Below are 115343 nucleotides of genomic sequence, written 5' to 3'. Positions count from 1 at the left end.
CGCGTCACAATTTACTGTTTATATTTTTGGAGAATACTCATGAGGGGAGTAGTCCACCGTGACTGACAACCAGTCTGCTGCCGCGAGTGAGCTGCCCGAACTGTCGACCAAGTACGACGCTTGGTACAAGGCAGTGGCGGGCGTGTTTGCTCGTGTGCAGAAGAAGGACGTCGCAGATGTCCCGTTGGATGTGTGGAAGAAGCTTGTCCGCACAACCTATGACGGCATCGACATCAATCCGCTGTATACCCGCCAGGATGAATTGCAGGAGGCCGCCGAGCCGGGCATCTTCCCGTTTGTCCGTGGCGCGCAGGTTTCCGACCCGAGCCGCATTGGTTGGGGCGTGACCGAGACCTTCGGTTCCACGCCGGGTGTGTCGCCCGCTGAGGTTAACAAGCAGCTACTGCATGCTTTGAGCAATGGCACCACCAACATCGTTATTGATCTCACCCAGGGGCTCTCGCCCGCCGATCTTCCTGCCGTTCTGCAGGATGTTTACCTAGATCTTGCGCCGATTCGTCTGAAGGCCGGTTCGAAGGCCGCCGAGGCCTCCCAGCAGCTTTTTTCGCTTGTTGACGCCGCGGGGGTTGCGGAGGGCAGCGTGCTCGAGCTTGGCGCGTGCCCGCTGACCGCCGGTTTCGATGAGACCGACACTGTGAGCTTGGATGAGGCTGTGGAATTGGCTGTGGCTTGTTCCAAGCGTCCCGGCAAGGTTCGCGCCATTGTCGTCGACGGTGTCTCGCTGTCTAACCAGGGCGCCACCGATGCTCAAGAGGTCGGTTTCTCTCTAGCGGCCGGTGTCGAGTACCTGCGTGCACTGACCGAGGCTGGTTTGTCCGCTGCCGAGGCTTTGGAGCAAATCACTTTCCGCTTTGCGGCTACCGACGACCAGTTCGCGCAGATCGCAAAGTTCCGTGCTGCTCGTGAACTGTGGGCTCGCGTTGCTTCCGTAGTGGGTGCTCCCGAGGCTGGTTCCGCACCTCAGCACGCCGTCACCGCGCCGGTGATGTTCAGCCAGCGCGACCCGTGGGTCAACATGCTGCGTAGTACTGTGGCCGCGTTTGCCGCAGGCGTGGGTGGTGCGACCGATGTTGAGGTTTTGCCTTTCGACTGGGCTGTTAAGGGCGGCCTGGAAGGTACGTCTCGTAACTTCGCGCACCGCATCGCCCGCAACACCAACCTGTTGTTGTTGGAAGAATCCCACCTCGGTTTCGTTGTCGACCCAGCCGGTGGCTCCTACTTCGTTGAAGCCCTGACTGACGAATTGGCTGACAAGGCCTGGGAGGTCTTCACTGGCGTTGAAGCCAATGAGGGCTTTATCGCCAACACCGCTTCGGGCACAGTTGCAGAAGCCCTTGATGCTTCCTTCGAGCGCCTGCGTGCCGATGTTGCTCACCGCCGTAAGCAGATCACCGGCATCAATGAGTTCCCGAACCTTGGCGAGAAGCCCCTGGATGCTTCCCGCCGCGTAGAGCCGAAGGGCGTTCGCCGCTGGGCGGTGGACTTCGCCGAGATGCGCAACCGTTCCGATGCCTTCTTCGAAGCTAACGGTCAGCGCCCCCAAGTTGGCCTCATTCCGCTCGGTCCCCTGGCTAAGCACAACGTGCGCACTGGTTTTAGCACCAACCTGTTGGCTTCCGGCGGCATCGAGGCGCTCAACCCCGGCCAGGTCGTTCCCGGTACCGAGGAGTTTGCAGCTGCTGCACGCGCTGCAGACATCGCCGTTATCTGTGGTACCGACCCGGAGTACGCCGAATCCGGTGTAGAGGCTGTCAAGGCACTCCGCGAAGCAGGGGTATCCACGGTGCTGCTAGCAGGCGCACCCGCTTCCTTTGAGGGCGCCGAGGTCGCTCCAGACGGCTACCTGAACATGAAGATCGACGCAGCGGCAACCTTGTCGGAGCTGCTGGATAAGTTGGGAGCCTAAAATGAGCACCATTCCTAATTTCAGTTCAACTCCGCGCGTCGACGAGGCTGCAGCACAAGCTGCTGCCGGCGCACACCCCTACGAGGGACAGGAGGTCTGGTCGACACCTGAGGGTATCGACGTCAAACGTGTCTACGACCGTGCAGACCGCAATGCGGCGCTGGAAGAAACCGACGACCGTCCCGCACACCCGCTGGATTCATTCCCGGGCATGGCACCGTTCATGCGTGGCCCGTACCCCACGATGTACACCAACCAACCCTGGACTATTCGCCAGTACGCAGGTTTCTCCACAGCTGCCGAATCCAACGCCTTCTACCGTCGTAACCTGGCCGCCGGACAGAAGGGCCTGTCGGTCGCCTTCGACCTTGCAACCCACCGCGGCTACGACTCCGACAACGAGCGCGTCGTCGGCGACGTCGGTATGGCCGGTGTGGCTATCGACTCCATCCTGGACATGCGTCAGCTGTTCGAGGGCATTGACCTGGGCAGCGTGTCCGTGTCGATGACGATGAACGGCGCGGTGCTACCTGTTCTGGCGCTCTACATTGTTGCCGCCGAAGAGCAGGGTGTCACCCCTGACCGCCTCGCGGGCACCATTCAGAATGACATTCTGAAGGAGTTCATGGTCCGCAACACCTACATCTACCCGCCGAACCCCTCGATGCGGATCATCTCCAACATCTTCGAGTACACCTCGATGATGATGCCCCGATTCAACTCGATTTCAATTTCTGGCTACCACATCCAGGAAGCCGGTGCGACCGCTGACCTCGAGCTGGCGTACACACTGGCCGACGGTGTGGAATACATCCGTGCGGGTAAAGACGTAGGCCTGGATGTCGACAAATTCGCACCGCGTTTGTCCTTCTTCTGGGGCATCTCCATGTACACCTTCATGGAGATCGCTAAGCTACGCGCCGGCCGTCTGCTGTGGAGCGAGCTCGTCGCCAAGTTCGACAACAAGAACCCCAAGTCGCAGTCGCTGCGTACCCACTCTCAGACCTCCGGTTGGTCGCTGACCGCCCAGGACGTCTTCAACAATGTTCCTCGTACCTGCATCGAGGCCATGGCAGCAACCCAGGGCCACACCCAGTCGCTGCACACCAACGCCCTCGACGAGGCGCTGGCTCTGCCCACCGACTTCTCCGCGCGTATTGCTCGTAACACCCAGCTGCTGCTGCAGCAGGAATCCGGCACCGTGCGCCCCGTCGACCCGTGGGCCGGTTCCTACTACATCGAGTGGCTGACCAACGAGCTCGCCAACCGTGCACGTAAGCACATCGAAGAGGTCGAGGCCGCCGGCGGTATGGCTGAGGCGACGATCAAGGGCATCCCGAAGCTGCGTATCGAAGAGTCCGCTGCACGCACCCAAGCACGCATCGATTCTGGCCGCCAGGCGTTGATCGGCGTCAACAAGTACATCGTTGACGAAGACGAGCAGATCGAAGTTCTCAAGGTCGATAACACCAAGGTGCGCGCCGAACAGCTCGAGAAGCTGGAACGCCTCCGCGCAGAACGCGACGAAGAAGCTTGCCAGGCCGCCCTGGATGCCCTTGAGGCAGCCGCACGCTTGGAGACCCGCGAGCCCGGCGACCTCAATACCAACCTGCTCAAGCTAGCAGTTGACGCTGCACGTGCGAAGGCCACCGTCGGTGAGATCTCCTTCGCTTTGGAGAAGGTCTTCGGCCGTCACGAGGCTGAGATCCGCACTCTGTCCGGCGTCTACAAGGAGGAAGTTGCTAAGGAGGGCACCGTGTCTAACGTTGCTAAAGCCATCGCAATGGCCGACGCCTTCGAAGCTGAAGAGGGTCGCCGCCCACGTATCTTCATCGCAAAGATGGGCCAGGACGGCCACGACCGCGGCCAGAAGGTTGTCGCATCCGCCTACGCCGACCTCGGCATGGACGTAGACGTCGGACCGCTGTTCCAGACCCCTGCTGAAGCAGCCCGCGCAGCAGTCGATGCCGACGTGCACGTTGTGGGTGTATCTTCCCTCGCCGCCGGCCACCTCACCCTGGTGCCCGCGCTGAAGGAAGAGCTCGCAAAGCTCGGACGCGAAGACATCATGATTGTTGTCGGTGGCGTGATTCCCCCGGGTGACTTCCAGGAGCTCTACGATGACGGTGCTGCCGCCATCTACCCGCCTGGAACGGTCATCGCAGATTCCGCAATCGATATGATCACCAAGCTCGCGGCCAGCCTCGGCCTGGAGTTGGATGTAGAGGAGGGCTAAAAGGCCCCCGCTTCTGCCCGCAGGTCGCCACCGTGCAGCCTGCGGGCAGTTGAAGTTAAGGAGTGTTGTAAGCCATGTCGGAACACAACGAGTTTCTCGAACACCACCTTGGGTCACTCATGACCACCGCGGGCACCGACCTGGGGGCGGCCACCGCCGTCGCACCCGAGATTGTTAAAAGGGCACGTCGCAGAATTGACGTCGACGAACTCTTCGACGGTGTCCGCGCGGGCAACCGCACCATCATTTCCCGAGCGATCACGCTCCTGGAGTCTTCGGCGGCTGCCCACCGGGTCCTGGCGCAGGAATTGCTCGTGCGTCTCCTACCGTTCTCCGGCAAAGCCCTGCGCGTCGGGATTACCGGTGTACCCGGTGTTGGAAAGTCCACCTTCATCGAAGCTCTCGGAATGAAGTTGATAGGGGAGGGCCACCGCGTTGCTGTGCTGGCGATTGACCCCTCGTCGACCAAAACCAGGGGATCGATCCTGGGTGATAAAACCCGCATGGCGAAGCTTTCTACAGAGGACAACGCGTTCATTCGGCCCTCTCCCTCTGCGGGCACTCTTGGTGGCGTGGCTAAAGCTACCCGTGAATCCATGGTGGTGTTTGAGGCCGCCGGTTTCGACACCATTTTGGTGGAAACCGTCGGTGTTGGTCAGTCCGAGGTCGCTGTGTCTAACATGGTCGACTGCTTCACCTTCCTGGCTTTGGCGGGCGCGGGCGACCAGCTGCAGGGTATTAAAAAGGGTGTGCTGGAGATGGCTGATCTTGTCGCCATCAACAAGGCTGATGGCCCCAATCTGAAAAACGCTAAGCGCGCTGCCCGCGAGCTTGCTGCCGCCATGCGTATGGTGCGCAGCGAGGACGCGCTGTGGCACCCGCCGACGATGACTATGTCCGCCCTCGAGCACGAAGGTGTCGACAAGTTCTGGGACACGGTGCTTGAGCACCACGAAGCGATGCTTGAATCCGGACGTTTCGACCATAACCGTCGTGAGCAGCAGGTGGGGTGGATGTGGTCAATGGTGCACGAGACCTTGCTTCAGCGCCTCAACACTAATGAGGACGTCAAGACCGTCCGTGCTTTGGTGGAATCCCAGCTGCGCGACGGGCAGATCACCCCAACCTTAGGTGCTGAGCGTGTGCTCAATGCCTTCGACGGGGTAGACGCTTCCTCTTAGGTGGAGGCTGCAGGCGGCCGCTAGCGCGGCCGCGAAGGATGGGTGACCGCATAAAAAATGAGGCCTTGCTGTTAAGCAAGGCCTCAGAATTTTGTGCCCGAGGGGGGACTTGAACCCCCACGTCCATTAGTAGGACACTAGCACCTCAAGCTAGCGCGTCTGCCATTCCGCCACCCGGGCCGGGTGTTTGAGACCTTACGGCCTCAGCACTCGTTAAACTATAGACGCCACCCGTAGAATTTCACAAATTCCCAGTTCAAAGCTTTATTTGTAGACGCTCGGAACTCCGGGAATCTCCAGGCATGTGCTCGACGACGTATATGATGGTCCCATGTCCGCTCCCACACAATTGCGTCGTTCACCACTGTGGGCGTGGTTCGCCCCGCCAGAACCACCGCAAGACCGTCCACTGCGCGCGACGTCAACGCGTGCGATGCTGCTGACTTACCCAAAAATAGTCGTTGCGATCGTCATTCTGCAGGGCGTTATCAACGCGTCTAACGCCGTGCAGTCAGCAATCATCGGCCATGCCACTGACGCCGTGTTTGGGCCGTCAAGCCAAGGTCTTGGCAGCGGTTGGCAGGGCATTGGGCACGCACTATGGGCAGCAGCACCACCGATGGCTTTGTTTGTGGCCCTCATCGTCCTTGCCTACGTCGCCGAGTTAGTGTTCGACGGCCTAGAGGGAATCTCGCGGGCACGGACCGTGCATGATTTGCGACTATCACTAACCAAAGCACTCATCGGTGGGGATACACGCCACCTGAAGCCTGGCGAGGTTTTGAACACTGCAGACGAGGACACCAACGCTGTTGGTGAGATCAAGGAAGTCTTCGGCTTCCCAGCCGGCATGCTGTTTTACTTGGTCACCACAATCGCGATCATTTTTCCAATTTCTCCCGCGGTTGGCGGTGTGGTTATTGCTGGGGCGTTAGCGACAACGGTGGCTGCGCGCCTGACTGCTGCGCCGCTGACCCGTGCGGCAGAACAGCGTCGAGAGGTGGAGACGGCTTCGGCGTCGTTGGCTACTGACCTCGCCCAGGGCTCGCGCGTGGTTAAGGGCCTGGGTGCGGTGGATGAAAGCCTTGAGCGTTTTCAGCGAACGACTGCCGAGGTTGATTCCGCACTGCTGGCAGAGGCTCGGGTTAATGCGTGGATGTCATTGTGGCGGCAGACCCTTCCCGCCGCTGTGGGCGCCGCGGTGTTTGCCTACTCGGGTTGGCTGGTCCTTCAGGGCGCCATGAGCGCTGGTGATTTTGTCACGATTACTTTGTTGGCCCGCCCAGCAATGACTATCTTGGGGCGTTCGTATGGCTATTTGATTTTCGTGTGGTCTCGTGGTGCCGCTGCAACGCAGCGTGTCCGTGACTTGGAGCAAGCGATTGATCACCCACCGGCAGATAGTGCTGAGCTTTTCGCGCGCGAGGGCTTGTCGAGTGCTCCAGCAGCTATGCCTTCCGGGGGGCTGACGGTATTGTCGCCGCGTTCTGCGGATGGCTTGCTTGCTGCCCAGCAGTATGCCCAATTGATCGCCGATAGTTCAGTTGACGCTATCTATTCGCCGCATGCACCTGGGGTGTTTGAGGGTTCCCTGTTCGACAACATCGATGCGGGCAGGGGACTGTCCACTTCCACTATTGACGCCGCGTTGGATGCGGCCTGCTGTGAAGACATCATTGTCCGACTGGGTGGAAGGCAGCCTGATGGTCGTCTGCCGGACGGGCCGATCGGGGAGGCCGGGTTGAACCTGTCGGGTGGCCAGCGCCAGCGCGTGGCACTAGCTAGAGCGTTGGCGGGCAGCCCGGAGGTCTTGGTGTTGGATGAGCCAACCACAGGCCTTGATGCTGTCACGCTTGATCGGGTGGCTAGCGCTACGGCGTTGCTGCGTCGAAACAAGACGACGATCGTGATTACTTCCTCGCGGCCGTGGGAAGTATGCGCCGATACCGTGGAGGAGTTCTGATGAGTACACAGGCGTCTACCGCACACCAGGTTCGCGCGGATGCTTTGGCTCCTGCGTCCATGCGCACAAGTTTCTCGGTTGTTAGGCAGTGTCCTCGGTGGCCGCATCGCGGGTGGTGGCTGGGTTTCTGGGCTGTGTTTTGCGCCAAGATGGTGTGCTTCGTGGGGTCGTCAGCACTGACGGGTTTCGCGGTCACCGCATTGGCTACTGGTGACACCGCTCGTTTCTTCTCCTTGGCGGCTGTGATGGCCCTTGCTCTGGTCGGCGAGCAAGCGTTCAACACGGTCGGCGAGTACTTGTTGAGTGCTCGTTCGAAGTTGGTGGGCGTGGATCTGCGTGCCGTGGGCGTGGAGGCTACGTTGCGCGCGCCTATTCCAGAGGTGATGGAGCTTGGAACAGGCAATGTTCTTACCCGCCTGACCAGCGATATTGATGCTTTTGTTCGTGTTGTTAATTCTATTGGTGTTCGCTTGTTGACGTCGCTTTTGCTCTTTCCTTTCACGGCGGCGTCGATGCTGGCATTGTCACCATGGTTCATCGTGGTCTTTTTAATTATCGGGGCTCTTTTGGTTCCGATGGTTCGGGTGGCCGCACGTGATATTCCGGTGGCTGCGAATCTGTTGTCGAGTGCGGAGGCGCGCCGCAACCAAATTCTTCTGGACACTATTCGTGGGTTGCCGACTATTAAAGCTTTGCGGATCGGCCCGTGGGCCATTGGGCGTTTCCGCCGTCAATCGTGGGCTACTGTGCAAGCGCAGGCGGATTTTATTCCGCAGATGATTCGACTGCTGCGATGGGGGAGCATCGTCTATGGTGTGTTGGCCTTAAGCACAATGGCTGTGGCTGTAGTCCTGGTGAGCCAATCGACTATTTCAGCGGGTGCGGGCGCTGCTGCGATGGTTCTGGTGCTCCGCCTGGAAATGGCGGTGTTTAACGTCCTCTTTTTCGCCGGAGACATCCAACGCGCGGCGACGTCATTGGGCCGTGCAGTCGCCCTAGCTCTCTTGGGCTCCGACTCACGACATTTGCCGGACGGACCGGAACTTGTTCGCCCGGTACCGGTTCGCCTTGATGACGTGACATTTGCGTATCCGGGAGGCGCGGCAATCTTGAACAACCTCTCGATCGCCTTAGAACCCGGAACTACGACGGCGTTGGTGGGCGCATCCGGCGCCGGTAAATCGACAGTGGCGGGACTCATTGCCGGCCTTCATTACCCAACCGCCGGCACGATCCGTATCGGCAACGTGGTGACCCGCGACGTCAACAATTCTTGGCTTGCTAGAAACGTCAGCCTGATTAGCCAAGAGGTGCACCTGTTTTCCGGCAGCCTGAGAAATGACCTCAAGGTCGCCGCCCCGCAAGCTAGCGATGAGCAGCTGCTTGATGTGTTGGCAGAGGTGGGACTCTCCCCGCGCAGCGAAAGCTGGGTGCGGTGGTTGCCTCAAGGGCTCGACACGGCCATCGGCGCCGGAAACGATGATCTTCCGCCCGAGATCGCCCAGCAGATCGCGCTCGCGCGCATCATTGTGCGCGACGCCCCGGTTCTGATCATGGACGAGGCTACCTCGGAAGCCGGGAGCCAATCCGGCCGGGCACTGGAGCAAGCTGCTATTCGAACAGCCAAGGGACGGACGACACTGGTTGTTGCTCACCGTTTGGATCAGGCGATGGCTGCGGATCGTGTTGTGGTGATGGATCACGGCCAGATCATCGAAGACGGCACCCACGATGATCTTGTTGCGGCGGGTGGCGCTTACGCTGATCTCTTCAGGCGGTGGAGCGGTACTAAGGAGGGGGAATGATCAAAACCCATGCTGTAGGCCACGTTTTCATGCACAATGGGATGTATGTCTACTAACTCTGATCGTCCTGATTACGTCGACCCGCGCTTCCCGGGCCCTGATCCTTACGCAGCGCTTGGCGAGCACCCCTCGTTCCCCTTGAGCTCCACCGATTTCAACAACGGTGACAAGTTTGGCCCCGGGATCGTCGCCACTGAAGATAACCCCGGCCTCTCCCCACAGTTGAGCTGGTCGAACCTCCCCGAGGGAACCAAGTCCATCGCCATAACCTGCCTCGACCCCGACGCGCCGACCGGCTCCGGATACTGGCACTGGGCAGTATTCAACATCCCGGTAGAGGTCAACGAACTGCCCACGGGAGCAGGCTCCACCGCTGCACTCGAGCGGATCAGCTCAGTTGATGGCGCTGAGCGCATCGTGACACTCAAGGGCGACTCTGGTTTGCGCCAGTACTTTGGCCCCATGCCGCCCGCCGGGCACGGCCCGCACCGCTACCTCTTCGCCGTGCACGCCGTGGACGTTGAAACCCTCGATATTGACCCCGACGCAACACCGACCGTGCTGGGCTTCAACCTCTATTTCCACACGCTCGCTCGTAGCATCGCGTGGGGTTGGTACGAAAACGACTAGCACCTGATTCCGAGGCGCGCGGCAGCACCAACTAAAGATGCTTGTGTGTCGCGCGCTACACTAGGGTGCTATGTCACAACGTCGCCACTCCGCAGACCACCCGCAGCAACACCATGTCCCCTCTAACGCCAGCAGTGCCAACGTCCCCATGGCGCTGCGCATCGGCGGGGCGTTCATCACCCTTGCGGTCATGTTGTTGCTGCTGTTGTTTGTCCAGATTTTCACTCAAGGCTGGATGGCCCCTTTAGTGATCACACCGGGTTTTGTGCTGATCGTCGTCGCGGCGCTGCTGTTGGGCGCCTTCGGTGGTGTCCGTTCGGGCGATGCGGCATCCCGCAGCCGCGTCATCGCTTTGGGCCTGGCCGTGGCCATGGTGTTGTTGTCACGGCTCCTTCGCAGCCCCGTGCTCATGGTGATGGATCAGTACTGGATCATCATGTACGCGGGCATTGTGTTATTGGCGGGATTGTGGCTGCGCCGCTCCGTCATCCCGCAGGACTAGACCAGCGAGCCAACGATCATCCCGCAGCTGACACAGTCCAGCCACCAAAGCGACCAATAAGGGGTGTCACCACAATGATCGGCAAGTACATACCGATCATGTGCATTTGGACCAGGTGCGCGATGGTGCTCCCTGAGTGATGGTGTGTTTGCGCCGTCAGAGGCCCTGCTGTCATCAGGGCCGTCATGGCTACGCAGCTCAGGCCACTGCCAGCAGCCCTGCGATGGTGAACATGCGACGTGGACCGTAAACGGCGATGAGCCTCACCCCAAACTTTGCTGCGAACAAAATGCCGCAGCCCATAAGTGCGTAGGCAGATGTTCCACCGAAACTGGTTCCTGTGAGGGAATGCCCATTGTAGACGGTGACGGTCAGGTCAATGCTGAATGCAAGAAGCCCTAGGGTGTAGAGAACAGAGGAGCGGGCAATGTTTGCCGTACCCGCCCCGGTGCACATTAGTCCACCCAGTCGAGGCCGCAGCCGACGGCCTCAGAAATCGAATCGAAACCGTGGGCATCGAGCTGCGTGAGCAAACCAAGGTGAATGTCCCGAATCCAATCGGGGCCGCCATAGATGAACGGAGTGTAACCCTGCAAAAGGGTGGCTCCGGCAGCGATGCGCTCCCATGCAGCCTGCGGAGTGTCGATTCCGCCGACTCCGATCAACACGAGTTTGTCCCCAACACGGGCGTAGAGCCGCTTGAGCACCTCGAGCGCGCGAGCAGCCACCGGCGGACCGGAGATACCGCCAGCCCCCATGGCTTCAACCTGGTCGGCCGGGGTGTTGAGCCCTTCGCGGGAAATGGTGGTGTTGGTTGCGACAATGCCCGCCAGTCCCAATTCGACAGCGAGATCTGCCACAGCGTCGACGTCTTCATCGCTCAAGTCCGGGGCAATCTTAACAAGCACGGGGACGTTGGTAGCTTCCTGCACGGCGCAGAGAATTGGCCGGAGAGATTCCACCGCCTGCAGATCACGCAAACCCGGCGTGTTGGGGGAGGACACGTTGACCACCAAGTAATCAGCAAGGTTGCCCAGCAGCGTGGCGCTGCGACGGTAGTCGTCGACAGCGCCCTCCGGGGGCACCACCTTAGTCTTGCCGATGTTGATTCCGATGACGTCGTTGGACTGTCGCCGTCGCAGATTGTCGGCTGCGGCAGCGGCCCCCTTGTTGTTGAAGCCCATGCGGTTCAGGATCGCCTTGTCTTCAGGCAGTCGAAACAGTCGGGGGGTGGGGTTGCCGGGTTGTGGGGATGCGGTGACGGTTCCGAGTTCGGCGAAACCGAAACCGATGGGGGACCACACGTCCGCAGCAGAGGCGTTTTTATCGAAACCGGCCGCCAAGCCCAGCGGGCGCGGGAAGTGGACTCCGAACACCTCCTGTGCGAGGCGCTCGTCGTGCACGGGAAGCATTTTGTTGAGGATGCGGTTGACCGGCGTTGCCCAGTGGAGCGCGGACAGCCCGTCGTTCATCAGCACGTGGATGCGTTCGGGCTTGAGTTGGAACATCGCCTTGAGTGCGAGCGAGTAGGCCTTGGTGCGGATGGGGTGTGCCATAATGGTCGACTTTCGGATGGGTTCTACTAGGCTGTTAGGACTTCTTCGCTGCATCGACGTCTTGTTCGCCGATCTTCTGCAGCTGTGTTGCGCTGGCTGCAAAGAGATTTCCTTGGGCGTCAACACCGAGCTGTGCGACATCGGGGATGGAATCAAGCCGCGCTACTTCCTCCGGCACACCTGAGCTGATGTCGAAGCCCTGCACAGCGTTGGTACCGGTGGATGCAACCCACACGAGCTGCCTCTTGGCGTCCCATGCCAGCGCGTAGGGGCTGTCGTCTACGGGGGCTACTTGGTGCAGCATCACGATGGGGCTCATGGTGTACACGTTGAGGCGGTCGCCTTCGGTGTCTGTTGCGAAAATGACGTCGCGGGCAACTCCGGTCGCACCGACGGCCTGGCCTACTCCGGTGCCCACGCGCAGTGCTGCGCCGCGGGTGTCTTTCTCCAGGTTGAGCTGCTGGATGGCTGTTTCGGAGCGGTTGATCGCCGCAATATTTCCCCGATCGCTGCTGGTAGCCACGAGTTGGTCGGGCACCCGGTCGATTTTAAAGGTGCTTGCTTGCCCAAGCTCTCCACCACTATTAGCAGTGACGTCGCGGTAAACATCAACCTCCAGGGATTGATTGTTTCCGGCAGCTAGGACCCCATCGACGGTCAGTGCAGCGGTGGTGTAGGTCTTATCACCGGTGTCAAGGCGGGTGTCGGTCCCGGCTGCGGCATCGATCAGGTGAATACCGTCGTCGCAGGCGATCACCAGGGTCGAAGCCTTCGCACCGCCGTTTTCGTCATTACTGCCTCCCGCCGGGGTGTAACCCACGCTGGGCTCGCCGCAGTGCGCATCAATGGTGATCTCTTTAGCTTGAGGGGTGTCGCTTCCCAGCGCGCCGCCGCTCGCCACCTCGGTTGTGGGGAGAACAGTCAGCACTGTTGACGCCGCGTCACCTCCAGCCCGCAGCACCGCGACGTCATCAAGAATGTTCATGCCGGCTAGAGCACCGTCGACTACCTCACCAGCCGGAGTGCTATCCGATGGGGAAGCCACGGGTGTGGCGTGTCCGAGCTCGCCGGGTTCCTCCAAACCACCGGGCATCTGGGTGCACGCGACCAACGACACGCTGGCCAATGCGACCGAAGCCAAAGAAAGTGCGGTGGGATGCAATCGGAAGGAGGAAAAAGCGCGGGGAAGCCTGCGTGTCTGCATGGAGCTAACTTTACAACGTGATGTCATCGAAGGCTTCGCTGATGGCCTGTGGCACGCGGATGTCTTCCGATGCGATGTATTCGCGCATCTGCTCTACCGTCTTGGGCCCCACAATCGCGCTGGTCACGCCGGGCCGGTCGCGCACCCACGCGGTGGCCAACACGCTGGGCGGGTACCCCAAACCGGAGGCAGCTGTCGTCAAAGCATCGACGATGGCATCGTTGCGCTCCTCGAAATACAGTTGGACCTCGGCGCCACGGTGGGCGTCTTCAGCACGCGCCCCGTGGGGAATGCCCGACCGGTACTTACCAGTCAGCACGCCCTGGGCTAGGGGAGCGGCGGCAAAAAAGCCCATCTCCATGTGGCGTACCGCAGGCAACAATTCTTCTTCCGGCCGCCGCACAAGCAGGTTATATTCAGCCTGCGCGACGATCAACGCCGACCCACCCGATCCGCGCGCAGCACTAATCCCGGCGGTAAGCCCCAACTGCCAACCGCTATACCCACGCACACCGGCGTAACGAACCTTGCCGCTGCGCACCGCATACTCAACAGTGTCGACGACCTCCGCGGCAGGGGTTTTCGCGTCCCAAAAGCCAACGTTCCAAATATCAACGTATTCGCGCCCCAGCGCCCGCAGCGTTCTATCCAAGTCGGCCAGTAGCGTGCGCCGGGAACAATCCACTCGGCGGCCCAACGGCTGATGCGGGTTCACACCCGCCGCGGTCGAAATCACCACGGTGTCCTGTACGGCCGCAGGCAATTCTCCCACCAGTGCCCCCAGCATGGCCTCCGAGTTACCTTGCTCGTAGGCGGGGGAGGTTTCCACCAGGCAGCCCCCGGCGCCCAGGAATTCCGCAAGAATGCGGCGGGCCTCATCCTCCGCGACGTCGGCACCCCAACCGCGAGTGCCTAAACCCATGCGTGACACACGCAAACCACTGTTGCCAACCAAGCGCTGTCTCATGAGGCTCAACAATAGCGAACAATGCACGCAGGCTAACCTCCCGTAGGCCCCCAGACTGGTAGCGTGGCTTGGCGTGAATGAAAGCGTAACCAGTATCCTCGCTGCCACCGACGCCGCGCACAGCACCGACGGCGTCACGTGGGCACAAACCATCATTTTGTCGATCGTCCAGGGCTTAACCGAGTTTCTGCCCATTAGCTCCAGCGGGCACCTGCGTATCGTGTCAGAACTGCTGTGGGGTCGCGACGCCGGCGCCTCCTTTACCGCGGTGATCCAGCTGGGTACAGAAGCTGCGGTGCTGGTGTACTTCTGGAAGGACATTTGGCGCATCCTGACCGGCTGGTTCAAAGGCCTAGCCAACAAGGAGTTCCGCACCGGGCAAAATGGCTTGGACTATCGGATGGGGTGGATGGTTATCGTCGGTACGCTGCCTGTGTCGATTATTGGCTTCCTCGGCAAGGACTACATTCGGGAGGCGTTGCGGAACCTGTGGATCACCGCCGCTGTGCTCATCGCGTTTTCTTTCGTGTTTATCGCCGCGGAAAAGCTGGGCACGAAGCAGCGGGAGGAAAAAGACCTCACAATGAGAGACGCGATCATCATGGGCTTGGCCCAGTGCTTGGCGCTGATCCCGGGTGTGTCGCGTTCGGGCGGCACTATTTCGGCGGGCATGTTTGTGGGCTTGTCGCGTGAGGCCGCGGCCCGTTTTTCCTTCCTTTTGGCGATTCCTGCGGTGTTGGCGTCCGGTTTGTTTAGTTTGAAGGACGCCTTCGCACCTGAGGCTGGCCAGGCGGCGACGGGGTCGCAACTGTTGGTGGGTGTGGTCATCGCTTTCGTGTTGGGTTACGCCTCGATCGCGTGGTTGTTGAAGTTCGTGTCTAGCAATTCCTTCAGTTGGTTCGCGGCCTACCGCATCCCCGTGGGGCTGCTGGTGATGGGCCTGCTCGCTGCTGGCGTGTTGTCGGCAGGCTAAGCTGTAGCGCATGCATTCGTGGTCTCGACCGTCTTTACCTGATTTTTCCCCCACTCTTCTGTCTGATCAGCAACTGTCGTTGTACGATTCGGCTTCGCAGACTGTGCGGGAAGTCAAGGCTTTTAGTGATGACGCCGCGGGGGCTGTTGCGGGCATGTATGTCTGCGGCATCACCCCGTACGACGCCACGCACTTGGGCCATGCCGCTACCTATGTGACTTTCGATCTGATCTACCGCATGCTGCTCGCGCAGGGGATAGACGTGAGGTACGTGCAGAACGTTACGGACGTGGATGATCCACTGTTTGAGCGTGCAGAGCGTGACGGTGTTGATTGGCGCGAGTTGGGTTCTTCGCAGATCCAGGTGTTCCGCGACGTCATGGAGCAATTGTATGTTCTACCGCCGGCGGCATTCGTTGGTGCGATGGAGTCGGTTGATGAGGTCATCGACATGGTGCAGAAACTGCTCGACAAGTCCGCGGCGTACCAGGTTGGGGGCGAATACCCGGACGTGTATGCGAAGGTGGGCGCCACCAAGCAGTTTGGTTACGAGTCGCATTATGACCGTGAGACCATGGAGGCGCTGTTTGCCGAGCGCGGGGGAGACCCCGATAGGGAGGGCAAGCAGGATCCTTTGGATGCGCTTTTGTGGCGTGCTGCTCGTCCCGGTGAGCCATCGTGGGAGGCTCCGTTTGGTGCGGGGCGCCCGGGTTGGCATGTGGAGTGTTCGGCCATCGCGATGAACCGTATTGGTTCTGTGTTTTCCATCCAGGGTGGCGGTAGCGATTTGATGTTCCCGCACCACGAATTCTCTGCGGCGCATGCGGAGGCTTGCTACGGCATTGATCGCATGGCGGGCCACTATGTGCACGCGGGGATGATCGGCTTGGATGGCGAGAAGATGAGCAAGTCGCTGGGCAACCTGGTGTTTGCCTCCAGGTTGATTGAGCAGGGTGTGGACCCTTCGGCGATTCGTTTGGGTCTGTATGCCAGCCACTATCGTGATGATCGCCAGTGGTCGACTGAGGTTCTTGACGCCGCGATCGAGCGCTTGCAGCGGTGGCGTGAGGCCTTCAAGCTGCCGGGTAGCGTGCAGCGCGATAGGGCGATGGTTCGTGGCGTGCACGCGACGTTGGCTAATGATCTGGACACACCACGGGTGTTGTTCTTGATTGACCAGTGGGCGGATGCCCGCTTTGAACAGTCTGCTGCTGGTGATGCGGCGGATGCTGCTGCTTTGAGCGAGTCCTCCGAGCAGGTTGCGCACGCTCTTGAGGCCCTGTTGGGCGTAAGGCTGGTGCCCTAATGGCCCGTTTCCCTTTTGAATTTATGCAGTCGTTTATTGATGAGTTCACCGAGCAGTTGGAGGCCTTCGGTTCGGGTTCTTATCTATCGGAGGACGATCGTGTTTTCTGGGATCAGCCTTTTAATCCGGCTGTTGTGCCGGAGTTGAGGGCTATCTTGTTGGACTTTGCTGATGCGCTGCCCGATGAGGATGCGCCTGCGGAGGCGTGGGATGCCTGGATTGCGCCTTTTGCTGCAGCTGTTGATGCCTTCAATGCCAAGCATGATTACGCGGTGGTCGAGTTGGAGGAAGAGGACGATCTGCGGCAGTGGATTGCGCGCATGGGTCAGGCCCGCGGCGTCGAGCTTGATGTTGATGCGATCGAGTTTCGACCCTAAATAGGTGCGCGCCCGAAAACCCCGCTTGATGTGGGGTTTTCCCTTTTTACAGCCCCGATGACAGCCCCTCGAAGAAAATGGACTAAGCTGTCTACTCATGGCTTTGAAAACCCGCACTGAATTCCTGGATGCCCTTTCTACTCGTGTGCTCATTGGCGACGGAGCGATGGGTACTCAGCTGCAGGGCTACGACCTGGATGTCGACAAGGATTTCCTAGGCCTTGAGGGCTGCAATGAGATCCTCAACGACACCCGTCCCGATGTGTTGCGAGAAATCCACCGCGCCTACTTTGAGGCCGGCGCAGACTTGGTCGAGACCAACACCTTCGGCTGCAACCTACCCAACCTTGCTGATTACGGCATCGAGGATCGCTGCCAGGAGCTGGCTTACAAGGGCGTGAAGATTGCCCGCGAGGTAGCAGATGAGATGGGCCCTGGCCCCGACGGTATGCCTCGTTTCGTGGTGGGTTCGCTCGGCCCGGGCACCAAGCTGCCTTCCCTAGGCCACGCACCCTATGAGGACTTGAAGGCGTACTACATCAAGGCCGCACTCGGCATGGTCGAGGCTGGCGCGGATGCAATTTTGGTGGAAACCGCACAGGACTTGTTGCAAGTCAAGGCCGCGGTGTTGGGCTGCCACGAGGCCTTCGAACAGGCCGGTATTCGCCTGCCGATCATCTGCCACGTGACGGTGGAGACAACCGGAACCATGCTGTTGGGTTCAGAAATCGGCGCGGCGCTCACCGCTCTTGAACCTTTGGGTATCGACATGATTGGCCTGAACTGTGCCACCGGCCCCGCGGAGATGAGCGAGCACCTACGCTACCTCTCGCAGCACTCCACCATCCCTGTGTCCGTCATGCCTAACGCCGGTCTACCGATCTTGGGTAAAAACGGCGCAGAGTACCCCTTGACTGCCCCGGAGCTTGCCGAGGCCCTCCAGCAGTTTGTCACCGGCTATGGCCTGTCTATGGTCGGCGGCTGCTGTGGTACGACACCTGCACACATTTCCGCAGTCCGCACCGCCGTGTTGGGTGATGACGCCACCCCTGCCGCCATCAAGGCAGACAGGCATCCGGACACCAGCGACCACGTAGCCAGCTTGTACACCAGCGTCCCGCTGACCCAAGACACAGGCATCACCATGATTGGCGAGCGCACCAACGCCAATGGTTCCAAGGCTTTCCGCGAGGCAATGCTGGCGGGGGACTGGGAAACATGCGTCGATATTGCCAAGCAGCAGACCCGCGACGGCGCCCACATGCTGGACTTGTGCGTGGACTACGTGGGCCGTGATGGCCGCGAGGACATGGCTACGTTGGCTGGTTTGTTGGCCACTAGCTCGACTTTGCCGATCATGATTGACTCCACCGAACCGGAGGTCATCCGCGTTGGGTTGGAGCACTTGGGTGGACGCTGCGCGGTCAACTCGGTCAACTTTGAAGACGGCGATGGTCCGGATTCCCGCTACCAGCGGATCATGCGCTTGGCTAAAGATCACGGTGCGGCAGTGGTGGCCCTCGCGATCGATGAGGAAGGCCAGGCTCGCACGGCCGAGAAGAAGGTGGAGATCGCCAGCCGGCTTATCGAAGACATCACCGGCACATGGGGCCTACGCCAGCAAGACATCATCGTCGACACGCTGACCTTCCCCATTTCCACTGGCCAGGAAGAAACCCGCCGCGACGGTATTGAAACGATCGAGGCGATCCGTCAGCTCAAGGCCAAGTACCCGGACGTGCACACCACGCTGGGCTTGTCCAATATCTCCTTCGGCCTCAACCCGGCTGCCCGCCAGGTACTCAACTCGGTGTTTTTGAACGAGTGCATCGAAGCCGGCTTGGATACAGCCATCGCGCACTCCAGCAAGATCCTGCCGATGAACCGCATCGACGAACGCCAGCGCGAAGTGGCCCTCGACATGGTCTACGACCGTCGTCGGGAAGGCTACGACCCCCTGCAAACCTTCATGGAATTGTTTGAGGGTGTCTCCGCGGCGTCAGCAAAAGATGCGCGTGCGGAAGCACTGGCCGCGTTGCCTTTGTTTGAGCGCCTGTCCCAGCGCATCATCGACGGTGAAAAACAAGGTCTCGAAGCGGACCTCGACGCAGGTATGCAGGAAAAAACACCGATCGAGATCATCAACCAAGACCTGCTGGACGGCATGAAGACGGTGGGCGAGCTATTCGGGTCGGGCAAAATGCAGCTGCCGTTCGTCCTGCAGTCCGCTGAGACGATGAAGGCTGCGGTGGCCTACCTGGAGCAGTTCATGGAGGCTAGCGATAACACCGGTTCGAAGGGAACCATCGTGCTGGCCACCGTCAAGGGCGACGTGCACGACATTGGTAAAAACCTGGTGGACATCATCTTGTCCAACAACGGCTACGACGTGGTCAACCTTGGCATCAAGCAGCCAATTTCCACCATTATTAGCGCGGCGCAGGATGCTGGCGCGGACGTCGTTGGAATGTCCGGCCTGCTGGTTAAGTCCACCGTGGTGATGAAGGAAAACCTGGTGGAGATGAACACCGCCGGTGCGGCAGATATTCCCGTCATCCTCGGTGGTGCGGCGTTGACGCGTACCTATGTGGAAAATGACCTCACAGAAATTTACGAGGGCGACGTGCACTATGCCCGCGATGCTTTCGAGGGCCTGCGCCTGATGGATGAGATCATGGCGTTGAAAAAGGGGGGTTCGACGACTGAGCAAAGCGCCGAGGCACTCGAGGCTGCGTTAGCGGCGCAGAAGAAGCGCGCGGAGCGCAAGGCCCGCCACGAACGCTCGAAGAAGATCGCAGAAAAGCGTAAAGCGGAGGCAGCCCCGGTGGAGATTCCGGAGCGCTCCGACGTGGAGGTTGACGTTCCCATCGCGACCCCGCCGTTCTGGGGAACCCGCATTGTCAAGGGCCTACCCTTGGCCGAGTATCTGCCTAACCTGGATGAACGCGCGCTGTTCATGGGCCAGTGGGGCCTGAAGCCGACGCGTGGGGGAGAGGGCCCCAGCTACGAGGAGCTCGTGGAGCAGGAGGGCCGCCCACGCCTGCGCTACTGGATTGATCGTTTGAAGTCCGAGGGCATCCTGGACCATGCGGCCGTCGTCTACGGTTTTTTCCCCGCGGTCTCCGAGGGCGACAGCGTGTTGATTTTGGAGGAACCGCATCCTGACGCCGCGGTGCGCGCGCGTTTCGACTTCCCCCGCCAAAGCAGGGGCCGCTTCTTGTGCATTGCGGACTTCATCACCAGCCGGGAGCGCGCGAAGGCTACCGGCCAGGTCGACGTCATGCCTTTCCAATTGGTCACCATGGGCCAGCCCATTGCGGACTTCGCTAATGATCTGTTTGCCCGCGATGAGTACCGCGATTACCTGGAGGTCCACGGCCTTGGCGTGCAGCTTACGGAGGCATTGGCCGAGTACTGGCATGCGCGCGTGCGTGGAGAGCTCGACTTGGGCAGTGGTGTGAAGGCCGGCGACTTTGATGCTACAGACCCGACGCGTTTCTTCGACCTGGAGTATCGCGGTGCCCGTTACAGCTTTGGCTATGGTTCCTGTCCCAACCTGGAGGATCGTGCCACCATGGTCGAGCTTCTCGAGCCAGGCCGCATTGGGGTTGAGCTGTCTGAGGAGCTTCAGCTTCACCCGGAGCAGTCGACGGACGCGTTCGTTCTCTACCACCCGGAGGCTAAGTATTTCAACGTGTAGTGTGAGGGATCGTGAGGTCTTTTAGTGCTGTTTTCTGGGACATGGATGGAACTCTGGTCGACTCCGAGCCGCTGTGGAGTATCGCGACCTTTGAAATGAGTGAGCGACTGGGCCGCCGCCTCACCCCGGAGCTGCGGGAGCGCACGATCGGCGGGTCGTTCCGCAACACGATCGCGATCGCCGCTGAGCACGCTGGCGTTAAGCTCAACGAGCAGCTCATTGCAGACAATTACCGCTTTACCGTCGAGCGCATGCAGGAGCTATTCGCCACGAGGTTGACGCTGAACCCGGGGGCGCGGGAGTTGTTGGAGGCCCTGCGGGCTGAGGGGGTACCCATGGTGTTGGTTACCAATACTCCGCGTGAAATTGCGGCCGGATCTATCCGCGCGATCGGCGAGGATTTCTTTGTCCACGCTGTCTGTGGTGATGAGGTGTCGGCGGGTAAGCCTTCGCCCGAGCCGTATCTGCACGCCGCGCGTCTGTTGGGGGTAGATCCCGGCACATGCGTGGCCTTCGAGGATTCGGCGACCGGCATACGTTCTGCGGCCGATGCTGGCTGCATCACCATTGCTTTGCCGGAGCATGATGACGTCGCGGTGCCTGCGGGAGTGCGTACGCTACAGCAGCTGCATGGCTCGCGCACGTGGGTTGGGGTTACCCCTGCCGACATTGAGAAGTGGGTCGTCTAGACTTGTTCGGGTGAAGAATTTCGATAGCCTCTTTGAGGAACTCAAGGCAAAAGTCGCTAACAACGAATCTGATTCCGGCACAGTGCAGGCCGTGAACAAGGGCGTTCACCATATCGGCAAAAAGGTTATCGAGGAAGCTGGCGAGGTCTGGATCGCTGCGGAATACCAGTCTGATGAGGAAATGGCCGAGGAAATCTCGCAGTTGATGTACTGGACTCAGACCCTCATGTTGGCGCGGGGTATCGAACTCGACGACATTTACAAGTACCTCTGATTTTTGTGGCTGCGTCGCCGGTGTGTGGCGCGCCGTTTGATGCCCTCGTGCTCGGAAATGGCTGTGCGTTGGCGAAGTGTTAACAACGAAAAGGACTTCTCGTGTCTGAAATTCTCAAAGTAGCTGTGCCCAACAAGGGTTCCCTGTCCGATGCGGCTATGGAGATTCTCCGTGAGGCGGGGTACCGCGGTCGAGGTGATTCGAAGGCGCTGACCGTGGTGGATAAGGCCAATGGGGTGGAGTTTTTCTTCCTACGCCCCAAGGACATCGCTATTTATGTTGCCAACGGCCACCTTGACCTGGGTATCACCGGCCGCGACTTGGCGGGGGATTCTTTGGCTGAGGTTGAAGAGGTGTTGTCCTTGGGCTTCGGGGCGTCGACCTTCCGCTACGCTGCCCCGAAGAACAGCGGGTGGAGCGTTGAGCGTTTGGGCGGCGCACGCATCGCGACGTCATACCCAAATTTGGTGAAGAAGGATCTGGCTGCCCGCGGGTTGGATGCGACGGTGGTGCGTCTGGATGGTGCGGTGGAGATTTCCATCAAGCTGGGTGTGGCCGATGTGATTGCCGATGTGGTCTCCACGGGCCGCACGTTGGAGAAGCAGGGCCTGGAGCCTTTCGGTGAGCCCCTGGTTGCGTCTGAGGCTGTAGTGGTGGGGCGCTGCGGTATTCAGCTGACCACGGAGATGCGGGTGTTGCTCAACCGTATTGAGGGTATTTTGCACGCTCAGAATTACCTGATGCTTGATTACAATGTGCCGCGCACGAAGCTTGATGACGCCGCGAAAATCACCCCTGGCGTGTCGGCTCCGACTGTTGCGCCGCTTGCGGATGAGCAGTGGGTTGCTGTGCGTGCGATGGTTCCGCGGGCGGAGGCTAATGATGTGATGGACCGTCTGCTGGATCTTGGGGCGAAGGCTATTTTGGCAACCGAGATACGTATTGCTCGTTTGGGCGGGTAGCCCTGTGCTTGGCGTGGGGGTAATTCTCTTGCACGCGGGCCAGCTAGCTGAATCACAGTTATAGTTTAAGCCTGGCCCTAGGCCCACCTTTGGGGGTGAATTCCTCTCAAAGTGGGCCTTTTGTTTTGCCAAACCCTGGCATAGCCGCCCGATCACGTTTAAGCTCGTGGCATGGCTACCAAGAACACCAAGAAAAACACCACGGCCGAAAGCACCGAGAGCACAGCCGAGGGCACCTCAACCACCAAGGCTGAGTCCAAGCAGACCCCCGCCACCACAGGCCCCGCCGCTTCCCAGTCGAAGGCCCGCGATGGCTACCGCCTGGAAGTCGACCTGCTGGGCGAAATGGAAGTCCCCAACGACGCCTACTACGGTGTCCACACTCTCCGCGCCGTCGACAACTTCCAGATTTCCCGCACCACCATCAACCAGGTACCGGAATTCATCCGCGGCATGGTTGCAGTCAAGAAGGCCACCGCCCTAGCCAACCGCCGCCTGCATACCCTGCCGAAAGAAAAGTGCGACGCCATCGTGTGGGCCTGCGACGAGATCCTCGACAAGGGCCGCTGCATGGATCAGTTCCCGATCGACGTGTTCCAGGGTGGTGCCGGCACCTCGCTGAACATGAACACCAATGAGGTTGTTGCCAACCTTGCTCTCGAGCACCTGGGCTATGCCAAGGGCCGCTACGACATCATCAACCCTAACGATGACGTCAACATGAGCCAGTCCACCAATGACGCGTACCCTACCGGCTTCCGCCTGGGTGTTTACGCGGCTATGGAGGAGCTCATCTCCAAGATCGACCTGCTGCAGCAGGCTTTCTCCTCCAAGGGCACCGAGTTCGTTGACATCTTGAAGATGGGCCGCACCCAGCTGCAGGACGCCGTTCCGATGACCCTGGGCGAGGAGTTCCATGCTTTCGCACACAACCTCGCCGAAGAGCAGGCCGTGCTTCGTGACGCCGCCGAACGACTGCTCGAGGTCAACCTGGGTGCCACCGCTATCGGTACCGGCGTGAACACCCCCTCCGGCTACCGCCACCAGGTCACCGCAGCGCTGTCCGAGGTCACCGGCCTGGAAATCAAGTCTGCTCGTGACCTGATCGAAGCCACCTCCGACACCGGCGCCTACGTGCTGGCCCACGGCGCAATCAAGCGTGCGGCAATGAAACTGTCGAAGATCTGCAACGACCTGCGCCTGCTGTCCTCTGGTCCCCGTGCTGGTTTGGGTGAAATCAACCTCCCGCCCCGCCAGGCCGGTTCCTCCATCATGCCTGCGAAGGTCAACCCGGTTATCCCCGAAGTGGTCAACCAAGTGTGCTTCAAGGTCTTCGGTAACGACCTGACCGTCACCATGGCTGCGGAGGCCGGACAGTTGCAGCTCAACGTCATGGAGCCCGTCATCGGCGAGGCCCTCTTCCAGTCCATCCGCATCCTCGGCAACGCCGCGGAAGCTCTGCGCGAAAAGTGCGTCGAGGGTATCACCGCCAACGCTGATGTCTGCCGCGCTTACGTGGAGAACTCCATCGGTATCGTCACCTACCTCAACCCCTTCATCGGCCACCACAACGGTGACCTCATCGGTAAGGAAGCCGCAGCGACGGGCAAGTCGGTTCGCGAACTGGTGTTGGAAAAGGGCTTGATGGATGAGGAAACCCTCGATCAGGTGTTGAGCACCGAGAACCTCATGCACCCGATCTTCCGCGGGCAGCTCTATCTCGATTAGGCCCAAGCACCAATGCTCACAGCGCTACATATCGCAATTGTTCTAGCAGCAATCGTCATCGGCGCTCGCCTCGGCAGCATCGCCATCGGCTTCGCCGGCGGACTCGGCGTACTCCTGCTTGGGCTCACGGGTGTTCCCGTCAGCCGCGAGGATATTCCTTTCGACGTCATCGGCATCATCATGTCGGTCATCGCCGCCATCGCCGCGATGCAAAAGGCCGGCGGCATGGACTATCTGGTTGCCGTCGCAGAAAAACTCCTGCGTAAAAACCCCAAGCACGTCACCTACCTTGCGCCGGTCGTCACCTACCTGATGACTGTCCTGGCTGGCACAGGGCACACCGCCTTTTCCACCCTGCCGGTGATCGCGGAGGTCGCCAAGGAAGGCAAGGTCCGACCCTCGCGCCCACTGTCGGTCGCGGTCGTCGCCTCTCAAATGGCGATCACTGCCTCGCCGATCTCCGCAGCAGTCGTGTTTTTGGCCTCAATCCTGGAGCCCCACGGCGTCGGCTACCTCCAACTACTTGCAGTAGTCATTCCTGCGACCTTCCTCGCGATTTTCCCAACAGCATTCGTCGCTAACCGCCTGGGCAAAGACCTGGAGGATGATCCGATCTACCAGCAGCGCCTAGCAGCCGGCCGAGTGAAAGAACCCACGGGCGCGTCGAACTACACGCCCACCAGGGAGGCCAAGTTGAGCGTCGGACTCTTCCTCGGCGCCATCGTCATCGTGATGGCCTACGCCACCGCCATCTCGGAACAGGTGGGGCTGATTTCCGACCCAACGCTGCCGCGTAACGAAGCAATCATGAGCCTCATGTTGGCCACCGCCACCGCGATCGTAGTGTCCTGCAAGTTGCATGCTGCAGACATCTTGGATACTCAGGTCTTCAAGGCCGGCATGTCAGCCTGCGTGTGTGTCATGGGTGTCGCGTGGCTGGGGACGACGATCATCAATGCCCACATCGACTGGATTAAGGAGTCTGCGGGCTCCGTCATGCAGACCCAGCCGTGGATGCTCGCGGTCGTGGTGTTCGCAGCGGCGGCCTTGCTGTACTCGCAGGCGGCTACCGCCAAGGCGCTCATGCCGGCAGCGCTCGCGCTCGGTGTGTCGCCGTTGACCGTCGTCGCTTCCTTCGCCGCGGTGTCCAGCCTCTTCGTCCTGCCGACCTACCCGACGCTCTTGGCTGCGGTCGAAATGGACGACACCGGCTCTACCCGCATCGGCAAGTACGTGTTTAACCACAGCTTCATCATCCCCGGCACGATGTGCATCGCCCTGGCCGTGGTGTTTGGCTTCGCCATCGGCTCCATCGTGCTCTAGGGGCGCACAAATTCTGGGGGATTTCCACCGAATTCGGGGCATAGGCTCTGGTGAGGGCACCAGCCGCAAAGTTTGGAGGTTTTCGTCTTAAATTGTCCGGCTTCGATGTCTGCTTGGATCTTCGCCCACAGGTCGGCCAGGTCACGCTCGAAGTACTCGAGTTCCTCCTTAGAAGGCGCCAGGAACATGGAGTCCATGACCTTTAAGTACATCAACCGCAGTTGGTCGGGAATGCGGCCGTAGAGACGCCAGTAGACCAGCGCGTAGAAACGCATTTGGAACTTCGCTTGGTCGGAGTAGCGGGGGAGAGGCTTCTTGCCCGTCTTATAGTCGACCACCCGGACCTGTCCGGTCGGCGCGACGTCGACGCGGTCTATGAAGCCACGCACAGGCACACCATTGGGCAGCACGGTGTCGACGTACATTTCTGTGGCGTAGGCGTCGAAGCCTTGGGGGTTTTCCATCTCGAAGTAGCCGCGCAGGAGGCTTCGGCATTCCACCAAAAAATCGTAGAGTTCCTCCTCTGGTACCAGCTCGAGGAGGTCTTTGTCCTTAGCGCACATGTCGGCCCAGGTGGGTTTGAGCTGTTTGACGGCGGCGGGGTAGAGGCGCTGCTCGCGTGGCAGCTTATGCATTTCCTCTAGCACGGCGTGCACCAGGGTGCCTTTTACTTGGGCGACGGTTTTGGGCTCGGGGAGGCGGTCGAGTGCGCGGAAGCGAAACAGCAGCGGGCACTGGAGGTAGTCGCCGCAGCGCGATGGCGACAGGGCTAGGGGCGCGCGTTTACGCTTTTTGGTGGGCGCAGCCGCGCTGCTGTTGGTGGGTTCGTCGGCGGGGGCACTGTCGGCGCTAGGCATGGTTGCTTATTCTACTGGCTGTGCAGTAGCACGAAGGCCCGTGGTGACACGGGCCTCGGAAGTGGAGCGCTAGGACCTACTTCTACCTGTCCTTAATGGAAAAAGAACAGGCGCTCAAAGACGAAGAACGCGCGCTGATCCTCAACTCCTTGTTCTCCTCAGTGGATACCGGCCTGGCCAAACCCAGCGACAATAAAGATCTGGAGACATTGGCTGCGATCGCTTTTAAGAGGGCATGACGATGGCACCTGACGGGTACCCCCGCTTTTCGATCCGATGGTTTAAGAGTTCTGGACCCCTCGAGCACAACCTCAGGGTGCCCCAGCTTTTAAAGACTTACGTTGTTGAGCCATTGCCTGTCAGATGGCTCATCCACTACCATCCCACGCTGCACAAGATTCGATAGCTGTTCCTCGAGGGAGCTAGCTCGCTTCATGTTTCTCAAGGCGGACACTTCTGAATAGAAATCCAGCCCGTACCCCGCCCCGAGAGGGGCAAGGCCGGGCCGAACGATTGCCCCCAATGTAACTTGCACCGAGCTCCTCGTCAAACGCCACCTAATACTAGGGGGAGTAGGGGACTACAGTTGAACCCATGACTGCATTGCCTAGCATCGAAGAGTTCATCGCCTCCAGCCCCAGCTCCTACCACGCGGCCGAAAACATCGCCGCCATCCTAGACACCGCTGGATTCACGCGACAAGACGAAACCGACACATGGCAAGCAACACCCGGCGGCCACTACATGGTCCGCGGCGGAGCACTCATGGCCTGGTGGGTACCCGAAGATGCAAGCCCCGCGACATCAGGATTCCGCATCATCGGCTCCCACACCGACTCGCCCGGCCTCAAACTCAAGCCCACCATCAGCTTCGACAAAGAAGGCTTCCACCAAGCACCCGTCGAAATCTATGGCGGCCCCATCCTCGCCAGCTGGCTCGACCGCGAACTGCAACTAGCCGGCCAAATCATCGACGCCGACGGCAATCGCCGTTTGATCGCCACCGGCCCCGTACTCCGCGTACCCCACCTCGCCATCCACCTCTACCGCCAAGACGAGCTCAAGCTGGAACGCCAGCAACACATGCAGCCCATCTACGGACTAGTCGAATCCCCCGAACTAGCTACCGTTCTCGAAGGTGCCCGCACGCACGACCTCATCACCGCAGACACGCAGCCGCCACGCGCATTCGGCATCAAAAACGAATTCCTCGCCGCCGGCCGCCTAGACAACCTCTCCAGCGTCTATCCCAGCCTGGAGGCGCTACTGGACGTGGTCGCAGACAGCAACGCGACGTCATCAATTAAAGATGTATTAGTGCTGGCAGCCTTCGACCACGAAGAAATTGGATCCTCCAGCCGCTACGGCGCCGCAGGCCCCATCCTCGAAGACGTACTCAAACGCACCGCCTACGCACTCGGGGCAGGGGAGGACGACCTCTACGCCATGTTTGCCCGCTCCAGCTGCGTCTCCGCCGACGCCGCCCACAGCGTCCACCCCAACTTTGCCTCCAAGCACGACCCCAACACGCACCCCGTCCTCGGCGGTGGGCCCGTCCTCAAGGTCAACGCCAACCAGCGCTACGCATCCGACGCACGCAGCAACGACCTCTGGCACCGCGCCTCTGACGCCGCCGGAGTAGCCGTACAAGAATTCGTCGGCAACAACGACGTACCCTGCGGCTCCACCATCGGCCCCATCACAGCGACACGCCTAGGCATCCTCACCGTCGACGTCGGCATCCCACTGCTGAGCATGCACTCCGCACGCGAAATGTGCGCCTACAGTGACCTCGAAGACTTCGCTAAAGTGCTCGCCGCCTACTACACGCTAGACTAACCACCCATGGCTTATTCAGGACCTTTCCAACCCGGCGACCGCGTACAACTCACCGACGCGAAACGGCGACACTTCACCATCACCCTCGAGCCGGGGGAGACGTTCTTCACCCACAAAGGTGGCATCGCCCACGACGACATCATCGGCGCCGACGAAGGCACCGTAGTCGTCTCCCAAACCGGTGGACAATACCTATGCTTCCGCCACCTCATGGTCGACCACGTACTGTCCATGCCACGCGGCGCCGCAGTGATCTACCCCAAAGACTCAGCCCAAATCCTCGTCGAAGGTGACATCTTCCCAGGTGCCCGCGTACTCGAAGCCGGCGCTGGATCCGGGGCCCTCTCAATGAGCCTTCTGCGGATGATCGGTGAACACGGCGAACTGATCTCCTACGAAATCCGCGAAGACCACCTCGAATACGCCGAAAAGAACGTCTCCGAATACCTCGGCGGGCACCCCGACAACTGGGACCTGCGCCTGGGCGACCTCACCCAAGTTGGTTTGAAGGACCTGGACGGCAAACCCGTCGACCGCGTCATCCTCGACATGCTCGAACCCTGGGAATGCCTAGACACCGTCGCCGACATCCTCGTGCCCGGCGGCGTCTTCATGACCTACGTAGCCACCGTTCCCCAGCTGATGAAAGTCATGGAAGGCATCCGCGAAAAGAAGTGCTTCACGGAACCCCGCGCCTGGGAATCCCTCGTGCGCGAATGGAAGGTCGAAGGCCTAGCCACCCGCCCCGAACACCGCATGAACGCACACACCGCCTTCCTCGTCTGGGCACGCCGCCTCGCCGACGGAGTAGTGGCACCCCGCCCGCAGCGCCGCGCGCGCAAGTAGGCTGCCGCTGGCGTCGCGCGAAAAAACCTGCCGCCACTAGTGCCGCAGGTACTAGTGTTGGTCGGCGAAAAAGGCATCAAACTGCTTCAACGCGTCAATAATTCCGTGGCGCCACCAGGCATAATCATGGCCACCCCGCACCTCCCGATAGCTAACGTGCGGAGCCCAGCGCGACTGTAGAACCTCGAAGTAGGCCTGTGATAGCGACCGCATGCCGCCTTCCTCCGTGCCCACCTGGATGATCATCGGAGTATCGACATCACCCAGCCCCTGCCGCAGTTGACGCAGCAGTAGGCCTTCGCGGCTGCCGGGGTGTCCCTGGGTGCTTCCACGGGCGCTCGGGTCTTCTGCAGGATCAAACCAATAGGAACCTGACTGTGCCAGCCCCGCACGCGTCAAACCGGGGTAGTGCGCACACAGTGTCGCCACCGCAAGCGCGCCATATGACTGCCCGGCGATCACGTACGCCTGCTCGCAGGTCTGTTCGCATGCATACTCGTGCACCTGTCCACTCCGGTTGACCTCGCGAGCAGCAGCCAACGCCTCGCGAGTAACCTGCGCTGCACGATCAGGCATCGTCAGAATGTCGCGCCGCTGATCAAAGGTTCCGCAATCCACAAGCACCACCGTGTGCCCAAGCCCCTCCGCGGCCATCGCCCGATCCAGCCTGTGCGAGCGCAAGAATTGGCCATCATAGAGCACCACCACGCGCTCATCACCCGGCAACACATCAAAACGCAGCCCGCCTCTTTCCACCGCAACCCAAGGACAGTGGGCTTCTGCACCCGGTTTAACTACCGCTTGCTCCGCCTCAGTTGCTGGCCAGCCATGCCACGGCGCATCAGGCCCGTACCACACACTCGCGTCCCCACCCAGCGGCGTCCGAATACGGTGAGGATTGTGCTCATCAGGCACACCCAGCTCATGCACCTTCTTCCAGCCAGCCCTCGTGCCGCCAATGTCATAGAGCAGCCCCGTCACATCAGCGATCCGATAGGACACAATCGCATCTGCCGGCATCTCCACCGTCAACGCGAACAAAGGAGTCCCCGGCAAACGCTGCATCAACCACGGACGAAAATCCTCCCTATGCGCATCCGTCGCATTCGACACATGCAACAACACCTGCTGCGCACCGGGACGCCAAGCCAACACGCTCAGCGTGGCGTACGCGATGCCATCACTAAAACTCCGCACACTCGGAGGGGGCGCCCCACCCCAAGGCTCCAACGCATACAAATGCCGCGCAACCTCCATCGACGGCTGCGCAAGCGCCTCAGCCCACCACTGCGGAACCACCACCCTCGCAGTCATGACGTCGCGGTGGTCGACGCCGCAGGAATCACCAACGGCGTACCAGTCTCCGGATCATCAATAATCCGACAATCCAAACCAAAAGCCTGCCCCAACATCTGCTCCGTATACACCTCCCGCGGCGTACCCTGGCCAATCACCTCACCGGCACTCATCACAATCACATGATCAGCACACCGCGCCGCCAAATTAAGATCATGCAAGACCGCCACCACCGTACGACCCTCCTTCTGAATACTGGCACACAACCTCAGCACCTCCAACTGGTGCACCAAGTCCAAATACGTCGTTGGCTCATCCAACAACAAAATCTCAGTATCCTGCGCAATCGCAGTCGCCAACCACGCCCGCTGGCGCTGACCGCCAGACAACTCCTCAACCTTGCGCTCCTGCAAATCCAGCACACCAGTCAGCTCCATTGCGCGCTGAACGCACGCGACGTCATCATCACTAATGCGCGAAAAAAATGACTGATGAGGAAATCGGCCGCTCATCACCAAATCACGCACCCGCAGATCCCCCGGTGCCGTCTGCTGCTGCGGCAAAAACCCAACCCGGCGCGCCACAACCTTCGTCGACAACGAATGAATATCGCGACCATCCAACAACACCCGCCCACGCTCAGGCGGCAGTAGGCGCGCCAACGCACGAAGCAACGTCGACTTACCACACGCATTAGGGCCGATAATCACCGTAAACGCACCCTGGGGGATAGCCACGCTGACCCCATCGATTACCACGCGCTCGCCATACGCCAAACGGACATCCTCTGCACGTAGGCCCACAGTCGTATTCGTCATCTCTTGCTCCTGAGGATAAAAAAGATCAAATAAAGCCCACCGACCACGCTGGTTGCCACACCCACCGGCGCCTGATACCCCGCGGGTGCCAAGTGAACAATGCACTGGGGCACCAACAACAACACCGCACCAGTCAGCGCAGCAGTCGTCACCGGCACAACCTGCTGGCCCGTCAACCTGCGCGCAATCTGAGGAGCAGCCAAAGAAATAAAAGAAATCGGCCCCGTACTAGCAATCGCGGCGCCAGTAAGCACCACACCCACCACCGTCACAGCAGCAGTCACCCGGGGAATCCGCACGCCAAGCCCCGCGCACAAAGCATCACCAAGCTCCATCACACGCAGATGCCGCACCAACACCCACGCAACCGGAAGACACACCACCACAGCAGCCACAGCCGGAACCGCATGCGTCCACTGGCGGGCATTCAACGTCCCCACCAACCACACCTGCCCAGCGATAGCAATATCCGGGTCAATCCGCGTGAGCAGCAGGGTAGTGGCAGCCCCATAACAAGCAGACAGCCCCAACCCAATCAGCACCAAACGGTTAATAAACCCCGACCCGCGATGCGCCAACGCGTACGCCAACCCTGCCGCCAGCGCACACCCCGCCACCGCCGCCAACGAAGTGCGCCACCCTGTGGTCTGCAGCAACGTAATGCCAACCACCGCCCCGAACGCCGCGCCGCTAACCAGCCCGATGATCTCCGGCGAACCCAAGGCGTTACGGCTCAACGTCTGAAACAACATCCCCGCAGCACCCAACGCCATGCCCGTTGCCAGTCCCGTGACGATCATCGGCAAGCGAATACCCCACACCACCAAGCGATCACGACTATCCGCACCCGGGTGCGCCAACGCCTGGCCCACCTCCGTAACAGACAACTTCATCGACCCCTGGGTAAGCAAAAGCAGCGCACAACCAACAATCACCGCACCAAGCACCAGGCACGCAAACACCGCGCGAGGATGCCACAACACCGTCACGCCCCGAACATCAACCACGCGCTGCATGCCGAACGCGCGAGTCTGCACCCGACTAGCCACCAATCCCACGCACCTTCCGAGCAATCGCAACAAACACCGGACCACCCAGCAGCGCACACATAATCGATGCCTGAATCTCCCTCGGCGGTAACACCACACGCCCCCACACATCCGCAGCAAGCAACACCAGCGCACCCGTTAGGGCGCAGCCAACCATCAACGGCACAATCCTAGGTCCCGTCAGCCACCGAACCATTAGCGGAGCCATTAAGCCCAAAAAACCAACCGGACCAACTAATGACGTCGCGCATGCCGCCAGCACCACAGCACACAACCCGGCCGCAATGTAAACCCTGCGAGGATTAATCCCCAACGAGCCCGCCATCTCTTCCCCCAACGACAGCGCATTAACCTGCTTTCCAATAAGCACCAGTACCACCACAGCGCATGCCGACAACACCCCCGTGACCACCAGCAATGCGCCTGGCCGGGCCTGCACAGCACCAGCATCCCAATAGCGGAACTGCGTAAACACCTGTGGGTTCGTCACCAACACATAATTAGTCAGGGCGGCAGTCACCGCTGTAAAAGCGGCACCCGACAGCACAAGCCGCACAACATCATGACGGCCCCGCCACACACCACCCAACAGCAACACCACAGAACCCGCCACCAAAGAACCCAGCATCGCCGCCACCACCAAAGGCACCGGTGGAAGATCAGGAACCAACGACATCGCTGCCACCACCGCCAGGGCAGCACCCGAATTAATACCCAAAATCCCAGGCTCAGCCAAAGGATTACGAGTAAGCGTCTGAGTCAACGCACCAGACATCCCCAAAGCAGCACCCGCCAACAAAGCCACCCAAATCCGCGGAGCACGCAACCCCAACACGATAGTTTCATCCGCCGAGCCCAAGCTACGCCCACGCAACACCTCAAACACTGCGGAGGGGGCGACGTCACCAGATCCAACAAACAGCGACACAACGGCCAACGCGACAAGCGCCGCCACTGCACAACACAGGGCGGCGCTCAGCCGGAAAAGCCTACTTCTTGTAAATGTCAACGACATGGTGGAGCATGTCCAGAGCAGCGTAGTAGTCCAACTTGAATGAAGGATCACCCAGCGCATAGACCTGCTTGTTCTTGACCGCCGGAATATTCTGGAAACGCTGATCAGCCAACAGTGCGTCAACATCAGACTGATCATTACCCACCAGCAGAATCTGCTCCGCCGTCAACGCCTGATTCGCCTGCTCCTCGGAAGTAAACGCGAAGTCAGTGCGCCCCTTCTCTGCAGTCACACCAGTGTCGGCAACCTTAACGCCGACCTCCTCCAGGATTTTCGCCTGAGGTGCCGTAGGCAAGCCCACATTCAGACCTTTATTGCCGGAGTACACAGCAATATCCACCGGCTCAGCAGGCGGAGTAATGGACTTCTTCGCATCCGCAACCTTCGAATCGAAGTCCTTAATCACCTGTGCTGCCTTATCCTGCAAGTTGAGCAGATCGCCCAGCGTGGTGGTTACTTCCTCCCAACCATGACTGTTGTAATCAACAACCACAGTCGGTGCCACCGCAGCTAGCTGGTCATACTGCTCAGCGAAGCTGTCGCCACCGGTTGCAGAAACCACGATCAGGTCCGGGTCCTCCGCAATGATCTTCTCGACATCCAAATTGCCGGAATCAAACAACGGCTCAACGCCGCGCTCATCAGCAATGTTGGCCCACTGATCAAACCAACCATGCTCGTCGAAACCCGGGGTGTTCGGCTTCGAACCGCTGGTGCCGATCACCGGGGCATCCAGAGAAAGCAACGTGCCGGTCAGCACCACCGAGGTCGATACGATGCGCTTCGGCTTAGCCGGAATCTCCACAGTCCCGCGAGCGTCAGTCACCGTGCGCATCTCGTCTGCACCGGCGGCTGTGCTAGAGCTGCTGGTATTTGTGGCGGATTTGCCGGAACTGGAGGAACCCGATTCCTCGGAGCAAGCAACCAGGCCGAGGCTCAAAATACCGGCAAGACCCAAAGCTGCCAATCGTCGCGAATGCACGCCGACTGCCTGAGGAGTGGTTGCACTAGTCGAGCCTGATCGAGTCTGCGACCGGCCAAAGAAGGTTGATTTCGGGAGGGAAGATTGATGCTTCATGCGAAGTTGCCTTTCGTCGTGTTCGAGTGGTGGACTGACTGACAAGGCTAACTTCAATCACTTTTAATGTCAACCTAAAGTTTGATTTAGCTAGACATAAATTGTGACATTGCAGCATCGTGCCAAGCGGGAACCAGCTACCTCGCACCACCGGGCAGTATCCGCCATCGACGCCCGGGCACTACCCGCCAACTCGCTCAAGTTAATCACTGCACGAAACACCCCCGCGGCGTCATCATCCCTGATCGCCCCCGCAACCAACGCGCACGGCACACCATGGCCGTCCGCAATCTGCTTCACCGCCGCAGGCACCTTACCCTGCAATGACGTCGCGTCGAACGCACCCTCTCCAGTAATCACCAGGTCAGCACGGGCAATCTGCTCCTCCAGCCCGATGGCCTCCGCAACATGGCCAGCACCCGGAAGCAGCCCCGCCCCGAGGGCCTTCAACGCGAAACCCACACCACCCGCTGCGCCAACCCCGGGAGTGGTGATCGAGAGGTCCACATCGCAATAATTGGTGCCGGCATCGTGGCGGGTGAGGTGGTGAGCATCAGAGCCAGAGGGTCGGTGAGCATCGTGACGAGCGGGGCGTTGAGCATCCGAGCGAGAGGGTCGGTGTTTAGCGAAGGCCTCGAGCAGCAAATCAGAAAAGCGTTCGATAGCGGCTTCGGCGTGATCAAAATCCACCGGCTTTAACCCCTTCTGCGGACCAAACGCCTGCACAGCACCCCGCGGGCCAAGCAGTGGGGCAGTCACATCGGTGATCACGTGAACATCGACGTCGCACAAAGCGTCGAGGACGTCAGCGGCAGGGGAGAAGTCGATCGATGCCGCCGACGCGACCCCTTCGAGCCCCGCGGCGATGGGCTGCCCCTCCGCATCCTTAATACTCACCCCCAGTGCCTGCAACATGCCCGCACCGCAATCAGTCGACGCACTCGAGCCAATGCCGACATGAACAATGGGGCGGGAATCTTCTGCAGGACCTAGCTTCTGTTGAGCATTCTCGGTCGAATCCTGTTCATGCTGATCGCGCTTTCTTCCCGCCACACTTGCCTTGAACTCCTGATGGGTGGCGAGAATCGCTTCGCGCAATACCTCCCCGAACGGGGCAGTGCCGGCATGCCAAGGGTCCAGCTCTTCATACAGTTCGATACCGCATAGCTCCGCTAATTCCACCACCTTCGCCTCCGGACGCGCGGTGTTAAAAGCGCGGCGAGTGCCCTCCCCGCCGTCAGCCATAGGGGAGAGGATCAGCGTGTCCTCCGGGCAGACCTGACGCCAACCTGCGGCGATGGCGTGCGCGACGTCATCACTGTTCAGGCTTCCCTTGAAGCTGTCGGGGCAGACAACCACGGTGCGGGCATTACCTCCGGCAGAGCTATGTGGAACTTCTGTGGTGTGGTCGATGGCCATGCGCTTCACAATAGTTGCGGTGGATCCGTGCGGTGCGGACAGAAGCAAAGCATTACCACAAAGGAGGTAGCCAGGGGTAATGAACTAGGCTCAAGCGAGCACCGTGTGCTTTCCTAAAGTGGCCATCGTGAACCGATACCGCACCTGCTCCTGCACCGGCACCTGTTGCAGCGCCCGCCCCGGCGCCTGCGGGCGCACCGGCTCCCGCCGCAGCACCGGCACGCTCCGCCTTCGCAACCTGTGCCGAGGCAAATCGCAACGGTTACAAGCGCATCCCCCGTGGCCACTGGGCTTACGCACCCCACCTCGACCGCGATGGTTACTGTATCGCCTGCGAACGCTAAAAATAGCCAACGCCGGCAGGCCCTCCGCATGAACTAGCACCGAACGCTGGACTGAAAATCAGGCACCAGCTATCAGGAGCAGTTCACGCGGAGGGTCTTTTGTTTCTGTTTACTACTGGGTGCCCTGGCCTTCCACCCCGCCCCCAAGGCCCCATCTCAACCCGAGATCTAGAGGGAAGCGAAGACCTGAAGGGGAACCTCTGCTTAAATTGAGGCCATGATTCACCTACTGGTAACCACAATCGCCGCACTGTTTCCCATCACCAACCCAATCGGCGCAGTCGCAGTGTACGCCAGCATGAGCGCGCGGATGAGCGAACGCGAACGCAACAAACAAGCCATCCTCACCGCCATCTACGTGTTTGCCATTCTTGCGGTGTTCGCAATCGCCGGACCCATGCTCCTCAAAGGGCTAGGCCTGACCATCCCCGCGCTGCAGATCGCAGGCGGCCTCGTCGTTGGACACTCGGGCTACGCGATGCTGGGGGCTAAGCAACAGCTTTCTGACGCCGAGCACAAACACGCCGGCACTAAAGTCGAGGCCCAACAGGACATTGCGTTTACACCCATGGCGCTGCCGATGATCGCCGGGCCAGGGGCAATCGGTGTGGTCATCGCACTTGGCGCCAAACACACCTTCGGAATTGAGACCGCCGGCATGGTGATCGGTATTGCGGTAATGGCACTGATTATCGGCCTGTGCTTGACGTTCGGCACCGAGGCTATCCAGAAGATGGGCCCGACCGGGGTAGGCGCCCTGTCGCGGATCATGGGCTTCTTGATCCTCGCGATCGGAGTCCAACTGATCATCGCAGGTGCCACCACACAATTGCCGCACTAATATAGGAGTCTGCCGCACTAACATAGGCATCATGAGCATCGAGTTCGCCGACATGCCAGGCACCACACTGAAACCCAAGAAAAGTGTGTGCACCTTCGACCCAGTGACGTTAAAAATCGCCGCGGAGACCGCATCAAAAAAGGCCTAAGCGCTACCGTGATGGCCGACATTGATCGGCCGCTGCCCACCACATTGGCGAAGCTGGCGACGATCAGAATTAATATGCCCGACAGCATCTCCGTGCTTATCGACACCAAGAAACTCGTCTGGGACGAATTCACCGAAGTCACACGAGACGTACAAACTGCATACGACGGGTCCGACTACTACGCGGCATACACCGACGCTGACGTTTGGTGGGTTGAAGACCGACCAGTGACCAGGCTGCCAATGCTCACCGAAGACCAAGATCACGTGTGGCTGTGGATGATGGAGCTGCCGCTCGAGAGCAAAAGTAGGACAGTCCGCGGCCTGCTGCACCGCAAGAAAGACAAAACGGACATGCTCAACACCAAGGATTTATTGGTGCTTGCCACCGAAGCAATGGGCACAGCCCTGGACTCCGAAAAACATCAGGGGAGACCGTCCGCTTCCACCAAAGAAATATATTTCCCAGCCCTCGAAGCACACTACGAGGCTAAAACTGGCGACCTGCACTGTTATCACCCGGAACGAGGCTATCCATACGGCGTCGCACAGCGCTTTGCCGTCGCAGTAAACGAACAGGGTGCGCGAGCGATCGTTGAGACACTAGTAACAGAACTAACCGGCCTACCACCGGACTTTGAGGAGTTGCCCAAGCCGGTGATCTTTGGTGAAAACGGTCCGGTCATGTACTGGTTTGGCAGCGACGATTCGCCCCTACCGTTCTGCATCCTTCACACCACATCGGAGGCCTGGGCGGATCCAGACGATGAGATCGATCTGGATGAGCTCAAATTGGAACCGTGGACTATTCCTTGAGCGGAGCCTTACAACCGGGAAGAGTGATTCCACCGTTTTCAGCCCCAGCAGCCAAGTCTCATCGTTCAGGCCTGCCGTTGCAGTCGCCGTAGCCTGGTCCTTTGTACTAGAAGGAATGCTTCCCGGTGACGGTCTAGGTGGCATGATTCGCGACCTCATGCCCTTCGTCAACGGCCTTGCTTGGTACCAGAGCGACGAAGCTCAACCGCTACCATGGTCTGACCCCGCGGGCCTCATTTATTTCCTGGTCCTCACGCTCCTATTCGCCTTGATTGGTGTGTGGCTTCGACGAAACGAAACTCTTCGCCGGAGCAGCTAGCAAAATCCAAACCGTCAACTAATTAACGAAGAGCGTCTCGAGAGTCATTCCATAAAAGAACCAGGCAAGCAGCAACGCGGCCAAAAAGCAGAGCAGCGTTACCACCCACCCTCCGCCCCGCCGCCTCCCACTAAACTAGATACCCATGAGCAGCGAGCCCCAGCAGCAACGCACCCCCTCCACCACCGGCATCCCCACCACCGGCGCCGACCTCGACGCCAACAACCTCCGCCACCGCCTCACCCAACTCGAAACCCAAAACACCAAACTCGTCGCCATGCTCAAAGCATCCCGCGACAAACTCGCCGTACTCACCGAAGAACTCGAAGCCCTCGCCGCCCCACCCAGCGTCTACGGCACCTTCCTTGAAACCAGCGCCGACGGCATCAATGCAGAAGTCTTCACCTCCAACCGCCAGATGCGCCTCACCGTCAGCCCCACCATCGACAAAGGCGAACTCGACGCCGGAAAACTCGTCCGCCTCGGCGAAGGCAGCCAAATCGTCGAAGTCTGCGGCTACACCACCTCCGGGGCCGTCGCACAATGCAAAGACGTCATCCCCGGTGGGCGCGCAATCGTCGTCGACAGTGCCGGTAACGAACACGTCGTGCGCCTCGCGACGTCATTAATCAACACAAACACCCAAACCAACACCACAACAAAAACTCCGAGTGATGACGCCGCGGGGGTCGCTGCAGGCGACAATCTTCTGGTCGACACCAAAGCTGGCTACGCCTTCGAAGTTCTACCGCGCGCGGACATCGGCACTCTTGCCCTCGAAGAAGTCCCCAACGTCACCTACGCGGACATCGGGGGACTGGGGCAACAAATCGACACCATCCACGATGCCATCGAGCTGCCCTACACCCACCCCGAATTATATGAGCGTTTCGAACTGACCCCGCCCCGCGGTGTGCTGCTGTACGGGCCTCCCGGGTGTGGCAAGACGCTGATCGCCAAGGCAGTAGCGAATTCCCTGTCCAGCCGTGGGGGCGGCCGCACGCGCTTCATCAACGTTAAAGGCCCGGAGCTGCTGAACAAATACGTCGGCGAAACCGAAAGGATGATCCGGGCGATCTTTGAACGCGCCCGGGAGCTCGCCCGCGATGGGCAGGCAGTGGTCGTCTTCTTCGACGAGATGGAGTCGATCTTCCGCACCCGCGGCTCCGGCGTCAGCTCCGACATGGAGACGACCGTAGTCCCGCAGTTGCTGGCGGAACTTGACGGTGTGGAGGAGCTCGGCAACGTCATCGTTATCGGCGCTACTAACCGGGAAGAGTTGATCGATCCCGCGATCTTGCGCCCAGGTCGTTTGGACGTCAAAATCCGTGTCCAGCGCCCCGACCGGCAGGCGGCACGTGACATTTTCGCCCGCTACATCACCGGCGCCATCCCCCTTGCCGCACCCCAGTCTGAGCTTATTGACGCCGCGGTCAACACGCTGTTTACTCCTCGTCCGTTCGTGGAACTCACTCTGGTCGACGGCAGCACAGAGGTGCTCAATACCAGTGATTTTGTCTCCGGCGCGATGATCGCAAACATCGTTGACCGCGCGAAGAAGCTGGCGATTAAACAGATCATTAGCTCCACGGCAGTAGGCGAGGGGGGCCTGTCCGCTCAGCATCTGATTGATGCCACCCTGGCCGAAGTGGAGGAAAATGAGGACCTGCCCAACACCTCGGATCCCGATACGTGGTCCCGAATCAGTGGGCGTCACGGCAAGAAGGTCGTTCATGCGCGGGTTCTGCCTCTCAACACGAAGGAAGCGTAGAGACAATGGTTGGTTTTATCGGCACCGAAACCGAGTACGGCATTGCGACCCCCACCGACCCCTATGCCAGCCCCATCGCCACCAGCACCCACGCGATCGTCGCATATTCACTGAAGCATCAGCATGCCCGCACTCGCTGGGACTTCGCCTCAGAATCACCCCTGCGCGACACTCGCGGCTTTGACCTGCGCCGTTACCACTCAGCGCCCGTCATCGACCCGCATGCCCTGGGCGTTGCCAATCTGGTTCTGACCAATGGGGCCCGCTTCTATGTCGACCACGCACATCCGGAGTACTCCGCACCGGAAACAACCAACGCCTTCGACGCTATGTTGTATGACGCCGCGGGGGATCGGATCATGCACGACGCCGTGCGGGAGGTCGCCGCGCATAGCGAGCGCAACCATTCTGTGTTGGAGGGCCATCCACCGTGCCCGCCGCTAAAGATCTACAAGAACAATGTGGATGGCAAAGGGGCGTCCTATGGCACGCACGAGAATTATTGTTACGACCGTAACGCGGTGGAGTTCGATGATCTCGCGGCGTCATTAATCCCATTTTTCGTCTGCCGGCAGGTGGTGATCGGCGCCGGCCGGGTGGGCTTGGGCGAGCGTTCGCAGGAGGCTGGTTTTCAGATCAGCCAGCGCGCGGACTATATTGAGACGACTGTGTCGCTGGAAACAACCCTCAACAGGGGCATCATCAACACCCGTGATGAACCTCATGGGGATGCTGAAGCAATCGGTCGTCTGCACGTCATCATTGGTGACGCCAACATGTCCCAAGTCTCTAACGTGTTGAAGCTCGGCATGACCAAACTGGTGCTGTCTGCGATCGAGCAGGGCGCACGTTTTGATGACGTCGCATTGGCGGATCCGGTGGCGGCGGTCAAGGTTGTGTCGAGGGATCTCGACTGCCGCGCGTCCTTAGAGTTGGCGGATGGCCGTAGGCTCACGGCTTTGGATGTTCTGGCGGTTTATCGTCAGAGGGTGGAGCAGACGCTGGGGGAGACCCTGGATATTCACGATCGTCGGGTTCTGGATTTGTGGGACGAGGTCTGCGCCAAGCTGGCTGTAGATCCATTAAGCACGTCCGACATGTTGGATTGGACGGCTAAGTTAGCGCTGATTCGACGCTATGTTGACCGCGGCTTAGCTATGGATGATCCCAAGGTTGCTCTGATTGATCTGCAGTACAGCGACATCGACGAGGCTAAGGGGTTGTATTACGCCCTGGTTCGCAAAGGATTGATGCGCACGCTGGTCACCGCTGACGATATTGCCCGCGCCATGGCGGAGCCCCCTGCGGATACGCGCGCGTGGATTCGCGGAACCGTGCTGCGCTGCTTCGGGGATGCTGTGTTGGCGGCCAATTGGGACAGCGTCGTTGTTGATGCTTGCAGGCTTGGCGGTGAAGTTTCAGGTGATGACGCCGCGTCGGATCGCGCCGCCTGTAGTGACGGTGCGCAGATGGTGGTGTCTTTGGCGGACCTGGGTGCTGGGACCCGAAAAGATGTGTTGGGGGAGTGCCCTGCAGACGACGACACCGCCTTGTCGGAACGCACAGCTGACTGGATTCGACAGCGCGCGGTCTAACAAGGCGGTGCGAGGTAGCGGGCGACTAGCGCCCGCCGGGATGGCACCCGCAAGGAATCTCCCGGCGGATTGTGCCTAGCGTTTGGTTGCTGCGGCGATCATCGCGGCAACCTTAGTGTGCAGGTCCGGAGCGAAGGTTTTAAGCACCGTGCTGATCAGACCGAAGATAGTTGCTAGGCCGCCAGCGATAGCAACGACTCCGAGGAGCTTCTCCCAGATGCTTCCGGGAGTAGCAGAGCTAGAACCACCGGTTGGAGGCTCCTTGTCTACCGGAGGCTTGGGATCCGCAGGGGGCTTCGGGTCTGCGGGGGGCTCCGCCGGGGGATTGTCCCATTCAACGGTGTCACCCATGGTCACGACGGGGACGGATGCGTCCTTCTGCTCGCCGGGCTTGGTGACCACCAAGCGCTTGATGCCGGTGAGGTCATCGTAAGAGTTCGGAGGCACAAAGGTGTCCAGCACATAGACGGACGCATCGTGTCCGACGAGCACAGTATTACTTTCGTCCTTGGCGGTGTCCTTCATACGGTCACCGAGTGCGGCTTTAGCCACCACGGTGCCGGTGGAGGGATCCACCGTGTATAGCGTGCTGTTCTCCTGAGCTGCAATCACGGCGTTACCGTCCTCGAGGAATCCGACGCCGGCGACCTGGGCAATGTCACCAAAGGGGCCGGGACCTGCATCAAGGGTAAATTTACCGTCTGCGTAGTGGCCGAAAACGATCCGACTGTTGTTCTTTTCATAAGCAGTGCCGTACTGGTTGTACATGACGATGCGGTTGTCGTCGACCACCACCGAGCGAATAGAATTATTATTTTCGAATGCGGGCTCAAAAGCTTCGATAGGTGACACTCGTTCCGCCACGGATTCCTTGGCAGGTGAAATGTGCAGCGGGGTGGCGCCGCGCTTGGCATCGCCGTCGCCGTAGGTCAGATTGTGGTCATAGACGAAGATAAACGTCCCGTCGTTCAAGCCTTGCATGCCAATATTGGAACTACGGAAGGTGGTGCCGTACACCTGATCCCAGTAGTTGCCGTTCAACTTGTATTTGGCGTACACGTCGGTGGATTTTGGAAGATCAACAGTGGTGGCCTCACCGGAGGAGGTCACAGTGGTGAATTTCGCGTCATCACCATCGAGGCTAAGGATTCCGTAGGTGCCAGCCGGAGTGCTAGCAAAGGCAGTCGCGGTACCGGGGTAAGAGGCGAGCTCGCGCGCTGCACCAACCCCAGTGCTGCTGACAGGCGCGGCATACACCGTGCCATCCTTGATCCAGATGAGGTCGCCGCTCGAGGTATCAACGACGACATTATTGGAGCTATCAAAGGGCACGTCGAAGCCTTCGGAGATAGTGCGAAGGTCCGGAGATGCGACGACCCCCTTAGTGGTGCCCCAGTCGCTGGTCACAACAAAAATGTTTCCATCTTTGAGCTGCAAGATTTTCTTCGCACCACTGAAGTCAATGGTGGTGTCAGCAACCGTGGAGACGGTGTACCCGTCCGGGGTCCCCTCCAGAGCATCCTTGCCCGGGTAGCTGAAGCTCAGGGAGTTAACGAAACCATGCTCGGCATAGAAATTAGAGAATGCCTGGTTACCGGCCGCGGTCAGTGCACCCGCCACACCGCGCCACGAGGTGACCTCCCCGAGCTCAGCGTCGGCAGTCTTGCCCTGGTTGAATCGACCGGCGTCAAAATCCACCACCGCGAAGTCAATGCGCTCCGGGCCACTCCACTGCTTAGTGGCGTAGTCGATAGTGTGGACGACCACCGACAGCATGCCCTTGCCGGTCCCCGGAACTGTCTTGATGGTGGGGTTGGACAAGGTCAAGTCCAGTTGGCAGGCACCTCGCTGAGGATCTTCCGGATCCGTGCAATACTTCATGAAGTTCACGGTGCCGCCGTAATTAATACTGACGGAGCCATCCTCATTCTTATCGGTACCCAAGTAGGGCCACAGGTAGCTCTTACCCGATGCCTTCGCACCATCAAAAATATGAGTCGAGCCACCGACGTAGTTATTGAAGCTCGAGCGGATTCCCCATTCGAGCGCCAGGTGGTCAGCGTCGTATTCCTGCTTGGCACCATCGGTAGGGGTGATACCAATGGTCTCAGTCTGATCGGCGAAAGCGACGGGAAGGAGGACAGTCGGCGCAACCAACGGGGCGCCGGTTGTGAGGGCCAGAGAAAGGCCTGTTAACAAAGCAAATTTTTTCACAGGCAGCACTATAACCTAGCCTAAGATAAAAAGCGTAGCCCATACTCATTTAAGCCCCCATTTGGGGCGTGTTGGGCGCCACACACTTCGGGGGCGTCCTAGGATACGACACTATGAGCACCAAACAGATCCACGGCGGCGGCCAACCAGACGGTGACGACGCCGAGGCCACTGCAGGTCAGGTCCAGGCTAATTTTTCCACCCAAGGTGTGGACGACATCTTGGACGACATCGACGATCTCCTCGAGACCAACGCTGAGGAGTTTGTCCGTTCCTTCGTGCAAAAAGGCGGCCAGTAGCCATGCACCGGCGCATTATGGGTGTGGAGACCGAATACGGAATTCTCCACACCCCTGCCGACCCCACAAGCGCCCGTATGGGGCCCGACGAGGTAGCACGCACACTCTTCCGACCGGTCGTGGAGCAGCACGCGAGCTCCAATATTTTCGCGCTCAACGGGGCGCGCCTCTATCTCGATGTCGGCAGCCACCCCGAGTACGCCACTCCTGAGTGCGACAGCGTCGCCCAGTTGCTGGTCTACGATCGCGCCGGCGACGAGCTCTTCAACGACCTCTCGCTGGAGGCGGAACAGCGGCTGCACGCCGGCGGCCTAGACGGCCAGGTGCTGCTGTTTCGAAACAACGTTGACTCTGTTGGCAACTCTTATGGCTGCCATGAAAACTACCTCGTCAGCCGCATGCACGTACTCAAAACCTTGGGCACAACGCTGCTGCCGTTCCTGGTAACCCGCCAGCTGATTGCCGGCGCCGGCATGATTAGCACCCCTCTGCCGGGCGCGCGCGGCGAGCACACTTATGAATACCTGTTGTCCCAGCGCGCAGACCACGTGTGGGATGGGGTTTCCTCGGCAACCACCCGTTCGCGGCCAATGATCAACACCCGCGACGAACCCCACGCTGACTCGCATCTCTACCGGCGTTTGCACGTGATCGTCGGCGATTCCACGATGGCTGAGCCCACGACCGCCCTGAAGATCTGCTCCACTCTGATGGTGCTGGAGATGCTCGAATCCGGCTGGTCACCCCGCAACTTTGAGCTAGATAACGGCGCAATCAAAGATATCGCACGCAACCCGCGTCTCGGACTCGAGGTTCAGCGTTATTACTATGACGCCGCGCGCGCCTTCTTCAACGACAACGCACAAGGCGTGCAGGTTGCATCACGTGAGCATCAGACGCACTCGCCTGAGCCCCTTTACGCCTACTGCTTGGATCTGTGGGGGCGCACCCTCGATGCGATCGACAGTGGCGACTACAGCACCATCGACACCGAGATTGATTGGGCGATCAAACTCAGCGTTATCCGTGCATACCAGAACAAGCTGGGTCTACATCCAGAGGACTTCACCCATCCCCAGCTCAAGCAGATCGACCTGCGCTACCACGACATCCGCCCTGGCAGGGGCCTGGCCAGGGTGCTCGAATCTAAGGGGAGAATCCGTCGGCTCACCGACCCGCATGAGGTCGACAGGGCGAAAACCTACGGTCCCACAACCACGCGCGCCCATTTACGTAGCCGTTTCCTGCACGCTGCCGCAGAGTATGACGCCGCGGTGGGCGTTGAATGGATGCGCCTCAAGGTCACACGGCCCGAACCCCGTGGTGTGGAACTGGGCGATCCCTTCGCCAACGACAACGCCGATGTCGACGCTCTGATTGACTACATGCGTGCGCCGGAGTCACATGGCTGAGCAAGATCGTTTCGCCGAACGCCTCACTAATCTGACTTTTGCTCTGCTAGGCGCAAACGGCCAGTATGTCAGCGCCGACTGGGTGCGCCGCAACGTGGCCGGTTACCAGGGCAAAAGCGACGAGGCCTTCCAGAAAATGTTCAAGCGGGACCGAAATGTGCTGCTTAAAATCGGTGTTCCCATCGATAGTCGCAGCAGTGCGCAAGGAACCCTCTACAGCGTGCACAAGGATTCCTACGAGCTACCACCGCTGGAGCTCAGCCCCGAAGAGGCCCGCGTTCTAGCCCTGGCCGGCGGGATGGGAGTGGCCGGAGAACTGTCAGCCTTCGCGCGCTCCGGCTGGACCAAACTTGCCTCCGCCGGCGCCGCCCGAGCCGACGCACAGCCCGGGGTCGGGGCGATGGGCGATGCCGGAAAACTCAGCCCCACCACACTCGACCGTTTCCTCCAGGCAACACGCAGCGCTAACTCAATTAGCTTCGACCACCGTGGCAGCCGTCGCCGGCTCGATCCTTGGGGACTGGTGAGCCACAGGCAAAGGCTCTACATGGTGGGCTTCGACCTCGATCGTGGCGCCCCCCGCAGTTTCCGCGCCACCCGGGTCACCGACGTGACAATCGAGGGCCCCATCACCCACACGCTCGACGCTGCCGAAGGTTTCACCCCACCGGGAATCCCCATCGACCCCTCCGCAAAACTCGCTTGGATCGTCGATTCGACCTTAAGAACCCACATGAGCATCGTTGATGCCACACTCGTGGTGCGCGACGGTACAGCCGCCGATCTCACCCGCTGGGCACAGCGCAGCAACAAAGCCGACGATCACAGCCCCGAAGGTTTTTCCACCTGGACGGTACGCGACGCGGACCGCGTATGGCTATGCGAACAAGCCCTCGCGTACTGCACCAGCGTCGAAATCATCGAACCACCCGAATTGCGCGAGCACATGCGCACCATGCTCCAAGCCGTCGCCGACGCCCACGCCGAACCCCTCGACGCCCCCTGTACAAACGCGGCGTCATCACTAGAAGCGCGCGCACCGCAACAATCAAGAGTGGGGGAGAGGCTCTCCGACATCGTCCGCATGCTCAGCCTGCTGCCTTACTTCGACGCGCACCCCCAGGCCACCGCTTTCGAAGCGGCCCGCGACCTCGGCATGACACCACAACAAGTCGTCACAGGCCTCGAACGGCTCTGGTGCTGTGGTCCGGGGCCCGTCGAACTCATCGACATGGAGCAACCAACATTCCGCCGCGTGGCCATCACAGACGACCAAGGAATGAACCGGCCCCTGAGACTCACCCGAACAGAAGCAGCCGCACTGCTACTAGCGCTCGACCAACTGTCTGAACTCAGCGGAGACACAGCCGCAATACGCAGCGCAGCCACAAAAATCCGCGCCATCGCCGACTGGGAACAACCCTTGGCGACCATCCTCGACCGCCGGGGCGCATCCACGAACGACGCCGACGACGCCCGAGACCTCGCCACACTCAATATCGTCCGCGACGCCCTCGACACCGGCTATGACCTCGAATGCGACTACTATTCGGCATCCAAAGACACCACCACTGCCCGCCGGCTCGCCCCACTACACCTGTTCGCAGTCGATGGGGCAGCCTACGTTCGCGCCTGGGATTATGACGTCGCGGACACCCGGACGTTCCGCATATCCCGCATGTCACACGCGCAGGTGGGTGCCAACCCGATCGACCGCGGCGTCATTGGTGCTACAACCGCCTTCGACCCCGCACGGCCCTTCGGATTCGAGCACAGCGAGCAGCTATGGCCCACCATCGCGCACTGCCTCATCGAGGACTCCTACACATGGATCGCAGACTTTGTGCCCATGAACCTAACCGGGCAAACCACCGGCGCCCCAGACGGCAACACACTGCACTGCGCGCGCATAAACTACACAGAACAACAATGGCTCACCCGCTTTATTCTGCGCAGCGGGGGACAGGCCCGCGTCTACACACCCGACACCGCACGGCGTCAAGTCCTAGAACATGCCCTCACCGCGCTAAAGGCGTACACTAGAGGCTTCGAAGGCAACGTGAACCCCGCGTAGCAACCCCAAATACACCCCTTTGGAGTACACATGAACATCGGCTGGCCCGAAGTAATTGGCATTCTTTTCCTAGTGATCCTTCTGTTCGGATCCACGAAACTTCCCGAAGCTGCACGCTCCGTTGGACGTTCCATGCGCATCTTCAAATCCGAAATGAAGGAAATGAGCGAGGACAACAATCCCAACCAACTTCCCGCCTCCAACCCCGCCCAGCTGCAGCAGCCCGTTCAACAGACACAACCTGTGGAGCAGCCTGCTCAACCCAGCACCAACCAGGTCAACCCCCAGCCCCCGCAGGGTCAGGCATAACCCCAGACTTTTTGCCCCGTGGCTAAGAAAAACCCCGAAGGCAACATGTCACTCCTGGAGCACATCCAGGAGTTTCGTGCGCGCCTCATAGTGTCGCTCATCGCGCTCGCCGCAGGAACCGTCCTCGGATACATCTGGTACGGCACCAATGTCGGCCCCATCCCGTCACTCGGTGAACTCCTGCGCACGCCCTACTGCGATATCGACCCTGCTAAACGCCTCAGTTTCGGCCCCCAAGACGAATGCCGCCTGCTTGCAACGTCCCCCTTCGAAATGTTCCTGCTGCGCCTCAAAGTGGGCGCTCTAGCGGGAACCGTACTGTCCTGCCCCGTGTGGCTCGGCCAATTCTGGGGCTTCGTCACACCAGGACTTGAGAAAAAAGAACGCCGCTTCACGCTGCTGTTCATCAGCCTCGGCGTGGTGCTGTTCGTCGCAGGCACCATCCTCGCCTACGTCTGCATCCCCCTAGGCCTGAACTTCCTCACCGGAATCGGCGAGGAAACCCAAGTCGCGGCACTAAGCGGTCGGGAATACTTCAACTTCCTGCTCCAAATGCTCATCCTGTTTGGGTTCAGCTTCGAGTTGCCTCTCGTAGTTGTCATGCTCAACTTGGTTGGGGTGCTGCACTACAGCATGCTCAAGGGCAAACGCCGCGTGATGATCCTCGCGATCTTCGTACTCGCAGCATTCATTACCCCAGGCCAGGACCCGTTCGGCATGTTCGGTCTCGGCGTCGCACTGTCAATACTGATGGAAGTATCACTGCAATTCTGCCGGTTCAACGACCGCAGACGCGCTGACAACCGCCCAGACTGGATGGACACCGACGACGACGCGGCGTCAACAATCGCAGCCCCCTCCGACATCAACTTCGACGCAACCTAAGGTCTATGAGCATCACCGCCCACACAGACCCCAACGATCACGACAACCGATCCGCGGGGTCTAGCCAATCCACGGCTTTTCAACGCTTCCAACAGTCCCTCAGTTTTGAACTCGACCCGTTCCAAATTGAAGGCTGTCAGGCGCTGGAAGAAGGCCGTGGCGTGCTCGTCTGTGCCCCCACCGGCGCCGGCAAAACCATCGTCGGAGAATTCGCCGTCGCACTTGCCAAAGAACAAGGCGTACGCTGCATCTACACCACGCCCATCAAGGCTCTGAGCAACCAAAAATTTCACGACCTCCAAGCCTACGGCGAGGTTGGGTTGCTCACCGGGGACGTCTCCATCAACCCCGACGCCGACATTGTCGTCATGACCACCGAAGTGCTGCGCAACATGCTCTATGCGGGCTCACCCACCCTCGAGCGCCTTGGCTTCGTGGTGATGGACGAAATCCACTACCTCGCGGACCCTTCGCGCGGTGCGGTCTGGGAGGAAGTCATCCTCAACCTTCCCGACACCGTGCAGATCATCGGGCTGTCAGCCACAGTCAGCAACTCAGAGGAGTTCGGCGACTGGCTGCGCACTGTCCGCGGCGACACCCGCGTGGTCGTCACTGACAACCGACCCGTGCCGCTGGACCAATGGATGATGGCCGGGCAGAAAATCTACCCCATGTTTTCCAAGGGGGAACCCAACCCACAATTGCGCAGTCTCCACGGTTCCTCCCGGGTTAACCGCCCCGCGATGATCCGTGCGCTGGGGGAGATGGGCATGCTGCCAGCCATCGACTTCATCTTCTCCCGCGCCGGCTGCGATGATGCTCTTTTCGATTGCCTACGTTCAAAAATCTCGCTAACCAGCAAGGAAGAAGCAGCGCAGATCGCGACGATCATCGACAAAGGTATCGAGGATATTGACGCCGCGGATCTCAAGGTTCTCAACTTTCCACGACTGCGGCAGGCACTCATGCGGGGCTTCGCCGCCCACCACGCAGGCATGCTTCCGGCATTCAAACACATCGTGGAAAAGCTCTTTGTGCGCGGACTAGTCAAGGTTGTTTTCGCAACCGAGACCCTCGCGTTGGGTATCAACATGCCGGCGCGCACCGTCGTCATCGAAAAACTCACCAAATTCAACGGTGATTCCCACGTGGAACTCACACCAGCCCAGTACACGCAGCTGACCGGCCGTGCGGGTCGTCGTGGAATCGACACCATCGGCAATGCTGTGGTGATGTGGCATCCCCGCCAAGATCCCACCTCCGTCGCAGGTCTGGCATCCACACGCACCTATCCGCTGGAATCGACGTTCACCCCCGGCTACAACATGAGCGTCAACCTGATCAACACGATTGGGTATGTTCATGCCCGCGGGCTGATCGAGCAATCCTTCGCCCAGTACCAAATCGACGGCAGCGTGGTCGACAAGGCCCGCAGAATCGAGCAGGCTAAGGCGAAAAAGGCGCGCTCGCAAGCGGAGTTCGAACGTTTGCTTCGCCGTGCATCCAGCCAAGCCGAGGATGATGCGCATTACCAAGGCGATTCGCAGGCCCCCACGGTCGAGCAATTGGAGGCCTACGCGCAACTGCGCCAAGAGATCTCCACTATGGAGCGCACCCTGGCCAAAGACTCTGCGCGCTCTCGCAAGGCAGAAGCCGCAAAGATCCTCTCCCGCGCGGACATCGGCGACGTCATCGCCCTGCCGGTCAAAAAAGGCAGCATGCTTGGCGTTGTTGTTCGCCGACCGCGCACCCAGCGGGACCCCGAAATCATGATCATCACCGAAGACGGGTGGGTCGGATCGGTCGTCGCGGAGGATTTCCCCATCGCACCGCAGATTGTCGGTGCCATGAGCGTCGCACCGGAAGTGCTGAACAACCCGCGCCGCCGCAAAGGCTCCATCATCAAACACTTCGCGCGAACTAAATACCCACGGCCCAAACTCAACAAGCTTAAGGCCCCAAAGTCTGCCAAACTAACGGCCCTCAGAGAGGCGTTGCGCGCGCACCCAGCACACAACATGCCCGGCCTGGAACCAGCACTGCGCGCAGCACAAAAAGCCGCGAAGGCAGATAGGGAAGTCGCCTGGCTTGAAGAGCAGGTCTCCGAAGCCCACAACGGACTTGGCCGCACGTTCGATGCGATTCTTGAGCTGCTCGAGCACTGGGGCTACGTCAGCTACCCGGACGACACCGGCCCGATCGTCACCGAAGAGGGCCACATGCTCGCCCGGATTCATAACGAATCCGATCTGCTGATCGCCCAATGCATTCGTCGCGGGATTTTCGATCCTCTCGACCCCGCCGAATTGGCCGCGCTAGCCAGCGTCTGTGTGTTTGAAAAACGGCGCGAGACCCGCGGAAGGGCACAGGCTGCAACTCCGGCGATCAACACCGCCATCTCCCATGTGTTCCGCATCTGGGAGGAGCTCGTCTACGACGAACAGCGCCTCGGCTTGAAACCCACTCGCGAACCCGAGCCGTCATTCGCTCTGGCCATGCACCAGTGGACCGCAGGTGCCCCCTTGGATTACTGCCTCCAAGCTGCCGCAGAATGTGGAGCCGAGATGACTGCCGGGGACTTCGTCCGTCAAGCTCTGCGTGTTGTTGACCTGCTTGAACAAATGGCGGCCTTCGACAGCCTGCGCGAACCCGCACGACAAGCAGTAGACGCCATCCGACGCGGCGTCGTCGCACTGTAGGCAAGCCGATCACAGTAGCATTAAGAGCATGCATGTTTATCCGGATCGGCTCCACCGAATCCAGCACACCCGCAGCACACAGCCGCTGATCATCGCAGGCGGCCCAGAGCTGGAATACCTCGGCATCAGCCTATCCACCCACGAACGATTCTCCGCACTGGTCATACCCGCCTCGAACCACCCCAATCGCAAGCCACTGCTGATTGTCCCTGCGGTGGATGTGGGCAGCGCAGCCACGATCGATCCAGCGCTGTCTGAAGTCGCAGATGTGCGCTCATGGAAAGACGGCGAAGACCCCTACGCCATCGTCATCGGTCACCTTGTAGCCGGCGCTCACGCCCAGGAAGCAGAGGCCGAGACCCCGCTCGAGATCGCGGTGAGTTCATCGCTGACGGCCGACCACATCGTCGCCCTGACAGCCGGGATCCAGCAGCTCACGGGCTACAGCGCACCACAATGGGTGCTTGCGACACACACTCTTGCCGAGATGTTTATGGTCAAAGACGCAGAGGAGCTGGGCGCACTGCGCGCCGCCGGCCAAGCTATCGACGCAGTGCACGCCCACGTGCCCTCGCTTTTGATTGCCGGCCGCACCGAAGCAGAGGTCGCGGCAGAACTAGAAAAGCTCATCTTGGCCGAGCACGACAGCGTGGACTTCGTCATCGTTGGAAGCGGACCCAACGGCGGCAACCCCCACCACAGCTTCTCGGACCGCGTGCTGCAAGCAGGCGACCCGGTAGTCATCGACATCGGGGGCACCATTGCCGGCGGCTACCACTCCGATTGCACCCGCACCTACTATGTCGCTGGCGATAGCGGCGTTGATAGCGGAGTGGATCCTGAATTTCTCGCGGCCTACGAGGTGCTTGAACGCGCGCAAGCCGCAGCTAGGGCCATAGTGCGCCCAGGCGTCACGGCGGCGCAGGTAGACGCCGCGGCCCGACAAGTACTCACCGAAGCCGGCCTGGGGGATTACTTCACCCACCGCACCGGGCACGGTATCGGGCTGAGCACCCACGAAGAGCCCTTCATCATCGCCGGAAACGATCTGGTGTTGCGCGAGGGCATGATTTTTTCCATCGAACCCGGGTTTTACACCGAGCGGTGGGGCGCCCGTATCGAAGACATCGTATGTGTGACCGCCAATGGGTGCGACACCTTCAACAACCAACCGCGCAGCCTCGTGCCCGGCAACAGCAGCGAACCTCAAGCAACCGCCGCGCTCTACTCAAACAGTCAAACGTCCACCAACTGGGCGATCGTTGGTGTCCACGGCAATCGGGATCTTGACACCGCGGCCATCCGCACGCTGCTGGGCCAGGCCGATGTTGTCCTCGGTGGGCAGCGCCAACTGGACATGCTCAGCCACGTCGCAGACGAACTGTCCGACGCCGTGGTCACCCAGTCATGGCCCAGTCCGCTGGTTCCGGCATTGCCCGAGCTCATCGATCGATACCGTGGACAACAGGTGGTGGTTCTAGCCAGTGGCGACCCCAACTACCACGGGATCGCCAGCACACTCAGGCGCCACGGCGTCAATGCACATGTATATCCGGCACCGAGCAGCGCCTCTCTTGCCTGCTCAGAACTCGGCTGGGCTCTCGATTCCACACCTGTGGTCAGCCTCATGTCCGCCGACATTAACTCCATCGGCCTAGCCATCGAACAGTCCCCGCGTGTACTGGTGTTAGGCCGTGATAGCTCCACCCCGGCAACAGTTGCAAGCTACCTCCACCACCTCTCATCCAACAGCATCGACCCCGCCAACATCACGATCACTGCGCTGAGCAACCTCGGCACACCCCAGCGCGCCATCACCCGCGGAGACGCCACCGCTCCGCCAGTCGCAGACAACCTGCACATCCTCGCCATCGACACGACCACAGCGCGCCCCGCGACGTCAACACTCACACCTGGACTCCCCGATGAAGCATTCGAGTCCGATGGGCAGCTAACCAAGCAGGATATCCGCGCCATCACCCTGGGAGCGCTGGCACCCCAACCGGGGGAAACGCTATGGGACGTCGGTGGAGGTTCAGGCTCGATCGCCATCGAATGGCAACGCGCTCAATCCCGTAACCCCGGTGCACTCCGAGGCCTCAAGCAGCGCGCATGGTGTTTTGAAAGCAACGCCGAGCGACGCGCACGAATCGAACGCAACGCAGCACACCTCGGGGTGCCGCTCAGCATCCTAGGCACCGCCCCGGACTGCTTCTGCGACGCCCCCGACCCCGACGTCATCTTCATCGGCGGAGGTCTCGAAGCAAGCTTCGAACAAGCCTGGCTCAGGTTGAAACCCGGCGGGCGGATCGTCATCAACGCTGTGACCGTGCAAAGCGAACAACACCTCTTCGCCCTCCAAGCACGCTACGGTGGCAGCATGCACCGCTTCGAAGTCTCGAACGAAAAACAGATCGGTAGCTTTACCGCACTCAAACCGGCACTGCCCATTACGCAATGGCGCGCCACCAAAAACATCTCTTCCTAGCACGCTCGTTTACAAAGGACTCGCCCACTCATGACAGTATTTTTTATTGGAGCCGGCCCCGGCGCCGCTGACCTGCTCACCCTGCGTGCGGACCGACTGATTCGCTCCTGTCGCGTGTGCCTGTACGCCGGCAGCATCGTCCCCCCGGAAGTGCTGGAGGGCTGCCCCGAAGACGCCGAGGTCATCAACACCGCCCGGATGCCGCTGGACGAGATCACGGAGATTATTGCGCGTGCTGACGCCGCGGGGCACGATGTCGCACGTCTACAATCCGGGGATCCAAGTGTGTATTCGGCTCTCGCGGAACAGGCACGCCGCCTTACTGCATTGGGGATCGATTACGAGATCGTCCCCGGTGTGGCGTCTTTTTCTGCGGCTGCGGCAGTCCTGGGTCACGAATTGACGGTGCCTACGGTGGGGCAGACGGTCATCCTCACCCGGGTCAGTGGGCGGGCGTCCGCCATGCCGGAGGGGGAAGATTTAGCCACCCTTGGTGCTTCCAAAGCCACGCTGTGCATTCATCTGGCGGCGCACGACATCAAGCGTGTGGTCTTGGAGTTGGTGGATAACTACGGCGTGGATTGCCCGGCGGCTGTGGTGGCGTTCGCTTCTCGCCCGGAGGAGCAGATCATTCGCGGCACGCTGCAGACTATCGCGCAGCAAACCATCGACGCTGGCATCACCCGCACAGCGATCATCATTGTGGGGCAGGTTTTGGGGGCATCGGGTTTTCCCGATAGTTACCTCTATTCCGATGACCGCCCCCGCGACGAGCACGGCCGAACCATCCCATGTGTGCAGTAGGCGTCGGGAACACGCGGCCGCGCCGGGGGCCGGCTCGGGTCATGCAGCCAACAGCGCTTATTTTGGGTGGCACGGGGGAGTCTCGCGACTTAGCCCGATTGCTGCGTGACGCCGGATGGACGGTGACATCATCGTTGGCAGGCAGGGTGTCGACGCCGCGTTTGCCCGTCGGCCAAGTGCGCATCGGCGGGTTCGGTGGGCCTGCGGGTCTTGCCCGCTGGATCGTCGACAATGGTGTTGACGTGGTGGTTGATGCCACCCATCCTTTCGCAGAGAAAATCAGCCTATCTACGGCGGAAGCGTGTAGGGCAACGGGTGTTCCGCTGGTTCGGCTGCAGCGTCCGCAGTGGGAGGAGCAGCCGGGGGACAGGTGGACCCACGTGTCCTCGATGCACGAAGCTGCCCAACGTGCCAGCCGGTACGGGCACGTGTTTCTGGCTATCGGACGCCAACAGTTGGCTCCTTTCGCCCAGGATCCTCACGCGCTGTATGTCATCAGGTGTGTGGAGGAGCCCAGTGTGGAGCTGCCGCCACGCCATCGCATTCTTCTCAGCCGGGGACCTTTCGACCTTGACTCCGAGAAGAAGCTTCTGATCGACAACCAGATTGATGTCGTGGTGACAAAAAACTCGGGCGGGCCTACCTACAACAAGTTGGTGGCCGCCCGAGAACTGGGAGTGGATGTCATCGTGGTCGATCGACCCGCTCTCCCTAAGGGGCACAGCGCCATTGTCGCTACCGCGAAAGAAGCTTACGACACCTGTGAGGCGCTGCTTTAAAAGACCGCTTTAGCGGATTCCGAGGATGTGCTTGATAAATGCAGGTGCCGGGCCGATGAGGATGCCGATGCCCTCAAGCACCAATCCGATGGTGGCCATGGTGATCAGGGTCTGCATGAGTTCGCTGTCCTCGCCCTTATTGCCGGAGTCGAACAAACCCTCGCTGGAGGTGCTGATGTCGCTGCTGCCGGTGTCTGCTGCCTGCGCAACATAAGAGGGGGTCGTGGCAAGGGAAGTAGCCAGACCGGTTGCGACGATAGCCGCAGTGATGCGTCGGTTTACGCGCATGTGTTTCATCACCTTTCAAAGGGTGCGGGGTCACGATGCCCCGCAAAACGATGTTGCTGTCTTAGTATGCCGGATTGGTTGCCACTATGCGAAGCCCTGCGTAGTGCTTTTCCCGGCATGAGGGGTGCCGATTATGCGGTGTTAGCTCAACCCGTACGTGCGTGATGTGTACACGCGAGGCCCCTGGGGGCCGTCGTAGGTACGGGTAGTCGATGCACCGATGATGACCATCGTCCGCATGTCGACAACTGTAGGATCAAACGCTTCAAGTGTCGTGATCGTTACTTTTTCCTGTTCAGAGCCCACTGCGCGCGCCACGATGACCGGGGTGTTCGGCCCCTGATATTCGGAGACGATTTCTTTGAGGCGCTCGATGTGTTCCCGTCGTTCCTTCGACGCCGGGTTGTACACAGCGAAAGCCATGTCGGCGCTGGCCAAGGCACGGATGCGTTTTTCAATCTGTTCCCAGGGTTTGAGCCTGTTAGATAGAGAAATCATTCCGAAGTCGTGCCCTAGGGGTGCACCGGCGCGGCTCGCGACGGCTTGCGCGGCTGTCATCCCGGGAATGATGCGCACGGGTACTTCGCGCCACAGATCATCGTCAGCGGTCTCGAGCACGGCTGCGGCCATAGCGAACACACCCGGGTCGCCGGAGGATACGACGGCTACCCTGCGGCCGCGTTTAGCCATGTCGAGTGCGAAGGCTGCGCGTTCTGCCTCGACCTTATTGTCGGACAAATGACGCCGCTGGCCGGGGCGTTGCGGAACGCGATTGATGTAGGTCGAGTAACCGACAAGGTCGGTGGCTTGTTCCAGCTCGTGTTGGACTTCGGGGGTGGTCCATCGTTGCGCGCCCGGCCCCAGGCCCACCACCACGACCTCTCCAGCTGTTCCAGCTGCACTATCAATGACGTCGCGTTTGGGAACGCTCGCACGAATCTTGTCCTGTTGCGCAAGTACGGAAGGAACAATGACGACACTAAAATAGGGCACGGTTGATGCGTCGACGTCTCGCACCGGCTGAGCGCTTTGGCCGTCCATGCCCACTCGGGTAACCAGCACGGCCCGATCGAGCATACCTGCGTGTTCTAGTGCGCAGCGCACTTTGTTAAACGCGCGGCCGAGTTTCATCACCACGGCGCAATCTGCGTCGGCAAGTTTGCGGCGTAGTTCTGCTTCTTCCAAGGTACCGGATACGACGACCAGCGTTTCGTCATCTTCGGCCAACGGTTTAGCGACAACCGCGGTAGCCCCAGCGATAGAGCTAATCCCGGGGATGACTTCGCAGTTGCACCGCGCTTCAAACATGCGGTGAATGTGCTGATAGGAGCTGTAAAGCAGAGCGTCACCGAGGGCCAGGACAGCGACGGTTTTACCTTCGGCTAGGAACTGCTCGATGGTGCGCTCGGCGTCAACATAGAACTCTGCGAGCGCCCCTGCGTAGCCGCCGGGGTGGTCGGTTGATCCCGTGGTGACGGGGTACTCCAAATGCACATGGTGTTGGCCGCGCTGACGCCCCGCCTCGAGTAAGTCTGCGGCCGGGATTGCAGCAGCAGAAGGACGCCCCTTCTTGGAGTGGTACACCACCACATCCGCTTGCTCGATGACGCGCACAGCTTTGAGTGTCAGCAGTTCCGGATCCCCCGGGCCGACGGAAACCCCAATGAGCGTGCCCGGCAGATCCCACGCGGCGTCATCACTACCGAAGGGTGCTGTGCGGGAAGCAGCCGAACCTGCCGGGGTGTGTGCGGAGTGCGTCATCTACATAATCTCCTTTTCCGCCGCGAGTGCGTTAAGAGCAGCACAGGTGATCGCCGAACCACCCCTGCGGCCATGAACCGTCACAAACTCCAACCCAAGGTCAGCGGCGACATCGCTCAAGGCCTGCTTTGATTCCTCAGCGCCGACAAACCCCACCGGAATACCCAGCACTGCGGCAGGCCGCGGCCGCGCAATACCCCGGGCATCCGCATCCGCAAACCAATTAAGCAGGTGGAACAGGGCAGTGGGGGCGTTACCGATGGCGACCACCGCACCATCAAGCATGTCCCCGGCCAACTGCATTGCGGCAGCCGTGCGCGTCGTGCCCAGCTGCGCCGCCAGCTCAGGGGTACGCGGGTCTTTCAGCAAACACACCACGGGGTTGTCGGCTGGCAGACGCTTGCGCGTAATGCCACTGGCAACCATATTGACGTCACTAATAATCGGGGCACCCTGTTCCAGGGCCCGGCGCGCGGCCGGCACCAGGTTGGGGGAGAATTCGATGTCTTCGGCGAGGTCAGTCTGGCCCGCTGCGTGGATCATGCGGACGGCGACGGTTTGCTGCGCTGGGTCGAATCCGCTTAAGTTGCTTTCCTCGCGGATCATTGCGAACGAGCGGCGGTAGATTTCTGCCCCGTCAGTAATGTAGTTGTGGGGGCCGAACTGCTCGGTGCTGTTGTGGTTCATGGGTTTCTACGCTACACGGGGGTTGGGCTGGTCACTTCGGTCACCTCGTATTCGCCGTCGCCGGTGGCGAGGTAGTCCACGTAGGCGCCTTGTGGGTGGCCGCAGCGGCGCACACAGCCGGAAAAGTGCACCCGCAGGTTGTTGTGTCCATGTGGCGCCTCGGGTGTGTGCTCGTCTGTCGCGTCGACCATGGATCGGATGAAGCTGACGGCATCCGCTCTGGTGTCCGAATGGGATTTTTCGCAGGTTGCGATACCCGGGCATGCGCTGACCTGCACCCAGGGGGACTGTTGGTCGAAGAGCATGCCGCGGGGTGCGAGCATTTCCACTAGGCGTTCGGCGACAGCCTCCGGGAGGTCATGAATAACCAGGCTGTGCCAGGGGGTGACGACGATGGGTCGGTCGACTGCGGCGAGGATGCGTGCGGCATCAGCCGACATGTGTGCGAACGCCAGTGAGCATCCCAGGGATACTTCGCCGGTTTCGGGGTGGGGGAGCCATCCGATCGGACGCGGATCATCCAGGAAGGCGCCCCGTTGGGGTGGGGTAATGGTGTTCGCAGTGTTCGCGTAGGCGTTCGCGTGATCGCGGGCGCCATCATGGGTGACACGGTCGATATCGAGGCACTCCACGGCGGTGGTGATCGCGTCGATCAGGTCGGGCAACACCTCCGGCTTTTCTTGCACGCGCCAGGCGGTACCGCGGATCTTTTGCCAGCGTGAGGCAGCTGCGACCAGGGCCTCCGCGACGTCATCATGTGAGACGAATAGGTCGATGGGGCAACCACCCACAATAATCTGGGTTTCCTCGGGGTTGGTTGTGGACAATACGGCACCGAAGTCGGGCTGCTGGGCCACAATGTCACCCTCACCCGAATCGATACCGAACAAGGTGCGGCCGGATAGACCAATGACGTCGCGGGACGCAATCAGCGCGTCATCGAGTTCCGCAACCATCCACGCGACGTCGCATTCGGCGTAACGGCTGTGAGCCATGGGGGAAGAGATAATGTTGCGTACTTTGTCGTGCTCGCGGCTGGGCAGAAAACCGCCGGCTTCGCACGCCTCAGCGAATGCCTCCATGTCGCGTTCGGAGATACCGCGGATCTGGATGTTGCCGCGGGTCGTGAGGTGGATGTGACCGTCGCCGAAAGCTTCCGCCATGTGTGCGAGGGCTTCCCACTGCCGCGAGGTAACCCGACCGCCTGGCGCGCGCACGCGACCGATGCGTCCGTCCTTGGCTTTGTGCATGCTCAGAGCGCCCGGGCACCCGTCGGAGCGAGTGCGGTCGCCAAGGTGATAAGAATCAGCTACAGACATAGTGTTTAACCCTATCGATACGGCGGGCTCACCATCAGCTGGGGTAGGCTGTCAAAAGCCCCTTTGGGGGATATTGTCCACCGCGCAGCGTGGGTGAATCCGGTGCAAATCCGGCACGGTCGCGCCACTGTCATAGTCAGACCACCCCCGCGCGCGCACATCGACCCTTGTGGGTCGTGATGAATGTCTCCAACGTTACCCTGGGCGCGTTTTCCCAGAAAGGCAGTTTCTCGTGATTCTTCTACTCACCACCTCTGACACCGACCTGTTGACGGCCAAGGCAGCGTCCCGCCACGAGGGGGTGGATTTTTCCTACGCCAACGCCAACCGCTTTAGTGGACGTCTAGACAAACTGGATGAGCATCTTGACGCCGCGGACATCGTGATCGTGCGTCTGCTGGGCGGTCGCAGGGCGTGGGAATCCGGCGTGGATCACGTGTTGGCCAGTGGCAAGCCGGTCATTTTGGTCTCGGGCGAACTCGCTGTGGATGCGGAGCTGACGGAATTATCGACTGTTCCCGCTGGCGTGGTGACGACGGCGCACACTTACCTGGCTGAGGGTGGGGAAGCGAACCTGGTCAACCTGCATAACTTCCTATCTGACACGATTTTGTTGACTGGTTTTGGTTTCGAGCAGCCATCTCGCATGCCTTTCTGGGGGCACCTGGATTATCAGACCGAATCCGTTCACACCGAGGATGAGGGAGCGTCACCGCGGATTGCTGTGCTGTATTACCGCGCGCAGCATTTGGCCGGTAACACCGATTACATTCAGGCTCTGTGCGACGCTATTGCCGCACGTGGCGCCACCCCGGTGCCGATTTTTTCCGCGTCGCTGCGTCAGGCCCCGGATGATCTGCTTGATGAGCTTCGCACCATGGATGCGCTGATCACCACCGTGCTCGCTGCCGGTGGCACCAAACCCACCGGTGTGGGTGCCGGCGGTGATGATGAGGCCTGGGATGTCAAGCAGCTCGCGGAACTTGATGTGCCGATCATTCAAGGTCTCGCGCTGACCAATCCCCGAGCCGACTGGGAGGATAATGATGACGGCCTGAGCCCCCTGGACGTCGCCACCCAAGTTGCGGTGCCGGAGTTCGACGGCCGCATCATCACCATCCCGTTCAGCTTCAAAGAGTATGACTCCGACGGGTTGATCTCTTATGTTCCGGACCTCGAGCGCTGCGCACGGCTAGCGTCGATCGCGTACAGGCACGCCCGCCTGCGGCACCTGCGCAATGAGGACAAGAAGATCGTCGTCATGCTGTCGGCTTATCCCACCAAGCACGCCCGAATCGGTAACGCTGTGGGCTTGGACACCCCGGCATCGACGTTGCGCGTGCTCAAAGCGCTGCATGATGCCGGATACGACCTGGACGACACCTCCGCGATCCCCGGTTATAACGACGACCCTGCGCTCATGGATGGCGACACCTTTATGCACGCCATCATCGACGCAGGCGGCCACGACCCGAACTGGTTGACCGAAGAGGTCTTGGCTTCCAACCCGCTGAAGGTCAGCGCCGAGGATTACAAGGCTTTCTTTAACACTCTTCCTGCGGCTATGCGGGAGGAAATGACGGAGCACTGGGGTGCAGCCCCCGGCACGCATTACGTCAACCCCGAGACCCAAGATATCTACGTCGCCGGCCTGGTCTTCGGCAACGTCGTGGTCATGGTGCAGCCCCCACGCGGCTTCGGCGATAACCCAGTGGGCATCTATCACGACCCTGATCTTCCCGCCAACCACCACTACTTGGGAACCTACTTCTGGTTGCGTGAAATTTTTGGGGCGGACGCGATCGTCCACATGGGTAAGCACGGCAACATGGAATGGCTTCCCGGTAAGGCAGTGGGCTTGTCGAGCGAGTGCTACACCGACCAAGCTATAGCCGACCTGCCCCTGATCTACCCCTTCCTCGTCAATGACCCCGGTGAAGGCACCCAGGCTAAACGCCGCGCGCACGCGGTGCTCGTCGACCACATGATTCCCCCCATGGCTCGCGCCGAAACCTACGGGGATATCACCCGCCTGGAGCAGCTGTTGGACGAGCACGCCAACATCGCCGCGATGGACCCCGCCAAACTCCCCGCCATCCGCCAAGAGATTTGGACGCTGCTCACCGCCGCCCAAATGGACAAAGACCTCGGCTGGGAAGAACGCCCCGCCGAAGACGTCTTCGACGACATGCTCATGCACATTGACGGCTGGTTGTGCGAGATTAAGGACGTCGCGATCCGCGGCGGACTGCACATCCTCGGCGAGGAAATCTCGGAAGACGTCCGCATCGACCTCATCCTGGCGATGCTGCGCGCCCGCCAACTCTGGGGCGGCGAAATGGCCGTCGTCGGTCTGCGCGAAGCCTTAGGGTTGAGCGAACAAGGCGACGAAAGCCGAACCCGAGTCGACGAAGTTGAAAACTACGCTCGCGATCTGCTCGTCGCACTGGATGCGGCAGGCTGGAACGCTGAGGCCATCGACGGCGTCATCAATAATGCGACTCTGCCGGACAGCGCCAATGTAGACACCGTCCGCGCGATCCTTCAGTTCGCCTGCACCGAAATTGTGCCCCGCCTGGCCCAAACCCCGCGGGAAATCACCCAGATCCTGCACGCGCTCAATGGCGGATTCATTGAGGCGGGCCCTTCGGGTTCCCCCATGCGCGGTTTGATGAACGTCCTGCCCACCGGCCGCAACTTCTACTCCGTCGACCCCAAGGCTCTGCCCAGCCGACTGGCGTGGGAAACCGGCCAGTTGCTTGCAGATTCCCTCATCGAGCGCTACCAATCCGAACACGACGGCGCATACCCCACCTCTGTCGGCCTATCCGTGTGGGGTACCTCCGCCATGCGCACATCCGGCGACGACATCGCCGAAGTCTTCGCCCTGCTGGGTGTCCGCCCCCTGTGGGACGAAGCCTCCCGGCGCGTGACCTCCCTAGAGCTCATCCCGTTGGAGGAACTAGGCAGACCCCGCATCGACACCACCGTTCGCGTATCGGGCTTCTTCCGCGATGCCTTCCCGCACGTGTTGTCCCTTCTTGATGACGCCGTGCAAATGGCCGCGCACGCAGACGAACCAGCCGAACAAAACTTCGTCAAGGCCCACGCCGCGGAGGAATCTACTGAACAGGGTGGGGGAGAGCTACCCGAGGGCCACGTCTCCCGAATTTTCGGCTCCAAGCCCGGTACCTACGGCGCTGGTCTACTCGAGCTGATCGAGTCCGGGAACTGGCGTGATGACGCCGACTTGGCTGAGGTCTACACAACCTGGGGCGGCTACATTTATGGCCGCGGCATCCAAGGTGTCGAAGGGGCCGAGAAAATGCGCCAGGCATACAAGCGCATCCAGGTCGCTGCGAAGAACATGGATTCCAAGGAACATGACATCGCGGACTCTGATGACTACTTCCAGTACCACGGCGGCATGGTCGCCACCGTGCGCGCATTGACGGGTAAAGACCCCGAGGCCTACATCGGTGACTCCACCCGCCAGGAAACCGTCAAGACCCGTAGCCTGCACGAGGAATCCCGCCGTGTGTTCCGCGCTCGCGTGGTCAACCCCCGGTGGATTGAGGCGATGCGCCGCCACGGCTACAAGGGCGCATTCGAAATGTCCGCCACCGTTGACTACCTGTTCGGCTACGACGCGACCACCGGCCTGATGGACGATTGGATGTACGAGACCCTGACCGACACCTATGTGGCGGACCCGGTCAACCGCGAGTTTTTCGAGCAGTCCAACCCGTGGGCGCTCAAGGACATCTCCGAACGTTTGCTGGAAGCTGCCGACCGCGGCTTGTGGGAGGAACCCACCCAGGAAGCCTTGGATACTCTGCGCCAGACCTTCCTTGATATGGAGGGTGAACTGGAGGAACGCTCCTAGCGATCAACCCCTGGTGCTGTCGCCGCGGGAAGTGGTTAGGCAAGTAGACTGGCGGGCATGCCTTTAGTAGTTGTTATTCCTTATCTGCTGATTGAGGCGCTCGCCTTCTACGGCGTGTCCAAGCTCATCGGCACCGGTTGGGCCCTGGTCGCTCTCATCGCGTTCTTCTTCGGCGGACTGATGCTCGCCGCGGTAGAGATGCGTTCGATCGCCCGCAAGCTGCAGGCTGGAAGAGAAAAACTGGGTGCTGCTGCGGGGGATCTTGGTCTTGTCGCCGCCGGTGCTTTCGGGGTAGCGCTGCCGGGCTTCGTTACCACTATTGCTGGTCTGCTGCTGATCATCGCCCCAACGCGTGTTCTGGTTAGGCAGCTTCTTGCCCGCCAACTGCGGCGCCGCCTTGAGGAATTCGGCGGCAGAGCCTTCGAGACTGTATCGATGCGTGCGTCCGGTGGCGCTTCCGCCAGTTATGGAACCTTCGTCATCAACGAAGACGGCAGTCCCGCAGATGGCTCCGCCCCTTCAGATGAGGACATCTCCCAGTGGTCGCGCACCATCACCCCGGAAGACTTCGGCACGGACACAGGCAGCAACGATAAACAATGACGTCGCGTAGCACCGCTGTTGCCATCTCCGCTGCGCGTGGCCTGCTGGCGGCATTATCCGGCTGGATGGTGTTTATGTCCTACGCGCCGCATAGCCACTGGCGCCTAGGAATCATCGGGATCACCCTCCTACTTGTTGCCGCCGCACCCTGGGGATGTGATGACCGCCCCCGTCTACGCGTGGGGGCTCTTGTCGGACTCATTCACGGGCTGACGCTGTATTTATTCCTCCTGCCATGGATCGGCGTATTCGTAGGCAAAATGCCCTATATTGCGCTTGCTATCACCGAATCGCTCTACAGCATCCCCGTCGGATTGTTCGCAGCCGCCGCGACGTCACTAGCGCACAGGCGACGCTATTGGGCCCTAGCCGCGTTCGCATTGATGTTTAGTGCAACGGAGTGGCTGCGCTCCACGTGGCCTTTCGATGGTTTCGCATGGGGACGCATCAGTTGGGGTCAAGTCGATGGCCCCCTCGTCGGGTTCGCTGCACTTGGCGGCCCCTCCCTGGTCACCACCGCCACTGTTGCGTGCAGCGCCACACTCTTTGTCCTCGTTAGCGCCGCATTGCGCCTGCGTGGACAGCCCAGCGCACGGACCGCGACGTCATCAATAATTGCGCCCACAGCCGTGAGCGTGGCCGGCCTGCTAGCAGTATTTGGCAGCGGCGCATGGCTCACCATCGACCAAGACAACTCAGCGCAAGCGGCCGAAAAATCAGACGATGTGCTGAAAGTAGCGGCAGTGCAAGGCAACGTTCCACGCATGGGGCTGGACTTCAACGCCCAGCGACGCGCCGTATTAAACAACCATGTAAAACAAACCGAAAGCATCGACCAGCCCGTCGACCTGGTGGTTTGGCCTGAAAACGCCTCGGACGTCAACCCATTTAGCGACCCCACCGCAATGGCTTCCATTACCCGCGCAGTCAACCACGCGAACGCCCCCACGCTGGTCGGCACCCTCACGCGCGACCCCGAAGACCACAACACCGTCGTTGTGTTCGACCCCACCACTGGGCCAGGGGAGAGGCACTATAAGAAATACCTCCAGCCTTTCGGCGAGTACATGCCCTACCGCAGTTTCTTCCGTCTCTTTTCCCCATACGTCGACCAGGCGGGAAACTTCGTGCCCGGCGATGGCAACGGGGTAGTACATATCAATCACAACGGCCAGCAACTTGGGGTGGGCGTATCGACCTGCTACGAGGTCGCATTCGATGCTGCAGGAAGGGACGCCGTCAAAGCCGGTGCAGAAATACTCACCACCCCCACCAACAACGCGACCTTCGGTTTCACCGACATGACCTACCAGCAACTGGCCATGTCGCGGCTGCGGGCGCGTGAATTAGACCGCTCTGTCATTGTTGCTGCAACCTCCGGTTCCAGCGCCATCATCCTTCCAAATGGGCAGGTCACGCAGCAGTCCGGGATTTTTGAAGCCGCGACACTCATCGATTCCGTACCGTTGAGCACGACTGTGACGTTTGCGGCACGCTATGGCAATGTGGTCGAATACCTAACGATGGTTTTCGGCTGGCTAAGCGCTATTGCAGCGCTCCTAGCGGCTCGAAGAGCTAAGAAGGACTGACAGGAAGCGGTAGCAAACGACAGGGTCAGGCAGCCCGCTGACCCTAGACGTACCTTCAGCCCACAACCGAAAACACCAACGGATAATAAGGAGCCAAGGACTACAGTGAAGACTCTCGTCATCATCCCGACCTACAACGAGCTGGAAAACCTCCCGCTCATTACCGGGCGCGTGCGCAAAGCAGCCCCCGAGGTTGATGTCCTCATCGTCGATGACAACAGCCCCGACGGCACCGGGGAACGCGCCAACAGCATGGCAGAAAGCGATGAGCACATCCACGTGCTCCACCGCGAAGGCAAAGGGGGACTGTGCGGCGCCTACGTCGCCGGCTTCCAATGGGGTCTCGACAAAGGCTACGACGTCCTGTGCGAAATGGACGCCGACGGCTCCCACGCACCCGAACAATTGCACCTGTTGCTAGAAGAAATCGACAACGGTGCTGATTTGGTGATCGGCTCCCGCTACATTCCCGGCGGCAAGGTCGTCAACTGGCCAAAGAAGCGCTGGGTTCTGTCCAAGGGCGGAAACATCTACATCTCGCTTGCTTTGGGCGCCGGCTTGTCCGACATGACTGCCGGCTACCGCGCCTACCGGCGTGAGCTCCTTGAGGCTCTGGACCTCGACGAGCTATCCAACGCAGGCTACATCTTCCAGGTGGATTTGGCTTGGCGGGCAGTCCACGGTGGCTACGACGTACGCGAGGTGCCGATCACCTTTACGGAACGCGAAATCGGCGAATCCAAGTTGGACGGAAGCTTCGTCAAAGATTCTTTGTTGGAGGTCACCAAGTGGGGTGCTGCCCACCGTGGCGAGCAGATCACCGAGGCGTTCAAAGAAACCAAGAAGATCGCCACCTACGAACTGCAGCGCTTCCGCAAGAAGCACAACATCTAGCGCTGACACCACTGACCAGCATAAAAAGTTCCCTCACAGGCACCAGGCTGTGAGGGAACTTTTATGTTTCTAGCTACTTCGAGGCTTCCGCCTGCGCTGCGGCGGCTTCCTCTTGCTGCTGCTTCAGCAGACGAGCTGCATTACGGCGGCGCTTACGAAGATTTTCGATGCGCTCCTCCAAGAGCTCATCGAGCTCCTCGATGCTGCGGCGTTCGCGCAGCATATCCCAGTGGGTACGCGGAGGCTTCACCGGCTTGGCTTCTAGGCCTTCGCCCTCCATGAGGGTGCCTGTCATGCCATTCTTGCACGGCCATTCGCTGGGAATTTCAGCGTCATCAGCGAAAGGCACCTCGAAAATTTCGCCATTATCGGTGCGGTAGCGAACCATCTGGCGGGGGGCCAAATCATGATCGCGGTCTGTTTCATAACTCACGGCGCCCATGCGGCTACCGCGAAGAACTCGATCTGCCAAAGTGTCTCCTCCTTAAACAACAAGTGACCACTGTACCACCGTGCGCTATAGTGCGTTGTGTGAGTACGCCCGAACCCACCGCCGCAGACACGTCTGCTGCGACCGCAACCCAGCCGACGTCATCACCCAAAAAGCGCAGTAGCCGGGCAATCAACGCACCGGCCTTTTGTCAATGGTGCGGTAAAGAGCTCGATCCAGCCGCGAGCCGCAGAAAGAAATACTGCAGTAACTCCTGTAAACAACGCGCCTACGAGCGCCGGAACCTCCTCGTCGTGCGCAAGGACGCCACAGGCACTAATTCCGCCACCGGACAGCCGCAGACCGCCACAGAAGCCCAGCAGGCCACAGCGGTCGCAGCCCACGCCACTGTTGGTACATCGCGAGCACTGGGCGACGCCTTGTTTGAGCTCCGCTGCGGCGCTGAGGACATCCTCACAGCCATTGAAGACGGCGCCGACACCGCAGAGCTCACCGAGCTGGTCAAGGAACTTATCCGCCTGGCGCATTCGGCTGAACACCACGCCCATCGCTAGGCCAATGCCTCTGTTGTCCGCAGGGGGCTTAAACTAGTTGCTTATGAAGCCTGTGTCCCGTTCACCGTTCGTTGTCCTGACCATCGTCGCCATCGTATTGTTGGCCTTCGCGAGCGTCGGCCCAGTAGTCTATAAGGCGCTAACAAGTACAGGCATCAAGACGGCGGAGATCCACACCGACGACGCGCTGCCCGCGAGCATCGACATGGAGGGCACGTGGGAGGTCATCCACGGCAGCGGCGCGAATATGACCTCGGTGGGCTACACCTTCCATGAAATTTTGCCCGGCGAAGATAAGGACACCTCGGGCTCCACACACGACGTAACAGGCACAGTGACGGTAACGGGCACACAGCTGACCCAAGCAAAAATCGTGGTCTCAATGGACACACTCGAAACGGACGTCGAAAAGCGAGATATCAATGTGCGCCGGGGGATTTTACACACCGAGGATTACCCCGAGGCAGTTTTTGCCGTCGATGAGCCCGTGTCGATTGACGGCATCCCGGACGACGGGACTGTGGGTCACGTAACAGTGCCAGGCGTGCTAACCCTGCATGGAGTGAGCAAGAACATCGATGCGCCATTGGACATTTTGCGCACCGGTAACCGAGTGATCATTGGTGGGACCGTGCCGATCAACCGTTTGGACTTTGACGTCCAGACGCCAGAGTTTGTGGCGGCAGTGATCGACGAACAGGGCGAGCTCAACATCAGGCTGACCCTAGAGAAGGTGTAGCGGCCCGGCGTGACGTTGCGGACAGGCGCGGTAGGCATAGGCATCACCATCCGCACCCATAAACGCCCTTCAAGAATTAAGCCGATAATGTACATTATGTCATTTCAAGGATTATCAACCCCACCCCACCATGCACATCAGGCGCCAGCCAATCACCCCTCCCAACGTCACGTGGCGATCACCGAACAGGCGATTCCCGAAATACGGGACGCGAGTTTTCATATTGTGGACTTTTCTTGCTACCATCGTCCACCATGTCAACGAATCACACGACAGCCACACTGACTGAGTCGGCAACCCAACAGCAGCCACACGCAAACAAGCGAACCCCACTAGATGCGACAACCAAGCGGCGCATCATCATTGCCTCGACGATCGGCACCACGATCGAGTTCTATGATTTCTACGCCTATGCCACCGCAGCCGTCGCGGTCTTCCCATTCTTGTTCTTCCCCAAAAATGAAGACCCGACGGTCGGCCTCTTGGCTAGCTTCGCAACATTCGGGCTAGCATTCCTCGGCCGCCCGCTGGGCTCCGTCATGTTCGGACATTTTGGTGACCGCATCGGCCGCAAAGCAACCCTCGTCGGCTCGCTGCTCACCATGGGTATCGCCACCTTCCTCATCGGTTGCCTGCCGACCTACGGCACCATCGGCCTCGCCGCCCCCGCCTTACTGGCCCTCATGCGTTTCTGCCAAGGCTTGGGCCTTGGCGGTGAATGGTCTGGCGCAGCACTGCTAGCCACAGAAACAGCCGACCAGGGAAAGCGCGCATGGGCCGCTATGTGGCCACAACTAGGCGCACCCTTCGGATTCCTAGCCGCCAATGGCCTGTTCCTCGTTCTGGTGAGCTCACTTGGCCACACCAACGGTGAAACCACCGGTGCTTTTATGGAGTGGGGTTGGCGCATCCCCTTCCTGCTGTCCGCCGTAATGGTCATCGTCGGGTTGTATGTCCGCTTCAAGCTTGAAGAAACCCCCGTGTTCACTACTGCGGTCAACAGTGGCAAGAAGGTCAGCATGCCCCTGGCCACCGTCTTCAAAACCTCCGCAAAGCCTCTGGTCATCGGCACCTTCGTGATGGTTTCGTGCTACACGATGTTCTACCTGATCACGACCTGGATCCTGTCCTTCGGCATCGGTAACAAAGAGGCCGGCGTTGGTCTCGGAATCCCCTACATCGACTTCCTTAAAATCCAGCTTGCCACCATCTTCGCCTTCCTCGTTGGCATCCCCCTTGCCGGCCGCCTGGCAGATACCCGTGGCCGTAAAACCACCCTCACCGCGGTGTCAGTGATCATGATCGCTTTCGGTCTGTCCTTCCCACTGTTCCTGGGCACCGACCGCGCCACAGAGTTCAGCGTCTTAATGTTCTTGCTCATCGGTATGTTCATCATGGGTTTGATCTTCGGCCCGATGTCTGCGGTTCTCCCCGAGCTCTACCCCACCAACGTTCGCTACACCGGATCGGGCATTGCATATAACGTCAGTTCGATCCTCGGTGCCGCTATCGCCCCGTTTGTGGCCACCTACCTGAACAAGACCTACGGCGTCGCCTCCGTCGGTTACTACCTGGTGATCGTCTGCATCATTTCTCTGATCGCTATTCGCTTGATGCCTGAGACTCGCGGTGCTGACATGACCGAAATTTAAGGCTCCCGGCAGCGGTGCTCAGGTGATACTAGCCTGTGCGCCGCGCCACCATCATTTAAACTGCACAGTGTGAAAAAGCTAGGCACTCCATCTCCACGCCACATCGGCCGACCGGCGGGTTCCACTCCCCAATTAGATGCTGTCCCGGAGGATCGCTTCAAGGGTACTGACGCCGCGACGGTTAAGGCATTATCGGACCTTCTGGGCGCCGACAATGTGCTGCACCGCATTTCCGACTTGGTGCGCTACGCCTCCGATGCGAGTGCCTATAGGCTTATCCCCCAGGTTGTTGTTCGTCCTCGCGACGCTCGAGACATCGCCGCCGTCATGCAGTGGGCTAATGACAATGGCCGACACATCGTGTTCCGTTCCGCAGGCACCTCTCTAAACGGCCAGTCCATCACCGATGACATACTGATGGATCTCAAAACCCATTTCGGTGGCATGCGGGTCCTCGACGGCGGCCAGCGCCTGTGGTCGCGCCCGGGGGTTATCCTCGGTGATGCGCAGGCAGTGCTGAGCCGCCACGGCTACATGATTGGCGCAGACCCCGGGTCCACCTCTGTGTGCACAATCGGTGGTGTTTTGGCCGACAACTCCGGCGGCATGCGCTGTTCCGTCGACCGCGATTCTTACCACACACTCGAAGACGCCACCTTCGTGTTGCCTTCGGGCACCATCGTGGACACCACCTCCCCCACCGCGGATACCGACCTCAAGGCCGCCGAACCGCAGCTCTACCAGGGCCTGTTGGATATCGCCGAACGCATCCGGAACGATGCCGAGCTCAGCGCGTTTCTCCGCAAGAAATTCACCATCCGCAACACCAACGGTTTGCGCCTTGATGCATTCCTCGACGAAGACTCCCCCAGCCGTATGCTCATGCGCCTACTGGTGTCTTCGGAGGGCATTTTCGGCGCAATCACCGAATCTGTCATCCGCACCGTCAAGCTGCCCCGCCACAAAGCTGTGGCCTGGGTGATGCTGCCGGGCTTGCGCGACGCGGCGTCATACGTCCACGCCCTCGTCCAGGCTGGAGCTGAAGCCTGCGAGCTACTCGTAGCACCGGTGTTGCGCGGTGCGGTCGGCAACTTCCCGGCCGCCAAGCAGCACTGGTCCGATCTTGACGATCACGCAGCTGCCCTCCTGCTCGAGGTTGGCGGCGCCACCGAGGAAGAACTCGACGAGGCCATCGCACGCGCCCAAGCAGTACTCGCGGACGCAGAGCTCTTGGAACCCACCGTGTTCGACAAGACCGAAAAAGGTATGCGCGGGGCCTGGCAGATCCGCAGCGGCCTATTTGGTTTGTTCGGTGCCGGCCGCCCGGATGGAAGCACCTACATCACGGAAGACGTGTGCTTCGCCCCCGAAGACATCGGTGATGCTAGCGCCGACCTTCTCAATTTGCTCACCGCATACGACTATCCGCCGCTGATCATGGGACACGCGGCGTTCGGCAACCTCCACTTTTCAATGTTCCCCCGACTGACGGAACCCGAAGAGGTCGAGCACTACGCCAACTTCATCGACGACCTGGCCGAGCTCGTGATCGACAAGTACCACGGTTCGCTCAAGGCAGAGCACGGCACGGGCGTCAACATGGCCCCCTATGTTCGTCGCGAATGGGGCGATGTCGCCTGGGATATCATGTGGGAGCTCAAAAACCTCATCGATCCCCACGGCATTCTCGCACCCGAGGTCAAACTGACCCGCACCGAGGACATCCACCTGAAGAACTTCAAATCTTTCCCCAAGGTGGAAAAAGAAATTAACGCCTGCGTGGAGTGCGGTTTCTGCGAGCCGGTGTGCCCTTCACGCCATGTCACGGTGACGCCGCGTCAACGCATTGTGTTGCGTCGCGAAATGGCGCGTCAGCCGGAAGGCTCCAAGGTTCTGCACCAGCTGCAGGAAGAGTTTCAATATGACGCCGTGGACATGTGCGCGGCCGACGGCACGTGCGCAATCCCCTGCCCTGTGAGCATTAACACCGGCAAGGTGATGAAGGACATGCGTGCTCATGAGCACAGCGATAGTGCTCAGAAGGCTGGCATTAACGCGGCGAAAAACTATGCCACGTTGGAAAAGGCCGCACGCGGAGCCGTAAAGGCCGCTTATGCTGTCCAGCGGCTCACCGGGTCCGAAACTCTCGCGGCCGCCGCTAATGCTGCGCGCAGCCTGATCAACAACGATCTTCTTCCGACGGTTCCTGGCGATCTGCCTGCGGCGGCCTCCCGTCTGCCAGACACGGAGCGTTCCGGCGCGACTGCTGTCTATTTCCCCGCGTGTATCAACCGCATTTTTGGTATCTCTGCTCACGCACCAGCTGACCGCGTGGAAGTACCCGAGGCCATCGTCGCATTGGGCCGTCGATCGGGTCGCCCCGTGTGGATTCCGAGCGATGTGACGGGTTCGTGCTGTGGCACACCTTGGTCATCGAAGGGATACACCGAGGGCTTCAAGGAAAAGGCCCAAGAAATCGCCCGGGATCTCATCTCTTGGACTGATAATGGGGCTCTACCTGTCGTCGTCGACGCTGCGTCCTGCACGCACGGTTTGTTAGCGGAAGTACCAAAAGCCCTCGACGGCGACCTCAAGCAGCGGTTTGCGGCCGTGCGCATCCTCGACACCATCGAGTGGCTTGATCAAGAGGTCATGGACTACCTGCCCTTAACACAACCGGTGCAACGTGTGGCGGTTCACCCCAACTGTTCAGTCGAGCACATGGGTTTGACGGAAACCATGGTCTCCATCCTCGGCAAAGTAGCCAATGACGTGGTCGTACCCGAAGGTGCGACGTGCTGCGGAACCGCAGGCGATCGTGGACTACTCCACCCAGAGCTCGTGGAATCTGCAACCCGGGAAGAAGCCCGATCCCTCGAAGGCGTAGAATTCGATGCCTATGTATCGGACAACCGCACCTGCGAGATGGGACTAGAGATGACTCTCGATCTTCCCTACGAATCGATCGCTACTGTGCTTGAGCGGGCCTCTCGCCCGGTGGTAAGTCCCTAAGGTTGACACGGAAGTGTTTGAGGTTTCTACCCTGCTGTCGGCCTTCGGGCTCGCGGGAATATACGCCATAGTTTTCATGGAGACGGGCCTGCTCATAGGCTTCATCTTCCCTGGGGATACTTTGCTGTTTACTGCCGGAATTATGGCGTCAGCACCCGAACCTTTCGCCCCACTATGGACGTTGATGCTCGGTATACCCGTCAGCGCGATTATCGGCGACCAAGTCGGCTACACCATCGGCAAACGTGTCGGACCAGTGATTATGCGCACCCGAGTCGCCCAATGGATCGGCCCGGAATACATCGACAAAACCAACCACTTTTTTGATCGTTTCGGGCCCGCCACCGTACTACTCGCGCGGTTCATCGCTGTCGTGCGCACCGTCACCCCTGTGATGGCCGGATTCTCCCAAATGAATCGCAAAGCCTTCACGCTCTATTCCATCATCGGCAGCATTGCCTGGGGTGCCACGCTCCCCGCCCTTGGATACTTCCTGGGGGAAATACCCCTGGTGGAACGCTACATGCACTGGTTTATCGTCGCAGGACTACTCACCGTTGCTGTCCCTATGACCATTCAGCTTTGGCGACTGCGCCGCGCTAACGTCAAAACCGCAGCGTCCAACTCCCCTACACTCAAGCAAGCCTCAAGCACACACAAATAGAAAAACCACAAGCGTCGAAACACCGCGTCATAGCCAGCGGCTGCGGCTTCACGCAGCCGCCCCTCAAAAAATTCGCGCTGCAGTCTGACGCTGAGCTCCACATGCGCACCATAGTGCGCCTCAGCAACCACACTGAGCGACGAATTCTCCGACACTACCTCATGCGCCTGCTCAATGGTGGGTGGCTGGAAACCCGGCCATAAGTACTGCTCAATCACCGACAACGCCGGATGCGCAGAGCCTCGCGCCCCGCCTAGACCCGATTGAGCGGAGCGACTGAGCAAGGTCGACAACACCGCGCGACCGCCACGAGCCACCATCGCATCAATCGAGGCCACATACTTCGCCCGATCCGCCCCCAACTTGTCGAACACATCCACGCTCACCGCGGCGTCAAAACCCCGACGCCACCCAGGCTGCCACACACCAGGGCCAGGATACGCCCCAGATATATCCTCAACCGATACCCGACGCCGCGACGCTGGCGGCAGCGACAAACGGTAATTCGCCACATCATCAGCGCTCTCATCGCTCGCACACAACGCATCCACACTGAAACCACGATCCACCGCATACGCCGCAACACCGGCATGCGCCGCCGGCATATGCACAACCCGCGACCCCCGACCAACACGCGCCGCATCCAACACAAACTCCAACGTGCGCGCCTGCGCATCCACCAAATCCTCACGACACACCCCCACCGGCGCACCCATAACCGTGCGATCCACCGCAACCCCCGCGACCTCAACACGCGAGGTAGTCGACACACCCGAAGCAAATATACCCCCATGCAGCTGCGCAACCTCCACCCCACGAGGACTACTCAACACAGCCAACTCACGCGGAATATCAACCACCGCAGGCCCCGCAACAGCCGCACGCCCCTCACGACGCCCCAGCGGACGATACCCACCAGCGATCAAACGCTTCAAAACAAACACCAAATCCGGCGCAACAAACTCCCCCGCCATAAAGCCCTCAGCCAAACCCAACCACCCACGCGCAGCAATACGCGCAAACAACGCATCATGCTCGACCACAAGATCCGCAGGGCGCGAACCATCATCCTCAAGCACCAAGCCCGCGTCCGAGCACGCGGCAGCAAAAGCAGCCTCAGCTTTCAAGGCGCGACGCCTCATCCCCCACCCAGAAGGAACACCCACAATCTCAGGCCAATCCTCGGCATCAACGAACTGCACATGCGAAAAACGTGCACCGCGCGCAGACCCTCGAAGACTCATAACCCACCAGGCTACTGCCAAACCCAGCTACAACCCGGTCGACACCCGGGGCAGTCAACAGCCGCCGGTGTGATTTTTACACGCGAGGTCGTTACGATACTTACACGCACCCCTGAGGCCCATTTGGAAACTAAAAACCAGAACACCACCGGGGACTCACACACTTTGTTTAAAAGGAGCACACTCAACCTATGAGCGACAACCAGGCACCCATCGAAGCGACCCGCCCCGACGGCGGACGCCACCACGTCGTCGTCATCGGCTCCGGTTTCGGAGGACTGTTCGCGACTCATCGTCTGGCCGACGCCGACGTTGATGTCACCCTCATCGACCGCACCAACCACCACCTGTTTCAACCACTGCTCTACCAGGTAGCAACCGGCATTCTCTCCGCCGGCGAAATCGCCCCCTCCACCCGCCAAATCCTCAAAAAGCAGGACAACGCGCACGTGGTGAAGGGCGAAGTCATCGACATCGACGTCGACAAGCAGGTCGTCACCACCCAGCTCGGTGACTTCACTCGCAGCTACTCCTACGACTCCCTCATTCTTGCCGCCGGTGCCAGCCAGTCCTACTTCGGCAATGACCACTTCGCACAGTTCGCGCCGGGCATGAAGTCCATCGATGACGCCCTGGAAATCCGTGCCCGCATCATCGGCGCGTTCGAGCGCGCAGAACTGTGCAACGACCCTGCACAGCGTGAAAAGCTCCTGACGTTCGTTGTCGTTGGCGCCGGACCCACCGGTGTTGAGCTCGCTGGTCAGCTAGCCGAAATGGCTCACCGCACTCTCAAGGGCGAGTACTCCAACTTCGATCCTTCTTCCGCGAAGATCATCCTCCTCGATGGTGCGCCCCAGGTGCTCCCGCCGTTCGGTAAGCGCCTGGGCCGCAACGCTCAGCGCCAGCTTGAAAAGCTTGGCGTCACCGTGAAGCTCAACAGCATCGTTACCGATGTGACTGACAGCTCCGTGACCTTCAAGTCCACCAAGGATGATTCCGTCGAAACCATCGACAGCTTCTGCAAGATTTGGTCTGCCGGCGTTCAGGCTTCTCCGCTGGGCAAGCTCGTGGCCGACCAGTGCGGTGTTGAGGTTGACCGCGCCGGCCGTGTTCCAGTCAATCCCGACTGCTCTGTGGGAGACAAGTCCAACGTCTTCATCATTGGCGACATGATGAGCCTCGACCGTCTGCCCGGTGTGGCTCAGGTAGCTATTCAAACGGGCGAGTACGTGGCCGAAAATATCGCGAAAGAGGCCGAGGGCCGCTCCGTTGCGGAACGCGAGAAGTTCGAGTACTTCGACAAGGGCTCCATGGCGACCGTGTCCCGCTTCTCCGCTGTGGTGAAGTTGGGCAAGGTCGAGGTCACTGGCTTCATCGGTTGGGTCCTGTGGCTGACTGTTCACTTGATGTTCCTCGTGGGCTTCCGTAACCGTCTTGTCTCTGCCGTGTCGTGGGGCCTCAACGTGCTGTCCCGCAACCGTTGGCAGCTGACCACCACCCGCCAGCAGCTACATGCACGCAACGCCATTGCCTTGCTTGATAGGCTGAGCGGCTCGGGTGCTGACGCTCCGATTGAGGTGAAGGACAATCGTCGCTTCGCACTCAAGAAGGGTCTGAAGAAGGACTAACCCCACCCTTACCCCTCAATGGGGGTGTGCTGAGCGGTCCATCCTGTGCGGGTGGGCCGCTTTTTCATTACCACTACTGCACCACTACGATGCCGCTACTAAGCTCGCTGTCGTGAATTCAGTACAGCCACGAACCCCACAACCTGGCGCCGCTGTTGCGCGCGTGCTGTCGATCGCCGGCACCGACCCGAGCGGCGGCGCGGGCATCCACGCCGATATCAAATCTATTTCTGCTGCCGGCGGCTATGCGATGGCCGCCACGACCGCCCTGGTTGCGCAGAATACCTGCGGTGTTCGCCAGGTGTATACGCCCCCGGTGTCCTTTTTGATTGAACAGCTCGACGCTGTGTTTGATGACGTCGCGGTGGACGGCGTCAAAATCGGAATGCTGGGCGACTGCGAAACCATCCACGCTGTTCGCGAGTATCTGCAGGCTCACCCTGTGCCAGTAGTTGTGCTGGATCCGGTGATGGTGGCTACCTCCGGGGACCGCCTGCTGAGCCCCGACGCTGAGCAAGCACTATCCGAGTTTGCGGCTGCGGTGGACGTCGTCACCCCCAACATCCCTGAACTAGCCGTGCTGACGGGAAATTCGCCTGCTACTACCTTGGACGAAGCAGTCGCACAAGCCCAGGCTTTCGCTGACACTCACGGCACCATAGTGATCGTTAAGGGCGGCCACCTTGATTCTGCGGACGCGGGCAATGTGGTTGTGTCGCGTTCCAAGGATCCTGTGGTCGTTCACAGTCCGCGGGTGGACACCACCTGCACCCACGGAACGGGCTGTTCCCTTTCATCTGCCTTGGCCACGCGCCTTGCTTCCGGGGACGACGCTGAAGCTGCCCTGCGCTGGTCCACAGCATGGCTAAGGGAAGCCATCGTTGGAGGTAACACGCTGAAGGTTGGTCAAGGCCATGGCCCTGTCGACCACAGCGCCCGGGCACGGCGACTTGCCGAGGCTGCAGAGTGCACACCGTGGCCGCACCTTGATTCTTCTCTGGACCTTAACGCGATCGATGTCGACGATGAACGCCTCGGTTCCAGCGCTAGACAGTCCGTTCCCAACAGCATCGCGGCCGCAGGCCCCCACACTCAGCGCCTGTGGGATCTGTCCAAGGGGGTGTGGAATGCAATCATCTCCGATCCTTTCGTCACAGCACTTGGGGACGGCACGCTGTCGGAGGAGTCCTTCAGTTTCTATCTCGCACAGGACGCGCTCTACCTCAACCAATACTCCCGCGCACTAGCCATGGTTGCCTCCGCAGCACGACGTCCCGATGACCAAGCAGCATGGGCCCAGGACGCGCACAATTGCCTGGTCGCGGAAGCAGAACTGCACCGCCAGTGGCTGGCAACCCGCCCCACGACGCAGGGCCCCTCCCACGTAACGCTCGGCTACACGAACTTCCTCGTTGCGACTGCAGCTACCTGCGACTACGCGGTGGCTGCAGCAGCGACACTGCCTTGCTATTGGTTGTATGCCGAAGTGGGGGCGCATTTGAGTAGCCAGAACCACCCGCAGCACCCCTATGCCGCATGGTTGGACATGTACTCTGGTGACAACTTCACCCAAGACGTACGTATGGCGATTGAACGAGTCGAGCATGCACTGGAGCAAGCCAGCCCAGCACAACGCCACGAGGCGACATCTGCGTATCTCACCGCGTGCGTTTACGAACGTGAGTTCTTCGATCAATCCCTCCGAGTTTTCCACCGAGGTGTTTAAACGTGCCTAGCACTGCCCCCGCCTACAAGGTAATTGGCGCGGGAATCATTGGCCTGTCTACGGCGTGGATGCTGCACCGCGCCCAGCCAACCGCTCGCATCAGCATTATTGATCCGGCCCCCATCTCTGGGGCGTCCCACTGGGCGGCCGGTATGCTCGCTCCCACCGCGGAGATGCAGTTCGAGCAGGATGAGCTGGTGGAACTGATGGTTCGTTCCATGGAGCTCTACCCAGAGCTCGTGGACTCGGTGCAGCACCACACCAGCGTCGACACTGGTTACAACACCGAAGGCACCCTCGTCACTGCTGCCGATTCCGCAGACCGGCAGCATCTTCACGACCTGTTGAACTATCAGCACTCTTTTACCCGCCGTGCCAACATGCTCACGCTCAGCGAAGCGCGGCGTCTTGAACCAGCGCTCAGCCCAAACATCAGCGGCGTGGTGAGTATCCCTGACGATTTCCAAATCAACCCCCGGCAATGGTGCTCTGCTCTCATTGATGCTCTGAAAGCAAGCGGCGTTGTGGACTTCGAGTCGCGATCGGCTACCGAGGAAGACCTCGGACCGAATTCCATCGTCTGCGCGGGTTTGGGCGCTAGTTCCATCCTCTCGTCCCTGGGTCTCGAGCTGCCTCTGCGCCCGGTGTTCGGCGAGATCATGCGCCTTGATGTTCCGGCTATTCACCGCCCCATCCTGCAGCGCGTGGTCCGTGGCTTCGTCAACGACCGACCCGTCTACGTGGTTCCCAGGACGAGTGGCGAACTCGTCATCGGCGCGACAAGCCGTGAAGACGGACGGGAGCTCCCCCAGGCCGGTGGTGTCCTAGATCTGCTGCGCGATGCGGCCCGCATCGTGCCATCCGTGAGGGACTGCGACATCACCGAGGTCGGGTGCGGGGCTCGCCCTGGCACGCCCCACGATATGCCCTACATTTTCCGACACGCGCCCAGCGGCACCGTCGTCTCGACAGGATATTTCCGGCACGGCATTCTGCTTTCCGCGCTCGGCGCTCACCTGGGCTCTACACTGCTGCTAGGGGCGGATTCTGAGCTGGACGCTGCGGACGTGCGGGCACTGGAACTATGCGGGCAGTTAAAGTAAGCATCATGAGTGAAGAAAGCACCGCAACAATAGCCATCACTGTCAATGGTGAAGCCGTTGAACTTCCCGCATCCACTACCGTCGGCGCCCTCGTGCGGGCCTACGTCAACAGTGAGCACCCGGAAGGCGTGGCAGTAGCCGTGGGTGATGACGTTGTCAGCCGCACAGATTGGGACCGCGCGCTAAGCAACGGCGACGAGGTCGAAATCCTCAGCGCTGTTCAGGGAGGCTAGCGTTCATGAGTTCCTCCTCAACTAGCCCAGCAACAGACACGTGGATGCTAGCCGGCCGAGAGTATCATTCTCGCCTCCTCTTGGGCACTGGCGGTATGACAAGCATGGACATTATGGAAGACGCTTTGGTTGCTTCCGGTGCGCAAATCGCGACCGTCGCCTTGCGTCGCTACCAGCCAAGCCAAGCAGAGAGCCTGTTTTCCATGCTGTCTCGTCTTGGAGTCGATGTGCTCCCCAATACAGCTGGCTGTCATACCTCACGCGATGCGATGCTCACGGCAAAACTCGCGCGCGAAGCACTCGGCACCGATTGGGTGAAGCTAGAGGTCATCGCGGACGACGACACTCTGTTACCCGATGTGCTCGAGCTCGTCGACGCCTGCGAACGCCTCTCAATGGATGGGTTCAAAGTGTTGGCTTACACCAATGATGATCCCATCATTGCCCGTCGTCTAGCCAGTGCCGGCGCGGCAGCTATCATGCCTGCTGGCGCACCCATTGGAACTGGCCTGGGCATTCTCAACCCGCACAACATCAAACTCATTGCTTCCGAGCACCCAGAGCTACCAGTGATCCTTGACGCCGGACTGGGCACGGCCTCCGATGCGGCCCTAGCTATGGAGCTTGGGTGCGACGCCGTTCTTCTCGCCAGCGCAGTGACACGATGTGCTCACCCTGTGGACATGGCTCGAGCAATGCGAAAAGCTGTGGAAGCCGGCCTGCTCGCTCGCAGTGCGGGACGCATCCCCAAACGTGTGCACGCTGTAGCATCCTCTCCGATGGAAGGGCGCGCGTGGGCTGATGAGGTCCTTTCATGACGGACGCTTCCTCCCCCACCAGTGGTCTTAGTGAGGCAGAGTACGCCCGAACCGAGCGCAACCGCGTACTCATTGGTGACGAGGCACAACGCCGTCTGCACGCGTCAAAAGTGTTAATGATTGGCGCTGGGGGCCTCGGATCCCCTTGTTTGCTTGCATTGACTGCGGCTGGCATCGGGGCCATTGATATATGCGAAACCGACACGGTCGACGTTTCCAATCTGCAGCGTCAGACCTTGTACCGCGTCCACGATATTGGGCAGCCCAAGGCCGAGCTAGCTGTTGAACGTTTATCCGGCTTGGCGCCAGAGTGCACGCTGCGCTCGGTGGGTCGTTTTTCCGCCGATCGCGCGGCAGACTTGTGCGCCGGCGTGGACCTTGTGATCGACGGATCGGATAATTTTGATACGCGTTTCCTAGCCGGCGATATCACCGCTGAGCTCGGCATTCCTCTGGTATTGGGCGCTGTTTTGGGACACGAAGGCCAAGTAGCGGTGTTCAACTGGAAGGATGCGCACGGCCGCGTGGGCCCGGCCCTTCGCGATCTCTATGCCCAGCCCCCGAGCACACCTGCGGATCCCGCTCAACGCGGCGTTTTATCCTCGACGACCGGTGTGATCGGCAGCCTCATGGCAGCAGAGGCCATCAAGATCGTGTCCGGGGCCTCACCTGCTCCGGGCTTGTTGCGTTACGACGGCAGCCGGGGTTCCTTCAAGCGTTTTTCTATCTCCTCCAGCTAGGGTCTATACCGTGAGTTCTTTTTCGACGCCCCGTTTCGATCCCTCCGCTTTGTCTGTGTATTTGGTGACCTCCGGCGATGACGCCCACACTGTGGACACTGCAGCGGCGTGCGCCCGTGGTGGTGCTGGGATGATTCAGGTGCGTCTGAAAAACTGTGATGCCCGCGCGTACACCGACCTGGTGGTTCGGGTGGCTGATGCAGTACACGAGGCTAATCCTTCAACTCGGGTCCTGGTCGATGACCGCGTGGATGTTGCTTACGCTGCTCGGTTCCGGGGCGCTGAGGTACATGGCGTTCATATTGGCCAAGCCGATATTGATCCCCTCACGGCTCGTGCGTTGTTGGGTCCCGATGCGATCATTGGTTTGACCACGGGCACTTTAGAGTTGGTGCAACAGGCGCAGGCTTTTCACTCCCAGCACCCTGGTGTGTTGGATTATGTGGGTGCGGGTCCTTTCCGCCCGACCCCGACAAAGGACTCCGGCCGCAGCCCCCTGGGGCTGGAGGGTTATGGCCCTTTGGTTGCTGCCACTGATCTGCCGATCGTTGCTATCGGCGATGTCACCCCGGACGACGTTGAGTCCCTGGCGGCTACGGGTGTAGCGGGGTGCGCGATGGTGCGCTCTTTGATGCAGGCAGAGGATCCCGAATCTGTCACTCGTCGGGCCGTTCATGATTTCCGCGTTGGGCGTCTGCGTCATCAACTGGCTGCTGTAAAGAAAAAAATTGATGACGCCGCGGGGCCTCGGGCGTCGCAGGTGCGTGTTCTGCCGGTGTCTAAGACCTATCCCAGTGATGTGATCCTCGCTGCCATGGATGCAGGCATGGAGTGCTTTGGGGAAAATCGCCCGCAGGAGCTACGTGATAAAGCCCAGGACTGCGCCGCGCAAGATAGGCACCCCCATTGGGTTGCCATTGGTCAGCTCCAACGCAACAAAGCTAAGTATGTCGCTCAGTGGGCTGATGAGTTTCAAGCCCTCGACAGCCTCGAGCTTGCCGCAGAGCTCAACAAGCAGTTGGAACGCTTCGAGCGCACGTTGACAGTTATGGTGCAGGTTAACAGCAGCGGGGAGACCCAAAAATCCGGTGTCTCACCCGAGGACGTCGCCCCCCTGCTGGATGCACTGCGTGAGTTTGACCGGCTGGAGGTCATCGGCATGATGACGGTGGCTGCCAACCGGGCTCTTGCCGGCGATGCCGCAACGGCGGCCTGTTTCCAGCGCATGCAGTCGCTGCAACAAACACTGCTCGATCAGGGGTACTCCGAGGTCCAAGAGCTATCCATGGGGATGAGTGGTGACTTTGATCTCGCGCTCGCCCACGGTGCAACCTGCGTGAGGATCGGCAGCGCGATTTTCGGCTCCCGCCCCACACCACGACCTTCTTAGCGGCCGTGCGCCTGCTGCGTGGGCTTTTGAATAGTCCGCACCCGTGACACCGCAACAAGCTTGTCGCGCTGGAACATCGCGACGTCAATAAGCGAAGAAACATAGCCCAGGCGCACCGGTGTGGCCACCACATCAAGCACACCGGAGCGAACGGACGCGAGAAATTCGGTGGAGTTAGTCACCCCCACGGCATGAGTCTTAGAGGCGGCAATCGCACCCATTGTCGCAAGAATAGAGGCCACAGACTCTGCGCACATCGCGTACACACCACCATGCACATCACCCCACGGCTGCATGTGACACTGCTGCACCACCATCGATGCTTCCACCCGCTCGCTACTAATAGATGTGTAGCGCAACCCCAACCACTGTTCCGGCCCGGCAAAACCGGCATTAAAAATATCCAACTCAGCCGCAGTGGCGGGCTTGGCCCCCGGCGCCGCACACCGAGCTAGCACTCCAAGCATCTCAGAGAGGTTTTCGCTGCCCCTATCCACCTTATTCTCATTCACACGACCACCCTACTAGGATTGGACGCATGACTGACCAACTTGCGCAGATCGGTGTTGTCGGACTTGCAGTTATGGGCTCAAATATTGCCCGTAACTTCGCCCGTCACGGACACACCGTCGCAGTGTACAACCGCAGCTTCGACAAAACTGAACGTTTCATGGCAGACCACGGCTCCGAAGGCGCATTCGTCGCCTCCGACAGCATCGAAGCTTTTGTTGCTTCCCTGGAACGCCCGCGCCGGGCACTGATCATGGTGCAGGCCGGTAAAGCCACTGACGCCGTAATCGAACAGCTCGCAGACGCCATGGAGCCCGGAGACATCATCATCGATGGCGGCAATTCCCTCTACACTGACACGATCCGTCGCGAAGCAGCGATGTCAGAGCGCGGCATTCACTTCGTCGGCGCCGGTATCTCCGGCGGTGAAGAAGGCGCCCTCAACGGCCCATCGATCATGCCTGGTGGTCCCGCCGAATCCTACGAATCCCTGGGACCGCTGCTGGAATCCATTGCGGCGCAAGTCGACGGAACCCCCTGCTGCACGCACATCGGCCCCGACGGTGCCGGCCACTTCGTGAAGATGGTCCACAACGGTATCGAGTACGCGGACATGCAGGTCATTGGCGAGGCCTACCACCTGCTTCGCTACGCCGCCGGCCTAGAGCCTAAAGAAATCGCCACCGTGTTCCGCGAGTGGAATGCAGGCGACCTTGATTCTTACCTGGTGGAGATCACCGCTGAGGTTCTGGATCAGGTTGATCAGCGTACGGGTAAGCCTTTGGTTGATGTCATTGTTGACGCCGCGGGGCAAAAAGGCACCGGCCGGTGGACCGTGAAGGCAGCCCTGGACCTGGGCATTCCGGTCACTGGTATTGGTGAAGCCGTGTTTGCTCGTGCGCTATCTGGCGCCCGGGCTATGCGCGAGGCGACCATCGGTAACCTCCCCTCCGGCACACTCGACACCCAGGCAGTGACTGATCGCGACGCCTTCGTCGAGGATGTTCGCCGAGCACTCTATGCCTCTAAGTTGGTGGCCTACGCTCAGGGCTTTGACGAAATCAAGGCGGGTTCTGCAGAGCACGGGTGGGATGTTGACCCGCGTGACCTAGCCACCATTTGGCGTGGTGGCTGCATCATCCGCGCAAAGTTCCTCAACCGCATTGTCGATGCATACAATGCCAACGCCGAGCTAGAGTCTCTGCTGCTCGATCCGTATTTCAATGGTGAGATGACTAACCTGGTGGACTCCTGGCGCCGCATCGTGGTCGCAGCCACCGAGCGTGGCCTGCCGATCCCGGTGTTTGCCTCTTCCCTGTCCTACTACGACGGTCTTCGTGCGGAGCGACTGCCCGCCGCTCTGATTCAGGGCCAGCGCGACTTCTTCGGTGCGCACACCTACGAGCGTGTGGATACTCAAGGGCATTTCCACACCTTGTGGAGCGGCGACCGCAGTGAGGTCGAGACGTCCTAGTGCCTGCTTTCTCTGAACTCGGCCTACCTGTCGCGGTATGCCACAGCCTGAATGCCCTGGGCATCAAGGATGCTTTCGATATTCAAGCTGCGGCGATTCCCGATGCCCTCGAGGGGCGCGACGTGCTGGGCCGAGGCCCCACGGGATCAGGCAAAACCTTCACTTTCGGCCTTCCCATGATTGCCCGCTTGGCCAGTTCTGGGGTCTCCCGCCCCGGGGCGCCCCGGGGGCTCATCGTGGTGCCCACCCGTGAATTAGCTGCGCAGGTGAAGCAGCGACTGGATGATCCTGCCGCCGCGATGGGGCTACGGGTCGTGGAGGTTGTCGGCGGCGTCAACATCAAACGGCACATCACCGCATTGGCCTCCCCCGTGGATATTCTGGTGGCTACTCCTGGCAGGGCGCAGGATCTTATCGACCAAAAAATCCTCAGGCTGGACCAGGTCTCCATTGTCGCGCTTGACGAAGCCGACCAGATGGCTGACATGGGGTTTCTTCCCCAAGTGCGTAAGCTGTTGCGCTTAACCCCCTCTGATGGTCAGCGGCTGCTGTTTTCCGCCACCCTCGACGGGGATGTGGGGAAACTGGTTAAAGAGTTCACGCGCAATCCGGTGGAGCATTCCACCGCTGCAGTCGAAGCCTCCGTTGACACAATGGAGCACGTGACCATCCGTGTGGGTGATCGCCCCTCCCGTAATGCCGTCGTCGAGCAGCTGGCTGTCGATGCCTCCGCCCGGGGCGCCAAAGTCATCATGTTCATGCGAACCAAACACGCGGTTGACCGCCAGCTGAAAAAAATCACTCGCAATGGTGTCAACGCTGTCGCCCTCCACGGTGACAAGGGCCAAAGCACCCGCACCAGGGCCATTGAGGAGTTCAGCTCCGGCCGGGCCACTGTCCTCGTGGCCACCGACGTTGCGGCACGCGGGATTGATATTTTTGACGTGTCCCTGGTGGTCCACATCGACCCGCCAGCGGAAAAGAAGTCCTACCTGCACCGCGCCGGTCGCACGGCCCGAGCCGGCACTGCTGGTATCGTGGCCACTCTCGTTATGGACGATCAAGTAGAAGTGGTCACTGCGTTGCTGCGCAGCGCGGGCGTTAACGCGGCAGACATTGACGCGGCGTCATTAAATAAACTGATCGACAAGCTCATCCCGCAATCGACCAGCAGCACAGGCCGTCCGCAGCGCAGCATTACAGCCGATCAGTCCAAGGATCAGCGACAAGGACGTCGCGAGGGGTCTCGCGGCCGCAACAATCAGCGCAGCAACCAGCACAGCACTAACCGCAGAAGGAGCAGGAAGAAACGATGACAGGCCTCAAACCCTGTTCACCTCTCAGGGTGGTTGTTGTTTGACCATGGACATTTTCCTCAGCATTCTCGCGCTCGTAGGCTTCGTAGCATTAACCGCTGCTACTGGCTTCTTCGTTGCGATCGAATTTGCCCTCACCGGCCTCGAGCGCTCGCAAATTGACAATCACGTTCGCGATACGGGCGACAGCACTGCCCTAGCGATCCAGAAAGCCCACAACAACCTGTCCTTCGAGTTGTCCGGCGCTCAGCTGGGCATCACTATCACCACCCTGGCGACCGGTTATCTTGCGGAGCCGGTTCTTAGCCGATTTTTCGCCCCGGTGTTGGAGCTCAGTGGGCTCAGCGATCAGGCCGCACGGCCGGTGGCGCTGGTTTTGGCGTTGATTGTCGCCACGTTGTTGTCCATGGTCTACGGCGAGCTCGTTCCTAAGAACATGGCTATCACGGATCCGCTTGCGGCCGCCCGCCTGACTGTCCGGCCCGCGCATCTGTTTAACGTGGTGTTTGCGGGTTTTGTGCGTCTGCTCAATGCTGCTGCTAATGCGTTGGTGCGCAAGCTAGGCATAGAACCTGCGGAGGAGCTAGCCAGCGCCCGAAGCGCCCAGGAGTTGGGTGCTTTGGTGCGCAATTCTGCCAAGCACGGCGGGTTGGATAAGGCGAAGGCTGCCATGCTGGATCGAAGCCTGAAGTTTGGTGAGGAATCTGCCGAAGATTTCATGACGCCGCGTGCCAAAATCGAAACACTTGACGCCGACGCTAGCGTTCAGGATCTTCTGGAGCTGGCCTTAGAAACTGGCCATTCTCGTTTCCCGGTGATTGATGGTGACCTTGATGCAACCATCGGGGTTGTTCACGTCAAGGATGCTTTCGGTGTGGCGAAGGCGAGCCGCAGCCGTACCCCAGCGGTGCAGCTTGCTCGCCCTGTCCCCCAGGTGCCCGCGAGTTTGGATGGGGACGCGGTTCTTGCGGTAGTGCGTAAGGCTGGTAGCCAGATGGCTCTGGTTGCGGACGAGTACGGTGGCACCGCCGGAATTGTCACCATCGAAGACGTGGTGGAGGAAATCCTCGGAGAGGTCTACGACGAGCATGACGATGCCGAGGCGGAGCGCGATTTTCTCCGCATCGGTGCCAGCTGGGAAATCGCCGGCCTTGTTCGCGTCGATGAGCTCAGCGAGAAGGTCGGCTATTTTGCCCCCGAGGGGCCGTATGAAACCCTCGGAGGTTTGATTATGGCGAGCCTCGGTCGCATCCCTAAGGCAGGGGACGTTGTGCTGTTGCCAGAAACGGATCGCAACAGCATGGACGAGTTTGAGTCCGGCATTCAGGGGCGCTGGATCGCCCGCGTGACGCTGATGGATGAGCGTCGCATCGATAAGTGCGTTCTGACCCCCATGAGCGAAGAAGAAGCCCGTGACTATGTGAAGGAGTACCAATGATCCTGCTCATGGTCCCACTATTGCTGTTGGTTAACGCCTTTTTCGTCGCGGCTGAATTCTCGCTTATTTCTTCCCGCCGTGATCGCTTGGAAGCACTCGTAGCCCAAGGAAAAGGCCGGGCCCGCACCGTCATTAAGGCTTCGGAGCAACTGTCGATGATGCTCGCTGCTGCACAGTTGGGCATTACGATCGCCTCTCTGATCCTCGGTAAAGTTGGCGAACCTGCCATCGCTCACCTTATCGAAGCCCCGGCGCATGCGCTGGGTTTGCCCGATGGTTTACTGCACCCGTTGAGCTTCGGCATCGCTTTGCTGTTGGTGACGTTCTTGCACATCATCCTCGGGGAAATGGTGCCTAAAAATATTGCTTTGGCCGGCCCTGAGACTGTAGCGATGCTCTTGATTCCCACCCATTTATTGTTTGTGAAAATCACCAGGCCTTTCATCAATGCGATGAACTGGATCGCCGGTCAAACATTGAAGGCTTTCGGTATTCAGCAGCGAGACGAACTGGATTCCATCGTGGATCCTGAGCAGCTTGCAACCATGATTACCGAATCGCGTTCCGAGGGCCTGCTTGATGCCGAGGAGCACGCTCGTTTGAACATGGCTCTGCATTCTGATGCTCGCAATGTGCGGGAAGTTCTCATTCCCCTGTCGGAGGTCTATACCTTTTCCATGGCACCCACCTTGGGTGAGCTCAATGAGGCTGTAAACGCTACAGGATTCTCACGCTTCCCCGTCATCAATGAGGCCGGCACGACGTTCATCGGGTATATCCACGTTAAGGACGTGCTCGACCGCATGGTTGCCCGCGAGGCTACTCCGGACGAGCGCGTGCCCCAATCTGCTATTCGACCGTTGACCACCATCGCTGCGGAGCAGTCACTCGATGATGCTATGCGCACGATGCGTCGCCGCAGCGCTCATATGGCGCAGGTTCGTCATTCCGGGTTGTTGCTGGGAATCGTCACTCTTGAAGACCTCATTGAAGAGTTCGTCGGCACCGTGCGCGACTGGACTCACGAAAGCTAGGATCCGCCCGCTAGGGAGTCAACAATAATGCCACCTTGTTCAGTGTCTGATCCACTGGAGGTACTTGACCGCCAGCAGTGGGAGCAGCGTATGCATGCGCATCAACAGTGTGTGGCAGAGCTGACGCATGACCACCTTGAACGGCGAACCCGCGGCATCAAGCACCCCATTTTTGATTTCCTCTTCGATTACTATCCGACGACCCCGGGGCAGTTGTCGCGTTGGCATCCGGGTCTGGGTGTTGCCCTGGATGCCAACGAGTACACCCCGCCGCATTCTGCGTGGCGGTTCTACAAGCAGGTTGAGCATGAAACTGCCGGAAGCATCGTCGTGTTTGATGACCAAGAGATGCTCGAGCAACGCCGTGTTGTTGTATCGTTCATCCACGATCTGCTCACCCGGGATACTCCAGCGCGTTTTGATTGTTTTGGCCTGCACGAGTGGGCGATGGTCTATCGGGGCACGCCCCGACATGATATGCCGTTGCGTCTCAGCGAGCAGGCGAACGACGAGGTAGTGGAGGCTCATTCGATTCGGTGCAGCCACTATGACGCGTTCCGTTTTTTCACCGAGCCCGCGCGGCCTCTTAACGTTTTTCAACCGACTCGTGAAACACAACCTGCCCTCGAGCATCCGGGGTGTTTGCACGCCACTATGGATCTCTATAAATGGGCTACCAAGCTTGGTCCGGCGGTGGATGGCGAGACATGGCTGGAGACTTTTCGTCTGGCTCGGGACGTGCGCATTCTCGATATGGAGGCGAGTCCCTACGATTGTCGACCTCTTGGTTTTGGGGTTGTTGCTATTGAAACTCCGGAGGGCAAAGCTGAGTATGTTGCTAGGCAAAGGGAGTTTACACGGCGCGCAGAAGTGTTGCGCAAGCGTTTAAGTGACTGCGCCGCGGGGGTACTTGGCACTTTCCTGAAAGACAGCTGATAGCGTAATTAACTATGGGTCGTCATTCCACCGGCTTAAGCCCGAAAAAGAAGGTTGCACCGCAGCTCATCCTGGCGTTGATTGCAACGGTCGTTGTTGTTGCGGTGTTCTCCACGGCGTTTTATCTGTGGAATGGTGCGCGTAGTCGTGCCGCTGACGAGCGCGCTGTCTCTGGTTGCATTCAGGGGCAGCTGAAGGTGCCTGTGGAGGTTAGCCCGGACGCTCCTCATTCGGTCGACAACATCCTTAACGGTTTTGTTAAGGCTAATCCGGTTGTCAAGGATTATTGCATCGAGTTAACCAGGGCCACCCCGGGGGCTTTGCTGATCACCACCGGTAACACCTCCACGATTAACTACGACTTGGAGCAGCGCGATATGTCCCCTGCCCAGACGGAGTGGTCCGTGGTTGCTGCGAGCCGGGTGGGCGTTGGTGTTCGGCAGGGTGCCGAGGTGCCGAAGACCTGGGCAGACGTTGCACCGGATTCGACTGCGTACAATGGTTCTTTTTCTTTGGGCGCACGTTTGGCTGCGGTGTTGGTACGGGAGTCGACAGATACTATTGACGCCGCGTTGGATGCTGTCGCAGATGGCTCTATGCCCTTGATGTTCCCGGAGGAACCGAGCAGCGACACCTCGTACATTCTTGCCGATGAGGACGATAAGCTGCCCGATGGTTTTGACTTCCACCAGGTTGCAGACACTGTGGTGCCTTTCTATTCCGTGGCGCTCAATGCCGGCGGTGGGATTAGTGAGGAACAAGCGCGTGTGGCGTCTGCTATTCAGGGCTATGTCTTGTCGCAGGTTCCGGTGCAATTGAGCGCTGGGGAAAAGCAGAGCATCGTTGATCTTGATAGTGGCACGGCCCTAGCGAGGGCTCTGGCCATAGATGGAGGACAGCAGCCCGGTGATACTTCTTCGTCTGCAGGTAGCGGGACTTCCGCAACCGGAGCGGCAGCTTCTACAGACCAGGACACCTTGCTTCTTCTAGACACTTCCGCCGCTATGAAGGAGTTTCTACCAGCTCAGGTTGAGGGTTTAAAAAAGCGGGCTGCGGAGGTAGTGGCCAATGGTCACAAGGTGGCTTTGTGGAATTACTCCAGCCCATTGAATCCTGGGGTAACGCAAGGGTGGCGCAACAACGTTGCGTTCACGGATGACCTGTCTTTGATTAATGCCACCTTGGATGGTTTTCAGACCGGGGGTGTTTCACAGACACGCCCAGCGTTGATCAACGCAATGCAAGCTACGGCGGATCACGGTGGCGGTCAGGTGTATCTGGTGACCACCGGTAGCGTCGGGTTCTACGATGACGACAATTTCAGGGAAATGCTCAGTTCGTTTAAGTCCACCCCTGTCAGGGTTGCCGCTCACCATGTGGGCCCAGGCGCTGAGGATAAAGTGCTTGACTCTTTTATTCGCGATCAAGGCAACTAGCTGATAGCTCATCTCCAGGTCCGCTGAACGCATGAAAAAACAGCCACGGCGTGTGTCGTGGCTGTTTTTGCTGTTGTGAGGCTGGTTGCTAAGAAACCTGACGTCGCGCGCGACGGGCAGCAAGTTCGTCGCGGAAGTCTGCAACTGCAGTGTCGTCGTGGGCGACGCTTTCAGAGGGGAAGGCAGCGATGGTGCCGGTGAGTTCCTTCATGATTCCGGGGACGGCAATGCCGAAGACTCCTTGGCCGCCGGCGAGGAGGTCGATAACTTCTTCGTTGCTGCGGCATTCGTAGACGGTGGTGCCATCGCTGACCAGGGTGATGGTTGCGAGGTCGTCGACGCCGAGGTCGCGAAGGTTGCTGACCGCAAGTCGAATGTTCTGGAGGGAAATGCCGGTATCGAGCAGTCCCTTAACGATCTTCAGCACCAGGATGTCGCGGAAAGAGTACAGGCGTTGGGAGCCTGACCCGCGGGCGCTACGGATCGAGGGAACAACGAGCTGGGTGCGTGCCCAGTAGTCGAGCTGTCGGTAGGTAATTCCGGCGACCTGGCAAGCGATGGGTACGCGGTAGCCGACCGTCTGGTCCGGACCAATGTCGAATAGGGACTCCTGCACGGGGCGATTGTTGTCAGTCACGCTCGTGGCCTCTCTCGTAGTTTCTTGTTGCACACGCAAACCTTGAACCTCAACTTTAACTTAAGAGTTTATGCCATCGGTGTAAGACACAAACAATTAAGTCCAAAAAGTGGCCGAGGAATTACCCCCGTGTAGGGCGCTAGCTGCCGAACTCTTTGAGGAGCTCCCGGTGGAAAACATCCTCGTTGAGCGAAACGATGAGCGACATCATTTGCCGGGCGATCTCTTCTGCTCTACCGCGAGCTGCATCATCTTTAGCACGCGCAACCGGCCCCGCCACCTGCGTGACCAAATCGACTTGGCGTTGCGCATGGTTTTTCAGCGACTTTAGGTGGCGCACATCGAGGCCGTATTCGACAAGTTGTGAAATCACGCCGATCACTGATACGTCGCTGGAAGAAAAGAGGCCTGCAGCATCGGGGGTGATCAGTCCGGCGTTAATCAGCCCCATGAGCTCATCTTCCGTAATCGCTGTCTGCGCGGCTAACTCGGAGAGCTTCATGCGGTCGGCGTTGCGGTGGGCAACGTCCTCGCCCTGATTGGCGGGGAGCGCCGAGACTTCGCCGCGGTCAATCGCTTCCAACTGGGAACGGATGACTTTCAGCGGCAAATAACGATCCCGCTGCATATCCAGAATGAAACGCAGACGCTCCACATCATCCATCGTGTAGGAGCGATAGCCGGTGGCCGTTCTTTGCGGTTCCAGCAAACCTTCAGATTCGAGGTAGCGAATCTTAGAATGCGTGATCTGCGGGTAATCCGGCTTGATCAGCTTGAGTACCGCACCAATCGACATGGACTTGGCGCGACCCGAGGTGGTTTGGGCCGAAAGGCTTTTGCGGGCGGCCGATCCACCACCCGCCGATTGCACAGCACCCATGGGTTTAGACCAGGAATACTAGGCGGAATTTACCGATCTGAACTTCGTCGCCACTCGAAAGCACTGCGGAGTTCTTCGGCTCGCGGTTCACGTAGGTTCCGTTGAGGCTTCCCACGTCTACCACCTCGAAAGCCCCATCGTTGATGCGGAATTCAGCGTGACGACGAGAGACGGTGACGTCGTCGAGGAAAATGTCGCTCTCGGGATGGCGACCAACTGTGGTGGTTGGCCGATCGAGCAGGAAGCGGGAACCCGCATTGGGGCCACGCTTGACGACCAACAGTGCAGACCCCTCAGGAAGGTTCTCTGCGCCAATCTGCGCCGACGCGCTTGCGCCGGATTCCATCTCCTTGAGAAGGTCAGCGCGGAAAACAGACGTTGTCTCCACCTGGGGTTCGGGGATCCCGGTTGTGTCACTCATTGGCTAAAATTCCTCCCGGATTTCGCGCTGGTACTTATCTCTAACTCGTTCCATCATAGCGGCAACGGCGTAGGCAGTAGAGCCCGCATCTACCCCCACGGGGTAAATACAGGCCACAACCTATCGGAACGCCGATGTAAGCGCATTGATGACACTATTGCCGCTGCTTTGCAAAGGATTATCCCCCACCATGTACGTCCAGGTAGCGCTGGGCCTGTGGAGGCCCAGATCGTCTAGATGGGCCCCTTCAGCATCAATATCGATAGTGGCGAATGTCTCACGTGCGTCGCGGACTGCCTTCTCCCCCAGAGCCTTGAACTCCCGCACGGCAATACGGTGGAACTCATCGATCGGGGTCTCTTTGGCAATAGCCCGCAGGTGAATAGATTCCCGCACGTCATCTAGCAAAGCCAAATGCTCCGACCAGCCGTAATCAAGGTGATAGAGCATGATCTCCCGAGCTGCTTGCTCTAGCACTTTGTCATTTACGCCACTGGCTTCGAGCTCCTTCGCTCGCTGCGGATTATCAGCCCGCAATTCCTCCCAAGCCACGGCTGTGTGGAGAAGGTCGAACCTGCGCTCGTCAATAATTGCGCGCTGATCCGAAATGAGCTTGTTGTACTTCCAGGTCTGTGAGTGGATCTCCAGCAGCTGCCCCTCTGTCACACGCTGACAATGGGCCACAAAGTCATTTACACGCTTACTGTCTACGCGACCGTCGCTCGCAACCTCCGCGTTGACGGACTCCCCTGCGCCGCCGGCCAAGACCACATCATCTTCCAGGGAAACGAAAAACAGCGACAAACCCGGATCGCCCTGACGTCCCGCACGCCCGCGCAACTGGTTGTCCAACCTTTGAGTACGGTGGCGGCCAGTACCAATCACAGCAAGCCCACCAAGCGCAACAACCTCGTCGCGACGGGACTCCCCAGCCCCACCAAGACGAATATCCGTTCCACGGCCGGCCATTTGAGTGGACACTGTCACTTTTCCAACATCGCCTGCTTCCGCAATGATCTGGGCTTCCTCGGCGTCATTCTTCGCGTTGAGGACGACAACGTCAATACCTTGATCCCCCAAGCGTTCTGCCAACGTCTCAGATTCCGCGACGTCATGGGTTCCAACCAGCACAGGTTGACCGGTTGCGTGAATCCGCGCGATCTCCTGAACAATCGCGGCGGTCTTGTCTTCGACGGTTGCGTAAATACGGTCGGCTTCATCGAAGCGGCGTAAGGGGGCACTGCGCTCAATCACAGAGACGCGGAGATCATAAAACTGCCGAAGCTGGTCAATTGCCTCCACAGCCGTGCCCGTCATCCCACACACCATGGGATAGCGCCCCATCAACGCCTGCAACGTGATGGTGTCGAGGATCCGGCCACCTTCAGTAACATCGAGGCCTTCCTTCGCCTCCACCGCAGCATGCACCCCATCGGGCCAGCGCTGCAGATCTGCAACCCGCCCTCGGGAAGCGTCGATGAGCTGTACCTTTCCATCACGCACAATGTAATGCACATCCCGGTGCAGCAGATGCTCGGCGTGCAAAGCCAAGTTGACCTGAACCAAGGTCGTGCCCACGTGCTCTTGGTCATACAAACTGGAGATGCCCAACTCGCGCTCCACTACGGCAGCACCTGCGTCGTTCAGAAACACCGTGCGGCCATCCTCGGAGACCTCAAAATGCTCCGATTCCGTTAGCCTCGACACGATCTCTGTAATCTGTCCCGCCGGCGCAACACCCGGTGCGCTTCCTGCTAGCACCAAAGGAACCAGTGCCTCGTCAACCAGCACACTGTCAGCTTCGTCGACGATGGCGACGTCAGCACCATGCTGCACCGCGTCCTCCGGTCGGACTATGAGCTGATCCCGCAAAACATCGAACCCGATTTCGCTCACCGGACCGTACACAACGTCGCAGCGGTAGGCATCGCGGCGAGAATCACTGTCCATTTTTTCGCCGATGCTCGCCACAGAGACACCGAAGAATTCAACCAACGGACGCATCCACTGGGCGTCACGATGAGCCAAGTAATCATTGACTGTGATGCAGTGGACGCGCTTGCCCCGCAAAGCGAAGCCAGTCGCCGCCATCGCCCCCACCAGAGTCTTGCCCTCACCAGTGGCCATGTGGACCACATCGCCCTCGAGAAGCCGCAGCGTAGCCTGCAATTGTACGTCGAAAGGCACCATGCCAAGACGTCGCTGTGAGGCTACCGACAACACTGCCAAGAGGGCAGCATAATCCTCAGACTGCGCAGCGGCACGGCCACGTTCCGACAGTTGCTCATCAGGTAACGCAGCCACGTCGTCCAGCAGAGATTCGGCCTTTTTCACGAGCGCGATACTGCGCTTTTGGTTGCGCCCGGAGGTATCACCGAGCATGTTCCACAACCAACCAAAACCACCCATGGAGCACCACTTTCTGTCTTTACTGTCGCCTAGCTTAACAGCCGCGTGCGACCAACCAGTGCATGCTTTAGTCTGGAGGAATGCGATCGACGAGTGTAAAACTCCCCAGCAGCACCGGACTGACCATGGCTGCCACTATCGACTATCCAGACCGCACAAGCATCGACCCCAATGACAGCGAGCAGCATCCCAAGCTGTGGGCCATTTTCTCCCACTGCTTCACAGGTAGCCGCTTCACGCCAGCCGCCGCCCGCGTATGCAAATACTTAGCGGCACAGGGCGTCGCCTGCCTCCGCTTCGACTACCCGGGCCTAGGCCAATCGGAAGGCGACTTCGAAAAGACAAGTTTCAGTGAAAATGTCGCCGACCTCAAAGCTGTCAGCGATTGGATTGCCGAAAGCTACCACGTTCGCCCCCAACTGCTCATCGGCCACTCCCTGGGCGGCGCTGCGGCCCTCAAAGCCGCGCCCACGCTGCCCGGTCTGAAAGCAGTGGCAACCATTGGTGCGCCTTTCGACCCCGCGCATGCCGTGCTGCACTTCGCCGACAAGATCAGCGAAGTCGACGAAAACGGCGCAGTCACGGTCACCCTCGGTGGACGAGACATCGTTATTTCCCGGCACTATCTCGAAGATCTTGCAGAGATCAACCCGGAATCCTACCTGCATAAGGTCAAAGTTCCGCTGATGATCCTGCACTCACCGATTGACCAAACCGTCGGCATTGATAACGCCCAGAACATCTTCTTAAGCACTAGGTACCCCAAGTCCTTGGTCGCACTCGATCGAACTGATCACCTGTGCACGCGGACCGGCACTGCACAGTACGCAGCCAGCGTCATTCACACCTGGGCACTGCGTTACATCGAGTCTTAAAAAGATCAACTGACCTGCGGATTAGCTTTTTAGACCACAGTCATGTAATCTATCCCAGTCGCACAAAGCGATGGCGGACTGTGGCGCAGCTTGGTAGCGCACTTGACTGGGGGTCAAGGGGTCGCAGGTTCAAATCCTGTCAGTCCGACAAAAATTCCCCGTGCACCTTCAAAAGGTTTGCACGGGGTTTTTCTTTATCTTCACGCAGCTAGCGCGTGGGCATCGCATTGTTCATGATCCAGATTGATATAAGGATCGTAGAATTCATCGACGCGCCGACGAAGATCGGTGGCCGCGTCAACCCAACCATCACAGTAGGCGGACGCACTGCCACGAGGCATCGCCTGGCGGCTGCGGGCAACGGTTTCGGTGACATAGTAAGCAGTGTGTGTATTCATGCTATTGACGCTAAGCCCACGAACTGTGAAAGCCCTGTGAAAATACACAGGGCTCCTTAGATCATTTCTGCGCACATTCTGCTGAGGGACTCAAGGGGCGTGCGCGGCGCACTATTTCCGCTTGCGCTTTTCCCTCACGCGCACCGCAATGCGCACCGGGGAGCCTTCGAAACCAAAAGTCTCGCGGAACTTACGCTCCAAGTACCTGCGGTAGCCAGCTTCGAGGAAGCCCGTTGTGAACAGCACGATCACCGGAGGACGCGTAGAAGCCTGGGTAACGAACAGGACGCGTGGCAGTCGACCACCACGCATCGGCGGAGGGTTCTGCGCGATCACCTGACGCAGCCAGTTGTTGAGCTGCCCCGTCGTGACACGCTGATCCCAGCTCTCCAAAGCTTCGATCATGGCAGGTTCGAGCCGCTGCAGTGCTCGGCCAGTCTTAGCGGAAATGTTGATCCGCCGGGCCCAGCTAATGTGGGCAAGCTGCAAGTCGATTTCTCGGTCGAGCAGTTCGCGGCGGTCCTCGTCCATGAGGTCCCATTTGTTGAAGGCAATAACCAGTGCTTTGCCTGCTTCAATAACCATGTTGAGCACGCGCTGATCTTGCTCACTGACCGGCTCTGAGGCGTCGAGAAGGAACACGCACACTTCCGCAGCGTCAATAGCAGCGCGGGTACGCAGTGAAGCATAGAACTCGTGGCCTTGTGCGTTTTTGACCTTGCGTCGCAAACCAGCGGTGTCGACGAACTTCCACAATTTTTGATCGAGCTGCACCAAGGAGTCGACTGGGTCGACGGTCGTGCCGGCAACATTGTCAACGACGGAGCGTTCCTCGCCGGTGATTTTGTTCAGCAGCGAGGACTTGCCTACGTTCGGTTTGCCCACCAGTGCGACCCTGCGCGGCCCCTCGGTGATGGACTTGTTGCGGGGTTCCTCAGGGAAACTAGCGAGCACCTGATCAAGGACGTCAGCGCCGCCACGGCCGTGCTGCGCGGATACTGGCCAGGGCTCCCCCAAGCCGAGTGACCAAAACTCAGCCACATCACCGTATTGCGAATCGGAGTCGAATTTGTTGGCGACTACGATAACCGGCACCTCGGCACGCTGCAGCTTACGCGCCATCACTTCATCGGTTTCGGTCACGCCCACCTTGGTGTCAACAACGAAGACGATGACGTCGGCGGTATCCATGGCGACTTCAGCTTGCCGCGCGATAGCCGCGTGAATGCCCTTGGCGTCAGGATCCCAGCCGCCGGTGTCCTGCACCCAGTAGCGGTGCCCACCCCAGTCGGCTAGGTAGGAAATCCTGTCGCGGGTTACCCCGGGGAAGTCCTCGACGACGGCTTCACGCCGCCCAAGGAAGCGGTTCACCAGAGTAGATTTACCAACGTTGGGCCGTCCGACGATCGCGACAGTCGGCAACGCTTCCTCTACAGGATCGTCAGCTTCAAAGCCGAAGTTGGCTTCCACTGCGCGCCACTGATCCTCACTCAAGTCCTCGCTCGCGAGCAAAGGGCTTGAGTCTTCACCATCAAAAGCAAGGGCGACGTCATCATCAAAATCAGCATCGTCCATGCTTGGGTCAGAATCGACCGCAGCGTCAATAATCAGGTCGATGACTTCATCCAGCGTCATCTCGGAGGTATCGACAATGTGAGCATCCTCCGCAGGAACCAATGGGGAGGTTGCGCGGGTGGAATCCAGGTGGTCGCGTCGCTCAACATCGGCGAGAACATCCTCAAAAATGACGTCGCGTCCGGCTGCGGTGTCCTGGTCGAAACGGCGGCGTGCGCGGACTTCTGCGCTTGCCGTCAGGAACAGCTTCAGCGGAGCGTCGGCGAGCACCACAGTTCCGATGTCGCGTCCCTCAACGACGCAGCGGTGGGCGTCGTCTGCGAGGTCGCGTTGCAGTTGAACGAGGTTGTTACGCACCTCGGGAATAGCCGCAACGGCGGACACATGCGCGGTGACTTCCGACCCACGGATCTCGTCCTGGACGTCTTCCCCACCGAGCAACACTTCGGTGGAACGCGGGTCATCGTTGATGCTCAGCGGCAGGTTTTTAGTCGCGTCGATCACTGCCTCGACGTCGGAGGGGTCGATCCCCGACCGCAGCACGTGGAGAGTGGCGACGCGGTACATGGCGCCGGTATCGAGGTAGTGAGCATCGAGTGCTTCAGCTACGGCGCGGCAAGCGCTTGATTTTCCTGTCCCCGAGGGACCATCTACTGCGATGATCAGCCCATCACCTGGCATATTGGAGATACTCACATTCCCACCGCCTTGTACAGAGAGGTTAGTTCAGCATTGTTGAGGGCACGAAGTGCACCCGGGGTTTGTTCACCCAATTGGACGGTATGGATCTTGGTGCGAACCAGGCGCTCAACGGGGTAGCCGGCCTCTTTGAGCATGCGACGCACAATGTGCTTGCGGCCTTCGTGCAATTCGACACGCACGATGGATTTGCCTTGGTGCACATCGACGATCTGGACGTAGTCGGCCTTGGCTGGTCCGTCGTCTAGCTCGACGCCGTTTTTGAGCGCCCTAACCAGTTTGCGGTCAGCCTCGCCCACAACAGTCGCCAGATAGGTTTTCGCAACCTCGTACTTCGGGTGCATCAGTCGGTTGGCGAGTTCACCGTCGTTGGTGAGCAGCAGGAGGCCTTCGGTGGCGGCGTCAAGGCGTCCGACGTGGAAGAGCCTTTGGCCTGCATCTACTTTTTCCCCGACGATGTCGCCGACGCAGGGTCGTCCCATGTCGTCGCTCATGGTGCATTGGACGCCGCGGGGCTTGTTGAGCACAAAGTACTGCAGGTCGTTGTCGATGCGTACGCGTACGCCATCGACCCGCACGATGGACTTGTCGGGGTCAATGCGCATGCCTTGTTCGGTGACGATCTTGCCGTCAACTTCTACGCGGCCGGCATCGATGAGTTTTTCCGACATGCGGCGGGAGGCCACGCCTGCTTTTGCCAGTACTTTTTGCAGGCGGATGCCCTCGGCATTATTGCCGCCCAGGCTGTAGTCGAAGGGTGTGCGTTCGCCACGTGGGTGTTGGTGGCGTGCGGGTTTCGCTTTGGAAACGTAGATCTTGTCGATCTTGTCCGGTGTGCCGTCTCGGCGAGCGGGTGGGGTCACTTATGTGTCCTTACTGTATTGGGTGTGCGCCGGCCGAGGATGGCGCGACGCTATGTGCCGCTAGCTTATCCCAGCTGGAGCAGTGGTGCCACATTGACGTCGCAGTTACCTTGGGCGCCCTGTGGGTAGCAGCCCAATAGCGGCACCCCGGCAACGACGGGAAATTCTTCCAGGTTTAATGACGTCGCGAGATCTGGGTCGGCAGGCACGCTTCCGCCGAGCAGGCCAAGCACGGTGATTCCTCTGCGTTGTGCGGCTTCGACTGTGAGCTCGGCGAGGTTGAGCGATCCGAGGCCGGTAGAGGTGACGATGAGCATGGGGGCGCCAAGGTCACGCGCGAGGTCGGCGATGGTCCAGTTGTCTGCGATGCGAACCAGCAGCCCGCCTGCCCCTTCGACCAGAACGATGTCGTACTCAGCGTCCAGGGTTCGAAGTTTGTCGGCGGTAGCGGCAAGGTCCAACTGCTCCATGCCTGCACGGCGAGCAGCAAGGTTGGGTGCTAGGGGCTCTGGGTAGCGGGCATATTCGAAGTATTCCACTTGTTGTTGAGCACGTGCCTGATCTAATGCGGGACCGTTTGCCAAGGTCTCGCGAACGGTAGCCAGGTCTCCTCTACCCACCGGTTCGCCGGTTTGGGCAGGCTTGACCACAGCCACACGCTTGCCCTCACCTAGTAGTTGGCGGGTTAGTTGCGCTGTGGCGAAAGTTTCTCCCACATCAGTGTTTGTGCCGGTAATAACGACAATGGCCATGACTAATCCTTAGATTGTTGGGAGGTGGCGTCAACCGCCGCGGCGATTGCGGTGGTGATGCGCTGGACTTCTTCCTCGGCGCACACAAACGGCGGCATGGTGCAGATAAGCTTCCCGAAAGGCCGCAACCACACTCCGTGCGCAGTTGCTGCGTCTGTGGCCGCGCGCATCGCGACGTCATTGCGCAATTCGACAACACCGATCGCACCGCGAACGCGCACATCTGCAACTGCGGGATGCGCGGCCAAAGGTTCCAGGCCGCGGCGCAGCCATGCCTCGATGTTGCGCACCGGCTCCACCCAATACTCGCTGGCGGCCAACTCCACAGCGGCACTGGCCACAGCACAGGCCAAGGGGTTGCCCATGAACGTTGGGCCGTGCATGAGGGCACCGCCGTCCTCTGGGGTCTGAATAGACTGCGCAACCTTGTCCGTAGTCAACGTGGCTGCCAGCGACATGAACCCACCTGTGAGAGCTTTGCCCACGCACAAAATATCCGGGTTGACGCCGTTATCCAGGGTGCAGAACATCTGCCCGGTGCGGCCGAACGCGGTGGCGATCTCATCGGCGATGAGCAGTAGCCCGTGCCTGCGACAGATGCGTTCGACCCCTTGCACCACCGCTGGATCGTGGAAGCGCATGCCTCCGGCTCCCTGCACCACGGGTTCGATGATGACAGCCGCGACTGAAGAATCAACCAGAGACTCAAACGTCTCAAGGTAGGCCGCTATATCTACCGGGCTGCTACCCAGCACAGGTGGAGGTGGTGCGAACTTTTGCTGGCTCAACGTACCCACCCACAGTGAGTGCATGCCGCCGTCAGGATCGCATACGCTCATCGGGCCGAACGTATCCCCGTGATAGCCAGAGCGCCAGGTCAACAGCTTTTTTCTTTCAGGGTGGTCTTGCCCGCGCTGATATTGCAGCGCCATCTTAATAGCCACTTCCACGGACACCGAGCCCGAGTCAGAAAAGAACACCTTAGACAAGCCATCCGCAGCGCCACTGCTGTGCAAAGAAGTGAGATCCAGGAGCTGGTTGGCTAAGCGAGTCGCCGGTTTGTGCGTGAGCCCGCCGAACATCACGTGGCTCATGCTGTCAATCTGTTCGTGAGCCGCTTGCTTGAGTGCGGGGTGGCCATGCCCATGGCAGGCCGCCCACCAGGAGCTCATCCCATCGATCAGGGTGCGCCCATCGGCCGTATGCAGGTACACCCCGGACGTGGAATCAACAACTATGGGGTCCATGGGGGCCGGGGTTGGAGCATATGGGTGCCACACGTGTGCCTGGTCATCAGCAACAACCTGGCTGGGGTGCGCAAGTCCATTTCTAGTATTCCTCCTCAATGGACTCCACGTCGGGCAACAGCGGCGCCAAATCAGGCAGCTGATCCAGCGACTCTATCCCTAGCTGCTCCAGCAACATCTCTGTGGTGGCATACAGGTGCGCGCCAGTGGAAGCATCCACATCGACTTCTTTAATCAAACCGCGTAGCTGCAGGGTACGCATCACACCGTCAACGTTGACGCCGCGCACAGCAGAGACCTGCGAACGGGTCACTGGCTGGCGATAGGCGACCACCGCCAGTGTTTCCAGTGCTGCTCGGGACAAGCGAGTATGGTTGCCATCCAAAATGAAGGCCTCAACCACATCGGCATATTCTGGCCGGGTGTACAGCCGCCACCCTTCAGCAGTTTCCCGCAGATCGAAGCCACTACCCTGCTGCGTGAACTGAGCTGACATCTCCGTCAACACCGAGGCGATAGTCGCGGCGTCATCATCCAGCACCCTAGCCAACTGTTCGACTGTCACAGGAGCATCCGTTACCAGTAGGACCGACTCAATGTAGGGGCGCAGAGCCTGCACCCCGCTGCGCGGCGCCTGTTGTTCAGAGGGCTCAGAGTCTTTCACACCCTCCGAGTCTACTTAGGCGATCGGCTTGCCATACGCGGGGTCACCCCATTGGCTCCAGGACCCATCAAACACCGAGGCATTGGAGCATCCGGCGAGGGTTGCACCCAGAGCATCGACGCAGGCTGTCACACCCGAGCCGCAACTAAAAATGATGGGCTGTTGGGTCCAATCGGTAACGTCGGGGCCGGTGGTGTTCTCGGCGTCGATGGCCGAGCGGAAGATCTCCGCTACCTCTTCTTGAGGCTTCATCCTTCCACCCCGGAACAGCTCTGTGAAGGGCACATTCACGCTACCCGGAATGTGCCCAGATACAAGGTGAGGCCGGGGTTCGCTGTCCACACCGGCAAAGCGCCCCTGGGAACGAGCATCCACCACAGCCCCATTGCGGGCCAAGGCCTGCTCTACTGCTCGGTCCCCAACGATCAGCTGCGGCCGCGCCGTGACAGAAGACAGATCCCCCGCGACGTCATCGTCCCCAGGGGCGGGCAGATCACGCAGAGCAACCCACGACACCACGCCATCACCGGGCAGGTGACGCGTGCCGCCATCGAGCACCGCAATATTGTCCAGACCTGCGGCACGACCCAACCACCACACGCGAGCACTCGTGACAACACCTTGAGTGTCGTAACAGATCACGGCCGTGTCGGGCCCCACCCCGCAGCGCTCAAACACACGCTGCACATCTGCCGGCTGAGTGTGAGGAAGCGGATCATCAGGATCGGAAAAATCCCTCTCCAGATCGGCATGAACAGACCCGGCAATAGCCTCAGCATCAAGATTGTTACCGGCCATGCTCGCGCACAACAAGGCCACAGCGCGGGTGCCATCGGGCAATCGAGCATCGAGAATCGATTCATCCGACAACAACTCAAGCAGCCATTCGGGAGATACCAAAGGCGAAGGGACTGTGATCTGCCACATATCAACCATGTGTGCCACCCTACCGCACACAGGCCAAGGCTGCCGGCGCCTCAACTACTCCCAATTGGAAGCCGCAACCACCGCCGGATCAACGTCAATGCCGGTCCACGCTACGTTCAACTGCCCCAACTGTTCCGGCTGATCGACGCTGACCGCCTGGGCTTTATACAACTCGAGCAGCGCCAAAAAACGTCCAACGACCTCCATCGACACGGAACAATCCGAGGTCAACCGCTCGAACGAAGCCCACGTATCCGCCCCCAGCATCTTCAAGATAGTTAACACTTTGCCAGCCTGCTCAGGCACCGACACCGCGACCTGATGAATATGGTCCGTGCCCACCAGCTCCGGCGGCTTCGGGCGAAACACAGTCGCCGCTAACTCAGCAAAACCCTCTGCATCAAGGCCCAAGTGAACCGGAGGCAATGCGGAGGCAAAACGCTCCTCCAAACTGACCGAGCGCGGATAACGCCGCGGGGCGTCACGCTGCCAGTCCGCAAACAAGTCCGCAACCTGTTTGTAGGCCTTGTACTGCAGCAACTTAGCAAACAATAGATCCCGCGCTTCGAGAAGCTCTAGATCCTCTTCGCTATCGACCTCGCCTCGAGGCAGCAATCGAGCCGTTTTTAAATCCAGCAGTGTCGCGGCGATAAGCACAAACTCAGTGATTTCATCCAGGGAGGCGACCTCACCCAACGCGCGGGTGTAGTTGATGAACTCATCGGTAACCTTCGACAGCGCAACCTCGGTGATGTCAAGTTTTTTTGCGCCGATCAACTGCAATAGCAGGTCAAAAGGGCCCGAAAAATTGGTCAGCGACAGGGTGAAGCCCGGGATTTCCTGCTGGGGTTCATCCGGGCTAATCGGCGGTAGTACCACCGGCCCGTCGGGGCGCTGGGGACTCACGCCGTACGCTCAATCACCTCGCGGGCGAGGTTACGGTACTGCTGAGCCCCCTGGGAGGATGGCGCCCATGTGATGATGGGTTCCCCGGCAACGGAAGTTTCCGGGAATCTGACGGTGCGGGTGATGACGGTGTCAAAAACTTGCTCACCGAAGACCTCAACAACCCTGGACATGACTTCGCGGGCGTGGCTTGTGCGACGGTCAAACATCGTCACCAAAATGCCGACGATCTCGAGATTAAAGTTCAGCCGATCGCGTACTTTTTCCACGGTGTCCGTCAGCAGAGCCAACCCGCGCAGCGAGAAGTACTCGCATTCCATCGGAATAATGACACCCTGGGAGCACGTCAACGCGTTAACAGTCAGCAAACCTAGAGATGGCTGGCAGTCCAAAATGATGAAGTCATAATCGCGCATGACTGGCCGCAGGGCGCGGGCAAGCGCTTGCTCACGACCGACCTCATTGACCAGCTGGATTTCCGCGGCGGATAGGTCAATGTTGGCGGGCACGAGATCCAGACCAGTCACGGAGGTGTGGTGGATGGCGTTGTGGATCGAGGTTTCATTGTCCACCAGGAGGTTATATACAGTCAGGTCGAGTTCCTCATGAGGAACCCCCAACCCGGCCGATAGTGCGCCCTGGGGATCAAGGTCAACGAGGAGGACTTTGCGACCGACCTCCGCCAGGCATGCACCAAGGTTGATTGTGGACGTTGTTTTTCCGACGCCGCCTTTTTGGTTACACATCGACAAAATAACCGCTGGACCATGGCTGTCGATAGCAGGGGGTTCCGGAATGTCCCGGAGCGGCCGTCCCGTGAGCCCGTAGACAGCCTCTGGCTTGTCGAAGAGTCCCTCAGACACACTAGCCACAGTCAACCCTCATTCCTTGATTTACCGTGCGGATTGCACCCTGTAAACACTAACCCTTCCAAGAGTATCACCGCGCACGCGGATGGGAGGTCTTCCACACGGCACGCAAGTTATCGGCCGTCACGTGGGTGTAAATCTGTGTTGTCGTGACTGAGGCGTGCCCCAATAATTCCTGAACAACACGCACGTCAGCGCCCCCCTCCAACAGATGCGTCGCGAAAGAATGTCGCAAACTATGGGGCGAAACCTCTTTATCAATCTCCGCAGCCTCCACCCAACGCTGGATGACGGCCCACGCGCTTTGACGCGACAGCCTCCCACCCCGCGCATTCAAAAACAAGGCTGGAGACTTGCCTTTGGCCAGCTGGTCACGCCCCGCGACACTATAACGCTGCACAGCCTCCACCGCCTTAGAACCAATCGGCACTACACGCTGTTTATCCCCCTTGCCGTGAAGCAGCACGATATCCGCGCTGCCGTCAATAACCCCCGCGACGTCATCAACATTCAAAGCAACAATTTCGCTGATGCGCGCACCAGTACCATAGAGCATCTCTAACAATGCAGCGTCGCGAAGGTCCGCAGGCATCGCCGCTGGCCCCACCGGGATCGCATCGATCAAGCGCGCTACCTCGGCGATCGACAACGTGTCTGGCAAATGCTGCGGCAACTTCGCCGGCGACACCGCGCGCGCCACGTCCACGTCAACGTCGCCCTCCTTGAGCGCGAACCCATGAATGCTGCGCACAACAACCAACGCCCGATTGGCCGTCGCCACGGACTTGCCCTGCTGCCGCAAGAACTTCACATACTCTTCAACATCAGTTTCGGATACCTCGGCAAGACACGTGCGCCCAACGGTGTGCAAAAAATCCACATAGCGGGCAGAATCACGCCTGTAACTGTCCATGGTGTTGCGAGACAGTCCGCGCTCAATAGCCTGGTGCGTCAACCACCGCCCGATTTGCTCCGCGAGGCCGTCACTAGCCCTCGCCATGTGGATCCTCAGCCGGAATCTTCTTCATGTCGGCGTCGAAGCCTTCCGCGTGCCGACGCGCCGCCAACGCGGTAGGCCGCAGATCAAACGGGGTGCTGACGTCGCGTAGCTGAACGTCAGCGCGAGCGTTCACCGCATGCCAGGCCGCCAGCAAACCTAAGCTGGCGAAGGCATTATCGACCCGCCCATCAAAGACCGCCTGTACTGCTTCGCCCAGCGGCATGGTCACGATCTCCAGGTCCGCCTCTTCATCGTGAGCTTCCGGCCGACCGACAGAGTGCACACCCCTGGCCAGGAAAATCCGCACGGCCTCGTCAGAAAAACCTGGCGACGCTGCGGCATCGAGCAGTAGGTCCCATGTGTCAGCCTTAAGCCCAGCTTCTTCATAAAGTTCCCGCTGCGCACACACCCAAGGATCTTCACCGTAGATGTCCAGTAGCCCCGCCGGCAGCTCCAGCAAACGACGCCCCACGGCCGTGCGGAATTGGCGAATAAGCACCACAGAGGGGTCGTGCGGATCACCGTCTAAAGCCACCACAGCCACAGCACCAAAATGCTCAACAACCTCGCGAGAAGCTACCCGCCCCTGCGGCATCGACATCCGATCCCGACGCACCGCGATGATCGGCGCGTCGAGAAGTAGCTCGCTATCCAGGCACTCAAAGTCGTGGCTCATGGTTACCCAGACTAGTCTTGTTGTTTCGCCCCAGCCGCAATGAGTCCCGCGAACAACGGATGCGCTGCGGTGGGGCGGGATACGCACCCAATCGCATCGTCCCGCCCAAGTCCGCCCGTCCGTCAATAGCAGCCTGCTGCTCAGCCATTGTTGCGATCACTGGGTGCTGTGTACCAGGATCAAATTCGGTCGACGACGCGCCCTCGATGCCCGCCTGCCACGCCTTCTTCCTCGACATCGCACATCAACGCGATCTTGTGCTTGAGGCCTTCAGGGATCTCGCGATCACAGCGCAACACCAACGCGTCCGGGACAATACCTATCGGCCGCAACGCAGCCACCGAATGCTGGGTGGGTTTAGTTTTAAGCTCCCCAGACGGGGCAAGGTAGGGCACCAGGGACACGTGGATGAAGAAAATGTTGTCGCGGCCCACATCATGGCGTACCTGCCGTGCTCGAGGGGGTTCATCGTACCCGGATCGACGTTGAGTTAGGGGTCGAGTTTTTGCATGGTGACGGTCAAACCCCCGGCCGTCAGAAGCTGCCCCAGGCTTGCCGCAGTGAGCCCTTTACCGAGAGAGGATGCCACTCCCCCTGTGACGAAAATGAATCTTGTTGGCCCTGGCCCCGTTGATTAACCACGGACCTTCAGCCTAACACTGCCAAAGGTCCGCCACCTAAGGCCGCAGCGTGGGACGAGCCTTCAAACACAACAGCGGAAAGCTTTAGGGGCCAGCGGCCTCTGCAGACTCAGCAGCACCGTAGGCGCCGAACTTTCCAAGAAGCTGGTCGCGGGCGGACAAAATAACACCAATTTGCCCGTAGACCATATTGACGCTGTCAATAGTGGACACACCTCGGGTTGCCCCCTGCGCCGAACCGCTCTCACGCTCCTGAGCAGTGCGGACCACGTCAATAGCCCCACCATCGGCCGCCGTGTTAATCCGGCCAGCCAAGACAACACCAGACCCGCGCTCGTTCATCCCCAAGGCCAAGCGACCCAAATTGGTTTCAGCATAAGGAGAAATCACATCAGAATTGTCCTCATGCTGCTGTTCACCGGTGATAATGATCGCCACGCGAGCAGCCTCCTTAGCCCCCTCGATGTTCATAAAGCCCGCCTGCTGCAAAGCATTAAGAAGCAGCGCACGCTCCTGCTCATCCGCCATGGGCTTGCCCTCAGCATCGGTGAGCAACGCTGCACCAAGTGCCTCACCAGCGTGCGTACCAGGGTCGAGATTATCAACGTTCAACTGTGCCCCAGCGGGCAACGTATTGGCCACAATGGACTTCAACGCCTCAGCAGAATCCTGCTGGAAGAACTTCTCCGTCAAACCAACACGCCCCACCACAGACGCACCAGACGCCTGCAGCAAAGCATCAACCGACGCGACGTCATCAGCATCCGCATCGTCGGTCGTCATCACGACCACTGGAATATCCTTCAGCGCACCAGCCACAAGCTTCGTACTGGAAGCCTCGATGTAGCTATCCGCAGTCGAGGCCTGAGCCTTGGCAATGCGGGCCTCCTGCTCGGACTGCTCCAACGCAACCACAGCGTCGTGACTTTCCTGCAAAGCCCCGCCCGGCAAATTCGGCGAGAGCACGAAAGTACCGAAAGCGGTACCCACCGCCACACCACATGCCGCACTAGCAACAAGCCCCGAGCGCGACGTCTTTGACTTTTTAGCCATTTGCAACAGCTCTTCCTACTTGCCAAACATACTGCGGAACCAACCCTGTACAGACAAGGCCACGTTATTCCACGTATCAATCAAATTATCAACAAAACTACCGTCGCCCGCTGTGCCAGCGATAAGGATAATCACCGCCAGAGCAACAATGATCCCCAACGCCGCCCACAACCAGCTGACACTCGCCGGCGTACGCACCGAATACAAATGGGCCACGGTGCGAGCATCGACCAACTTGCCGCCCACCTTCATCCGGGACAACAATGCCGAAGGGGTCGCCTCCAGGTCGCCGCGCAACATGGCATCCAAATCCACCGGCGCACCGCAGCTAACGATCATGTCGGCCCCATGGTACTGCGCCAGAAGCAGAGCCAGGTCAGTTGCGGAATCACTAGCGGCCGGGAACGTTACCGCGCCAATGCCAAGGTCTTGGATTCGTTCCAAGCCCTCAGCGTGCCCATCAGGGGCTGCGGGCAACACCACCCGGGCACCGCTACGCAACGCTTCGGAGCCAATGCCCGAAGGATTACCAACGATCAGATCAGGGGTTACACCGTGCTCGACCACCGTGTCTGCCGCCGAATCTACCGCGATGATCACCGGCTCATACTCACGAATGAAGTACTTAAGCCCCTTGAGTTCCTCCTCATGGCCGGCCCCCGGGCTCACAATGATGACTTTCTTGCCATCAATTTCCACCGTCGTGTCCGGAATACCCAGGCCATCGATCAACAGCGGCGATTCCGAATGAATGAACTGGATGGTATTACCGAAGAAGGCTTCCATGTGGTCGATCAGCGTCTGCTGGGCATCGTCGAAACTCGCCACAGCATCAGCAACTGTCAACACGGTGCCGCCGGCGATGAGCTTCTCGCCGTAGAACAACTGGCCGTCGTCGGTTAAGCGGGCCTTTTTGCCATCCTTGAACTGCGCCCACAGCTCGCTTCCCGCGGCGTCAACAAGAGTGATTCCAGCATCCAGCAACAATTGCGGCCCCACATTAGGCACGCGCCCACTGCTAAATGACGCCGTGTTCACCACCGCCGCAGGACGTGCAGCGACCAGGGTCTCGGCGAAAGCTCGACTGATATCCGGGGCGTTGACTACCGCGATCTCACCCTCGCTTAGCTTCTTCAAACCCTTAGCGTGGGGGCTGCATTCACGGGCAGTGGCATGGAGGCCCGGCAAATCGGAGTTGCGGGAAAACAGACTCATGCACGTAATTGTGGTCCGCCCCATCCAACAAACGGCGGAGGCGCGCCCTAACCCGCCCGCATTTCCGCGCACTCCTGCTGCGCGCGGTCCAACAGTTCCTCTGCGTGCGCGCGCCCAGTCTCGGTATCCGCGAGGCCGGCAAGCATACGAGATAGCTCCTCGATCCGCCGTTCGCGGGAGAGTTCCTCCACCCCCGAGGTGACAGTATCATCCCCCACATGCTTCGACACATGCAAGTGCATATCCGCATAGGCCGCCACCTGCGGCAAGTGCGTCACCACAATCACTTGGTTGTTCTTTGCCAGCTGTGCCAACCTACGGCCAATCTCCACCGCAGCGACACCGCCTACACCTGCATCGACCTCATCGAAAACCAAGGTTGCACCCCGAGTATCCGCACCTTGGAAAAGCTCCAGCGCCAGCATCACTCGTGACAATTCACCACCCGATGCCGAAGACGCAAGCGGCCGCGCCTCTGCCCCCGGCATAGGCGCCAAACGAAACTCGACCTCATCGATTCCATGGGGCCCAAGCTCCACCGTCGACAAAGCCACCTCGAAGCGAGACTTGCCCATGGCCAAACCCGCAAGCTCGGCAGTCACCTGCTTCGACAAACGCGCAGCCACCCCCTGACGGGCTTTGCTCAACTGCCGGGCCAACGCCAGTGCTTCTTTATGCGCGCTTTGGACCTCCTTTTCCAGCTTGCCCAGGGCATCACTAGACACATCAATCTTTTCCAACCGTTGAGCAGCCTTTGCGCGCCACGCCACCACGCCTTCGCAATCCGGGGCGTACTTACGCGTCAAAGACTTAATCTCGCCCTGGCGCTGCAGTAATCGATCTAATTCAGAAGGGTCACTCGGCAACCCGGACAAAAAACTCCCCAAGGCCACGCTGATATCACCCAACTGCGAGGTAATATCCGACAGTTGCTCCGACAATTGCGCAAGCTCAGGGTCATCACCAGCCAACGCCGCAGCTGCCTGGCCCAACAAATCAGACGCCGGAGAAGAATCATCAAACCCGCCGCCGTCCGCGCCATCAATGGCATGCAGAGCAGTCACGGCCTGCTCGCGCACCGTATCGACGTCCTGAAGCCTACGAATAAGCTCCACCAATTCCGCGTCTTCCCCAGGCACCGGCGCCACAGCGTCAATTTCATCAATCGCGAAACGCAAACGATCGATCTCCTGCGCCAACTCCCGCCGCTTCAACGTCCGTTCCTGAAGATCTTTCGCCAAACGACGGTATTCTGACCACGCCGCATCATAGCGGTAAAGAACATCCCCCACCTGTGCATCTACCGCAGCACGCTGCTGGTCCGCAGCAAGCAGCCGCAACTGGTCATTCTGGCCATGGACTGTGATCAGCTGCTCCGAAAATTCCTTCAACGCAGCCGCAGGAACACTCCGTCCGCCCAAATGAGCCTTCGAGCGCCCCGCAGAGGTCACCGACCGAAGAGCAATAAACTCCCCATTGTCATCCGCAACGCCACCGGCCCCCTCAACCACAGCCTCTGCCCGGCCTCGCGCAGCGTCACCCAACCCCGAGGTCGAAAACCTCCCCTCGACAACCGCACGATCCGCCCCGCTACGCACCCGGGAAGCATCCGCTCGACTGCCGCACAACAAACGCAAACTGGAGACCACCATTGTCTTACCAGCACCGGTCTCACCAGTGACAACACTTAAACCCGACGAAAACTCGGCAGTCGCATGCGAGATCACGCCAAGATTATCAATGGTGATTTCAGTGAGCATGGGCACGATTGTACCCATGCGTCTTATTCTGGACCGCGCCAACCTGTCACAGGCAACCGGAACTTAGTCACCAGACGGTCAGTAAACGGTGTATGGTCCAAACGAACCCACCGCACGGGGCGTTTTCCGCGGCACACCTCGATGCGAGAACCAGGTGGCATATCCGCCGTGCGGAAACCATCCATAATCGCAATCGCCGCACTCGCATCAGATAACGACTCAACAGCCACCTGACTGTGGGGACTCACGATTAGCGGCTTAGCAAACAAAGCATGGGCGTTATTTGGGACAACCACCATGGCGTCAAGCTCAGGCCACACCACAGGACCCCCAGCAGAAAAAGCATAAGCGGTGGAGCCTGTAGGGGTCGACACCAACACACCATCGCAACCAAACGAGCTCACTGGGCGGGCATCCACCTCCAAAATCGCATCCAATACACCCCGACGATTCGTGTTTTCCACCGACACCTCGTTCAACGCCCACCCCGTCGACAACACCCGACGATTCTCGTCCCTAACCACAACATCAAGGGTCATACGATCCTCAATATCGTAATCACCGGCAATCACCCGCAAGATTGCCTCGTCAAGGCTGTCGCTTTCCCACTCCGCCAAAAAACCAACATGACCCAAGTTGATTCCAAGAACAGGCAAATCCGCCTGATGCGCAAGATCAGCGCCCCTCAAAAAAGTACCGTCACCCCCCAACACCAACACCAACTCGACCCCATCAGTAGCACTAGTTTCATGCTCGACCCGCTGAAAACGCGACAACACTGGATCCTGCTCCAACACCCCCGGATGCCCAGAATCCAACACTCGAACCGCAAGCCCCGCGGCGTCAAGAAGAACAGCAGCCTTCCCCGCAGACTCTAAATTCGCGCGGCGCCCAGTGTGCGCAACCAGCAACACAGCACGCTCAGCTTGTCCAACACTCATCCTATTGCGGGCCTTCCTCAATCGCAGTCGCGACCTGGCACTCAATCTGCGCCACATCGACCTGCACACTACCAGAGACCTTGCGCAACCACAGGAAAAACTCAACATTCCCGCTAGGCCCAGGAACAGCCGAAGCAACGACACCACGACACTCAAAACCCAAAGACACAGCGCAACGCACCACATCCATCACCGCCTCATGCCGCAACGCAGGATCACGAACAACCCCACCCGCCCCAACACGATCCTTGCCCACCTCGAACTGAGGCTTCACCATCGGCAACGCATCAGCCCCCACCGCCAAACACTCAGCAATCGCAGGCAGCACCAAACGCAAACTGATAAACGACACATCCCCCACCATCGCATCACACACCCCACCACACAGCTCCGGGGTAATGCCCCGCAAATTGGTGCCCTCCAAGTTAAGCACCCGATGATCCCCCACCAACCGAGGAATCAACTGGTCATGCCCAACATCAACAGCAACCACCTCACGCGCCCCCCTAGACAACACGACATCCGTAAAACCACCCGTCGACGCACCAGCATCCAACACCCTACGGCCACGCACACTCAAACCCTGAGGCTCAAAGACCTCCAAAGCCGACAGCAGCTTTAACGCCCCCCGAGACGCCCACACATCCTCCTGCCCCTCAACACAAACGTCAGCGCCCGGCAACACCTTCACAGAAGGCTTACGCACCACCGCACCATCAACACGCACACGCCCCTCAAGAACCGCACTACGCGCAGCCTCACGCGAACGACACAATCCACGCTCCACCAATACGACATCAACCCTGCGCATCATAACGCTCCCCCTGCAAAGCCGCACTCAACACAGCATGCGCCCGATCTAGCTCGCCAGCCTCCACGCAAGCATCAAACTGCTCACGCACCACCACCGGGTCAACCAACGCAGCCCGCGGATCCCGCGGAACCGGAACTACCACCACGCCTCCAACGCACGCGCACTGGCATCATCAACCGGGCGAACCTCCACACTCGTAGCGGCAGAACTCTCCCACAACACCGCCAACACCGTACGCAGCGCACACAACTGCGGTGAAAGATTCACAGCGGCCCCACCCGAAGCCTCAGGAATCGACGCAGCCCACACCCCCGCGGCGTCAGCATCAAAAGACAACTCAACAACCCGATGCCCAGGAGCATCCTGCGCAACCACAGCAGCAGAAAAACCACCCTGCTGCCCCACCGACAACACACCCGCAGAACACCCAAGCGCACTCATATCCGCACCAACATACACCGGCCGCTGCTCCCCAGAAGCAGCGCACAAATCATAAAAACCACTCACACCCGTCAACACATGCAACGACGGAATACCAGCAGCCACCGCACCCGCAATATCCGTATCCAAACGATCCCCCACCGCCAACGGTGCCGAAGCCCCCACCCGCCGCACACCACTATGAAACATCGCCGCAGCAGGCTTACCCGCACTATCCGGAACAACCCCCGTCGCATGCGTCACCGCCGCAACCATCGAACCATTCCCCACCATCAAACCGCGCTCCATAGGCAACGTCGAATCCACATTAGACGCTACATACACAGCACCAGACCGAATCGCCAAAGCAGCCTCAGACAACTCAGCCCAACCAGTCGCCGGATTATGCCCATGCAACACAGCAGCAGGCTCATCATCCGCCGAATCAACCACATCAAAACCCGCAGAACGAGCAATATCTTTAAAAGAATCAGAACCCAGCACAAGCACCCGAGAACCAGCAGGAACCCGAGAGGCCACCAACTCCACAGCAGCCTCAGCAGACGTAATGACGTCGCGTGAATCAGCCCCCAATCCAATCCCGCGCAACATCTCCGCCACCACCCCCGGAGCTCGAGAGGCATTATTCGTCACATACAGCGCCGAAACCCCCGAAGCCACAATCGCCTCAACTGCACCCGGAATAGCACGACCCCCCTCCCACACCGTGCCATCCAAATCCAACAACAACGAATCATGAGCAGACGCAAGAGTAGCAGCACTCATACAAAAACAAACCCTTCAACCCAACCATAAAACTAAGAATCTAAATCCGCAGCACGCTCACGCGCATCCAACACACCCTCAGTATCCAACTCCGCACAACGCACAAACCACTCGCGAGCCTCATCCCCACGACCAGCCTGCACCAAACAATCAGCAAACGCATAAAACAAACGCATAGACGTAATATCGTTCCGAGTACCCTCCAAACCAACACTCTTCAGCTCAACGACCGCCGAATCAAAATCCCCCATATCAGCACGCGCACCAGCCAAAACAATAGCCAGCTCCACCCGAGAATCATCATCCAAACCACTAAGATCCTCAGTACGCCCAAGCTCCAAAGCCTTCTCCGGATGCCCCAGCCCCCGCTCACAATCAGCCATCACAGCCAACATCCCGGGACCACCACTAATACGACGCGCAGCACGAAGCTCAGTCAAAGCCTCCTTCCACTCACCCGCATGATAAGCAGCAATACCCGCAGTCTCACGAACCACAGAAACACGCCCCGCACGATCCTTAGCCGCCCGCGCATGCCGCAACGCCAACTGAGGATCATCCTCCATCCAAATAGCAGCCATCACCATATGACGAGCAACTGTATCCGCATTATCCTTCGACAAACTACGAAGATCCTGCAGCACACTCGGATCCAAATCCTTAGCCGAAATATCACCCGGAATATCAGGATCATTCTGCCGCTTCATAATCCGCTCCTCACGGAACCCACTCCGCTGCGGACCAGTACGACGCTCCGGACGATCTGCACCCCCACGCTGCGCATGCTGACGCCGCCCACCCCCACGACGGTCATCACGCCCACCACGACCAGCGCCACGAGAATCATCACGACGCCCCCCGCGCCGGTCATCACGCCCACCACGCCTATCATCGCGACGCCCATCAGCCCGATCACCACGACGATCGTCGCGCTCACCCCACGCACGATCCCGACGATCACCACGCCCCTCCCAAGGACGCCCACCACGACCAGAATCCCCGCGACCCCGACCACGATCAGAACCAAAGCTCTCGCCCATACCCACACCTTCCAACTAATCCACAACGGCAACAACCCGTCAACTAACCCCCCAATGCTACCCGCCAACCCCACACACCGCTAAACCAACCCCACACACCGCTAATCCAACCAGCCAACACCAAACCACATCCAGCGCTCATACCCGCTGCCCAAGAATGCAGTGGGGGTGTGTTGCTTTACTACACTCGCCTCACGGCTCATAATCGTTGCTGCCCCAGGGGTGTGTGTGGTGTGTGTTGCTTTACTACACTCACCCACCCCACCCGTCGGGTTCATAATCGTTCAACCCCACACCCCACACACAGACAACACCCACACACCCCACCACCCAAACACCCCCCCAATCATGACCACACAAAAAAGGAAAGACGCCACCCAACAAACAAGTGACGCCTTCCCAACAAACAAAACTATATAAAATTATCGTTTTTC

General features: G+C 59.7%; 96 protein-coding genes, 2 tRNA genes and 6 pseudogenes. 60 read left to right on the top strand and 44 right to left on the bottom strand.

Annotation, left to right across the window (positions count from 1 at the left end; all coding sequences use genetic code 11):
- Nucleotides 1-58 precede the first annotated feature (58 nt).
- The 3 genes from L1C91_RS00515 to meaB all read left to right on the top strand — a co-directional run bounded on the left by L1C91_RS00515 (nt 59) and on the right by meaB (nt 5344).
- Complete coding sequence (locus tag L1C91_RS00515; RefSeq protein WP_419178681.1) at nt 59-1927, top strand: methylmalonyl-CoA mutase family protein; 1869 nt, start codon at nt 59-61, stop codon at nt 1925-1927.
- A gap of 1 nt (nt 1928) precedes the next feature.
- The gene (gene scpA, locus L1C91_RS00510) at nt 1929-4163 is read left to right on the top strand and encodes a methylmalonyl-CoA mutase (protein ID WP_234857508.1); all 2235 of its coding nucleotides are present in this window, start codon (nt 1929-1931) and stop codon (nt 4161-4163) included.
- 74 nt (nt 4164-4237) lie between these two features.
- On the top strand, nt 4238-5344 hold the full coding sequence (meaB, locus tag L1C91_RS00505; protein ID WP_234857507.1) for a methylmalonyl Co-A mutase-associated GTPase MeaB: 1107 nt from the start codon (nt 4238-4240) through the stop codon (nt 5342-5344).
- A gap of 94 nt (nt 5345-5438) precedes the next feature.
- Here the strand turns inward: meaB and L1C91_RS00500 are convergent.
- Nucleotides 5439-5524 (bottom strand) — tRNA-Leu (locus L1C91_RS00500).
- A gap of 151 nt (nt 5525-5675) precedes the next feature.
- Here L1C91_RS00500 and L1C91_RS00495 point away from each other — a divergent pair.
- From L1C91_RS00495 to L1C91_RS00475, 4 genes are all read left to right on the top strand, one after another.
- Nucleotides 5676-7307 carry an ABC transporter transmembrane domain-containing protein gene (locus L1C91_RS00495; RefSeq protein WP_234857506.1) on the top strand — a complete coding sequence of 544 codons (1632 nt, stop codon included), beginning with the start codon at nt 5676-5678 and terminating at the stop codon, nt 7305-7307.
- The gene (locus L1C91_RS09380; RefSeq protein WP_328219559.1) at nt 7307-9112 is read left to right on the top strand and encodes an ABC transporter ATP-binding protein; all 1806 of its coding nucleotides are present in this window, start codon (nt 7307-7309) and stop codon (nt 9110-9112) included. Before L1C91_RS00495 ends, L1C91_RS09380 begins: the two co-directional genes overlap by 1 nt.
- A gap of 45 nt (nt 9113-9157) precedes the next feature.
- Nucleotides 9158-9742 carry a YbhB/YbcL family Raf kinase inhibitor-like protein gene (locus L1C91_RS00480; RefSeq protein WP_234857505.1) on the top strand — a complete coding sequence of 195 codons (585 nt, stop codon included), beginning with the start codon at nt 9158-9160 and terminating at the stop codon, nt 9740-9742.
- Nucleotides 9743-9812: 70 nt separating this feature from the next.
- A complete protein-coding gene (locus L1C91_RS00475; protein ID WP_234857504.1) occupies nt 9813-10244 on the top strand; it encodes a hypothetical protein in 432 nt (143 codons plus the stop codon).
- 198 nt (nt 10245-10442) lie between these two features.
- Here L1C91_RS00475 and L1C91_RS00470 read toward each other — a convergent pair whose 3' ends face one another.
- From L1C91_RS00470 to L1C91_RS00455, 4 genes are read right to left on the bottom strand one after another with little or no spacing between them, the layout of a single operon-like run.
- Nucleotides 10443-10700 (bottom strand): hypothetical protein, encoded by a 258-nt coding sequence (locus tag L1C91_RS00470; RefSeq protein WP_234857503.1) that lies wholly within the window; start codon nt 10698-10700, stop codon nt 10443-10445.
- Complete coding sequence (locus L1C91_RS00465) at nt 10700-11800, bottom strand: quinone-dependent dihydroorotate dehydrogenase (RefSeq protein ID WP_234857502.1); 1101 nt, start codon at nt 11798-11800, stop codon at nt 10700-10702. Before L1C91_RS00465 ends, L1C91_RS00470 begins: the two co-directional genes overlap by 1 nt.
- A gap of 34 nt (nt 11801-11834) precedes the next feature.
- Nucleotides 11835-13004: a hypothetical protein gene (locus L1C91_RS00460; protein WP_234857501.1), complete on the bottom strand. Its 1170-nt coding sequence runs from the start codon at nt 13002-13004 to the stop codon at nt 11835-11837.
- Between the two features lie 10 nt (nt 13005-13014).
- On the bottom strand, nt 13015-13971 hold the full coding sequence (locus L1C91_RS00455; protein WP_234857500.1) for an aldo/keto reductase: 957 nt from the start codon (nt 13969-13971) through the stop codon (nt 13015-13017).
- 73 nt (nt 13972-14044) lie between these two features.
- Here L1C91_RS00455 and L1C91_RS00450 point away from each other — a divergent pair, with 73 nt between their 5' ends.
- From L1C91_RS00450 to L1C91_RS00410, 9 genes are all read left to right on the top strand, one after another.
- Nucleotides 14045-14944 carry an undecaprenyl-diphosphate phosphatase gene (locus L1C91_RS00450; protein WP_234857499.1) on the top strand — a complete coding sequence of 300 codons (900 nt, stop codon included), beginning with the start codon at nt 14045-14047 and terminating at the stop codon, nt 14942-14944.
- Nucleotides 14945-14954: 10 nt separating this feature from the next.
- The gene (mshC, locus tag L1C91_RS00445; RefSeq protein ID WP_234857498.1) at nt 14955-16250 is read left to right on the top strand and encodes a cysteine--1-D-myo-inosityl 2-amino-2-deoxy-alpha-D-glucopyranoside ligase; all 1296 of its coding nucleotides are present in this window, start codon (nt 14955-14957) and stop codon (nt 16248-16250) included.
- Nucleotides 16250-16627 carry a hypothetical protein gene (locus L1C91_RS00440; protein ID WP_234857497.1) on the top strand — a complete coding sequence of 126 codons (378 nt, stop codon included), beginning with the start codon at nt 16250-16252 and terminating at the stop codon, nt 16625-16627. Before mshC ends, L1C91_RS00440 begins: the two co-directional genes overlap by 1 nt.
- A 97-nt stretch (nt 16628-16724) precedes the next feature.
- Entirely contained in the window at nt 16725-20327 is a 3603-nt protein-coding gene (gene metH, locus L1C91_RS00435; protein WP_234857496.1) for a methionine synthase, read from the top strand.
- A gap of 11 nt (nt 20328-20338) precedes the next feature.
- Complete coding sequence (locus L1C91_RS00430) at nt 20339-21016, top strand: HAD family hydrolase (RefSeq protein WP_328219557.1); 678 nt, start codon at nt 20339-20341, stop codon at nt 21014-21016.
- Between the two features lie 10 nt (nt 21017-21026).
- Nucleotides 21027-21290 carry a phosphoribosyl-ATP diphosphatase gene (locus tag L1C91_RS00425; RefSeq protein ID WP_020976261.1) on the top strand — a complete coding sequence of 88 codons (264 nt, stop codon included), beginning with the start codon at nt 21027-21029 and terminating at the stop codon, nt 21288-21290.
- A 110-nt stretch (nt 21291-21400) separates the two neighbouring features.
- A complete protein-coding gene (gene hisG / locus L1C91_RS00420) occupies nt 21401-22252 on the top strand; it encodes an ATP phosphoribosyltransferase (protein ID WP_234857835.1) in 852 nt (283 codons plus the stop codon).
- A 171-nt stretch (nt 22253-22423) separates the two neighbouring features.
- Nucleotides 22424-23980 (top strand): aspartate ammonia-lyase, encoded by a 1557-nt coding sequence (gene aspA / locus L1C91_RS00415; RefSeq protein WP_234857495.1) that lies wholly within the window; start codon nt 22424-22426, stop codon nt 23978-23980.
- A 12-nt stretch (nt 23981-23992) separates the two neighbouring features.
- Nucleotides 23993-25303, top strand: coding sequence for an anaerobic C4-dicarboxylate transporter (locus L1C91_RS00410; RefSeq protein WP_234857494.1), 1311 nt, complete (start codon nt 23993-23995; stop codon nt 25301-25303).
- On the opposite strand, the gene L1C91_RS00405 is transcribed toward L1C91_RS00410, so the two are convergent.
- The gene (locus L1C91_RS00405) at nt 25300-26160 is read right to left on the bottom strand and encodes a RecB family exonuclease (RefSeq protein ID WP_234857493.1); all 861 of its coding nucleotides are present in this window, start codon (nt 26158-26160) and stop codon (nt 25300-25302) included. The genes L1C91_RS00410 and L1C91_RS00405 overlap by 4 nt on opposite strands.
- A gap of 77 nt (nt 26161-26237) precedes the next feature.
- Here L1C91_RS00405 and L1C91_RS00400 point away from each other — a divergent pair.
- From L1C91_RS00400 to L1C91_RS00390, 3 genes and pseudogenes are all read left to right on the top strand, one after another.
- Nucleotides 26238-26399, top strand: a pseudogene (locus L1C91_RS00400) (DUF6161 domain-containing protein); the annotation flags it as partial.
- Nucleotides 26400-26754: 355 nt separating this feature from the next.
- Nucleotides 26755-27999: a M18 family aminopeptidase gene (locus L1C91_RS00395; RefSeq protein WP_234857491.1), complete on the top strand. Its 1245-nt coding sequence runs from the start codon at nt 26755-26757 to the stop codon at nt 27997-27999.
- 6 nt (nt 28000-28005) lie between these two features.
- A complete protein-coding gene (locus L1C91_RS00390) occupies nt 28006-28845 on the top strand; it encodes a tRNA (adenine-N1)-methyltransferase (protein WP_234857490.1) in 840 nt (279 codons plus the stop codon).
- A gap of 51 nt (nt 28846-28896) precedes the next feature.
- On the opposite strand, the gene L1C91_RS00385 is transcribed toward L1C91_RS00390, so the two are convergent.
- The 6 genes from L1C91_RS00385 to L1C91_RS00360 form a co-directional block, all read right to left on the bottom strand.
- Nucleotides 28897-30159: an enterochelin esterase domain-containing protein gene (locus tag L1C91_RS00385; protein WP_234857489.1), complete on the bottom strand. Its 1263-nt coding sequence runs from the start codon at nt 30157-30159 to the stop codon at nt 28897-28899.
- The gene (locus tag L1C91_RS00380) at nt 30156-30959 is read right to left on the bottom strand and encodes an ABC transporter ATP-binding protein (RefSeq protein ID WP_234857488.1); all 804 of its coding nucleotides are present in this window, start codon (nt 30957-30959) and stop codon (nt 30156-30158) included. The genes L1C91_RS00385 and L1C91_RS00380 overlap by 4 nt, the downstream gene beginning before the upstream one ends.
- Nucleotides 30956-31996 carry a FecCD family ABC transporter permease gene (locus L1C91_RS00375; RefSeq protein WP_234857487.1) on the bottom strand — a complete coding sequence of 347 codons (1041 nt, stop codon included), beginning with the start codon at nt 31994-31996 and terminating at the stop codon, nt 30956-30958. The genes L1C91_RS00380 and L1C91_RS00375 overlap by 4 nt, the downstream gene beginning before the upstream one ends.
- A gap of 4 nt (nt 31997-32000) precedes the next feature.
- Nucleotides 32001-32963 carry a FecCD family ABC transporter permease gene (locus L1C91_RS00370; RefSeq protein ID WP_234857486.1) on the bottom strand — a complete coding sequence of 321 codons (963 nt, stop codon included), beginning with the start codon at nt 32961-32963 and terminating at the stop codon, nt 32001-32003.
- Between the two features lie 34 nt (nt 32964-32997).
- Nucleotides 32998-34101 carry a Fe2+-enterobactin ABC transporter substrate-binding protein gene (gene fepB / locus L1C91_RS00365; RefSeq protein ID WP_234857485.1) on the bottom strand — a complete coding sequence of 368 codons (1104 nt, stop codon included), beginning with the start codon at nt 34099-34101 and terminating at the stop codon, nt 32998-33000.
- A gap of 90 nt (nt 34102-34191) precedes the next feature.
- Nucleotides 34192-35520 (bottom strand): glycerate kinase, encoded by a 1329-nt coding sequence (locus L1C91_RS00360; RefSeq protein WP_234857484.1) that lies wholly within the window; start codon nt 35518-35520, stop codon nt 34192-34194.
- A 242-nt stretch (nt 35521-35762) separates the two neighbouring features.
- On the opposite strand from L1C91_RS00360, the pseudogene L1C91_RS09525 reads away from it, so the two are divergent.
- From L1C91_RS09525 to dop, 6 genes and pseudogenes are all read left to right on the top strand, one after another.
- A pseudogene (locus L1C91_RS09525) lies at nt 35763-35864 on the top strand (excalibur calcium-binding domain-containing protein); the annotation flags it as partial.
- A 217-nt stretch (nt 35865-36081) separates the two neighbouring features.
- Nucleotides 36082-36705: a MarC family protein gene (locus tag L1C91_RS00355; RefSeq protein WP_234857483.1), complete on the top strand. Its 624-nt coding sequence runs from the start codon at nt 36082-36084 to the stop codon at nt 36703-36705.
- An 87-nt stretch (nt 36706-36792) separates the two neighbouring features.
- Nucleotides 36793-37668: a hypothetical protein gene (locus tag L1C91_RS00350; RefSeq protein WP_234857482.1), complete on the top strand. Its 876-nt coding sequence runs from the start codon at nt 36793-36795 to the stop codon at nt 37666-37668.
- A 115-nt stretch (nt 37669-37783) separates the two neighbouring features.
- Entirely contained in the window at nt 37784-37987 is a 204-nt protein-coding gene (locus L1C91_RS00345) for a hypothetical protein (RefSeq protein ID WP_234857481.1), read from the top strand.
- Nucleotides 37988-38177: 190 nt separating this feature from the next.
- On the top strand, nt 38178-39758 hold the full coding sequence (gene arc, locus L1C91_RS00340; RefSeq protein ID WP_419178691.1) for a proteasome ATPase: 1581 nt from the start codon (nt 38178-38180) through the stop codon (nt 39756-39758).
- Nucleotides 39759-39763: 5 nt separating this feature from the next.
- A complete protein-coding gene (gene dop, locus L1C91_RS00335) occupies nt 39764-41353 on the top strand; it encodes a depupylase/deamidase Dop (RefSeq protein WP_234857480.1) in 1590 nt (529 codons plus the stop codon).
- A gap of 75 nt (nt 41354-41428) precedes the next feature.
- On the opposite strand, the gene L1C91_RS00330 is transcribed toward dop, so the two are convergent.
- Nucleotides 41429-43567 (bottom strand): HtaA domain-containing protein, encoded by a 2139-nt coding sequence (locus L1C91_RS00330; protein WP_234857479.1) that lies wholly within the window; start codon nt 43565-43567, stop codon nt 41429-41431.
- Between the two features lie 113 nt (nt 43568-43680).
- Here L1C91_RS00330 and L1C91_RS00325 point away from each other — a divergent pair, with 113 nt between their 5' ends.
- The 10 genes and pseudogenes from L1C91_RS00325 (at nt 43681) to L1C91_RS00285 (ending at nt 55316) form a co-directional block, all read left to right on the top strand.
- Nucleotides 43681-43866: a ubiquitin-like protein Pup gene (locus L1C91_RS00325; RefSeq protein WP_234857478.1), complete on the top strand. Its 186-nt coding sequence runs from the start codon at nt 43681-43683 to the stop codon at nt 43864-43866.
- 2 nt (nt 43867-43868) lie between these two features.
- Nucleotides 43869-45278, top strand: coding sequence for a Pup--protein ligase (gene pafA / locus L1C91_RS00320; protein WP_234857477.1), 1410 nt, complete (start codon nt 43869-43871; stop codon nt 45276-45278).
- Nucleotides 45271-47352 carry a helix-turn-helix transcriptional regulator gene (locus tag L1C91_RS00315; protein ID WP_234857476.1) on the top strand — a complete coding sequence of 694 codons (2082 nt, stop codon included), beginning with the start codon at nt 45271-45273 and terminating at the stop codon, nt 47350-47352. The genes pafA and L1C91_RS00315 overlap by 8 nt, the downstream gene beginning before the upstream one ends.
- A 30-nt stretch (nt 47353-47382) precedes the next feature.
- On the top strand, nt 47383-47661 hold the full coding sequence (gene tatA, locus L1C91_RS00310) for a Sec-independent protein translocase subunit TatA (RefSeq protein ID WP_234857475.1): 279 nt from the start codon (nt 47383-47385) through the stop codon (nt 47659-47661).
- A gap of 18 nt (nt 47662-47679) precedes the next feature.
- Nucleotides 47680-48546 carry a twin-arginine translocase subunit TatC gene (gene tatC / locus L1C91_RS00305; protein WP_234857474.1) on the top strand — a complete coding sequence of 289 codons (867 nt, stop codon included), beginning with the start codon at nt 47680-47682 and terminating at the stop codon, nt 48544-48546.
- A gap of 5 nt (nt 48547-48551) precedes the next feature.
- A complete protein-coding gene (locus tag L1C91_RS00300; RefSeq protein WP_234857473.1) occupies nt 48552-51245 on the top strand; it encodes a DEAD/DEAH box helicase in 2694 nt (897 codons plus the stop codon).
- Nucleotides 51246-51273: 28 nt separating this feature from the next.
- Nucleotides 51274-52428: pseudogene (locus L1C91_RS09520) on the top strand (M24 family metallopeptidase); the annotation flags it as partial.
- On the top strand, nt 52429-53733 hold the full coding sequence (gene cbiE, locus L1C91_RS09515) for a precorrin-6y C5,15-methyltransferase (decarboxylating) subunit CbiE (RefSeq protein WP_419178690.1): 1305 nt from the start codon (nt 52429-52431) through the stop codon (nt 53731-53733). It begins immediately after the preceding pseudogene.
- 30 nt (nt 53734-53763) lie between these two features.
- Nucleotides 53764-54537: a precorrin-4 C(11)-methyltransferase gene (gene cobM / locus L1C91_RS00290; RefSeq protein WP_234857471.1), complete on the top strand. Its 774-nt coding sequence runs from the start codon at nt 53764-53766 to the stop codon at nt 54535-54537.
- A 41-nt stretch (nt 54538-54578) separates the two neighbouring features.
- Nucleotides 54579-55316, top strand: coding sequence for a cobalt-precorrin-6A reductase (locus tag L1C91_RS00285; RefSeq protein ID WP_234857470.1), 738 nt, complete (start codon nt 54579-54581; stop codon nt 55314-55316).
- Nucleotides 55317-55325: 9 nt separating this feature from the next.
- Here the strand turns inward: L1C91_RS00285 and L1C91_RS00280 are convergent, their stop codons facing one another.
- From L1C91_RS00280 to L1C91_RS00265, 4 genes are all read right to left on the bottom strand, one after another.
- On the bottom strand, nt 55326-55604 hold the full coding sequence (locus L1C91_RS00280; protein ID WP_234857469.1) for a hypothetical protein: 279 nt from the start codon (nt 55602-55604) through the stop codon (nt 55326-55328).
- Nucleotides 55605-55745: 141 nt separating this feature from the next.
- Entirely contained in the window at nt 55746-57365 is a 1620-nt protein-coding gene (cobJ, locus tag L1C91_RS00275) for a precorrin-3B C(17)-methyltransferase (protein WP_234857468.1), read from the bottom strand.
- The gene (locus L1C91_RS00270; protein WP_046204290.1) at nt 57366-58052 is read right to left on the bottom strand and encodes a precorrin-8X methylmutase; all 687 of its coding nucleotides are present in this window, start codon (nt 58050-58052) and stop codon (nt 57366-57368) included. It lies immediately after the preceding gene.
- An 11-nt stretch (nt 58053-58063) separates the two neighbouring features.
- Nucleotides 58064-59371 carry a nitrite/sulfite reductase gene (locus L1C91_RS00265; protein WP_234857467.1) on the bottom strand — a complete coding sequence of 436 codons (1308 nt, stop codon included), beginning with the start codon at nt 59369-59371 and terminating at the stop codon, nt 58064-58066.
- A 232-nt stretch (nt 59372-59603) separates the two neighbouring features.
- Between L1C91_RS00265 and cobN the strand changes: the two genes are divergently transcribed.
- From cobN to L1C91_RS00245, 4 genes are all read left to right on the top strand, one after another.
- Entirely contained in the window at nt 59604-63257 is a 3654-nt protein-coding gene (gene cobN / locus L1C91_RS00260; RefSeq protein ID WP_234857466.1) for a cobaltochelatase subunit CobN, read from the top strand.
- Between the two features lie 57 nt (nt 63258-63314).
- Entirely contained in the window at nt 63315-63860 is a 546-nt protein-coding gene (locus tag L1C91_RS00255; RefSeq protein ID WP_234857465.1) for an FxsA family protein, read from the top strand.
- Entirely contained in the window at nt 63857-65449 is a 1593-nt protein-coding gene (lnt, locus tag L1C91_RS00250; protein ID WP_234857464.1) for an apolipoprotein N-acyltransferase, read from the top strand. Before L1C91_RS00255 ends, lnt begins: the two co-directional genes overlap by 4 nt.
- A gap of 105 nt (nt 65450-65554) precedes the next feature.
- Complete coding sequence (locus tag L1C91_RS00245) at nt 65555-66343, top strand: polyprenol monophosphomannose synthase (RefSeq protein ID WP_234857463.1); 789 nt, start codon at nt 65555-65557, stop codon at nt 66341-66343.
- 73 nt (nt 66344-66416) lie between these two features.
- Here the strand turns inward: L1C91_RS00245 and L1C91_RS00240 are convergent, their stop codons facing one another.
- A complete protein-coding gene (locus tag L1C91_RS00240) occupies nt 66417-66815 on the bottom strand; it encodes an RNA polymerase-binding protein RbpA (protein WP_234857462.1) in 399 nt (132 codons plus the stop codon).
- Nucleotides 66816-66874: 59 nt separating this feature from the next.
- Between L1C91_RS00240 and L1C91_RS00235 the strand changes: the two genes are divergently transcribed.
- The 5 genes from L1C91_RS00235 to L1C91_RS00215 all read left to right on the top strand — a co-directional run bounded on the left by L1C91_RS00235 (nt 66875) and on the right by L1C91_RS00215 (nt 73415).
- Complete coding sequence (locus L1C91_RS00235; protein ID WP_234857461.1) at nt 66875-67348, top strand: hypothetical protein; 474 nt, start codon at nt 66875-66877, stop codon at nt 67346-67348.
- 43 nt (nt 67349-67391) lie between these two features.
- Nucleotides 67392-68087 (top strand): YceI family protein, encoded by a 696-nt coding sequence (locus L1C91_RS00230; RefSeq protein WP_234857460.1) that lies wholly within the window; start codon nt 67392-67394, stop codon nt 68085-68087.
- Between the two features lie 254 nt (nt 68088-68341).
- The gene (locus L1C91_RS00225) at nt 68342-69739 is read left to right on the top strand and encodes an MFS transporter (RefSeq protein WP_234857459.1); all 1398 of its coding nucleotides are present in this window, start codon (nt 68342-68344) and stop codon (nt 69737-69739) included.
- Between the two features lie 69 nt (nt 69740-69808).
- Nucleotides 69809-72751, top strand: coding sequence for an FAD-binding and (Fe-S)-binding domain-containing protein (locus L1C91_RS00220; RefSeq protein WP_234857458.1), 2943 nt, complete (start codon nt 69809-69811; stop codon nt 72749-72751).
- A 13-nt stretch (nt 72752-72764) separates the two neighbouring features.
- The gene (locus L1C91_RS00215) at nt 72765-73415 is read left to right on the top strand and encodes a DedA family protein (protein ID WP_234857457.1); all 651 of its coding nucleotides are present in this window, start codon (nt 72765-72767) and stop codon (nt 73413-73415) included.
- Here L1C91_RS00215 and L1C91_RS00210 read toward each other — a convergent pair.
- Nucleotides 73328-74659: a class I SAM-dependent methyltransferase gene (locus tag L1C91_RS00210; protein WP_234857456.1), complete on the bottom strand. Its 1332-nt coding sequence runs from the start codon at nt 74657-74659 to the stop codon at nt 73328-73330. The two genes, L1C91_RS00215 and L1C91_RS00210, sit on opposite strands and share 88 nt — an antisense overlap.
- Nucleotides 74660-74850: 191 nt before the next feature.
- Between L1C91_RS00210 and L1C91_RS00205 the strand changes: the two genes are divergently transcribed.
- The 8 genes and pseudogenes from L1C91_RS00205 (at nt 74851) to L1C91_RS00170 (ending at nt 82297) form a co-directional block, all read left to right on the top strand.
- Entirely contained in the window at nt 74851-76287 is a 1437-nt protein-coding gene (locus L1C91_RS00205; RefSeq protein ID WP_234857455.1) for an NAD(P)/FAD-dependent oxidoreductase, read from the top strand.
- A gap of 112 nt (nt 76288-76399) precedes the next feature.
- Nucleotides 76400-78013: a bifunctional hydroxymethylpyrimidine kinase/phosphomethylpyrimidine kinase gene (locus L1C91_RS00200; RefSeq protein ID WP_234857454.1), complete on the top strand. Its 1614-nt coding sequence runs from the start codon at nt 76400-76402 to the stop codon at nt 78011-78013.
- A 2-nt stretch (nt 78014-78015) separates the two neighbouring features.
- The gene (gene thiO / locus L1C91_RS00195) at nt 78016-79116 is read left to right on the top strand and encodes a glycine oxidase ThiO (RefSeq protein ID WP_234857453.1); all 1101 of its coding nucleotides are present in this window, start codon (nt 78016-78018) and stop codon (nt 79114-79116) included.
- A gap of 5 nt (nt 79117-79121) precedes the next feature.
- Nucleotides 79122-79349 (top strand): sulfur carrier protein ThiS, encoded by a 228-nt coding sequence (gene thiS / locus L1C91_RS00190; RefSeq protein ID WP_234857452.1) that lies wholly within the window; start codon nt 79122-79124, stop codon nt 79347-79349.
- A gap of 44 nt (nt 79350-79393) precedes the next feature.
- Entirely contained in the window at nt 79394-80167 is a 774-nt protein-coding gene (locus L1C91_RS00185; RefSeq protein WP_234857833.1) for a thiazole synthase, read from the top strand.
- Nucleotides 80164-80907 (top strand): HesA/MoeB/ThiF family protein, encoded by a 744-nt coding sequence (locus tag L1C91_RS00180; RefSeq protein WP_234857451.1) that lies wholly within the window; start codon nt 80164-80166, stop codon nt 80905-80907. Before L1C91_RS00185 ends, L1C91_RS00180 begins: the two co-directional genes overlap by 4 nt.
- 49 nt (nt 80908-80956) lie before the next feature.
- Nucleotides 80957-81589 (top strand): annotated as a pseudogene (locus L1C91_RS00175) (thiamine phosphate synthase); the annotation flags it as partial.
- 12 nt (nt 81590-81601) lie between these two features.
- Nucleotides 81602-82297, top strand: a complete 696-nt coding sequence (locus L1C91_RS00170; protein WP_268836212.1) for a YggS family pyridoxal phosphate-dependent enzyme — start codon at nt 81602-81604, stop codon at nt 82295-82297.
- On the opposite strand, the gene L1C91_RS00165 is transcribed toward L1C91_RS00170, so the two are convergent.
- Nucleotides 82294-82809 carry a PaaI family thioesterase gene (locus L1C91_RS00165; protein ID WP_234857450.1) on the bottom strand — a complete coding sequence of 172 codons (516 nt, stop codon included), beginning with the start codon at nt 82807-82809 and terminating at the stop codon, nt 82294-82296. The two genes, L1C91_RS00170 and L1C91_RS00165, sit on opposite strands and share 4 nt — an antisense overlap.
- Nucleotides 82810-82835: 26 nt before the next feature.
- On the opposite strand from L1C91_RS00165, the gene gndA reads away from it, so the two are divergent.
- From gndA to L1C91_RS00135, 6 genes are read left to right on the top strand one after another with little or no spacing between them, the layout of a single operon-like run.
- Nucleotides 82836-84281, top strand: a complete 1446-nt coding sequence (gene gndA / locus L1C91_RS00160; RefSeq protein ID WP_234857449.1) for an NADP-dependent phosphogluconate dehydrogenase — start codon at nt 82836-82838, stop codon at nt 84279-84281.
- Nucleotides 84281-85597, top strand: a complete 1317-nt coding sequence (locus tag L1C91_RS00155; protein WP_234857448.1) for a DEAD/DEAH box helicase — start codon at nt 84281-84283, stop codon at nt 85595-85597. The genes gndA and L1C91_RS00155 overlap by 1 nt, the downstream gene beginning before the upstream one ends.
- 46 nt (nt 85598-85643) lie before the next feature.
- On the top strand, nt 85644-87035 hold the full coding sequence (locus L1C91_RS00150) for a hemolysin family protein (protein ID WP_234857447.1): 1392 nt from the start codon (nt 85644-85646) through the stop codon (nt 87033-87035).
- Nucleotides 87032-88069, top strand: a complete 1038-nt coding sequence (locus L1C91_RS00145) for a hemolysin family protein (protein WP_234857446.1) — start codon at nt 87032-87034, stop codon at nt 88067-88069. The genes L1C91_RS00150 and L1C91_RS00145 overlap by 4 nt, the downstream gene beginning before the upstream one ends.
- A gap of 27 nt (nt 88070-88096) precedes the next feature.
- Nucleotides 88097-89005 carry a 3-methyladenine DNA glycosylase gene (locus tag L1C91_RS00140; protein WP_419178680.1) on the top strand — a complete coding sequence of 303 codons (909 nt, stop codon included), beginning with the start codon at nt 88097-88099 and terminating at the stop codon, nt 89003-89005.
- 14 nt (nt 89006-89019) lie between these two features.
- Nucleotides 89020-90441 carry a hypothetical protein gene (locus L1C91_RS00135; protein WP_234857445.1) on the top strand — a complete coding sequence of 474 codons (1422 nt, stop codon included), beginning with the start codon at nt 89020-89022 and terminating at the stop codon, nt 90439-90441.
- 88 nt (nt 90442-90529) lie between these two features.
- On the opposite strand, the gene L1C91_RS00130 is transcribed toward L1C91_RS00135, so the two are convergent.
- The 4 genes from L1C91_RS00130 to secA2 all read right to left on the bottom strand — a co-directional run bounded on the left by L1C91_RS00130 (nt 90530) and on the right by secA2 (nt 94788).
- A complete protein-coding gene (locus L1C91_RS00130) occupies nt 90530-91111 on the bottom strand; it encodes a MerR family transcriptional regulator (RefSeq protein WP_419178679.1) in 582 nt (193 codons plus the stop codon).
- Between the two features lie 106 nt (nt 91112-91217).
- Nucleotides 91218-91958: a transcriptional regulator FtsR gene (ftsR, locus tag L1C91_RS00125; RefSeq protein ID WP_234857443.1), complete on the bottom strand. Its 741-nt coding sequence runs from the start codon at nt 91956-91958 to the stop codon at nt 91218-91220.
- A 4-nt stretch (nt 91959-91962) separates the two neighbouring features.
- The gene (gene odhI, locus L1C91_RS00120; RefSeq protein WP_020976203.1) at nt 91963-92379 is read right to left on the bottom strand and encodes an oxoglutarate dehydrogenase inhibitor Odhl; all 417 of its coding nucleotides are present in this window, start codon (nt 92377-92379) and stop codon (nt 91963-91965) included.
- A gap of 120 nt (nt 92380-92499) precedes the next feature.
- Nucleotides 92500-94788, bottom strand: a complete 2289-nt coding sequence (gene secA2, locus L1C91_RS00115) for an accessory Sec system translocase SecA2 (protein ID WP_234857442.1) — start codon at nt 94786-94788, stop codon at nt 92500-92502.
- Between the two features lie 80 nt (nt 94789-94868).
- On the opposite strand from secA2, the pseudogene L1C91_RS00110 reads away from it, so the two are divergent.
- Together L1C91_RS00110 and L1C91_RS00105 are read left to right on the top strand one after the other, a co-directional pair.
- Nucleotides 94869-95654: pseudogene (locus L1C91_RS00110) on the top strand (alpha/beta hydrolase family protein); the annotation flags it as partial.
- 83 nt (nt 95655-95737) lie between these two features.
- A tRNA-Pro gene (locus tag L1C91_RS00105) sits at nt 95738-95811 on the top strand.
- A 52-nt stretch (nt 95812-95863) separates the two neighbouring features.
- On the opposite strand, the gene L1C91_RS00100 is transcribed toward L1C91_RS00105, so the two are convergent.
- The 20 genes and pseudogenes from L1C91_RS00100 to L1C91_RS00005 all read right to left on the bottom strand — a co-directional run bounded on the left by L1C91_RS00100 (nt 95864) and on the right by L1C91_RS00005 (nt 114909).
- Complete coding sequence (locus tag L1C91_RS00100) at nt 95864-96061, bottom strand: hypothetical protein (protein ID WP_234857441.1); 198 nt, start codon at nt 96059-96061, stop codon at nt 95864-95866.
- 111 nt (nt 96062-96172) lie between these two features.
- Nucleotides 96173-98317 (bottom strand): bifunctional cytidylate kinase/GTPase Der, encoded by a 2145-nt coding sequence (der, locus tag L1C91_RS00095; RefSeq protein ID WP_234857830.1) that lies wholly within the window; start codon nt 98315-98317, stop codon nt 96173-96175.
- An 11-nt stretch (nt 98318-98328) separates the two neighbouring features.
- Nucleotides 98329-99198, bottom strand: coding sequence for a pseudouridine synthase (locus tag L1C91_RS00090; RefSeq protein WP_234857440.1), 870 nt, complete (start codon nt 99196-99198; stop codon nt 98329-98331).
- Between the two features lie 65 nt (nt 99199-99263).
- Nucleotides 99264-99950, bottom strand: a complete 687-nt coding sequence (bioD, locus tag L1C91_RS00085; protein WP_234857439.1) for a dethiobiotin synthase — start codon at nt 99948-99950, stop codon at nt 99264-99266.
- Nucleotides 99951-99952: 2 nt separating this feature from the next.
- Nucleotides 99953-101296: an adenosylmethionine--8-amino-7-oxononanoate transaminase gene (locus tag L1C91_RS00080; protein WP_268836152.1), complete on the bottom strand. Its 1344-nt coding sequence runs from the start codon at nt 101294-101296 to the stop codon at nt 99953-99955.
- Nucleotides 101280-101861: an SMC-Scp complex subunit ScpB gene (gene scpB, locus L1C91_RS00075; protein WP_419178678.1), complete on the bottom strand. Its 582-nt coding sequence runs from the start codon at nt 101859-101861 to the stop codon at nt 101280-101282. Before scpB ends, L1C91_RS00080 begins: the two co-directional genes overlap by 17 nt.
- Before the next feature lie 15 nt (nt 101862-101876).
- Nucleotides 101877-102797, bottom strand: a complete 921-nt coding sequence (locus tag L1C91_RS00070) for a sulfurtransferase (protein WP_234857437.1) — start codon at nt 102795-102797, stop codon at nt 101877-101879.
- Between the two features lie 45 nt (nt 102798-102842).
- A complete protein-coding gene (locus tag L1C91_RS00065) occupies nt 102843-103694 on the bottom strand; it encodes a segregation and condensation protein A (protein ID WP_234857436.1) in 852 nt (283 codons plus the stop codon).
- On the bottom strand, nt 103691-104557 hold the full coding sequence (locus L1C91_RS00060) for a ParA family protein (RefSeq protein ID WP_234857828.1): 867 nt from the start codon (nt 104555-104557) through the stop codon (nt 103691-103693). Before L1C91_RS00060 ends, L1C91_RS00065 begins: the two co-directional genes overlap by 4 nt.
- 76 nt (nt 104558-104633) lie before the next feature.
- Nucleotides 104634-105563 carry a site-specific tyrosine recombinase XerD gene (locus L1C91_RS00055; RefSeq protein ID WP_234857435.1) on the bottom strand — a complete coding sequence of 310 codons (930 nt, stop codon included), beginning with the start codon at nt 105561-105563 and terminating at the stop codon, nt 104634-104636.
- Entirely contained in the window at nt 105550-106239 is a 690-nt protein-coding gene (locus L1C91_RS00050; protein WP_234857434.1) for an NUDIX domain-containing protein, read from the bottom strand. Before L1C91_RS00050 ends, L1C91_RS00055 begins: the two co-directional genes overlap by 14 nt.
- 218 nt (nt 106240-106457) lie before the next feature.
- Nucleotides 106458-106846: pseudogene (locus tag L1C91_RS00045) on the bottom strand (hypothetical protein); the annotation flags it as partial.
- Nucleotides 106847-106964: 118 nt separating this feature from the next.
- Nucleotides 106965-107933 carry a copper transporter gene (locus tag L1C91_RS00040; RefSeq protein ID WP_234857433.1) on the bottom strand — a complete coding sequence of 323 codons (969 nt, stop codon included), beginning with the start codon at nt 107931-107933 and terminating at the stop codon, nt 106965-106967.
- 15 nt (nt 107934-107948) lie between these two features.
- Nucleotides 107949-109157 (bottom strand): putative cytokinetic ring protein SteA, encoded by a 1209-nt coding sequence (steA, locus tag L1C91_RS00035; protein ID WP_234857827.1) that lies wholly within the window; start codon nt 109155-109157, stop codon nt 107949-107951.
- A 38-nt stretch (nt 109158-109195) separates the two neighbouring features.
- Nucleotides 109196-110908, bottom strand: coding sequence for a DNA repair protein RecN (gene recN / locus L1C91_RS00030; protein ID WP_234857826.1), 1713 nt, complete (start codon nt 110906-110908; stop codon nt 109196-109198).
- 23 nt (nt 110909-110931) lie between these two features.
- Nucleotides 110932-111849, bottom strand: a complete 918-nt coding sequence (locus tag L1C91_RS00025) for an NAD kinase (protein WP_234857432.1) — start codon at nt 111847-111849, stop codon at nt 110932-110934.
- Nucleotide 111850: 1 nt separating this feature from the next.
- Nucleotides 111851-112660 carry a TlyA family RNA methyltransferase gene (locus L1C91_RS00020; protein WP_419178677.1) on the bottom strand — a complete coding sequence of 270 codons (810 nt, stop codon included), beginning with the start codon at nt 112658-112660 and terminating at the stop codon, nt 111851-111853.
- Entirely contained in the window at nt 112647-112808 is a 162-nt protein-coding gene (locus L1C91_RS00015; RefSeq protein WP_234857430.1) for a hypothetical protein, read from the bottom strand. The genes L1C91_RS00020 and L1C91_RS00015 overlap by 14 nt, the downstream gene beginning before the upstream one ends.
- Entirely contained in the window at nt 112799-113869 is a 1071-nt protein-coding gene (locus L1C91_RS00010) for an HAD-IIA family hydrolase (RefSeq protein ID WP_234857429.1), read from the bottom strand. The genes L1C91_RS00015 and L1C91_RS00010 overlap by 10 nt, the downstream gene beginning before the upstream one ends.
- A 32-nt stretch (nt 113870-113901) precedes the next feature.
- Nucleotides 113902-114909 carry a hypothetical protein gene (locus L1C91_RS00005; RefSeq protein ID WP_234857428.1) on the bottom strand — a complete coding sequence of 336 codons (1008 nt, stop codon included), beginning with the start codon at nt 114907-114909 and terminating at the stop codon, nt 113902-113904.
- Between the last annotated feature and the right edge of the window lie 434 nt (nt 114910-115343).

The organism is Corynebacterium argentoratense (genome assembly GCF_021491455.1).
GTDB classification, from domain to species: Bacteria; Actinomycetota; Actinomycetes; order Mycobacteriales; family Mycobacteriaceae; genus Corynebacterium; species Corynebacterium argentoratense_A.
The sequence above is the reverse complement of the archived record's forward strand: the minus strand, read 5'-3'. Positions and strand labels throughout refer to the sequence as shown.

Bases quoted from the DNA above. Each gene is read 5' to 3' on its own strand.
- scpA (WP_234857508.1), top strand. From the start codon at position 1,929: ATGAGCACCATTCCTAATTTCAGTTCAACTCCGCGCGTCGACGAGGCT.
- meaB (WP_234857507.1), top strand. From the start codon at position 4,238: ATGTCGGAACACAACGAGTTTCTCGAACACCACCTTGGGTCACTCATG.
- L1C91_RS00495 (WP_234857506.1), top strand. From the start codon at position 5,676: ATGTCCGCTCCCACACAATTGCGTCGTTCACCACTGTGGGCGTGGTTC.
- L1C91_RS09380 (WP_328219559.1), top strand. From the start codon at position 7,307: ATGAGTACACAGGCGTCTACCGCACACCAGGTTCGCGCGGATGCTTTG.
- L1C91_RS00480 (WP_234857505.1), top strand. From the start codon at position 9,158: ATGTCTACTAACTCTGATCGTCCTGATTACGTCGACCCGCGCTTCCCG.
- L1C91_RS00475 (WP_234857504.1), top strand. From the start codon at position 9,813: ATGTCACAACGTCGCCACTCCGCAGACCACCCGCAGCAACACCATGTC.
- L1C91_RS00470 (WP_234857503.1), bottom strand. From the start codon at position 10,700: ATGTGCACCGGGGCGGGTACGGCAAACATTGCCCGCTCCTCTGTTCTC.
- L1C91_RS00465 (WP_234857502.1), bottom strand. From the start codon at position 11,800: ATGGCACACCCCATCCGCACCAAGGCCTACTCGCTCGCACTCAAGGCG.
- L1C91_RS00460 (WP_234857501.1), bottom strand. From the start codon at position 13,004: ATGCAGACACGCAGGCTTCCCCGCGCTTTTTCCTCCTTCCGATTGCAT.
- L1C91_RS00455 (WP_234857500.1), bottom strand. From the start codon at position 13,971: ATGAGACAGCGCTTGGTTGGCAACAGTGGTTTGCGTGTGTCACGCATG.
- mshC (WP_234857498.1), top strand. From the start codon at position 14,955: ATGCATTCGTGGTCTCGACCGTCTTTACCTGATTTTTCCCCCACTCTT.
- L1C91_RS00440 (WP_234857497.1), top strand. From the start codon at position 16,250: ATGGCCCGTTTCCCTTTTGAATTTATGCAGTCGTTTATTGATGAGTTC.
- metH (WP_234857496.1), top strand. From the start codon at position 16,725: ATGGCTTTGAAAACCCGCACTGAATTCCTGGATGCCCTTTCTACTCGT.
- aspA (WP_234857495.1), top strand. From the start codon at position 22,424: ATGGCTACCAAGAACACCAAGAAAAACACCACGGCCGAAAGCACCGAG.
- L1C91_RS00410 (WP_234857494.1), top strand. From the start codon at position 23,993: ATGCTCACAGCGCTACATATCGCAATTGTTCTAGCAGCAATCGTCATC.
- L1C91_RS00405 (WP_234857493.1), bottom strand. From the start codon at position 26,160: ATGCCTAGCGCCGACAGTGCCCCCGCCGACGAACCCACCAACAGCAGC.
- L1C91_RS00395 (WP_234857491.1), top strand. From the start codon at position 26,755: ATGACTGCATTGCCTAGCATCGAAGAGTTCATCGCCTCCAGCCCCAGC.
- L1C91_RS00390 (WP_234857490.1), top strand. From the start codon at position 28,006: ATGGCTTATTCAGGACCTTTCCAACCCGGCGACCGCGTACAACTCACC.
- L1C91_RS00385 (WP_234857489.1), bottom strand. From the start codon at position 30,159: ATGACTGCGAGGGTGGTGGTTCCGCAGTGGTGGGCTGAGGCGCTTGCG.
- L1C91_RS00380 (WP_234857488.1), bottom strand. From the start codon at position 30,959: ATGACGAATACGACTGTGGGCCTACGTGCAGAGGATGTCCGTTTGGCG.
- fepB (WP_234857485.1), bottom strand. From the start codon at position 34,101: ATGAAGCATCAATCTTCCCTCCCGAAATCAACCTTCTTTGGCCGGTCG.
- L1C91_RS00360 (WP_234857484.1), bottom strand. From the start codon at position 35,520: ATGGCCATCGACCACACCACAGAAGTTCCACATAGCTCTGCCGGAGGT.
- L1C91_RS00355 (WP_234857483.1), top strand. From the start codon at position 36,082: ATGATTCACCTACTGGTAACCACAATCGCCGCACTGTTTCCCATCACC.
- L1C91_RS00345 (WP_234857481.1), top strand. From the start codon at position 37,784: ATGCTTCCCGGTGACGGTCTAGGTGGCATGATTCGCGACCTCATGCCC.
- dop (WP_234857480.1), top strand. From the start codon at position 39,764: ATGGTTGGTTTTATCGGCACCGAAACCGAGTACGGCATTGCGACCCCC.
- L1C91_RS00325 (WP_234857478.1), top strand. From the start codon at position 43,681: ATGAGCACCAAACAGATCCACGGCGGCGGCCAACCAGACGGTGACGAC.
- pafA (WP_234857477.1), top strand. From the start codon at position 43,869: ATGCACCGGCGCATTATGGGTGTGGAGACCGAATACGGAATTCTCCAC.
- L1C91_RS00315 (WP_234857476.1), top strand. From the start codon at position 45,271: ATGGCTGAGCAAGATCGTTTCGCCGAACGCCTCACTAATCTGACTTTT.
- tatA (WP_234857475.1), top strand. From the start codon at position 47,383: ATGAACATCGGCTGGCCCGAAGTAATTGGCATTCTTTTCCTAGTGATC.
- L1C91_RS00300 (WP_234857473.1), top strand. From the start codon at position 48,552: ATGAGCATCACCGCCCACACAGACCCCAACGATCACGACAACCGATCC.
- cobM (WP_234857471.1), top strand. From the start codon at position 53,764: ATGACAGTATTTTTTATTGGAGCCGGCCCCGGCGCCGCTGACCTGCTC.
- L1C91_RS00285 (WP_234857470.1), top strand. From the start codon at position 54,579: ATGCAGCCAACAGCGCTTATTTTGGGTGGCACGGGGGAGTCTCGCGAC.
- L1C91_RS00280 (WP_234857469.1), bottom strand. From the start codon at position 55,604: ATGCGCGTAAACCGACGCATCACTGCGGCTATCGTCGCAACCGGTCTG.
- cobJ (WP_234857468.1), bottom strand. From the start codon at position 57,365: ATGACGCACTCCGCACACACCCCGGCAGGTTCGGCTGCTTCCCGCACA.
- L1C91_RS00270 (WP_046204290.1), bottom strand. From the start codon at position 58,052: ATGAACCACAACAGCACCGAGCAGTTCGGCCCCCACAACTACATTACT.
- L1C91_RS00265 (WP_234857467.1), bottom strand. From the start codon at position 59,371: ATGTCTGTAGCTGATTCTTATCACCTTGGCGACCGCACTCGCTCCGAC.
- L1C91_RS00255 (WP_234857465.1), top strand. From the start codon at position 63,315: ATGCCTTTAGTAGTTGTTATTCCTTATCTGCTGATTGAGGCGCTCGCC.
- lnt (WP_234857464.1), top strand. From the start codon at position 63,857: ATGACGTCGCGTAGCACCGCTGTTGCCATCTCCGCTGCGCGTGGCCTG.
- L1C91_RS00230 (WP_234857460.1), top strand. From the start codon at position 67,392: ATGAAGCCTGTGTCCCGTTCACCGTTCGTTGTCCTGACCATCGTCGCC.
- L1C91_RS00225 (WP_234857459.1), top strand. From the start codon at position 68,342: ATGTCAACGAATCACACGACAGCCACACTGACTGAGTCGGCAACCCAA.
- L1C91_RS00210 (WP_234857456.1), bottom strand. From the start codon at position 74,659: ATGAGTCTTCGAGGGTCTGCGCGCGGTGCACGTTTTTCGCATGTGCAG.
- L1C91_RS00205 (WP_234857455.1), top strand. From the start codon at position 74,851: ATGAGCGACAACCAGGCACCCATCGAAGCGACCCGCCCCGACGGCGGA.
- thiS (WP_234857452.1), top strand. From the start codon at position 79,122: ATGAGTGAAGAAAGCACCGCAACAATAGCCATCACTGTCAATGGTGAA.
- L1C91_RS00185 (WP_234857833.1), top strand. From the start codon at position 79,394: ATGCTAGCCGGCCGAGAGTATCATTCTCGCCTCCTCTTGGGCACTGGC.
- L1C91_RS00180 (WP_234857451.1), top strand. From the start codon at position 80,164: ATGACGGACGCTTCCTCCCCCACCAGTGGTCTTAGTGAGGCAGAGTAC.
- gndA (WP_234857449.1), top strand. From the start codon at position 82,836: ATGACTGACCAACTTGCGCAGATCGGTGTTGTCGGACTTGCAGTTATG.
- L1C91_RS00150 (WP_234857447.1), top strand. From the start codon at position 85,644: ATGGACATTTTCCTCAGCATTCTCGCGCTCGTAGGCTTCGTAGCATTA.
- L1C91_RS00145 (WP_234857446.1), top strand. From the start codon at position 87,032: ATGATCCTGCTCATGGTCCCACTATTGCTGTTGGTTAACGCCTTTTTC.
- L1C91_RS00140 (WP_419178680.1), top strand. From the start codon at position 88,097: ATGCCACCTTGTTCAGTGTCTGATCCACTGGAGGTACTTGACCGCCAG.
- L1C91_RS00135 (WP_234857445.1), top strand. From the start codon at position 89,020: ATGGGTCGTCATTCCACCGGCTTAAGCCCGAAAAAGAAGGTTGCACCG.
- ftsR (WP_234857443.1), bottom strand. From the start codon at position 91,958: ATGGGTGCTGTGCAATCGGCGGGTGGTGGATCGGCCGCCCGCAAAAGC.
- odhI (WP_020976203.1), bottom strand. From the start codon at position 92,379: ATGAGTGACACAACCGGGATCCCCGAACCCCAGGTGGAGACAACGTCT.
- secA2 (WP_234857442.1), bottom strand. From the start codon at position 94,788: ATGGGTGGTTTTGGTTGGTTGTGGAACATGCTCGGTGATACCTCCGGG.
- L1C91_RS00100 (WP_234857441.1), bottom strand. From the start codon at position 96,061: ATGAATACACACACTGCTTACTATGTCACCGAAACCGTTGCCCGCAGC.
- der (WP_234857830.1), bottom strand. From the start codon at position 98,317: ATGCCAGGTGATGGGCTGATCATCGCAGTAGATGGTCCCTCGGGGACA.
- bioD (WP_234857439.1), bottom strand. From the start codon at position 99,950: ATGGCCATTGTCGTTATTACCGGCACAAACACTGATGTGGGAGAAACT.
- L1C91_RS00070 (WP_234857437.1), bottom strand. From the start codon at position 102,797: ATGGTTGATATGTGGCAGATCACAGTCCCTTCGCCTTTGGTATCTCCC.
- L1C91_RS00055 (WP_234857435.1), bottom strand. From the start codon at position 105,563: ATGGCGAGGGCTAGTGACGGCCTCGCGGAGCAAATCGGGCGGTGGTTG.
- L1C91_RS00050 (WP_234857434.1), bottom strand. From the start codon at position 106,239: ATGAGCCACGACTTTGAGTGCCTGGATAGCGAGCTACTTCTCGACGCG.
- L1C91_RS00040 (WP_234857433.1), bottom strand. From the start codon at position 107,933: ATGGCTAAAAAGTCAAAGACGTCGCGCTCGGGGCTTGTTGCTAGTGCG.
- recN (WP_234857826.1), bottom strand. From the start codon at position 110,908: ATGCTCACTGAAATCACCATTGATAATCTTGGCGTGATCTCGCATGCG.
- L1C91_RS00025 (WP_234857432.1), bottom strand. From the start codon at position 111,849: ATGAGTGTTGGACAAGCTGAGCGTGCTGTGTTGCTGGTTGCGCACACT.
- L1C91_RS00020 (WP_419178677.1), bottom strand. From the start codon at position 112,660: ATGCGCAGGGTTGATGTCGTATTGGTGGAGCGTGGATTGTGTCGTTCG.
- L1C91_RS00010 (WP_234857429.1), bottom strand. From the start codon at position 113,869: ATGAGTGCTGCTACTCTTGCGTCTGCTCATGATTCGTTGTTGTTGGAT.
- L1C91_RS00005 (WP_234857428.1), bottom strand. From the start codon at position 114,909: ATGGGCGAGAGCTTTGGTTCTGATCGTGGTCGGGGTCGCGGGGATTCT.